The sequence below is a fragment of the Mesorhizobium sp. M9A.F.Ca.ET.002.03.1.2 genome (assembly GCF_003952365.1).
GTDB lineage: Bacteria > Pseudomonadota > Alphaproteobacteria > Rhizobiales > Rhizobiaceae > Mesorhizobium.
The window spans coordinates 2,417,977-2,533,319 of the sequence record NZ_CP034443.1 but is presented as its reverse complement, the minus strand read 5'-3'; the positions used below and the strand labels follow the sequence as shown (position 1 = coordinate 2,533,319).

Sequence of the window (115,343 nt, the reverse complement as noted above, 5' to 3'; positions counted from 1 at the left end):
TCATTCTGCCCATGTTGGGCAGGAGGTCGAGGTCCATTACCGTTGGCACCCGTATTTCGGACGTCGGCTTCGCTGCGAGAACAGCGAAGAGCGCGCCGACGGCCGGATCATTCACCTCGTCGTCGCGCCCGGTCATGTCATTACCGCTCCGGCCTGGATGATCGATCCCGTGGCTTGCGCGGCGATGGACCTGGGCCCCCCGCGCGTATCGCTTGCCGCGCTGCTTGAGCTTAACAAGCTCTTGATCGAACGCCGTTTCCGGCGAGGCTCTCCGGATGGTTTCACCATCGCGGAGTCGCAACATGAGAACCCTGCCACCCCCGACACGATCTCTCGAGGTCGTTCGCCAACTCAGCTTGCCGCTCGACTCGCAGAAGCTGAACGGGCTGAGTTCAACGCAACGGACCATAGTGATCGCCCGGCTCGCCAACGTACTGAGGGCCGCCGCCGGCGTGGCAACGGAGGAGGAGAGCTGCGATGACGAGCGGTAATCTGATTCCGACTGCCGTCCTCAAGCGCAAGGCCGTCGTCTATGTGCGTCAATCCACTCAGGCGCAGGTCCAGCTCAACCTTGAGAGCCAGCGTCGGCAGTATGAGCTTGTCGACGTCGCGCGGCGTTGGGGATTCCGCAAAGTAGAGGTGATCGACGAGGATCTGGGACGAACCGCAAGCGGGGCTGTGGAGCGTCCCGGTTTCGAGCGCCTGGTCGACGATCTGTGCACCGGCCATGTGGGCGCCGTGCTTTGCCTGGAGGCGTCCCGCCTGTCGCGCAACGGGCCGGACTGGCATCGGCTGCTCGAGTTGTGCGGCGAAGTCGATGCACGCGTGATCGATCTGGACGGAGTCTACGATCCGGGATTGCCGAACGACCGCCTGCTGCTGGGTATGAAGGGCAGCATCAGCGAATTCGAGCTCGGCGTGCTGCGTGCCCGCATGTACGAGGCCGCCCGCGCCAAGGCACAGCGCGGAGAACTGCGCATCTCCGTGCCCTTCGGCTATGTCTGGCACCGCGATTACGGTCTCGGGTTCGATCCCGACATGCGCCTGCAGGAGACCATTCACCTGATATTCGCGCGCTTCCGCGAACTCGGCAGCGCGCGCCAGGTCCTGATCTCGATGATCGACGATGGCGTGCATTTCCCCAGACCCTCCGACGGCAAGAAGATGGTGTCCTTCGACTGGGTTCCGATCCGTTACCGCAACGTGATCTCGATCCTGAAGAACCCATTCTACGCCGGCGCCTATGTCTATGGTAAAAGCGAGAAGCGCACTGAGATCGTCGATGGCCGCGTTCGCAAGAGCTATGGCCATTACAAGCCGGCTAGCGAGTGGGCGGTGGTGCTCAAGGACCATCACGAAGGCTACATCGGATGGAGCGAGTACGAACGGAACCAGGAACTGCTCGCAGCCAACGCTTACGGCAAAGCCGGCGGCGTCAAGTCGGGCCGCGGCGGTCGCGCGCTGCTCCCGGGTCTTATCTCCTGTGGTCGATGCGGGCGAAGACTGGTTGTCATGTATGCCGGACGCGGCCAAGGTTATCCGGTATATCGCTGCGAGCGCGGCAACCTCATGATGGCACAGGCGCGATGCATGTCGTTCAACGGCTTTCGCACCGACGCGGCGGTGACCCGCGAAGCGCTGGAGGCGGTTGCGCCGATGGCGATCGAAGCGGCGTTGGAGGCTGAACGGATGCAGCTGGAGAGCGAAGCCAAGCGGCGGCAGATGATCGAGATGGACCTGCAGCAGGCGCGCTATGAGGCATCGCTCGCCGAGCGCCGCTATGCCGCTTGCGACCCGGAGAACCGGCTTATTGCGGCCCAGCTCGAGAGGAGTTGGGAAGCCACACTCAGGCGCGTGGAGACCTGCGAGGCCCAGCTGAGCGAAGTCCAGCGTGTGGAGCCTGTCGACGCGGTTCCGGACTTCACGGGCCTCGCCCAGGATCTCGAGGCCTCCTGGAATGCGCCGGGTGTCGACATGCGCTGTCGTCAGCAACTGCTGCGCGCGCTCATCAAGGATATCGTGGCGGATGTCGATGACGATGCGCGCGACGTGATCTTGACCATCCACTGGCACGGAGGCCAGCACTCGCAGGTACGGGTTCGCAAGCCCAAATCCGGAGAGCATGGCCAGCGTACGCCTGAGGAGGCTCTGGCGATCATGCGATCCATGGCAACCCGGTGGTCGGATGCCGAAATCGCTGCCACACTCAACCGCATGGGCATGCAGACCGGTCAGGGAAAGACCTGGACCGCGCGTCGCGTCCAATCGCTGCGCACGGTGCACAAGATCAGCGGCTATCGCTCTTCCGACAAGAATGGCGAGTGGCTCACCATGTCGGATGCGGCCGCGAAGCTCGGCGTGTCGCACGTCAAAATCCGCCGGTTCATCAGGGATGGCCTCTTGCCGGCCGAGCAAGTCATGCGCGGCGCGCCCTACCAGATCCGCGCCAGCGACCTCGAAGACGAACGGATCAAGGCCGATTTGGCGCGCAATACTCCGCGTCGCATCCACGACGACAACCAGGAATCGCTGTTTTCCGCCATTTGAAGATGAGGTGCATAATGAATCAGTCTTCGCTCTCGGAAGAAAAGTCCTGGCTGTTCTGCGGTTCCGATCGCGGCGGACAGCGCGCGGCCATTCTGATCGTCAGCGCCAAGATGAACGATATCGACCCGCAGGCCTGGCTCGCCGACGTCCTCGCCCGACTGCCCGCCTATCCGGCCCATCGGATCGATGATTTGCTGCCGTGGAATTGGAGATCCGCAAAATTGCGGACCCAACCAGCGGCGGCCTGATCATGCAGCGCAATAAGGTGCATCACGTCTACACCGTCGAACGTGTCGCCAGGGACCTCGGCGTCAGCGAAGCGCTCATCCACGAACTGACCCTCGGTCTGGAGCCCGAGGACGGCGTCATCTGGGTGTACGGCGCCAACGATGACGACGGGATCTTGGCCTTCACCGATGAAGGCATCGAGGAGGTCAAACTCCTCCTCGAAGAATATCATCGCGTCTCCCCATCGAAAGCTTGACCCCAGCACTCCGGTGCTCAGGTTCTCATGGCCACCAGATACGCACGTCTGCGGTCTTCACCGGATGCGTACGTCGATGTTGTCGCCGGGCCGATTGTAGTTCCGTCGAGTTTTTTATTGACAAACCCAAAAAGGGCAACCCCCGTCACTGCAAATGACCGGAGCGTGTCGTGGCTCGTCCAATGGGGGAATGCCTAGGCTGCAGCCGCTGCGCCGCTCCAGCCGCGGACTGATCTGCCGATTATTATAAGATTAAGCGCTGTCCATATGTCGCTCGTTCAAGTTGCCTGATGATCATCAATAAGCTCATTCACCCTCTGTTTGCGGTGTATCTCAGCGTGCGCCCAACGCTCCCGTATTTCCGCGCATTTCAGCTGCATTTCGCCATACATCTTCTTTGCTACAGAAAGCTGATCATCGGTTGATCGTTGTCCGGGTCCTCCTCCGAACTGCAGAGCATCCCTGCATTCTTCAAGACTCTCCGGCAACACGCCAGTGAGGTGGCTTGCCAACTCGCTTCGGCGCTCCGCAACCGAGCTATCCAGAGACAGGCGTTGGGCGATCTCACCAATTAGTGTGTGGGCCTTCCTGAAAGGAACGCCTCGCGACGCCATCCGTTCTGCGGCGACTGCCGTCATGGGTGAGCCATCTTCCAGATTTTCACGCATTGACCGCACGTTGAAAGACATGAATTTCACAATGAGTGATGTGAGGGTGATGGCCCTCTTAAGGGCATCTTCTGCAAGGGCTAATGGAGAGCAACCGTAGTTGCTCGTTTCGATCGAGTTGCTGAAAGGCGATTTGCAGGTGGCTGTTGCCGCAGAAACGTAGGCCCCAATCGCTGTGCTTGCCGACCCCTTGACGTGTTCAAGCAAAAATGGGTTCTTCTTTTGGGGAAGCATGGAAGAGCCACCAGCAAGATAATGAGGAAGGTCAATGAGCGCGAACTCCCTGGTCGTCCAAAGCTGCAGGTCCTGGGCCACACGGCTGAGCAAAATTGCAACGCTAGCGAAGAGTGAAAGCCCTTGTAGGTGATGGTCACGGCTTGCAACCGCATCAAGCGAGTTGAATGACGGCAATTCAAATCCCAGAAGATTTGCTGTCTTCAAAGGGTCGATAGGCAGGCTGGTGCCTCCGCCGGCACCAGCTCCCATAGGGCAGTTCTTGATGTCTTCCAGGAGGCAATGGAGCCGCTGGCGCTCGCGCCGCAGAGCGAAGAAAACGCTGAGCAGGTAGTGCCCTGGCGATCCGGGGATTGCAATCTGGTACTGACTGTACAAAGGAGCAACAAATCTCGATGCTTCCTCCACGCGCTGAAGCAGGGCATCTTGTGCAATGCCTATTTCTTGGGAGATAGCACACCCAGCTTCCCGAAGGACCAGCAGAGAGATGGTCGCGTTCAAGTCGTTGCGGGATCTTGCAAGGTGCAGCCAGCCGGCCTTTTCCGGGCCAGCTCTGGCGGCAAGTTCTGCCTCATAGGCAAGGTAGAGGCCGCGCGGAGCATCGCGTCCCTCCAAAGACTGAAAGCCCTCGTCCTGGAGGTGAAAGATGTGCTTCAAGAGATCGGCAGCGACTTCCCGGTTGATCAAGCCCTGATCCGCGAGCATCACCAGATGTGCTTCATCTATGGTCGCCTGGTGCCGCAGAAGGCGACCGTCACGCGAGATTTCGATAGGCGGAGCGAGCAACTTCATCGCTTCGGGATGTAGGTTCCACCTGCCCTCGCTTGCCCCAGCGACTTGCTTGTTGTCCGATTCGCCAGCAGCCTCTTCCATATCCATCACCGTGGAATCGATCATCTGTTGAGCTGCTATAACGGCGGCGTCGAGTTCATCAGCGACGCCTACGGCGTAGGCTACTCGGTCTCTGAAATCGCCATTTATTTGAACATCCTCCCCCCCATATTTCAGAAGCCCCGCTTCGGGCACTGTCGGCCCTGGAGTTCGAGAAAAGCTCAGGCGTTTGAGCTTCCCGGATTCGTGAGCAAGGCGGAAACGGATAGCTCCCGCTCTTCCGCCCGCCCGCGGAGGCGTAAACCCTTGTCCCGCGTAAAGATTAATGACCATATCAAGGATTGAGGTGCGCAAAGCGTGCGACAGCATGACTGGAATCATTCCTCCAGCCAGTCTGGGATTGACCTCAATGATGACCGGGCCTGGCTCCGCTATTACGAACTCTACATGAGCCGGTCCGAACTCCAGGCCGAGCGCTGATACCGCACTCACGGCAAAACAGGCCAGTTCCTGGAGGGAGCGCTCCGGGAGCGGTGCCGGGAAGTCGTGCCCTACCTCGACGAAGCAGGGAGGCGGGCCCTTGTGCTTTGCAAGTATTCCAAGGCAATGCAGGGTTCCATCGTTCGCAATTATCTCTGCGGAGTATTCCTTACCCCTTATATATTTCTGGATGAGGACATCAGGGCTGCACAGACCTACCTGATCGAGTAACGCGCCCCTTGCACTCTCAAACGCCTTGATTGCGGCTGCCGCTGTATCGCACAACCGCACGCCACTACTACCACTACCGGAGACCGGCTTCACCACCACCGGCAGAGTGGCTTGGGCAAGTATCTTCTCCACGTCTCGGACGGAAGTGGCCAGTCGAGTCTCAGGGATCGTGATTGATTGTCGCTGCAACTCGGCCGCTTGCTTCCATTTGTTCCGGCAGGTAGCTATAGCCTTCGGATTGGCTGCTGGTAGCCCGATGGCCGTCGCAGCACTTGACGCTGCTTCCACAAAATAATCCGACGACGAGTATATTCCTGCCAGCCTTCCCAACTTGGCGGCGACCCCGATGAGTTCGTCCGGACTACGCGTTTCAGCTTCGACAACGTGAGCGACCGAGTCCTTCAGAAACGGATAACGCGCAGGATTACGCGTAACGAGATATGGTTCGAAGCCAAGAGCTCGGGCCCGTTTCATTAATAGTTCGCCGGTGCCCGTCGTGTTGCTTTCCACGAAAAGGAAGCTACCTCGGTTCATCAAGAATCGTCCTCCAGCAGGCTTAAGACAGCTTCCCGGCTTTTCCGATTCCAACGATATCGGTTCCATGGCGGAAGAGCGGTCGAGGGATGCTCTTCACTGGACGGAGCGTCCAGAAGAGCACCTTCATGCAGACATCCATTCTGCTTGAGCCACTCGTGGTCATAAACAGCTTCGGCATAGCGGTGGCCTTCATCTGCACATATGACGACCACGGTTTCTCCTGGATACTGCCGAGCGTGCCAACGCCCAACGATGTAGCTCGCCCCGGAGGTCGGACCGGCGAAAACGGCGTGCCGCTCATGGAGGGTATGCGTTGCAGCAAATGCGAGCGGAGCCGAAATGAGATGCACGTCGTCATACAGTTCATGCTTCACATTCTTGGGGACAAGACTGTTCCCCAGGCCCCGCAGTTTCCGGTCGCCATCCGGTTGGCCAAAAATGACGCTATTGAAGGTATCTACTCCGATCAGGCGCGCCTCCGGGGCTTTTTGGCGAAGGCGCTCTATCGTTCCGCAAGTAGAGCCACCAGACCCCACAGAACCGACCAAAGTTATGTCGGCGTCCAGCATCCCCGATAGTTGATCAGCAAAAAGCTTGTAGGCTGCGGGGTTGTCCGGTGTTTCGTACTGACGGGGCCAGAAACAGGAATGGCCCAACTGTCTCATCTTAGCGTGTAACGCGTCCAGCCGGCTTCGTTGGTAACCACCATCCTGGGCCTTTTCAGTTACTATGACGACTTCGGCTCCTAGAGAGCTCAACCTGTTTTCGAGACCTTTGTCCATCACCGGGTCCGTGAAGATCTCAAGCTGGAATCCACGTTCTCGGCAAATGACGGCCAGCCCCAGTGCGAAGGTTCCGCTTGAGGTCTCGAGAACTTTCATGCCGTGCGTCAACGTCCCTCGAGTCACCGCTTTCTCGATAATGTACTTCGCAGGGAGAAGCTTCATGAAAGCGAACTGCGCGAGATAAAGGTTTGTCCCGCACCTAATAATTCTAGGAAGAGCATACGCATCAGAATATCCGGAGAATAGAAGGTGTTTGCGAGCAGCGTCCATATTTCTTACCTCATCGGCAGCCAGTCATGGTCCGGTAAATTCTTGGCGAGTTGTCGAATCGCGACACATGTGCGAGCACGGACTGAATCTTTCGTGTAAAGTCATCCGCGGTTCGATCAAGCAGGATTCCAATCATGGTGCCGCTGTGCGCGACTATCACCCCGAGAGCGTCGGTGGCCTGCGATGCTTTCAACATCGAGTTCAGATGCTTCTTTGGAGTCCGCTCCTGATGCAGGAGAGCGCTGGCAGTGGCTATTTTGCCTATCGTCGCCGCGTCACCCCGCGGAATTGCTATCCGTGCGCGGTCCAGGAGTCCTTGATATTCTGCTCTTCGACTGGCGGAGATTTCACCTCGCCGTTGATCATAATCGACGGTTTTGATCGTCCCTCCTTCATCGATACCAACGATCGCAAGCGGCGGCATTTGGCCAAGGAACGAGAGAAGGTTACATGCTCGCTGTTGGTATGCAACCACACCCGGGTACATCACCCCGTCGGATGGCTCGATGTCCGCCATTAGCTTTTCGATCAACAGTGTCCGGATTCTACGCTTAAAGCAGCAGGCGATTGACCGTGCAGTCGCAACAAGATCGGCCGACGAACTCGCGAGTCCTTTGCCTTCAGGGAGCTCAGATTCCAAAAGGAGGATTCCTCCTGAGGCGCCGAGCGCAATCACGAGATTCTCAGCCAGCCGTTTCGCTTTGATTTTATGTGACGGATAAACGCTTACGGATTGTGTGCCTGCCATCGGCATGAAGTGAGCTCGCGCAAAGAGCGCGATAGGCATTGTGATCAAGAAGTGAGGGTCCCCGGGAACGGAACCGACCGGCAACTGTCCTTGGAGCAACTCGCCGAATGTGCCGCAACAAAGCGCGTCGCTAGAATAAACCCGTGGCTGTTGTCCGTCGTCGGCGATATTCTGGGCCGCATCTACGCCATCAAAGGTCTGATGATACAGGTACGGCCTCCAAACTTCATCGGCGGCCGCCTCGAGAAGTTCTCTAGTCGACATGCTCGCCCCGCCGGAGCCGATAGGATGGGTAGAATTTTGGATCGCCATATCACTTCCGCGTCAGGTACATTGAGTTGATCAGCCACTACGAGAACCTGAGGGCGCTGGCTGCCTGAGCAGGCGCCACAGTCCGCCGCTCCGGCAAACACGGGGCTGGGCGGACGCAAAAGTCACTGCCAAGCCATTTTACTGAACTCAACAAGTCAGGTTCGCCCCCTCCGGAAGAATGGAAAAACGTCCGGAGGGGTCTGTCATTGAAGGTTCCCCGCTATGACGGAGGTGACGCCTTCACTATCGGCACAAAACAGTCGCCGCTATCCACGGCCTATCAGGTCCACCAGAGAACAAGATCCGGCCGCGCAAACCCGAAAAAGCAATTCAGCACCAGGCGACGCTTTCCGTCGCCTGATTGACCGGTAACCCCGTGAACGAAGCCGCCATCGATTAGGGCGATATCCCCGGCCTTGAGCTGGAACTCGCGGCACGGGACGGCCTCAAGATAGGCTGCCGAATAGGGATATCCAGTGGTCTCCACACCCTGCGACTTTCGGTCCGCAACTGTCGGCTTATGGCTCCAGAGCCTCAGATTGCCCCCGTGCTCGGACATGCTGGGATAGAGGTTGAGCGCTGCGACCGTATTGTGCGCCACCGCAGAAAGCTCGTAATCATCGCCAGCACGTAAGACTTGAGCGACGTCGTCGTGGGGATCCAAGGAAAACGTGCCACTGCCTGACCAACTGAGAGCGCGACAGACGTTGGCCTGACCGCGTTCCGAACGGGCGAGCCGCAATTCAATACCCTGGTTGTGAAGCTCTCGCTTCAACGCGCCGAATATTGCTCGGACCGGGTCAACCAAATTCTTAAAAAGGGCCTCGACGTAAGGTCGCGCAGCTTCCGCATCTGCGAAATAGGTGGCTGCATCCTTCCTGTAGTGAGATGCGCCGACATATTGTCCGGGCACACCATCTCTACGCTCTCTGAGACCGGAGCTTCCAATAAAGTTCGTGGTGATCTCCTCGGCTACTTCGGTGCTGAAAGCTTGCTTGACGTGCAGAGCGGTGAGCTCACCTTTCAGGACCGAGATGATCTCCCCCGTGTTGATCGACCCGGTCCGTTCTTTGATCGAAACCGGGGAGATGGCTGGCACTTGAGTTATCTGCTTAGGCATTGTCTTGCTCCTGTAGTGCGTGATCAAGGATGGTGATGCCACGATCGAGTTCGGCATCGGTGATGGTTATCGGCGGGAGGACTTTGATAACGTCGCGATTTGGCCCCGAGGATTCGATAAGAAGGCCATTTTCGAATGCGACATCGTGCACGCGGCCGACAAGTGCCGGTGAACGGCATTTCAGGCCGGCCATCAGGCCGCGCCCGCGCTTTTGTTGGATGTATCTGGGAAATTTCGCAACCAGGCGATCGAGGTGCGTTTGCAGCCTGACGGCTGTCCGCTCGACACCTGCAGTAAATTTCCTATCCGACCACATCTTGCACATGGCTCCTGCCGTCACGAAGGCGAAATTGTTGCCTCTGAAAGTCCCGCTATGTTCTCCGGGCTTCCATATGTCCAAGTCGGGTCGAATCAGAACGATGGAAAGCGGGCTACCTGAACCGCTTAGGGACTTGGAAAGACACACAATGTCCGGTTCGATTTTTGCGGACTCGAATGAAAAGAAATCGCCAGTTCGGCCCGCACCCGCCTGAATATCGTCGACGATAAAAACAATGCCGTGAGTACGGCAAATGCGCTGAATTTCCGTGAGCCAAGCTGCGGATGCGGCGTTCATGCCGCCTTCTGCCTGGATGGTCTCCAGAATGATTGCGGCCGGCTTTTCTATTCCGCTCCCCGGGTCGCTCAAAACGCAGTCGATGTAACTGGCGGAATCGAAAGCTTGGCTCGGATAGCCGTCATAGGGAACACGGATCACATCGTGGCGAGCAACGCCTCCCAGTTCCCTGGTTGAGGCCGAGCCCGACACCGCTAGAGAGCCGAGCGACATGCCGTGGAACGCATTCGTAAAGGCCATGACGCTCGAGCGGCCGGTGTATTTTCGCGCCAGCGCCAGAGCCGCTTCGTTGGCGTTCGTGCCGGTCGGCCCAGGAAACTGAATCTTGTACGAAAGGCCTCTGGGTTTCAGGATCCAATCGACGAACCCTTCAATGAAGTCACGCTTTGCCGCCGTATGCATATCAAGTGACAGAAGAATGTTCTCACCGACGAGATATTCAATCGCCGGCGCCATGATATCCGGATTGTTGTGCCCGTAATTGAGCGCCCCGGACCCAACTAGGAAGTCGATATATGCGTTACCGGACTCGTCCCAGATGGTGGCCCCAAGTGCCCTCGCAAAGACCGCGGGAAACGACCGGCCATAGCGACGAACGTTGGACTCATGGGCCGTGAAAGGGTCGGTGTTCATATTGAGTCCTCTGCACATAGGTCGTCAAAGAAGAGAGCTGTTTAATGGCTAGTGGTTTGCGGTAGATGTTCGTCATCTAACATTGAGAGCAGAATGCCGGAGGAAGCTTTGGTTGGTCTGGTGATGCCGGGATCCTCATCGAATATTGTTGGGTTGCGTTGCCCTCCATTCGGATGCCTTCGGAGAATGTGCTGCAACAGGATGGTTTCTAAAGCTTCCGCGAAAGCACCGCTACTATGGCATCAGGTAGTTGACGTACCCACCCATCGCTACCCATAGCGCCTCCGGACAATGAATGGGTCCAAGGACGATTAGCAGGGTCGCGTCGCCAGAGGTTGTGTAGCTCGGCGCTAGCGAAGCCGCTCGCGAGCGCGCTCCTCAATAGCGCCGTAGCGAGCGAGCGGCTTTGCGGCGGCCATCAATATTCGCCGTTCAACCTCGGGCTGCGGACACCAACCTGATTCAAGAAACTATTTGATGACCGATGACAGAGCGAAAGCCGCGCTCTCTTGGAGAAGACTGCGGATTCCGATCTCTTGCGCGAGATGATTGGCCCGAGCCGCCGGGTCAAGAGGGCGGGCCGCCGTGGGCGCCCTTGACGGAAAGCCCGTTTGTAGGCCAGGCGGAAGCAACCGAGAGACGCGCTGGCGAAGGGCCGAATCGGTTTCGAGAACGTCCACTACCGCGACGGCAACCATCCCCGGCCGCAGCTGGGGCTGCTGCCTTCAGGCGAGTCGAAAAGGAGATAGTCTGGGAGGGTAAAGGCGTTGACGAGGTGGGCCGTGAGTAAGCAATCAAGCGCTGATCGGGATCGACAACGCTGTTTCCGTCCGACCGAGGTTGACCTGTGATCGGCGTTACCTCAAGGCAGGCAGGCCGACAAGCTCGGTTGGAAGCCGAAGACCACTTTCGATGAGCTCGTCTGGGAATGGTCGAGGCCCACTGCCGCGCCTACGGGATCATGCTCGCGTAACGTGAAAACACGATCGCGTCGCCGGCAGGTGCATGTGCCGTGGGGCCATCCGGATTGCCAGGTACGCCCTCTCGGCCGGCATCCACTCAGGTCCGGTCGTTTGGGTCGGCGAATTCACACATTCTGCAAAGCAGAAAACCATCCGCTCCATTCATGCGGTCGACGATTTCGCGAAAAACTGGCTTTTCAAACAGAGCGGAGTAACCCTCATATAGAAGGTTGCCCAATACGTGACGCCGTTCAAAATCCATGGAGCACAGGGTAACGTCGCTGTTTGGAAGAAGAACATTCCGATACTGTCGTTCGTCCACGCAGGTTAGGGCTCCGACCACTGGCTGGCGTGGTGCAACGATCTTAGGGTCGACGCTTCCACCCCTACTGCTCATGGGCCGCGCTCTTATCAGTGCTTCGGTAGGAATAATGTCGGCTATATCTGGGTGGGGCTCGCCCAAAGCCACGAACCGGATCAAGGGGATATCCGCGTCGACGAGTTGACGAACCAGATCGCGATACTTGTCTCCGACCAGGCGGCTGTTCATGTAGGTGCCATCATCGAAAACATGAACCACGAATACGCCCAAGCGCAAGGCTTGCAATCGTTGCAGGTCCTCCCCGTTCATTCCCACCAGCGTCGTAAAAATCCTGATGCCATGGCCTTTGGCGAAGGCGTGCTCCACCATTTCGGTGCAGTCCGGATTGAGCCAAGGTTCGGAGTATCCCGCAAAACCAATGTCGACGGAAGCCGGTACGCGGGCTAGACACCGCTTGAAATCTTCAAGACCCAGATGACTCGCATGAGACACTTTTCTTTGCCGGACCGCGAACTTGTCCTGGGGACAATATGAACATCCTACGACACATCCCGTGGTCGTCGTTATCTCCAAAACCCTGCCGGCTGTGTTTGCTAAGCGAAGTTCCGGCAAAATCACTGGTGACGACTCCCATCTACTTACGTCGAAGCGCCACGATGGTGTGCCTTTGGCTTTCTGGCACCGCCTGCTGATCTACTGAGGCAACGCGGCCATCTACCCTTTTGGCAGCCTAAGCCGCCCGGTTCGCCGATTTGCCGGGCCGACTCCTCACAAACTTCGAGCGCGTCGGACCAGAGACAGCATTGCATCTTTCGAGGCATCACTCGCTCCGGAGATGTAGCCTCAACCGGTGATCGCTGGCCCATCGCCGAGATGCGCGCACAGCACCCTCGAACCCGCCGGAAAGAAGCTTTCTGGATGAGGTCGATCACCCCTTTCATCGAGCGAGTTCCGTGTTCTCATGCGGGTCAACCCTCACCCTATATTGCCGCACCTCGACCAGCAAAGGCCGTGCCAGTGCGCCTGGCGCGCAGTTACTGCGTGATGGGCTTCGAAAAGCCCGACAGGCCCAAGACGCTCCGCTGTTTTGAACCCGACATGTTTTCTGACGGCTGTCAGATTTGGACACACATCACTCATGCGTCAGTCGCTTAAGACGGAATGGCGTGCTGAGTTCTGCAAATTCGCTGAGAGTGGGCGGTCATGACAGGGTGGTGTTCAACGTCACCGATTCCCTGGAAGGAACGCCGCCATGATCAAGACAGAAAGTAAGACCGCCAGCGCTGCCGTCAAAGACATTCTGCTTTGGAACCCGGATAGATTGAACGAGGTGATCCGCGCGGTCATGCAGGAGGTGCTCGAGGCCGAGATGGACGATGCGCTGGATGCTTCGAAGAGCGAGCGCACGCCGGAGCGTCTCGGCTATCACTCGCGCTACTACGGGCGGAGAACTAGCTGCGCAACCTACTGCCGTTCGATAATCCCAAGTTCCAAAGCTTTTACAACAGCTACCGTTCTGCTGGTCGCATCCAACTTCCGCATTACATTTTTTAAATGGAAATCTATCGTATTTCGTGATCTGCCTAAAATAGTTCCTATTTCCCATGACGATTTTCCTTGTGACACCAAATCAATGCACTCTATTTCTCTCGCAGACAGGCTATGAACTTGTTCTGACGCAGTCGTAGTGTCGAACTTCGTAACCATCAGATGAAACCGTAGCGCGGCCATTTGCAGGTAGGTGATCGTTCTATTTAGCAATTCGCAGTCCGAGGATTGAGCAAAACTCATAAACCTAAAGCTGTCAGCAGGGCCATGTAAAGGGACGGTAACGCCTGACCTCAAGCCGAATGTTGCTGCTTCGTCCAAGACGCGGCGTCCATCTTCAGTTATGCTTTTATCGGTATACACCTCGCTCCATCGAAAGGCCCCTGCCTCCTTTCGACCTTTCTTGATGAGCGGGTCTATTTTGGCATAGCCCATTCTCGAGTAGCGCTCCTGCCATTCAGCAGGATAATTCCACATCACCACAGAATCCTGTCGGTTCGGCTTGAAAACCCTCTGTTTTGATGCGAGCGGGCCATAGGCAATCCAAGGGCAATCGAACTTCAGCGCAAACGCGGACAACAGTTCGAACAACCGTTCGGATTGAGCGATACCATCAGTCATGTTGAGGAATAGACCTAACTCGAGTTCAATCCGCGGGAGTTTCACGATCTCTCCTTCAGTTGCGTCCTCAGGTGCACAGCTCCAGCCCAGCATCGCAACATGCGTAGTGAACGGATCGACAGCCGGAGTTCTCTTCCGCCACCTAAAGACGTGGCATCAAGAGTCGTGCCACCTTGCGAGCGGAGCTTTTTCAGGTTGTAAACCGACTGGAGCGAGGTACCCAGGAGGCGAACCGAACAGCACTGTGTCGGGGAGCGCACAATCCGACAGTCGAGCATTCGATTGACCGGATGTGGGCAGGAAAGTATTCGCGGCGCGTTGGATCGCGGCTGACTTTCTCCAGGCTCGGCAACCTGCTGAATTTGTCCTTCGGCTGTTCCCGCTCAATTGGCACGACCTTTGAAGCTCACATTGTGAGGCGCCAGGAGCTGCCCGCCAAAATTGATGCTGTTGTGGGGGAGGTCGAAAATTCCAGCTTTGTCATTTAACTTCTTTGGGAGCGAGCGTGTTGATGCGCCCGCTTGGAAACTATGAAACGTTTCCCCGTCCATGGGCGCGGCGCCACTTGTCGCGACGTTTTCGCCTTCACTGTTCGCCTCTGGAACAGGCAGCCGGCCCGGCTCGCGATCATCATGACCGCGATGCTCGCCTCCACGCTGGCTGACGTGTTGATGCCGCTCTATTCTGGCCGACTCATCGACGCTGTTTCTCGTGCTGCTAATGCGGCAGCACCAGCTTGGGATTCAGCTGTTGCAGCATTCTCTGTACCGATTGGATTGGCACTCGGTGGCATTGCGATGCGCCACGTCGCCTTCATTGGCCTGAGCGACCTGGTGTTGAAAATGATTTCCGATGTCGCGACCGAAGCGTTCCATCATGTGCAGCGCTTTTCGACAGACTGGCATGCAAACAGCTTCGCCGGCTCGACAGTGCGCAAGATAACGCGCGGCATGTGGGCGCTCGACCTCCTCAACAGCACGATACTCGTCACGCTGCTCCCGTCGTTTGTCATCTTGATCGGCTCGACGGTGCTGCTCGGCTGGCACTGGCCGGTCATGGGCGTGATCTTTGCTTGCGGCTCTCTCGTCTACCTTGCGTTTTCGATTTCGCTGTCGCTCGGCTATGTCGCGCCAGCGGCGAGCCTTGCCAACCGATGGGACACAAGGCTCGGCGGCGCGCTTGCGGACGCGGTCAGTTGCAACGCTGTGGTCAAGGGCTTCGGCGCAGAGGTTCGCGAAGACGAGCGGCTTGCAAATATCATGACGAAATGGCGGCACCGCGCGCGCCGGAATTGGGTGCGGGTAACGATCATCGGCTCAACCCAAGGCGTCACTTTGGTTGCGCTCAGGGTGGCGGTGATCGGATATGCCCTGCTTCTATGGTCTCGCGGACAGGCAACGCCAGGCGAGATAGCATATGTTCTCACGTCCTTCATCGTCCTACAGGGCTATCTACGTGATGCCGGCATACATGTCCGCAACGTGCAACGCTCGGTTAATGATATGGAAGAACTGGTGGCCATCCACAATCAGCCGCTGGATGTTGCGGATCGTCCAGAGGCCAAGCCGATCCGGATCACGAAGGGCCGTATCGATTTCGAGAACGTCCACTTCCGCTACGCCGACCATCCCCTGCCGCTCTATAGCGAATGTTCGCTGTCGATTGAAGCTGGCCAAAGGGTTGGGTTGGTTGGACCCTCCGGTTCCGGCAAGACAACATTCGTGAAGCTCATCCAGAGACTCTATGACCTGAGCGGCGGCAGGATCCTGATAGACGGCCAGGACGTCTCCGAAGTAACCCAAGAGTCGCTCCGTTCGCAGATCGCGATAGTGCAGCAGGAGCCTATCCTGTTTCACAGGTCGCTTGCCGAGAACATCGCCTATGGCCGGCCTGGCGCGAGCCAGGCCGAGATCGAGCAAGCGGCACGGCTGGCCAGTGCGCACGACTTCATCGCGCCCCTGCCGAAGGGCTATGGGACATTGGTCGGCGAAAGGGGTTTGAAGCTCTCCGGCGGCGAGCGCCAGCGCGTGGCGATCGCGCGCGCCTTCCTCGCGAACGCGCCGATCCTTATTCTGGACGAGGCCACATCGAGCCTCGATTCGGAATCCGAGGTGCTCATTCAACAAGCGGTGGATCGGTTGATGGTGGGTCGAACCACACTCGTCATCGCACACCGGCTGTCGACGGTCCGCTCGCTCGATCGGCTGCTCGTCTTCGACCGTGGCCGCATCATGGAGGACGGCGATCATGCCGCGCTGATCGATCTCGATGGTGGCATTTACCGCCGCCTCTTCGAACGGCAGGCGTTGGAACTAGCGAAGGGCCTGGCCTGAGCGCCAACCGGGTTGCGCGATGCGCCGAGCCGTTGCCGGAGAGGCGTGTGGCAGTGAGGCCTTACCGACGAGCCGGGGGCGTTACGGCCGGCAAAACCAGCACGGCCGGACTGTCCGCCGAGCGGGCGGGCGGGAATGCACCACGTCTAAGCTTCGGCGAATGCCCGCAGTTACACGCGGGCACCGAATTGTCGCGCCTCACGGCGAACGCACCAAAAGGGCGGGAATGTCGACGGTCATTTGGGTCCGGGAAGTGTGCGGCCCTCGCCGTTACCCACATTTCGCCAAAGAAAGCGAAGTCAACGCACATTGAAGAGGGCGGTGCTTCCCGGCCGGCCGGGAGCCCTGTCGCTGGCCCAACCTGCCGCACGCCGGCACGTCAACGCATCAAACTCCCTTCGGTTCGCAAAGGCGTCCCTCGGAGACCCGGAAGCGCAGGAGCTCCGACCGCAGTCTTCGCTCAACTCTCGCCATCTGTTCCGGGGGATTGGATTCCGTTCCCTTGCTAACAGAGTGACAGCTGAGCACGAACTCGCCGGCCTCGTGTCTTTCGATTACGGCCAACGGCCTTAGGAAGAGATTGGATTCGCCGGCCCTCTGCGGAGCGAATGAACAGTTCTACAGATCATCGACGTCCGCGAAATTGACCTCGGCCTTTCCGGCCCAGCGCTGAAACGATGTTATGCACGTCCGGTACGGCAGGACGGCGGAATCGCAGTCTGCCGAATGTCAGCCGTTGCGAAAGGTGTAGCCGTACCCGTTGATCGCCGGCGCGCCGCCTAGATGTGCGTAGAGGACCCTCGATCCCTCTGGAAAGAAGCCCCTCTGGACGAGGTCGATCATCCCTTGCATCGATTTGCCCTCGTAAACGGGATCGGTAATCATGCCCTCGAGCCGCGCGCACAGACGGATTGCCTCTTTGGTTTCCTCCGATGGAACGCCATAACGCGGGTACGCGTAGTTCTCGAGCAATACCACGTCTTCCTCGACAATTTCCGCTCCGAGGTGGACGAGCTTCGCTGTATTTCGGGCGATGCCAAGCACCTGCGCCTTGGTCTTGGCGGGCATGGCGGAGGCATCGATACCGATCACGTTGCGCTGTCGACCGTCCTTGTCGAACCCGACGAGCATGCCGCCGTGGGTTGAACCAGTCACCGTACAGACGACGATGTAGTCGAAGGCAAACCCAAGCTGCTTTTCCTGGGCGCGTACCTCCTCAGCGAACCCCACATAGCCCAGGCCGCCGTATTTGTGGACAGAGGCGCCGGCCGGTATCGCATAGGGCCGTCCTCCCCTTGCCTTGACCTCATAAAGTGCCTTTTCCCAGCTGCGGCGGATGCCGATGTCAAAGCCCTCGTCAACCAGGCGCACCTCTGCCCCCATGATGCGGCTCAAGAGAATATTGCCGACCCGGTCGTAGACGGCATCATCATGTGGGACCCAGCTCTCCTGGACCAGGAAGCATTTCATGCCGATCTTGGCGGCGACCGCAGCGACCATGCGCGTATGGTTGGACTGCACGCCACCGATTGTGACGAGCGTATCGGCATCTGACGCGATCGCGTCGGGCACAATGTACTCGAGCTTGCGCAGCTTGTTTCCGCCGAGCGCGAGACCAGAGTTGCAGTCCTCGCGTTTGGCGTAGATTTCCACCTTGTCGCCCAGATGCTTGCCGAGGCGGTCGAGCCTCTCGATCGGCGTGGGCCCAAAGGTGAGCGGATAACGTTCGAATTTTTCCAGCATGCTCTCTCCAGCAAAAAAGTACCTGAACCGGCTACGCACCGGTCAGCCCAAGGGTGTGTGTGATCAAAGCCACCCGTCTTTCGAAGCGGGTGCAGAAGACGTTCATCGTTATTGCAGCACCGAGTTTGTCATTGCGACAAGCAGACCGCATCCGGCGTGCTGCGATGACTCTTATGTGCCTAATCGACCCAACACCCGCATCTCCTTGGCCTAAGGACAAACCGAATGTGGTCGCGTCCCACTGCCAAATACAGATCCCCTATATCGATCAGCTCAGTGATCAGAGGGTTACCAAAAGTGGTGTGGGCCTGAGCACTGATCATGTCATTCGCGCGTCAAAGCAGCAGCACATGCTGGGTAATTGACTTAGCTCGGACACAGCTGAAATTTCATTCCGCAGCTGATCAGAGTTCAGACGACTGATACCCGAGCTTTCCTGGAACCATTGACATGCTGGCCCCTGTGGCGAGTTCCACGAGCGCGGCTAGACTGCCGGATCAGAAAGAGTAGGCGGCCGAAATAGCAGGCCTGAAGCAGCAGCGAACAGGCCAGCGTCGTGACGACTGCCACACGGGGCGAATGCGAAGCGAAGTAAACCATCGACGCATTGCTGCACAGGATCAGCCCCACAAGCCGACAAAAGATATGAAGTGTAACGCCGTTCTCCTGGTTTTTTCGCCAGATCATGTTGCGAGCTCGTCGGCCGCAACATGCGTCTGGCAGTTCTTGGGGCAGACGCGGCCGCAGGCTCCGCAGCCGATGCAGCGGCCGGCATCATCGACAACCATGATCATGCGATTGAGCTCGCCGTCGAAATCGTCGTCTTCGTCATCGCAGGGGCCGAGGATTTCACCCGCGTCATTGACACCGTGAAGATGCATGACATCGCGCGAGCAGACCTTGAAACAACGGCCGCAGCCGATGCAGGTCTTGCTATCGATGAAGGTCAGGTACGACGGCATCCAAATGGAGCCGTCACGGGTGGTGAATGTGCGCGTCATCCTAAATTCTTCATTGAAGCGAGTTCTCTCTTGGCAACATCCAACTCGGCATAAACGGCGTGGGTTTTCTCGGCGACTTCCTGTATGTCGGCCCACTTGCCCGGCAGACCCTCGACAAGGTCCTGCAATGCCATCTTGGCAATAGCTGCACGCAACTGGAGCTTTCGGACTTTATTCCTCATCTTATCTAGGTCTGACATAGATCCTTCCTGGAACAATGGTTTTCTTGATGCGCGCCATCTCGGGCTAGGCTTCAATGGCTGCAGTCGCATCGTCGACCAGTTTCGTACCGGCCTCAGCCAGTTTGCGGAAAGTCTCGAAGCCGAACCGGTGGACGTCTCGATAGAACGACCAACCGCCGGAAGCCCCCAGGGGTTTCATTCCGATTATTGGCGACGTCGACACGCCGGAGCGCTCCTCAATCGCAAGCGCCACGGCGGTGTAAAACATGTCGAGCCTCCACAGCGCGTCCGAATCAGGATCGCCGATGAGAGGGGTCGCACATTGCTGTTCCTTGGTGATGATGAATTCGGCCAGCAGCTCGGCGTCCGAATTGCCTTCCCATAAGCCGAAGGAATCCTGAGTACGGATCAGCCGCAGAAGGCATTTGACGAACGGGCGAGCAAGGGCTTCTTCGTCCTTGTTGACATCAGGGCCAACCGGTGCATGAGGCATTTCGTTGTTTCTCATTTCAGTCTTCGTCTTCGAGAGACGATTTCCTTTTTCTGCGATGCCCACTCCGGGCCCACTTGCGTGGCCGACGAATGGCTTGGGCGGGCCAACCCCACGCAAGAGTGCCCCGTGGCCGACCTCGACATGTCCACGAGTGCGAGACCTACGGCGCGAATTCGCGGCGCACATCGTCTGCGCCGCGATCCGACCGGTGGTCAACGCAATTGAAATCCAACCTGCCGCAAGCCGCCCGCCCTTGCTGCATCGACATACTTGCTGCGAAGCGAGCCTCGATGGGCGGATTGGCCAGTGTTCAATTCCAATTGTCATCCCCTTCGCGATCTTTGCTCAGGAAGTGACTGCGTTTTGAGTTTCGAAAGCCTTATTTTGCGGAGCCACACAGATATCTGCGTGACAGGCGGGCTCACCCGTGTAGTTGGCCAGGGCTTGGAGCAACGGGGTGAGGTAGTGCTGTTTGGTGTGGTCCGGCATTGGCTCCGGGTGGTCCAGCGATTTGATTGCCACCTCGATCAGCTCGATCGCGCGATCCTTGTTGCCGCTCTCGTAATAATACTGAGCGACCGGGATGTACCAACGGAATTTAAGGGGCCCGTCGCCTTGCGGAGGATTAAGTTCCAGGATCTGTTCTGAGAGCTCGTTGCCCATCGCAAAGCGATCATCATGCGGAAGATGGGAGTTGTCGATCGTGGGATCGAAGAGTTGGTTCAGCGCCATGACCATCCAAGACATCGCTTCGAACTTTTTGTCGATCGCGTCCTCGACCAATTGGCGCATAAGCGGCAAGCCGGTTTTGATGTCGCGCAGCTTGTGAAGCACAAGATCCGCATGAATCTGCCGAAAATGATAAGATTCTGGCATCACGGCGAGGCCTTCTTCGATGGCCAATAGTGCCGCTGTCCAATCCTCGTCCTGCATCGCCGGCCTAAGTTTGGCGTATATCGGCCGGGTCAGCGACCTTTCGCGCGCTATACTTTGGTTACGCGCGATTCGCTTTGCATCGGCGGCTTTCGCTTCATAGCTGCTGCGCCAGCTGCCGTTAAGGACTTTCGGCAAAACGTCATCGAGTTCCGCCGGGTGGCCGATAAAAGCGATGTGGCCGTCGCGGTCGACCACGAACGAGGTGGGAATCCCGATCGAAGAGCTGGGATCCATCCAGAGCTTGTTCATTTCGCCAGTGTAATCGAACGCGATACGATAATTCAGATTCAAGAACTTCTCGGTCAGCCAGGCATCCACCTTAGTACGTGCCTCGTCCGCGGTTGCAGCCCGTTCGCCAGCTGCGACTCCGATAATCTCAAATCCGCTGTCTGCATGTTTCTCCTGCAGTTCAACCAAATGCGGCATGGCCGTCACACATGGTCCGCACCAAGTCGCCCAAAATTCAACGAGGTAGACCTTGCCGGGCTTAAAGTTTTTGACGGGCTCGCCACGCAGCCAGTTCTCCACTTTGATCGGAGGAGCCGGGGACCCCATACGCAGTTCCATGATGTTCTTATCCAAAGCTACCCACACCTTTCGTGGCTTTTATGCGTAGTTGGTTCTCTGTCAGAATCGCAACACACGGATCAGGAGGCCATCGCTCGTCTTGCGCGTTTGCATGCGATTCAGCCCTCTCACAGTGTTGCCGCCCATCAAGCAGCAATGGGCGTGCCAACCCCTCTCAGCTCCGGTAAGCGGCGGGGAATGCTTTGAAAATTCTCCACGAGCCCAAACACGGCCGATTGTCGTGAACCTGACATGTCTTCTGCCGCTGTCGGGTTTCGCCCTCTTGAGCCAGCCGCTTTAGGACAGGTGAGAGCTTGGATGGCTCGCCTGTCATTAGACTGGCCGGCGTCCTCGAGCAGTGGCACTTTGGCGCCGGGTCGAAAGTGCGGGGCGGCTTGGTCCTCGTGCCGCCACCGCCGCGTGTGGATCCTTGCCTCGTGGACATAAATCACCACGCGGCTGGCAAGTCGGCGGCATTGGGCTCAATCAGCGCGGCGTTGAGCCCCGACAGAACATAATGCTGCACCAATGTATCGGATGCCCTTCGCTGCCTCCACTTCTGCAGCCAGGCGTCGAGCGACGCTACCTGCCCACGTTCGAGCGCGACTGCAGTAATCTGCGCCGCCGGATAGCCAGCCGCCATTAGAAGGTACGATTGGGTCGGATAGGCATTCTGCCAGCAAATGAGGTCCGCTGTATTTCCTCGCGATGGATCACAGGCGTTGTCGGGTGATCGGGCACTATGCAAGGCGCGTCACGCTGACTAGCGCCTCGAACCACACCGGTAAAGACGGCGAGGCTAACACGACGGATATCGCAAGATCCCTTGAAATGTCTCGTTCCCCCGGCGGAGCGCGTCCAGCTCACCTTGCGGGCGTACCAGCGCCGAATGGGTACGCACGACGTCAACCTGCCTTTGGGCCCAGAGCCTCCTTGCCCTAGCCGCATGTGCCCCGGCTGGTCGAGAATTTCTGGTCGTCGAGCAGTAGAACTCTTTCACATGATGGCGAATGCGCGGCGTCCAGTGGGAGAACACCTCGGCATAAAGAGCGTTACTTCCCGGGCCGACGGTGGTGAAGCATAGCGCCCCGGTCGGAGCTATTTGCCTGAGGGGCGGAGGTCCTCTTGCGCAAAAGACACGTCCTCCCAATCCGCAAGCGGTCCTGTTCGGCGCTATCCGATGTCCGACAACGTCGGAGGCGTAACGTAGCTGAGCAAGATCTATCGCTTTGCCTCGAACGATTCTCATTTGGCATGGCGCGTGCGCGTTGATCCGCAAACCCCGCCATGAGGCGAAATCGGAGCTGGCCGCCACTCCACTTCCTCCTACCACGAGAGCAGACGGGAAGCAGCGCCTTCAAATGAGGAACAAAATCACTTTACCTCGAATCTTGCCTCTCGACTACAACCGGACCCATGGAACCGCGTCCGCGACCATACAATGAGTGCGCCCCGAGGCAATTGCCCAGCGCAAAATGGCTACGCGCGATCACGCCATGCATCCAGGCTAACGAAGGCACCTCGGAGAGCCTCGCCGCCATCATCGAGACCTATCTAAGCCCACTTGAGCCAGCACAAAGGAATTTCAAACATGCACCAAGATACCGTCCGTGGGAGAGCTTTCGCCATGCCCCTGACCAGCCCAGCCTACCCACCCGGCCCATATCGCTTCAGCAACCGGGAGTATCTGATCATCACATATCGCACCGATCCGCAAAAACTGCGCGACCTTGTGCCGGAGCCGCTTCAGGTGTGCGAGCCTCTGGTCAAATTCGAGTTCATTCGCATGCCGGACTCGACGGGCTTCGGCGACTACACGGAAAGCGGACAGGTCATCCCTGTCTCCTTCTGGGGCCGCATGGGGAGCTACACCCACTGCATGTTTCTCGACGACCATCCGCCGACAGCGGGCGGACGCGAGTTGTGGGGCTTTCCCAAGAAGCTCGCCAGCCCAACGCTCCGAACAGAGACGGACACGCTTGTTGGCACGCTGGACTACGGCCCGGTCCGCGTCGCGACGGGTACGATGGGCTACAAGCACCGGGCCGCGGACCTTGCGAGCGTTAAGGCCTCGCTCGCCGACCCGAACTTCCTCCTCAAAATCATCCCGCATGTCGACGGCACGCCGCGCATCTGCGAACTCGTGGAATACCACCTGGAGGACATCGATCTGAGAGGCGCCTGGACCGGCCCGGCAGCCCTGAACCTCTGGTCGCATGCGCTTGCCCCCGTCGCCGAACTGCCGGTGCTGGAAGTAGTCTCGGCCGTACACCTCGTCGCCGATCTCACGCTCGCGCTCGGGAAGGTCGTCCACGACTATCTCGCGGAAGCCGAGCCTCGCCATCGGAAAGGAAGAAACCATGAACTTTCACAATGATATTTTGTTGAACCAGCGCGACGGGGAGCCGGTGGCCGGCTTATCGACAAGGTGGCGGTGATCGCCGAAGCCGCGAGCGGGGTCGGCAAGGAAAGCGCGGTTCGCCCGCGAGGGAGCAAGAGTGGTCCGCGGATCTTGATCACAGCGAAGTCCAACGACGGCGTCCGGGATCGATCGATTGACGAAAAATGGTTGCCAGGGTGAGAGGCAGGTGGAACGCGGCTGATGCAGGCAATCGAAACCTTCGGGCGCCTCGATGTCCTGTCAGCAACGCCGGCGTCCAGAACGTAGCGCCGCTTGTCGAGTTCTGCCACAAGGCGCTTCCCGCCCGTGATAGGCTCCATCTCAGGGGTGTCGGCGAACTCAATGTCACCAAAATCAGTGTAAGGCTCGGCCTGCTGTTCGGCGTCTGCCTCAGAGGCAGACGCTCGCCCCTGTCGCCGATATCGCCGTAAAGACTCGGCCGGCAGGGAGGTGGACTACGACCTACCTTGAACTTTGCTTTCTACCGTCGTCAGATGAAGCGAGCCGAAATGTTGCGCCGCGGTGCTGATGACAAAAATTCTCGGCGGCTCGAACTTTACCTCTCGCGCCTCGACGAGGAGGTTGCACGAAAAGCGCGGCCTTGCCCACTCGTCATCACAAGAGCGACACGGGCCGACATGGCGGCCGAAACGCTCACCTCATGCGCAACCTGGTTAAGAAGCTGGCGCAAACGGGGCCGAGCGAGGCGGAACTCGAGGGGACGAGGATGAAACGCCCAAATCCTCAAAGAGACGGCCCGCATCGAGAAAAGCCGTGCCTGCCGAGATCGGGCAAGGGCGGGTGGCCAACGCTACCCAGCCGTAGGGAAACCCGTGATCACGCTTTAGGCACCCAATAACGATAATGGAAAAATCTGCGCGAAACGGTCGCACCGGTATTGACATTAATTGACACACCCCGCGAACACTTGCATAAGCCACATAGCGGTAGTGACTAGGTGCATGCCGCACCCAATTTTTTCCCTAGGGCGAGGTCTGATCTATGGCGGCACTGGCAAAATTCAGACCAGTTGATTCCAGCCAACACGACAAGGACGAACTCCGCGAAATCGTCCGTGAGCGCTCTTTTCGATCCGGACGCTACACGCTCTCGTCGGGCATAGAGAGCGACATCTATTTCAATATGAAGCCTACCATGATGATGGCGCGAGGCGCGCAACTTGCCGCTCTTGAGTTCCTAAAAATCGCTGAGCAAGTGAAAGCAGAGTACGTCGGCGGCCTTGAAATGGGAGCGGTCCCCGTAATCGGATCGATGGCAGCTGTCAGCTCGGCGATGAACAAACCCATAAACACGATCTTCGTTCGCAAGACTCCAAAGCCTCATGGCACAAGGGACGTGATTGAAGGTCTTGGGCCCAAAGAAGATCTCGAGGGAAAAGTCGTCCTGATCGTTGACGACGTTGCCACAAGCGGCAAGTCGATATTGAAGGCGATTGAAGAGGTTCGCCGCGTCGGGGGCATTGTAGGTGACGCTGCTTGCCTCGTGGACCGCGACGAGGGAGCTACGGCGCTGCTAGCCCAACATGGGGTCACGCTGCATTCCGTTCTGCATGCGAGCGAATTTGTGGAACGCCACTGACAATCTCATACAACGGCTTTCCGGCGACCTAGCCTTAGAGGACATTCCGCGGCTTTGCAGCGAGTGCAGGCGCCTCGCGAGTAAGGGCGACTGCCCTTGCCCATCCTCACTGCTTTTGGTGCAACATATGCTGGCTGCCGTTCACCAGCGGCTTGACGCCATTGACCACCTTTCTGAGCAAGGCGCCATCAGACTGAAGGCCTTTACCGATTATCTGGCGACGGTCGTTCGAATAGCTTCAGAGCGCGGAGACGCGGCACCCTGGATCGATCTAGCCAGCCGGTTTAGCGCCCTTTTCGGTCCCGACGAGGTTGCCCATTAATCTAGTGCTTATCGCTTTCCATGAACGAGCAGCCTCGGCGGCATCGCGTCATGGATCGCCAGCGGCATGCCGGCCCATGATGCGAGCGTAAAAGCGCCGAGCAGCCGGTGCTGAATCTCGGACGTGACGACGCCGATTGGCGCGATGCGCGTTGGCACGGGCCCTCGTGCCTAACCATGGTGCGTTCCCATTCCGCGGCATCATGCTCGCGATCCCGTCTGTGCCGTGCTCAAGCAAGCGAGCCCGAGCGAACCGCCCTGGGGTGCGGATTTAGACAATCGTTGGTGGAGTTGGCTGGCGAATTGGCGAGTTCGGCCTTTGGTTGGAAGACCGGCTTGCGGCGGGCCAACGAAACGGAATTGGCGACACTGGAGTATGCCTTCACTGGGGTCGCGTCCTTACGCTGTAACGCGACGGTCAGCGAAGCCGCGCGAGCGCCCCCTCGATAGCGCTGAGCGGGCGAGCGGCTTCGGGGCGGGCGCAGGGGCTGGGTAGACCGGGCCGGACTCACCTAACTCACCGGGTCCAGCCACGACATGCATCGCCAAAGGCAAGGACCCTCCCCGCTGAGCGCGGGCTCAGCCATGGCCGCTGAGGCTACCGCACTCTTTCGAGTGAACGTAAGGACTTAACGAGCGTAGGGGAAACGTCCGCAGAATATACGATGTGCCTCAGGGCCCGAGTGCTTATTCGGTCAAGATGATCTGGGCTAAGGCTCCCGCGTTCGCCGCAACGAAGGCGTACATCATTCCCTGGATGCCACCGCCAATGAACAATAGTAGACCAGTTATATCCCGCTGCCCATTTCTTCGGCTACGAGGTCGGGCCGGCGCTCGATCAACGTACGGCTGATGAGGCCGAGATGCTCGGGATTGGTGCATGGCGCGCGCCCCAGAAGGCTGTCCAGGATGCGGCGCGCTCGCCAGGCCAGCAGGCCAAAGTTCGGATCAGCCAGCCCGCGCTGTCCAAGGCAGGCGTTCTGAACGAAAAGGCGTCTGTCTCGCGGTCCGTCCCAGTACACCGAAAAATCCTCGCCGGTGGCGAGCTCATTGCCGATCTGCTCGAGGCGATCTGCGATCGGTTCCAGGAAGTCCGGCAGCGCGTTCTCGTACCCCGTGGCCAGGATGACGATGTCGGCGGTTACTTCTCCGATGTTATCCATGCCGCGCTGCAGCGTGAGCCTGTGCCCCGCCCCTGCGTTGATGCAGCGCGACACGTTGCAACTTGGCCGCAGTTTGATGTCGCATTGGTGTGGCTCGAGAAAGGCGTGGTGATAGAGCGCCTGATAGACCGCGCGCAACGTGCTTTCTGAAATCCCATCGGAGGCAAGCGCGAAACGACGCAGGAACAGCTGGCGATGCACCTCGCTCATGGCCGCAAAACGATCCGAAAAGCAAGGCGTGAACAGCTCGTTTGTGAACGGGTGGTCGTCGAAAGGCATCTCGCGCGTCAAGACCCAAGTGATCGCCGCGGGCCGCCGTTCTTTCGGCCGGCCGACAAGGTGCAGCAGCAGCTCGGCTCCCGACTGTCCGCCGCCAACCACGCAGACATGCTTTTTGTGTACCTCAGGATGGATATGCGCTAGGTCTGATGAGTGGAACAGGTTGGGTCCAGTCCAGCCATGAAACTGAGGCGGAATTTGCGCCTGCTTGCCTATGTCGATGACGAGGTTTCTCGCATCAAGGACCGCGTTGTCCGTCCGCACGCGAAACTCGCCGTCAAAGCGGATTTCGCGAACGGCCTCGCCGCCACGGACAAGCGGATTCTTCTGGAACGCCCAGTTGAGATATTGAGCGAACTCGGCTCTGAGCACCCCGTGAAATTGCGCATTGAGGAAATTGTAAAGACGCCCGTTCTCGTGGAGGTAGTTTACGAATGTGTAGGCTGATCGCGGATTGACCAGAGTAACCAGATCCTGGAAGTGGCCGACCTGGAGCTCCGCGCAATCGAAAGCGCTGCCTGGATGTCCTCGGAAATCAACCTGCCGATCCAGGAACAGTGCCCCTTGCGCAATCTCTTCCTGTATCTGACACGCAAGGCTCAAATTAGACGGCCCAGCACCGATACCAATGCAAAAGAGGTCCACTTATCCTTGCTCCTCTAGGAGTGTTTTCCAACTCAGCGGCATGTGCGCGGCGACCGCCAGGCATTGAGCATTGCGAACCTCACAGGCATCGTTGAGCCGCGGTCCCGACTGAGAGGAAGGCAAAAGCCTGCGCGGCCTTCCAGATCTTGGGCTCAATGGGCGACATCGACAGCGGGCACCGCATCATCCGAACCCAAGAGCGAGAAGGACCGCGTGTGATGCTGTCGCGCAGCTCTCCGGATTTTACGGCGGCTCCTAGCGGCTGCCTCCACCCCAGGATTGGCTGTTTCCCGGTTACGACGGAAGCGGCTCTTTCTTCGAGGGGCGTAACCATGGATAACGGCTCGTAATGCGTTCGTAGACTCCCATGCATGCAGCGTGCCGGATAAAGAAAACTGTCAAACCAACGAGTTCTCGTAATTCCAGCTCGTCTGGAACCCGACATTGTCGCACGCCCGACGATCGGGCAGAGGAAGCTCCGCGGCAGCGGCCCTTGCACACCGCAGGCCTGACAGGGGGCAGCCGCCGATTTGACCCGCGTCCGGGTACTGATCAGGGGCCTTCCAACAGGGTTCGCGCCCCGAGGCGGGGGTCCCCTGGTACACCCGCCCTGTGGCTTGGCTGCGGTCTGCTGCAGCCGTTCGTCTTTACTGCCCGTTACAGACGATCTCGCACGAGTTGGATGCACGAGAGCGTCCTGAAGCAGTCGAGGCGTCCGGTTTGGCTCTGACAAGCATCGCACGATGTTCGCGGATCCAGCCATGTCTCCGCAATCCGACCGGTAACCGACGACGACTTCGGACTGGTTGGCGGTCCTACGACCTGATCGGTGTTCCTACGGAACTGATCAGCGAGCCAAAAACAGCGGCAATGTGGTCTTCTCAAAGCTCCAGCTCGGCGGACCGCCGAAAATCCGCTCACGCAGCCGACGGCTGCCATAAGCACCCATGACTATCATGTCGGCGCAGGTGTCGGCCGCGTGCTGCGTCAGCACTGTGGCCGCCGATTTACCGGCGCTCTTAAGCAGGTCAACCGAGACCCGAGCACCGTGCCGAGTAAGATAGGCAGCGATGTCTGCTCCAGACTGCGCACCTTTCCCGTTGTTTTGCGCCTTCGGATCGACCATAGCGACACAAACTTCCTCAGCAGCGGATAGGAGACTAAGAGCTTCCCGAACCGCACGCGAGGCCTCTACGCGCGAATCCCAGCCGACCAGCACGCGTCGAGGCGACAGGGTCGCCTTAGCGCCCTTCGGCACGATGAGCACCGGCTTTCCGCTATCGAACAAGCAGCCGTTGACAACAGGAGGTCCGAGAGTCTCATCGTTGAGGAGGTCTCCTCCAACGATCGTCAGGTCAGCGCAGAGCGCCCGCTGTCGTGCCACTTCACCGAGGCTAGCCGGATCGCAATAGTCGGTGTCAACGTCACAGGAAAGCGACATAGCTTTCAGCCGTTTGAGGATATCCGCGGACCGTCTTTCCATTCTGGTCACGTCCTGTGAAAATTTCTCGATTTGCTGAAATCGATAATTCGGTACTGCAATTGCCTGTGCACGTCCCGTACCCCACTCGGGGGGCGGAGACGACATCAAGAGCAATGGAGGCGGTATAATCAGTACAGATAGGTGCGCGCCGACCTCGGCACACAGTCCGGCAGCTGTTGAGAGGTCCTCATCAGAATGATCAGCACCCGTTACACTGAATATGCTTTTAAATTCCATTTGCCTGCTTCTCCTGGTCTTCGTTAGGAGCGTCTCAAAGCGGCAACACCGCTCTCAGCAGAGGAAGAGAGAGCGGCACCACATTCGACCGATTTCAGTCGTCCGGCTTCTCGAGCGAGTAGCCGGCCGACCTGACGGTGCGAATGACACTGCCGGGCAAGGCCGTTTTCAGCGCCCTCCTGATTCGGCTGATATGGACATCGACGGTGCGTTCACCGACATGAATGTTGGCCCGCCAGGCCGCCCCGATAAGCTCGTTCCGGCTGAAGACCTTGCCGGGGGCCTCAATCATAAGCCGCAGCACGTTGAACGCGATCGGTCCGAGATGGATGTCGTGGCCATTACCGCGAACCCGATGGGCATCGAGCTTCATCTCCAGGCCTCCACAACAAATCCAACTGTCGTTTTCAACCCCGTTGGAACCACGCTTGGTCAGCCCGAGCCTCGCCCGCAGGCAGTCGAGCAGCTTGGCCGGAGCCACTGGCCGCACAAAGCTCTCAACGCCTGCCTTCAAGAGATCGAGGTGCTGGTGCTCGGCGCCAGGTGCGATCAGGGCGATAATGGGCAGGTCGGTGGTGCGCGGTTCCCGCTTGAGGTGGGCGCAAATTGCGGGCCCGTTTATGCTGGCTGGGTCGCAATCCAGCACCACGGCCTGAAGCTCCCGTTGGTCGGCCAAGGCCAGCGCAGCCTTCGCGCCGTCTGCCGTCTCACTGCTGAAACCGTCCACCTCCAGTATGTGACTGTAGAGCAGATAGAACTCGGCATCTTGCGAGCAGATCAGGACCAGCGGCTTCTTCATCAGCGATACCCCAGCAACCTGGTCGGCCTCGAGCCCCTGGATCGAGGGGGCTGGCCAACAATTCTCGGTTCCGTCATGATGGCCTTTCTCGAAAATCGCGCCCATCATGCCAGCGCCACGTGGGGAAAGGCTTCGATGACTGCAATCCCATCGTCGACCAGCTTCGTACCGGCCGTGGCGAGCTTCAGGAGCGTCTCGAAGCCAAACCGGTGGACATCGCGCAGCGTTTTGGACAAAACGACCAACCGTCCGGTCGTGAAAAGCACCCGACCAAAACCCTCATGGCTCACCTGGATCATCGGCGATGCCATAAGGCCGCAGCGCTCCTCGATCGCAAGCCCGATGGCGGCGTAGTACTTGTCGAGCCTCCACAGCACGTCCGGATCGGGATCTCCGATGATCGGGATCGCCCGGCGCTGTTCCTTGGTAATGATGAAGTCGCCCAGCAGCTCGGCGTCCGCTTTGCGTTCCCACGAGCCATAGGAATCCTGAGCACGGATCAGCCGCACGAGGCATTTGACGAACGGGGTGCAAAGAGCCGCCTCGTCTTCGGTGACAGCTGGGGGGATTGCGGGGTCAGACATTTGGCGTCCTCCTATCAGTCCTCGTCCTCGAAGGACGGTTTCGTTTCGGCAACGCCCGCTTGCGCCAGCACCTTGCGCAGCCAGGGCGGAGGACACGTCCTGAGCATCATCTGCGTGCGCAACAGCACCTCTCGGATGGATTGGGGCTCCGCCACTTTGATCGGGTGGATTTTTGCCGCGACAACCTTGGCTGCCGAAGGTCCGCCAATCGCCAGACAAAACAGCAGATGACAGCCTTTCAGCGCATCCACCTTGGGCGTGATGCGGTCATCGCCCTCGGCCCGATGCTCCCCGCTTTCATCCGAAACGTCATCGAAGGCCACGGCTTCGACGAGATTCCATTCCTCGCGCGTCACGTCGTAGACAGCAAAGCGCCTGGCCGATCCGAAATGGGCATTGAGGTTCTGCATGTCCTGAGTGGCGATCGCAACGCGCAATGCGCCCGCACGTCGTTCAGGCATCGGGGCGAAAACCTCATTACTGACCAGCGAGAGGCGGCGAACAGCGTTCATGTGATATTTCTCGATTACGGAGTGGATCAAGCGCCTCAGGAGTGGGCGCGTGTTGGTTGGCCTGGAAGATGTTGGCGACCTCGAAGATCAGGTCGCGGGTGCCCTGATAGAGAATTGCGAGCTTGTGCTGGCTGCCTAGTCGATCGAAGACCGGGAACCCGATGCGCATGAGCGGAATTCGGAGCCGCTCCGATGCTTGGCGCCCGTGCGAATGCGTGACAAGCAGGTCAGCACCGACGGCAAGACTTTCCAGATCGCCGAGATCGCCGATCTGAACCGAAACCGCCGGGACTTTCTCGAGAATTTTAGACCTGTCGGTCGTTGTGACGGCCGCGGCTATCTCGGAGCCGAGGCCAGCAAAGAAGGTTGCAAGTTGGAACAGCTGGTCTGGTTCGGCAGCGATGGCAATTTTCTTGCCGCCGAAATGGAAATGTCCGTCGAGCATCGCGTCCTGCAATTGGGCCCGGCGCCGGCGCACGCGGGCCGGTACCGCCGCGCCCGAAATCGAAGACAGCAGCGACACGAAGCGGTCCGTGTCCTGCAGCCCAGTCAGTGACTGGAACAACACGTAAGGCACGCCGGTCAACCCGAGCAGCGCTTTCGCCGGGCGGCGCATGTGCTCACCGATGGCGATGCATTGCATGGCCGTGCCCAACTCGCGAATGTCCTCGACGCTGGTGCCGCCGTATGTGGTCGCTACCCAGCGGTCAGGAACCGTACCGTCGAGCGAGCCTGAGATGTCGGGCAGAATAACCGGCTTGAGCCCAAAGCTTTCAACCATGTCCCGCATATGCTCGACGTCGGCGACAGTGAGGTTGCATCCGGGCAGGATTGCGATCTTCTTCGGGTGCCGCGCCCGTTCGCCCGAGCGTGTAATCCCTTCGATCATTGCGGTGACTGCCCTGGCCCAGCCCTCTTCGATCGCGCCGTCAAAATCCGGCGTGTTGGCCAGCACGACCTCCGTACCCGCAAGCTCTTGCGTGTGCTTCAGCTTGACGTTGGCAATATCACCCGCGCAATCTTCGCCACGCGTCTCCACCAGCGCGGTCGTGCACACCCCGATCAGCGTTGGCTTCGTGCGGTTCTTGAGGTTGAGGATCGCCTCTTCCAGATGGTCGGCTGCGCCGAGGATGGTCGCCACCTCATCCATCGCCGTAGTCTGCAAGGGAATCGCTTCTTTGAAGTGCCGCACGAAGAGAACGAGCGCAAAGCTTGTGCATCCTTGGCTGCCGTGGAACAGCGGCATCGCACCGTCGACGCCAAGAAAGGCAAAGGCGGCACCCAGCGGCTGCGACGACTTCAGCGGGTTGACTGCCGCCGATTTGCTCTGGGGAAGGATGCGGGCCATCGGTCGCCTCAACACTCGTGTGCCGTCGCGCAGGCGAATTCATCAAACAGGTACGCGGTCTCGTTCCTCGTGCACGGCAATTCGCCTATCAGCTCAGGCTGGCAATCCCACGGGGCCGGCTGGCGCACCTGAGACCAGATCGGATTGTGAATGGCGAGGTCGATCTGGCGTACGAGTTCCACCATGCCGTCATAGCCGGCATAAGGATGCTGGCGCTCCTGGTTGATATCGAGCCAGGGCGTCTTGGCCTTGAGCGCAATGAATTGCGTGCGACCGCCCGACAGCATGATATCGGCCCTGTGTTCAGAGAGCATGGCGTACAGCTCGCGCGCAGCCATGGATTCGAACATATGCTTGTCGTGCTTGAGAACTTGTTTGATGCGCTCCTTGTCCTGCACGGTAGATTTCTTGACCGAGGTGCCGACGATCTCGATTCCGATCTCCATCAGCGCATGGACAACCGACCAGGACTTCACACCGCCTGTGTTGAGCAGCACGCGCTTGCCTTGGAGCCTTTGCCGGTAGGATTCGAGTTTCTTCCACGCGATCGCCTCCTGCTGCGCGATCAGCGTCTCCGTGCGCTCGAGGATCTCCGGATCGGCGCCCTTCCTCACCAGCAGCCTGACAAGGTTGCGAAGAGCTTCCGATGTGTCGGAGATGCCGTAGAAGGAGCCCTCGAAGAACGGGATGTCCCAGCGCTCCTCCATCTTGCGGGCAAGACTGATCAGCGCGGTCGAGCACACGATCATTGCCGCCCGGGCGCGGTGCGCGGAAGCAATGTCGCGGTAACGCGCATCGCCGGGAATGCAGGCGCGCACCCGGATGCCGAGCCGATCGAGGAGCGGCTTTACAAGCCAGAATTCGCCCGAGAGGTTGAATTCGCCAAGGATGTTGATGTCGTAGGGCCCGGGGTCGTCGGGTTCGACCGTGCCGATGACATGATCGAGCAACGCCTCGGCGGCGAGCTTGTTGCCGAGGTTCTTGGAGCCTGCCAGGCCAGGCGCATTGATCGGCACCACGGCCAAACCGAACTTTTCCGTGGCGCGTTTGCACACGGCCTCGATGTCGTCACCGATCAGCGCCGTTACGCAAGTTGAGTAGACGAAGATCGCCGGCGGCGCGTATGTGTGCTTGATCTCGCGGATCGCCTTGAAGAGTTTCCGCTCGCCCTGCCCCATCACCAGGTCGAGTTCGGTGAGGTCGGTCGTGAAGCTTGTCCGCCACAAGGTCGGCCCTGACGAAACCGCACCACGGTTGTCCCAAGAATTGCCCTCGCAGGCGAGCGGCGCATGGACCAGATGCGCAACGTCGGTGATCGGCTGCAGGACGATCTTGGCTCCGTCAAAGGCGCAGCCGCCGGCTGCCGCCCCTGGTGTCAGCGACTTCGAGCAGCCCTCCTTGCGCGCCTTGGCATCTTTGCCACGGTTCTTATCGCAGGCGGGCTCATCGAAGGCGTCCTTGATTTTGGCGCTGAGGGAGGACATCGCTCAGCCTCCCCAGTCCATTGGGCAAGGAATGGCCTCGGCGAAAAGCCGGCCACGGCTCTTAGCGCGTGAGGTCATAGGAATAATCCGTCACACCCGTCTCGCTCGTCTCGCGATCGAGTTTGTCGAAGATCTTGTCGAGGATCGTCGTCAGCACGCGCAACGCGCCCTGGTAGCCAAAGAGCGCAAAGCGGTGATGATGGTGCCGATCGAAGATCGGAAACATCAGCCGGATCAGCGGCGTTCCGGTGTCGCGCTCCAGGTACTTGCCGTAGGAATTGCCGATCAAAAGGTCCACCGGCTCGGTAAAGAGCAGCGAGCGCAGCGCCCACAGGTCCTTGCCCGCCCAAACCTGGGCAGCCTTGCCGAAAGGCGAGGATGCTAGCAGCTTCTTCAAATCGGCTTCCCATGCCGAGGTGCCATTGGTGGCGAGGCAATGGGTTGGCTCGCCGCCGGTCTCCATGACAAAGCGGGCCATCGCGTGAACGAAGTCGGGATCGCCGTAGATGGCGTATTTCTTACCATGCAACCAGGATTGGCTGTCCGCCATGGCGTCTACCAGTCGGCCGCGCTCGAGGCGAATTGCCTCGGGGATCTCCTTGCCGGAAATCGCCGCGACCTCCATCAGGAATTCGTCGGTCGCCTGAACGCCGAGCGGATAGTGGAACGAGGCCGTCGCCTGCCCGACCTCCTCGCAATAGCCCAACGTCTTTCGGGTGTTGTGATGCTGCAGCGAAAGCGTTGCCTCGGCGTTGAGGGCCTTCTTCACCTCGTTGATCTTCGTGCCCCCGTCATACATGCGGTATTCACCGTCCGAAGGCGTGTCGAACTGGTCAGAGGCATCCTGGATCAATGTGTAGGACACGCCCATTACATCGAGGAGGCGCTTGAGCTCCCGGTTGTTGCCGACGCAGAAGCCGTCGAAGCCCGGAATGATGTTGATGGTTCCCTCGACTTGCGTACGCTCCTGGCCTTTCCAGAAGTGCTCCAAAATGCCTTTGACCATGTTGTCATAGCCGTCGACATGACTGCCAACGAAGGCCGGCGTGTGGGCAAAGGGTACGTCGAAGTCGCGCGGGACTGAATCTTCGTCCTTGGCGTTCTGGATGAAGCTGTGCAGGTCGTCGCCAATGACCTCTGCCATACAGGTCGTCGACACGGCAATCATCTTCGGGTCGTAGAGCTGGTAGGTGTTGGCGAGCCCGTCGACCATGTTCTTCAGGCCGCCAAACACCGCCGCATCCTCGGTCATTGAGGAGGAGACCGCCGCGGCAGGCTCCTTGAAATGGCGCGACAGGTGCGAGCGGTAATAGGCGACGCAACCTTGGCTGCCGTGGACGAAGGACATGGTTCGCTCGAAGCCGGCGGCAGCGAATACCGCACCCAGCGGCTGGCAGGCCTTGGCCGGGTTCACGACAAGCGCTTTGCGGGCGAGGTTCTTTTCGCGGTATTCCCACGTCTGGGTGAAATCGCGCTGATCGGAAACGATCTCATCGGGGTGCGGACATTCGAAGTTTAGCTTCTTCTCAGCGAGCATCTTTCTGTATTCCGGCTCGCGGAACAGGGGAGCGTGATCGAGAATTTTTTCAGCCGACTGCGGCATGATGATTACCTCTTTTGCATCTGGCTGCGCGGTACGGCAGCTCAGGACGTCGAGACGTTCCAGGCTCCGGCGGATCAGAGGCCGCGGGAGTTCACCGTCCCAGTGGGAGACTGGGGCTAAAGCAGATGTTTATTCGGCAGCCATCGCCCGCTCATCGCCCCGGCTTCTTTTCCAAGGCGCGTGGAATAGGTCCCAGACCGGGTTGTTGATGGCGAGATCCACATCACGTGCGAAAATGGCAAAGCCATCGTAGCCGTGATACGGGCCTGAATAATCCCAGGAATGCATCTGGCGGAACGGTATGCCCATCTTCTGCACCGGGTATTTTTCTTTGATTCCCGAGCCGACCAGATTTGGGCGAATCCCTTCGATGAATTTCTCCAACTCATAGCCGGTCACGTCATCATAGATCAGCGTGCCGTTCTTCACGTAGTGGCCGGTGCGCTGATAGTCGTCGCTGTGGGCGAATTCATAGCCGGTGCCCACGATGACCATGCCGAGGTCCTCGTAGGCCGTGACGACGTGGCGGGGGCGCAGGCCGCCGACATAGAGCATCACGGTATTTCCTTCCAGGCGCGACAGGTACTTGGCGATGACCGCATCAACAAGCGGCCTGTACTTGGCAATGACCTTTTCGGTCTTCTCCTCGATTTCCGGCCCAAAATGCTTGGCTATGTTGCGCAGAGAGGCTTCGATCTGGGAGGGACCGAAGAAATTGTACTCCATCCAAGCGACGCCATACTTTTCCTCCATATGCCGACAGATGTAGTTCATCGACCGGTAGCAGTGGATAAGATTGAGCTTAGCCTTCGGGGCGCGCTCGATCTCTGCGAGTGTGGCGTCACCCGACCAGTTGCCGACCACGCGCAGCCCTATCTCCTCAAGCAGTATGCGCGAGGCCCAGGCATCGCCGCCGATATTGTAGTCGCCGATGACGTTGACGTCGTAGGGGCCGGCCTCGAACTTGACATCCTTTTTGTCGAAGACCCAATCCCGGATCGCATCATTGGCGATGTGGTGGCCAAGCGACTGCGAGACGCCGCGGAAACCCTCGCAGCGTACCGGCACGATCGTCTTGTCATACTCCTTGGTCTTTTTGCGAGAAACCGCCTCGGTGTCATCGCCAATCAGGCCGATAGGGCATTCGGATTGCACGGTGATGCCGTTGTTGAGCGGAAACAAGACTTCAATCTCGTCAATGATCTGTTCCAGCTTCTTGTCGCCGCCGAAGACGATGTCCTTCTCCTGGAAATCGGAGGTGAACTGCATTGTCCCGAACGTGTCGACGCCCGTCGTACCGACGTAGTAGTTGCGGCGCTGCGACCAAGAATATTGGCCGCAGCCGACCGGGCCGTGCGATATATGGACCATATCCTTGACTGGCCCCCACACCACGCCTTTCGAACCCGCATATGCACAGCCGCGAATCGTCATCACCCCGGGAATGGACTTGATGTTCGATTTGACGTCGCATTCGGAAAGGACCTCGCTTTCCCCGCCAGCCTCGTTGCCGCTCTTTGCGACGTTGAGGTGCTTCTTGCGGCGCTTCGCCGCCTTGTCGGGATAATGCGACAGCACCTCTTCGATAAGCTTCGCATGAAGAGCACCGTCATTCTCGTATTCCCGGCTCATGAGTCCCCTTTCAAGGTTGGGTGACGCCTCAACGAATAGGCGCCGTTCTCTGCAAGGCGCGCCGATTCATGGCAGCGCTAATGTCACTACTGGGCCGCCGCCTTCGCCGCTTCCTTGGAGTGAAGCTCGGCAAGCATCTGCTCGTCGGTCTTCATGATGCCGAAGTCGAGCAGCATCTCCTCCAGCTCCTCCATGGTGATCGGCGTCGGGATCGTACCCTGGCCCGAATTGGCGTGGATCTTCTCGGCCAGAGCGCGGTATTCCCCTGCCTGCTTGGAGTCCGGCGCGTACTGGATCACCGACATCTTCCTGAGTTCGGCATGCTGGACGATGTTGTCGCGGGGCACGAAGTGGATGAGCTTGGAATTCAATCGGCCAGCCAGTGCTTCGGCCAGATCGAGTTCACGGTCGGTTTGACGTTCATTGCAGATCAGCCCGCCCAGCCGCACACCGCCCGAATGGGCATATTTGAGGATGCCCTTGGCGATGTTATTGGCGGCATAGAGCGCCATCATCTCGCCGGACATGACGATGTAGATCTCCTGGGCCTTGCCTTCGCGGATCGGCATGGCGAAGCCGCCGCATACCACGTCGCCGAGGACGTCATAGGAGACATAATCGACATCGTCATAAGCGCCATTCTCCTCGAGGAAATTGATCGAGGTGATGACGCCGCGGCCGGCGCAACCGACACCCGGCTCGGGGCCGCCGGACTCCACGCACTTGATGCCTCTGTAGCCGACCTTGAGCACGTCCTGGAGTTCGAGGTCTTCCACCGAACCTTCCTGTGCGGCGAGATCCAGGACGGTATCCTGAGCTTTCGAATTCAGGATCAAGCGTGTGGAATCGGCTTTGGGGTCGCATCCTACGATGAGGATTCTCTGCCCGAGGTCGACAAGGGCGGCGAGCGTATTTTGGGAGGTGGTGGACTTGCCGATGCCGCCTTTGCCGTAAAAGGCGATCTGACGCAGACCTGACATAATAGCTTTCCTTCCTTCGTTCTAATCATCGCGACTGCCCGCGACACAAGTGCCGATAGGCAGCTCGTGCCACCTCACACCAAGCATCGCAAAAAGCGTACCAGCGTGATCGGCCGATCCGAGAAGAAACTTTGTTATTAAATTCCAGCCACTTAGACGGCGGCAAAACGCGCGAGCGGGCCTTTCAGGCGTCTGTCACGGACACGACAAAGCCGACACAGATTGTCGTGCGCCATCGAAACCGCCCTGTGTCGAGCTCGAAGCGGGATAATGGGGAGCTAGCCCAAAGCTGATGGCGAGACCATCGGAAGACGTCGGCTATTGTCTTTTCCAGCCTGCGGTCGCTGGATGAGCAGGAGCCTGGGGCTTGACCGCCGCGCGGAATAGTTCAGGCAGGCTTGCGGAGCGGGAACGCCGGCGGCCGATAGACATCCGCGCTTAACCTTTCATAGCCCGTCTACGAGTTGGTTCCGCCGACGCGCTATATCGAAGGCAAGTAATTCAGTACCTTAGCACGAGATCATTGATATTTTCAAAAAGATACGTATTATACGGATATGACGGATTATCGGGACAATTCTATGTCGGTCATTAGCTCGGTTGAATTTCAGCGCAACTTTGGGGTGTATCAGGACAAGGCGCTAGCGGAACCCGTGATCATCAGCAAGAATGGCCGCGAACGGCTTGTGCTGCTTTCGGTCGATGAATACCAGCGCCTAAAGGCGCATCGTGACGGCACTAGCGCGGGGCCTGAGAACGCAGCCCCCCCTGCTTTGCAGAGCACGGCGCACTTTTCACTTAAGAACCAAATACCAACCGAGCCACTAAGGGAATTGCTGTCGCACTTTCATTCGATCAAATCTGCCTTCGTGTACGGTTCAGTCGCCAAAGGCACGGACACAGAACGCAGCGATATCGATTTGATGGTGGTCGGCGATAACCTGAACCTCTCTGAACTTTATTCAGCCGCACAAAACGCGGAACTGAGACTAGGCCGAAAGGTCAGTCCGACATTTCTGTCGCCGGAGGAATGGCAACGAAAGGCGTCTCAGAAAGGGTCGTTTGTCCGCAAGGTAAGTACCCTTCCAAAGATTTTCCTCATCGGCTCGGAGAAAGATTTACAAGCGTGGGCAAGCAAGAACTAGACAACCTCGTAAAGATTGGGCTGATGAAAAGTGAGCCCCCATCGCTGTCCGAATATGACGGCATGCTGGGTGGCGCGCGCAAGAATTTAACTGACGCACAGAAAGGTCTCGACCCCGACAGCCAATTCACTCTCTTATATGGAGCTGCGCATCGGCTTGCCCTGGCAGCCCTACGCCGCGAAGGCTATCGCTCGGACAATCGCACTTCGGTGTTTCAAGCGCTCGTTCATACCGTCGGAACCGACAAGGCTGACATTCAGATTTTTCTAAAGGCGCACAACGAGCGAAACCTCTCCGAGTACGAGGGGCACACAGACATTGATGCCAAATTGCTAGCTAACCTTATTGAGTGCACCACGAGGCTAGAGGTTTCGGTTGGCAAACTAGAACCGCCAGAAGATGACGAGTGAGCGGCAATCGAACACGCGCGGGCAAAGGGTCCGACGGTGCGGGTAGCGTATGCCCCGACCGGAACGAAGCCGAGCCGAGTTGCGCCGTAATCTCGGACGGCTTCACCTGTTGCGTGAACAAATCCATGAGATCGTTGGGCCAGTGAGGAAATCGATCTTCTTTATGGAAGGCATTTAAGCAACGGATGCATTCCCATGCACATCGCCGTTCTGTTTAGCAGCTGCCGTTGACCGGCGGGCCAGCCCCTTTGGCGTTCTGGTGTCTGACAGTCGAGCGTCAGGCCGGACCATGAGATACATCGATAAGGGCTGGACAAGGATGGGAGGGATGACGTGCTTGCGACGGAGGAAACAGTCAAGCAGCTGGGGCGAGAAGGCCAGTTCTTGCGGATTTCAACTTTGCGTGACGACCGCTCATCGGAGTCAAGGTAACACACGCCGGCAGCGGGTGTCCGGGCGGTTTCCAGCCGCACAATGCGAGACCGCTGGCGCGAACAAAGCTCGGCTGTACTCGGCACGCTAAGAGAGCCTGCCAAGCCGTCGGAGCCCGGCCTTCCGGTGCGACGCAAGCCGCAGACTAGACCGCCCTCTTGTTACCCCAAAGCAGAACGTGCAGCTGCGGCAACACGCGGGCTTCGAACCACCTGTCGCTGGTCACCCTTTCGACAAGCCATTCCATTCGCATCATTATTCCGTCCAAGTCGACAGAGGTGTCTTCACTGCCAGGGCGCGGCGGCGTGTGATTGCCGGGTTGCAGATAGATCGGAAGGTGCGGATATCGCGCCGCGACTTCTTTGGCGTAGGCATAGTCACTCTCGTCGAAAACGACGAGCTTGAGCACGATTTGCGGCTTCTCTTGCGCCGCTTCGAGGCACGCCTCAAACGCAGCCCAACTGGTCGTCATTTCGCTGGACGGCGGCTTTGGGCTAAGGATCAGCACGTCAAGATCCGCAAACCACTCCCTCACCACGGAACCCTGCGTTTCCAGTGCAAAACGATAGCCCTCGCGATGGCCTCGTTCTATGAGGGGACCGAACGGCTGAATGGCCGGGTTGCCGCCTGACAAGGAGACCATAACCGGCCTGCCGCCGGAAAGCGCATGGACGGTTTGCCACACGGCATCGATCGGCATCGGTAGCCATTCATTGCGATACTGATTGTCCACCGCGTGAAGGCTGTCGCACCATGAACAGCGATAATCACATCCGCCGGTTCTGATGAACACCGTCGGCAAGCCGATGAGCACGCCCTCGCCCTGGATCGTCGGCCCAAATATCTCGCTCACACGGATTGCGGGATGCATGTCGGTCACGGACGGTATTCCGCCCAAGTTTTCGGTGTTTCGCTAACGCGCACGGCCGTGGTCTGCGGCAGACGTGCCTTGCACCATTCATAGAAATGTCTGGCCAGGCATTCCGCCGTGACTTTCTCATGTCCCAGCACGTCGTTGAGGTGCCGATGGTCGAAGCTCTCGTCAATATAGCGTTTGAGCGGCGCCAGATCGTGATAGTCGCGCACGAAGCCGCGGGCGTCCAGTTCCTTGGCCGATAGCTCCACTACGACGATATAGTTATGCCCGTGCAGGCGCGCACATTGATGGTTGGGGGGCAAGGAGGTGAGCTGATGCGAGGCCGAGAAGTGGAATTCCTTGCTGATGTGGAACATTACGCGCGCCTCCTGCGGAGTGCCTCGAGCCAGAAATCGGCGTCCTCGTAGTCGGTGGGATCAGCGTGCCCGGCGAGATGGAACGCTTCGCGCCGCTCGACGCAGGTCCCGCATCGCCCGCAGTGACGCACGCCGCCCTTGTAACAGGACCAGGTCTCGGCAAACGGGGTGCCGTATCTTGCGCCATCCGCCACAATGTCAGCTTTTCCGAGGTTCACGTACGGTGCATAGAGGCGTATCTGCGCATAGCCGTCGAGCGCGCGGTCTTGCATTGTCTGGAAAGCTTCGATGAAGGCCGGACGGCAATCTGGATAGATGAAATGATCCCCACCATGCACGGCCGCCGCCACCGCTTCTGCCTTATGCGTGGCGGCCAGCCCGAAGGCGATTGCAAACATGATGGCATTGCGGTTCGGCACCACCGTAATCTTCATAGTATCTTCGGCGTAATGGCCGTCCGGCACGTCGACACTGTCGGTGAGCGCTGAGCCGGAAAGGCCACGGCCAATTTCGCGGAGGTCGATGATCTGGTGCGGGACCTTCAGTCGCTCCGCGCAAAGAGCGGCGAAGCCCAATTCCTTCCTGTGCCGTTGGCCATAGTCGAAAGATAGAAGGCCGGTGAGTTCATGCTCCGCTGCCACCATGTGAGCAAGGGAAACGGAGTCCAATCCGCCAGAGCAGACGGCGAGAGTCTTCATCATTGGTATCCTTGTTTTGACCGGGTAAGGCTGCGACCGGAGATTTCTCTGCGCCCCCACTACTCCAGCAACGCAATTTTGTGAACCGGGAGAATTTGCGCTCAGCCCGATTGGAACGAGAATGGTTCGCGTCCAACACGCGTGATCAATAAGAGTTGAGCGCTTCAGCAGTTTGTTCGCGTCGCGCGCACTTTCGCAACCTGCTGTCGGATTCGTCGACTTCGAGACAAGGTGATGTTCGGCCGACATCGGCTGCCTCTCAATTAAGCCGTAGAAACACAGGTTGGCTTTCTGGCCTTCGCTTGCGCGGTTGGCACGACAATTGATGTTCTATTTGTGGGGCGGCACACCCCGCCGACCGAAAGTGGCAGTGAGCTCCTTGAGGCGCAGGTTGATGCGCTGGTTCCATTCGGCGATTTTTCGATCTGGAACCAGAAAGCGATGGCGGCATGGATGCCAGCAAATTTGACATTGGCGACATCCGCCTGGAGAACCCTGCGCGGCGAGCGCTGCCAGGCCGGCGTGCCACATGCCACTGGAAGACCAAGGCCTTCACCGACATTGTCGCGGGGCGACGTAGTCGTCATGGGCGACCTGCCCGCCCACAAGGCCGCCGGCGTGCGCGACGCGATTGAGGCCGCGGGCGCGAGCCTGCTCTACCTGCCGCCCTACAGTCCCGACTTCAATCCGATTGAGAACGCCTTCGCCAAACTTAAGGCGCTGCTGCGAGCAAAGCCGAGAGAACCATCAAGGCTCTATGAGACGCGTCGGCGCGGTCGTCGACCTCTTCACCCCAGCCGAATGTGCCAACTACTTCAAAGCCGCAGGATATGAACTGGATCAAACAGGACGTGCTCTAGTGGTTTACGCCTGACACAAGAGGTTCGGCCCCCACAACCGTTTCGGAATGAGGAGCAGCGCTGCCGCTGCTCCTCCAATCACGCAACGGATTTCACGATGCGCCAACTCGAGCCATGATTTCGGATCGAATGGTCGATGCGGTGTATAGGGACGCATCCAGCGGCAAATCCCCAAATGCCAGTTGACACAGAAGATAATTAGCACCTGCCTCTTCCAACTGATCAAGGAGAGCTTTTCGGACAGAAGCTGCCGTTCCCACGACGCACAATTCACTTTCAATTGCTGCATCGAAGTTCAGAGGCAAGTTTGGTGGAGTGGGAATGGCATTTAGTTCGTATAGAAATTTGAAGCTCTTGAGCCATCGTTCATAGGCAGGTGCTGCGAGCAAATACGCATCTGTTTCAGAACGCTCTATCACCACCATTCGGAGCAATCCAAGAAATGGCGCTTGGTGGCCAATGTCAGCATCGTGAATTCGGGCGGCGCGGAACGCGTCGGTAACGCTGCGAACAGAAGTGGAAGGTCCGACGCAGGCGATGTTTGCCCCATTCGCGGCGGCCCAGCTAGCCGGCTCGGGTCGATTGGTGGCGATCCATGTCGGCGGATGGGGATATTGGTGAGGTCTCAACGTCAGCGGAACGTCTTTCAACTCAAAGTGGCGGCCCTGATAAGAAAGCGTCCCGCCTTTCATCGCATTGATGAGAATCTCGCTGGCCTCCGCATACTGTTCTGGTGCTGCTTCTACAGCAACCCCGAAGTATCCCAATTCAGTCGGAGCAGAGCCGCGCCCTATGCCGAGTTCAAGCCTGCCGCCGCTCAACTGATCAAGCATGCAGATCTCCTCGAAGGCACGCAGCGGATGATAGAGCGCAAGTAGCATTACCATGGGACCAACACGAAGACTGCGGGTTCGCTGGGCGACGCTCGCTAAGAACAAATTCGGTGATGGACCTCTGCCATGCGGCGTACAGTGGTGCTCTGCGAGATGATACGCATAAAAGCCATAGCCATCGCACGCTTCTGCTAGGCTCAGCCGATCTGCATATTGTTGGGCGATGTCATCGCCGTTTTCGTCCAGATGATCGAAGATGCCGAAGGTCAGGCCCGAAGCGAAAATTTTCTTCAATTAATTATTCTCCAAATTACCTATGATTTATCCACTATTGGAAACATCATAACTCACAACACATCGACACTTATTACTTGATACATTTCCAAAGCAATGTGAATTGACTTCATGCTTGTGCATACCGCGATTCCTCTTAACGTTCATACAAACGTTTTTGGCGGCAGCAAGGAATTTGTCCATCTGCTCTGTGGTGCCAATGCTGACGCGAATGCAGTTCTTCAAATCTATGTCAGGAAAGCTGGCGATGAGGATCTTCTGCTCTTTCAACGCGGCTTGCCAGCATGAGCCCTCCTGTCCCGCCGGCACACGGGCCAGCAAAAAGTTTGCGTGGGAGGGTGTTACTGAAAAGCCAAGTTGCAACAGCGCCAGGGTCACTCGCTGTCGTTCATGCTTGATGTGCCTGTGGTTCTCTTCGTAGGCGTGGCGATGCGCAAGAATGCTTTTCCCGACCGCCTGCCCGATCACGTTCATGTTGAAGACATTCTGGATGTTGCGCAGCCTGCCAATGATTTCTGGGTGACCGAAACCGAAGCCGACTCGCACGCCAGCGGCAGCATAGCTCTTTGAAAAAGTCCTCAAGATCAAAAGATTCGGATGCCTATTGACGAGGCGCAGGGCATGGTCGGGTGCGAAGTCAACGTAGGCCTCATCCAAGACGATCAAGCGATCTGCTTGCTCCACAAGGCGTTCGATTTCGGCCACCGGCACGAATGTTCCGGTCGGATTGTTCGGATTAGCCAACAGAATGAACTTCGCGTCTTTTGCGGGGCCGGACAGCAGTTTTTCTATCGGCAGGGGATGAGCTTCGCTCGATGCGATTTCGAGAAACTCAGCACCCTGCAACATGGCAAGTTTACGGTTGAACGAAAATCCGGGCGACAGCATCGCCACTCTATCTCCTGGGGCGAGGAAAGCTCTGTAGATGAGTCCGAGCAGTTCCGACGAACCGTTGCCGGCAATCACCTGATCTTTGGAAAATCCGTAAGTGTCGGAGGCAGCTGCCCTTAAGCTGAGATTGTCGTCTTCCGGATAAAGATACTGGTGTTCGATCGCAGCAATTGCACTTTGCATTACGCTCTTCGGCAACGGAAACGGGTTCTCGTTCGTATTTAGCTTAACGCAATTTGCATCCGTCGCTGGTCCGTTGGACGAGAGAGCATCTAATTTGCTGGCCACCGGCGAAAAAAGCGAAAGCACGGTCTTCAGTTTTGCATCGCACATGTTCTTCTCCGTTTTTCAGTCCCGCAGGGCATGTGACATGAGGCAATCGTTGATCGTGACTTGATCGACGTTCGGCTGTGTCAGCGCTGCCTTCCCACCTTGGTGGGGATCGCCGACCACGGTTTGGATTTGACACCGGGAAGCTGTCGAGAACCTGATGACGACCCAACGTGTGGCCGACGGCCGATTCGGCGCAACAGACGGTGTTTCAACATCGCATCGTCGTCAAAGCCGCATGCAGGGCCAGCACGACAGCCCGCCTCCAGCGCCCGCAGAAATAGGTGGAAACCGAGGTCTTGCCGAACCTCAGTTGCTCTGCCACCTCGCCCACCGGACTGCCCTGTTTATGGGTCAGGCGCAGGGTATCTGACGCTCGTTCGTCTTGCTTGCTTCCGTCTTGGCATGGGCTCTCTCGGTTCGCTGATGAGAGAGCCAAATACCGGCTCATCTGAGCATGAGACGCGGGCCTGACGATATGGAGCGTCTCTGGTGGCGCGCGTAGCCAAGAGGGTTCGCCTCGCTGGCGGGGCATGCAAGACGGCGCACCTCCTTGGCCATCCTGTCCCATCGTCTCAGATCGTGAGGCGCACCTTATAGTCGGCGAGGAGATCTTGCAGGGTCAGGATACGCCCTAGCCCCTTAAGGTTGTTGGTCGCACCGAGCAAAGCGCGGGACCTGTCGACGGACAACAGCGGTGCCACTGCCGCACTAGGGTCGTCCAGCACCGCAGTGAACCGCGTACGTAGCATTTTGTCGTAGGCGGCATCCTGGATAGCCGGATACGGGCTCTTCACCCGCTGCACCACCGATTGCGGGATGATGTCGCGAGAAACATTCACGGATTTCGTGAAAAAAGTGTACCCGCCGAAGAGCCCCACCCGCGGGCGCGGTGCAGCGCCACCTCGGTGTCACTGCTCGTGTTCATGCGATGGCCTAGGCCGGCCAGCTGTTGACGCAGCTCGCGGTAGTTGTAAGTCTCACCCGTGTAGACGAGCACCAAGTCAGGTCGGCCATCCTCCTGGAGCATCATCGGGCTGACGGCCGCCATGGATATCGATGATTGCCAGGCGGTGGTGTCCCAGCGCCGCAGGCCCGCCGATCCAAGTCCCCTCGTCGTCCGGACCGCGGTTCGCCATGGTGGCCGTCATATCGGCAAGCTTCTTCGCGCGTCGGGACCTCCGAGGTCGCGATTGAAGTCGATCCATTCACAGATGCCGCACAGGTTTGGCTCCCTCCTGAGATAACTGTCGCCGCATTTGGGGCGAAGCAGATATTAGGCCAGTGGGAAACCATTCGAGGCAAAGTGACGGATCTAGCCCAGCTACGATCCGCATCCGACATTGTCGGACATCGGACAGCACCGCGATTCGCTGCATAGGAAGGCTGGAGTCGCGATTTCCCTAGGGGAATCAGCGCATGAAAGGAGAGCTGGGTCGTGTCGGCCGAAATGAGAAATTGCTCCCCTTATTGCCTCACCGAGGAATGTTACCCAGCGCGATAGACCGGCATGCCCTATCTCCCCCCGTTGCAGCTGAGGGAGATAGGGGCCAGCTCTTCATCCAACCGCCATGGAGGATGATCAGCCCAGCCATTTCCATGCGCCAGGCCTTCACAAGCCGTGCACCATTCAGGTTCTTTTCCTTGAAGCGCGACGATCCTTGTCAGACGTCGCAACACTTGCTGCCGAGAGCACGAGCTCTTCCTCGAGCATGCCTTGATCTGCGGCTCGAACGGCTCGCACATGCTGGGTCTCAACGACTTCGCAGAGGTTGATATTCTGCAGTGACTTTCGTCTCGCTGCTGCACGGCATTGACGCTGGGAGCCATGCTCGCGTGGCGCAATTGTGCTGAAGAACGGTGCCCACGGCAACGTTTCTTAAACCCGCCCCAGGTCCTGGCGTTTGGCTAATTTCCGACATTCGTGTCCGGCTTCGGACAAAGGCCGGGTTTGCCGAACGGAGTCCCACCCAATTTCCAGTGCTGCTTGAGCAATAATATCGACCGGCATTACTGCACAACACGAAAGTTGCTGCAAAAACCGAAGTGAACCCAAGGCATGGGGTCAATTGGCATGGCGCTTGCGACCCGGTCGCTAGAACGCAGTCAAAACCACGGTTGGAGACCATGCCTACCTCTCAAAGCTCGATAAAGCACGCGAGCAAACATTCCCCGTCCCCGCGGAAAACTGGAAGCTCGTCGCCGTTAAACGTCCCTGCTCGGGGGCGGTCTTGCACAAGACTGGTCCGAGGCAACCACGCCAGGGCGAAAGGCTGCCGGAACTGTCCACCGAAGTCGATGCCGCTTCAGTTTAACCGAAAAATGCACCGTACCACTTTGGCCTGGGAGCAAATCAATGACCGATAGAAAGAACGTTCCTCTCGTGACCTTTCGCACGCGTGTTCGCGATGAGTCGATCGGGGGCCAAATCCTTATCGGTGGGAGAACAAGACCTCCGACGATTATTTCGGGGGCAAGCGCGTTATCCTGTTCTCGCTGCCTGGCGCCTTCACCCCGACCTGCTCGACCTTCCAACTGCCCGATTTCGAAAAACTCTATGATCAATTTCTGGAACTGCGAATTGACGCGATCTACTGCGTCTCAGTCAACGATGCTTTCGTCATGAATGCGTGGGGAAAGTCCTTGGGGCTGCAGAAGATCGAGCTGATCCCAGACGGGTCGGGCGAGTTCACGCGCAAGATGGGCATGCTGGTCGCGAAGGACAATCTGGGCTTTGGCATGCGCTCCTGGCGATACGCCGCTCTGATCGACGATGGCGTGGTGGAGCAGTGGTTCGAGGAGGAAGGCTTCTGTGACAACTGCGAGACGGACCCCTATGGCGTTTCATCCCCGCAAAACGTTCTCGACAAACTGAAGGCGGCGGCATGACCCAGAAGTGGCAAGTCTCACACAACCCCAGCACACACTAGAGCCTCCTCGGCAGATTACCGGTTCAACATGCATCTCTCAGCAAGCCTGCTTCAACGCCAGAAGCAACGTATGGTCTTATCGCCTCAAGCCATTGAAGCTATTCGCTTGCTGCGATTGACGCATACTGAACTCCATCAGCTCGTGCAGCAGGCACTCGAGAAGAACCCCGTTTTGAAGCCTGACCCGTTTGACGACGATTCGCCGCTGTCAGGGGTGGATCAGCGGAGCAGTCAAAGCAGAAGCGAAATCGGCGAATCGCCCATTGGCGGGCCGTCTGGCGGGCGCGGGCAATGGAAGTCGCAACGCAGTAGCGGCAACGATCGACCTGCCGTCGAGGAGTTTACCGCCCACACCGAAACATTGCACGACCATGTCGCCCGCCAGGTCGCCCTCACCCCGTTCACCCCCCAGGAGCGGCTGATTGCCGGACAGCTCGCCGCCCATCTGGAGGACACTGGCTATCTTCAGGTAAACCTTTTCGATCTGGCCAGGAGGTTAAACGTTCGGCAAGCTGATGTGGAACGGGTCATCGGAATCTTGCAGCAATTTGATCCGCCGGGCATTTTTGCGCGAACTCTCAGCGAATGCCTGGAGATTCAGCTGCGCCAGCAAGACCGGTTCGACCCGGCTATGGCAGCTTTGGTCGCCAATCTCGAGATGCTTGCACGGGGGGATTTTCAGGGATTGAAGCAGCGTTGCGGAGTCGACGAGGAGGATCTCCTCGACATGAGGAACGAAATCCGCGCGCTCGATCCCAAGCCTGGAGACCGGTTCCAGTCCGGGACGCCGGAAACCATCGTACCGGACGTCTGGGTAATGCCCAAGTCCGAAGGTGGATGGCGGGTGGAGCTTGATCCGGCCACGCTGCCCAAAGTGTTGATCAACCACACCTATGTCGCCGAAATCTCGCAGCAGACCAAGCAAAATCCGGAAGGCAAAGCGTTTCTCGACCATTGCCAGGAAAAAGGGAACTGGCTGATCAGCAGTCTCAAGCAGCGCGCTAAGACGATCCTTAAGGTTGCGACCGAAATCGTGCGCCAGCAGGATGCCTTTTTTACACACGGCGCCGCCCATCTGCGGCCTCTCTGTCTCAAAAATGTCGCTGACGAGATCGGCATGCACGAGTCGACGGTAAGCCGGGTGACTTCGAACAGGTACATGTTGACTCCGCGCGGGGTGTTCGAGCTGAAGTATTTTTTCGCTGCGCCAATCGCATCCTGCGAGGGCGGCGACGCGCACTCCGCCAAAGCTGTCCGCCATCGGATCAAGGCAATCATAGCCGAAGAATCGCTCGACAAGGTACATTCCGACGAAGACATCGTTGCTCAACTCAAGGAGACCGGCATCGATGTCGCTCGCCGTACCGTCACCAAATATCGCGAGGCGATGAACATCCCTTCCTCCATACGACGGCGCCGCGATAAGCGTTTGTCCGCAGCTGCGATCAAGCGAAGTGACTAACCGGCATTCCTGGTCGGCGAGAGGCGACTCTCAACTTCCTCCGGGCCGAAGCAGCTTTCGAAGTCCTGGCATTCCCGACAACTGGGTGCAGTGCATGACGAAAAGCCTTCGGCCTCACACAGCTTGCGGTAAAAGTACTTTTTCCATTTCATGTTTTCTGTGTTGCCTGCCGCCAGCGCGGGAAAATGTCTGGCAAGCAGGCGGCTGAGCTCAGCGCGATTTGAGAGGCCAAGATCCCGCCAAAGATGGTCCGTGCGCATCGCACGCCGGGCGATGATCTTGGCCAAGCGGCCGCTCGCCGGGTCGGCCGGCGCAGCATGCGCTAGCAGCAGCCGGCGTAGCAGCTCCTCTTCCAGTTCCGGCTCGGGCTCGCTCAACTCCTCCAAAGCGAATACGCTGCTGGAGGTAGACGGGAAAGTTGCGGCCAAGACATCACGCAATTCGACAGACGAAAGGCCTGTCCCCTCCGTCGCCAACACCTCGCCCGCCTGGACCTCCTCAAGCGAACGTGAATGTACGCAGGGCAGCACATGCTGATCGAAGCTCCTCCCTAGCTCGGACCCACGCCATTGCGCGCTGGATAGGCAGCCATCATCGTAACGGCCGGCTTCAGCTTCCGGCATGACAAAGCGCCTTGTTGACCGCAGGGATGATCTTGTCGCCCCAGAGCTCGATCTGGCGCAGCATCGTCTTTTGGTCGAAGTCGCCCAATTGAGTCTGAACTGCGATCTGGTCCGGTTTCAAGATATCGATCTCTTCCAGCAGGCGATCAATCACGCGATTTACGCTGCCAATCGGCAAATTTTTGCGCATGGTCTCGAAGGACAGATCCTGCTGGGTCGGTGTCTCCTGCAGCAGGTAGCCATCGTGGCTCTGTTGGCGGCGCTGATGCAGGGCTTCAGAAAGCCGGCGCTGGAAGCGGGCGTTGTCGAGATAGCTGTTGATCTCCAACTCGTCGTGGCTGGCATAGCAGCAGCGCAGCAGCGATATCTTGACGTCGGTGACGTTCTTTTCCTCGGATGCCGCCGCCCTCTCGACTGATTCACGCAGTGTGGTCAAAGTCTCTAAGCCGTCGTGGAAGGCTGTGACAAAAAAATTGTGCCCGTCGCGGTAGGCCCGAGCCATCCGTGCGGCTCCGCCAGCGATCCAGATAGGCGGCGTCGGCTGCTGGACTGTGCGGACCGAAATCGCTGTTGGGGGGATCTTCTCATACTGGCCGTCGTGTTCGAAGACGTTTTGGTTGAGGCCCTTGAGAATGATGTCCAGGTATTCCGAAAAGACGGCCGGCGCCTCATTGATGTCCACGCCGAACCGTTCGAACTCGAACTGCTGGTATCCCAAGCCTACGCCGAGCTCGAGACGGCCGTTCGCAACGATGTCGGCGAAGCCGATCTCGGACAGCAGGCGCTGCGGTTGGTAAAGCGGCAGCACGCAGACGGCAGTGCCCAGGCGAATCGTGCTTGTCAAGCCGGCGCAGTGCGCCACCATCATCAGCGGGGATGGTATGAGGCTGTAATTGTTGAAGTGGTGCTCAGCAAACCACGCGGTGTTGAACCCAGCCTGCTCCGAAGCGACGGCCTGTTCGATGGAGTTGCGGATGACGCTTTCTGAGGATTGGTGATAGCCACGCTGGGCGGCCAGAATGAACGTGGCAAATTCCATGATTTCTCCTCGTTATAGACACGTCAGCCGACCGGGAATGTGCTCGGCATGCACATGCTTGGATCTCAAGCACCTCGGGTGCGTCGTGGAGCCGAGGCTTCATAATGCTCGGCCGGTCGCCTGCGAAGGCCTGGCAATTAACCTGCGGCCTCCGCAAAACATTCGTCATAGAGTTCGCTGGCGTTTCCCGCATCACCGAACGAGGTCCAGCCGCCGTCCACGTAGAGGATCGAGCCGTTGATGTATGAGGCGTCAGACGAAGCAAGGAAGAACGATGCATCTGCGACGTCTTCTGGCCGTCCCATCCTGCCCATGGGGATGCGTCGTCCGATTGCTGCCAGGTCGATGCGGCCGGCTTTGGCCAACTGAGCAAGTGCGGGCGTGCGGATGTGGCCAGGAGCGACGGTGGCTGTCCGAATTCCGACCGGCCCGAGTTCGGCCGCCATGCAACGGGTCAGCATATCCATCCCCGCCTTGGAGGCGCCGTAGGCATGGCGCGGCGCGAACGGCAGAAAGCTGTCGATCGACCCGAGATTGAGGATCACGCCGCCCGGGCGCATAGCCTTGATCGCTTCGCGCGCGCAGGTGAAGGCGCCGGTAAGGTTGACATCCAGGACGTGTTCGAGCTGTTTCGACAGTTGCTCGATCGCAGGCACAATCCTGTCGGCGGTATCAGCACTATTGACCAGAACATCGATATACCCGAAGCGTCCCCTCAGTTCTTCGAACATCGACACCACATCGCTCTCGACGGCCACGTCCAGCGATTTCGCCAGATGCTTGCCGGGGAGCGATGTAGCCAGCTCTGCCGCTGCAGTGCCATCTTTATCAGCAATCACGACGGTGTCGCCGTTCGCGGCAAAGCGGCGAGCGACGGCCGCGCCAATGCTTTTTGCGCCACCGGTGACGAGCACGATTCGCGCATCTGTGCATTCGGCCGGACAGGAGAGCTCGGCTTGGAGCGCACCATCCACCGGCGGGTGAGCATCCCCCGGCTGGTTGAATGACATCCAGCCTCCGTCGACTGCCAGCACCGAGCCGGTGATGTAGCGCGCCTGCGTGCTGCTCAGAAAACGCACGACCCTGGCGATCTCGTCGGGGCGAGCCAAGCGCCCCATCGGCACGCGGCGGCGTATCGCCGCGAGGTCCATTTTGCCAGCGCGTGCCAGTTCTGTGACCATTGGGGTGCGGACGGAGCCCGGCGCCACCGCCGTGACGCGGATTCCTCGCATAGCCCACTCGCATGCAAGGGACTTTGTCAACGAGATCACGCCAGCTTTCGAGGCTGCGTAGGCGTTGCGCCTGGGATTGCCGACCACGCCCGCCATCGAAGCCACATTGACGATCGCACCGCCCGGCTTCATGCGCCGCGCCGCTTCCCGGGCCATAACGAATGGCCCAATAAGGTTCACTGTCACGCCGCGTCGGAAGGTATCGACAGCGGTGTCGATGATCCTATCCATCGTGGGTCCAACCGCCGCATTGTTGATGAGGACATCGATTTGCGCGAACCGTGCTTCGACCTGGCCGAAAAGTGAGAGCATGTCCTTCTCTCGCGACACATCGCACTCCAGACCGACGTGCGGCGACCCGAGATCCCGAGCCAGTTCAACCACACCACTGCCCGGAAGGTCCACCGCAACTACAGTGTCTCCGTCCGCGGCAAGGATATCGACCAGGGCACGGCCGATCCCGCCCGCAGCGCCTGTGATGATTACGGTGCGTGCTGCCAGTTTCACGAGAGCTTCTCCACGATGACCGCTTGTGATCTCAGCCCATCAACCTTGGGCGGAATGAAGGGCCGAGCCAAATCGTTGCAGTGACCGCCAGTTGCGGCCCCACACAGATGTCGTTCCCGTAGGGCGCTCATCCTCCATTTCTACCCACTTATGCAGCTCCCAGTTGGGGACCCTCGACGCCATCTTGGTCGGTGGGGATGTGACCCTTGAGCAACTGGTAGATGGGATCGTCTGGATGTGGTGCTCCAATCGGCTGTCGCCGGCCGAACCTATCTGCCTCAAGAATCGCTGGCGGGATTTGCTCCTCAACCCAATCGTAGACGACTGTCCGTTCCGCAATTCGCCACTCGTCCTGCCTCTTCTGAAACAGATCGCAGTAACGGCCGCAAAGCAGCGTCTGACGTATTTCTTGGTCTGTATCCGGTCCGCGTTGCAGCGCGGTGAAATAGCTCTCGACCGCGGCCTCTGCTGAACTGATGAAGTCGATCAGGCTGTTCGTGATTTGATGGATATTACGGTGCCCCGGCAGACCGAGAGCAAATTGGATGAAGTCCTCTGCCGGTCCGCAATAGGGACCGTGCCTGTCATACGCTTCGGGCCAGTATGCGCTACGCAGCGCCGCCTCATCGGCGCGGTCTATCCCGCGGCAGTACCGATACAGGCAGTTGCGGATCGCCTCTCGGTCACGCAGTTCGGTAATTTTCGCGTGGTCGACAGGGTCTGTCGCGAATTGTATGATTGTTTTATCCTTCCCGATGCCAGTCTGCACTTTGCGTGTGTCTCTCTCTACAACTGAGTTAGCGGGGGGCTCGTCAACTTCCAGAGCTTGTTCGGGGCAGGCTCGTACCCCTTTTGAGGCAAGCAGTTGCTCCCCATCGGCAACATCAATATCACCGGGCAAGATGTAGCCGGCGTCATCAAGCTTGAAGACTCTCGGCGCCCGCGCCCAGCAGCGCGCATGACCCTGGCATCTGGCTTTATGTACGACGACACGCATAGCGAACTCCAATGTCGTTGGCTGAAACTTCAGGACCAGTCCAGGATCAGATTCTCGATCCCGAACACATGGCCGCCGAAGGTGATAGGTTCAGTCCCTGTCTTGATCCGAAAGGCTGGGATGCGCGCCAGCCACTCCTCCAGGCCAATGACAATCTCCCGCCGGGCAAGGTGTGAGCCAAGACAACGATGGGGACCATAGCCAAAGGCAGCGTGCCGGTTGTCCTCGCGCGCCAGATCGATCTCATTCGGGCATTCGAATTCCGCCGGGTCACGATTGGCAATCATCGTGGCACAGGAAACATAGTCTCCCTTGCGGATCGGCGCGCCTTTGAAGTCGACATCCTTCGTTGCCACTCGGATCATCTGAATGGTCGAATAGGCGCGCAGCAATTCTTCCGCAGCGACGGCAGTCCGGTCCGGTTCGCTTCGTAGCAATTCCTGATCTTTGGGGTTGCGCGCGAGATGGGCCAAGTCGAAGCATATGGCTGCTGAGACCGTGTCGAGCCCCGCGACAAACACAAGCACGCCGATGCCACGGACTTCTTCGTCACTGAGCAGACGGCCCTCGACCTTTGCCTTCACGATGAAGGTCATGAAATCATCGACCGGCTCCTTGCGGCGCTCGGTGGCAAGTTCGTCGATGAAGGCCACGATCGTCCGGGCTGCGGGTGGTCGTTGCTCCTTATCGCCGTGGAGCAGATCTCTAGCCCAGCCGACAAATGTTTCTAGTCCGTCGTCCGAAAGCCCAATAAAGCGAAGGAAGATATTGACCGCGAACGGAACTGCAAAATCCTTCATGATGTCGCAGCTCGTGCCTGATGCGGCGATCCTGTCGATCAGCTTGATCGCTCGTTCCCGGACAGCCGGCTCCAATGCCATTACCCGCTTTGGCGAAAGCAGCGGATTGAGCAGTGAGCGAAAAACACCGTGGAATGGCGGATCGAGCTCAAGCGGGATCATCGGCCAGCTCTCGCCGAGCACAGAGGCGAAGATGCTGCGATGGCTGGAAAACGTTTCGGTGTCCTGCAGCACCCGGCGCTGGTCGCTCGCGCGAGTGATGACCCAGGTACCCCGACCGTCGCGCGTGTTGCTGGTTGAATAAAAGATCGGAGGCCCGGCATGAATGCAAGCAACCGCTGCATGCGGATCCCCGTTAGCGGTCGGCAACATGCCGGGCGACGTAAACAGGTTGAAGTCCCTCACCATTTCGGGCGGGACATGATCTGGAACCGGCCGCGATTTAACCGCGCCAGAATCGAGAGACCGTTCATGAGATGCTGTCGGCATTTGCATGCAATCGTTGGTGCAAGCTCCGTGCCGAATTCGTCTTTCGATAATCCTTGCTGTTTGCTGGGCAGCAGGTGGCGCCTGCGCTGACTTGCTGGTCGGGATTGCAACATTCTTGTCCAGCGTCGGACACAGAATGTAGAAAGCTAGACACCGACTTGGAGCAACTCAACTGGTGGGATCGCTAGCCGATCATGTGCCCGGGGAGCATCCAGTTCGAAAGCTTGCGCTAAGCGGCTTGGTGACTTGGCCGAGGTCACCCAGGTGGAAATGACCAACACTTGGGGTGAGCCTAGTGGCGCTCCCCTCGATGATGTCTGGCGGGGTGGTTAGCCGCCTCCGTGGGACAAGATCAGTCTACACGAATGGACTATAGCCTCTCCTCGCCTGCCTCATTGGCCGTCCTTCAGAGCCGGCCACACGAGCTTTTGTCTTTCAGCAGGGCGTTTTTCTCGCCAGCTACAGAGCCACACCGACGCCATGAGCGTCCAGTCGACGGGTTGGATGGCCCTGTCCATCTTGCCCAGCACCTTGGCTTCGCATTTGCCGGTGCGGCGGAAGCCTTCAAGACGCAGTTCTTGACCTTCTCCAGATCAGCCTCGGACGGATATCGGCAAGGGTTCAGCTCGTCCTTTTGAACTTGCGCATCTTCGTGTTGGCCAACCCCAGGCCGCCCGACATATTTGCGGTCTATCCGGCACCTCAACTTCGAACAACCTTGCGGCAAGCTCTTGGGATAGCCCACGCTCGTGCCTCCACCACCCGCTCAGCAGAGCCAGATTTGTCGTTGATGGCACGGAACTTGCGCAGTCATTCGCAGATGCGTCACGGACCGAGAGTGTCGTCCCATGAATTCGATCACCAAAAAGGCCGCCCGACGTTGCTGGGACCGCCTGCAATCACCTTATCCCAAAATTGGGAGCAACGGCTTCAAAAGGGATAACTCATCACCTCAATTTTGTCGATCGCGCGGCCATCGAACCGCAGCCATCGATCAGACTTCCGCCTCGTTGCACTCATTGCGACCGCCTTGGTGCTTGCGACAACCGCTCAATTCTGGCTGCCAGGATAACCACATATGGCGACGGAACTTCCTGCTTCAAAGCAATATAGAGATCGTCGATCATCCCCCAATCAAGGCCTCGATCGAGGACACCGCGTTCGGCTTGCTTGGTTCGCAGTGAACAGGCCGCACTTCGACGAATGCGATCGATGCGACCGCGCCGAGAACTCTCCCGCATTGTCGACGGTTGGGTCCGTCGGCCCTCCGATGAGGCCTCGGATGCGTCGGGCGCCGAGGCCTCGACTGATGCCGACTGGCCGCCGCCGGAAGGTCTCGCGGCTTTGATCCCCGGCGATGTAGCCACCCCTGCTGCAACAGCTCCTAGCCGGAGAACTCATTCATGACCGAATCGGCGACAGATTTAGTGGACGCGGCTTTGTTCGACCGAGATCGGCTTGACCCAGAAAGTCCCTATCAACGTTCTGGCCCTGCATGGGGTGCCATCATTTCGCTTTCCTTCGGCACCTTCGGGCTTGTGACGGCAGAGTTTCTGCCCGCCAGCGTTCTGACACCGCTCGCGCATGATCTCCGTATCACCACGGGCACGGCTGGACAGGCGCTAACAGCGACCGCAATCGTCGCGGCGATCTCGGCACCGATAATCGCCATCGTGACAAAGCGTCTGGACCGCAGGGTCGTCATCTGGGCGATGACGCTGCTGCTGATCCTGTCGAACGTTCTGGCGGAGGTTGCGGGGTCGCTGCCGGTTTTGCTGGCGGCACGCGTCGTCCTTGGCATATCGCTTGGTGGTTTTTGGTCAATTTCGGCAGCGTTGGCGATGCGGCTGGTTCCAAGTCACCTCATGCCGCGCGCCATGTCGATCATCCTCACCGGCGTTTCTGTCGCCTCCGTCTGCGCGGCTCCAATCGGCGCTTATGTCGGTGACATTTGGGGATGGCGAGCCTCGTTCAAGGTCGCCGCAATCGTGAGTGCCGTTGCGCTGCTCGTGCAACTCGTAACCATTCCGCCACTGCCTCCGATCGAAGTGCGCAGATTCCGCAGTCCGCTGGATGTCGCGAAGAATCCGGCGATGAAGGTTGCGGTGCTAGTCGTGCTATTGGTCGCTTCCGGCCATTTTGCCAGCTTCGCCTACATCCGCGCCTTTCTTGAGAGCGTTCCTGCGCTCGACAAGAAGTCGATCCCGCTCGTGTTCCTTGCTTTTGGCACGGCCGGCGTCTTCGGCAATTTAGCCGGCGCATTCCTCACCAAACACAGTCTCAAGGCGGTCGCGGCCCTGCCGCCCCTGCTCATTGCCGTAGCCGCTGTCTCGCTCCTGACGATGGGAGCATCGGCCTTGATCTCGGCAATTGCAGTTACCGTATGGGGCTTTGCTTTTGGCGCAGTCCCGGTCGGATTGCAGACCTGGATGGTGCTGCGCGTCGCTCCGGAACAGGCCGAGAGCGCTGGTGTACTGATGGTCATAGCCTTCCAAGTGCCCATCGCAGCCGGCACAGCTTTCGGTGGCCTATTGGTGGATCACACGGGTATTGCCAGTGTCTTTGTCTACAGCGCGGTTGCTACGTTCCTCGCTGTCTTGACAGTATTTTTGCTCGGCCCGAACCGCAAAACCTGACCGCCTGGTGGGGAGTGACGACGGTCGGCGGCGTTCACGCTATTGTCACCTCTGAGCTCGGCCCAAAGGCCGCGGCTTCGTCGTAACCATGCGGTCGATGGGGCAGCGCCAAATTGCTTCCTGCTCATCGCGTTGCGATAATACAGCGCGCTTATTGCGTCATCGTGTCCCCGATCTCGGCTTCAATGCCCGGCTACTGGCTGCGGAGGCAGATGGGCGCCGGCGTCCCACCGACGACGATCGGTCTTTTCTCATGTAGCTGTCGGGGAAACGAGGCAGGTTTTCCGCCAGAACCCGCCAGTCGTCGCGCTCGCGTTCGCCTTCCTTGCGCGCACCGAACAACTGGATGATAATCTTGCCGTCGGACCCATATGCTTCGAGCGAGGTGACGTGACTGTCATTGGTCGGCTTGCGCACGGCCCAAACCTCACGGATTTGGTGGGTCCTGAGATGCAGCCGGAACGTTTCGTCCAGCACATAGATGCACGGCCCGATCTGCTTGACCGACTTGATTAAGCCGGAATGGGTCTGGATAGAACCTCGGTTGCCGACGAAGCACATGATCGGCAATTCGTCTTCGGCCGCACGCTGGAGCACGGCGCCAACTGCGGCATTGTCGAGCAGCCAAGCGTAATCCTGGCCGACCATGCGCAAAGCCTGGCAGCGGCTGAGCTTGAGCGTCTTTAGAAGGTTGACGTCAGTCAGCCGGCTCCAGTGCTCGCGTAGGTCGTCCACCGTGCCGGCCCAGTCCGCAGTCCTCGCGCCCAGGTCGGCTACTCTCGCCTTAAGCGACATGGTCGGCTCCTGGTTGGCGGATACGAGCTCGGCCACCAGCTTTCGATAGGCATGAAGGTTGGAGACCGGCCTGAGATGCACCTTATGCACTGCTGCGCCGGTGGCGTCGAAGAATTGCAAACTGCGCTGGATTCCGCCGCGATGGCGCCTTTCAACAGCGAAACCATACCTCCAAGCCTGCGGGAAGACGCGAAGGTCGAATTCGTCACCAAGGACCATGGCGTGATTGTTGCCGGTTATCACTCTGTTGAAGACGCCAATCTTTTCGTGCACGGCACCTTGATTGCGGGTCAGCGCCGTCACTTCGCCCACGAATTCGAGGCCCGTCAGAAGGTGATTGACGCGCGGGTCGATGCGTGCCGCGCCGAAACCGCAATGGGCCGCGACCAGTTCCGCTTCCGAAATGGCCAATTGGGCGGCGAAATCACGCGCGGGAATGTTCGGACAGACTTCCCACGCACGCCGGATTTCGTTGGGCGACCGCTTCTTGCGCTGATCCATGTTTTTACCCCCGCCCCGTTCTTCTTTTGACGATCGATCGAAAAACGGGCCTCAGGGGTGTGCACGGCGGACGCGATCGATCGTCAGGCACATGCCAGTCGAATCCTGTCTCCGGGCGGTCAGCGGCCAATCGCCGGTAGAGAGCGATTGTTGGGTGGTCGGCGCCAATCGGCCGATCGAGCATTCGGGTACCACCGGCGGTGCTGCTTTCCCACTCAAGGCGGGTCTGATGGATCATATTGCTTTCCTTCGTTCTTCGATTGCGAGGGCAACCCAAAGGTGAATCGGCCGGCAATTTTGCCGCCGCAACGAAGGCTTCACAAAAATCGTGCCAGTTGCTCCGCGGCAAGCTCTGAACATCTTTGGCTCTGTTCATTGCTTTACGCGTGAGTGCATCGCGAACTCAGGCGCCCTTCCTGTGACGCGGACGCGACAAACCCGACAGTAAGTGTCGGTTGTCGGACGTCTCCCCAGCAATCGAGCATAAGAGACGTCGGGATGTCCTACGGTTTTTGACACGTCTTCCCTTTGGCACGGTCCATGCGAGATGATCCGCGAAAACGTCGGACCGAGGAGAAATCGAGCCATGATTACGCTCACCGACAACGCTGTTGCCGCCATCAAGGCCGCTCTTTACCGCGCCAGCGAGCCGGCGGAAGGATTTCGCATCATGGTCCATGCCGGCGGCTGCGCCGGCTTCCAATACTCAATGGGCCTGGAGAGCGTCTCACGTGAGGGCGATGCGATCATCGAGCGAGATGGGCTCAAGGTGTTCATGGATAGAGGCTCCCAACCCCATGCCGCCGGCATGACCGTGGACTTCGTCACTGGGCTCGAAACATCCGGCTTTGTTTTCGATAACCCCAATGCGCGTGAGACGTGCGGCTGCGGCAAGTCCTGCAAATGATTGCGAGGGAACAGGCTATGTTCGACTATAGCGACGCCAAGGAATACTGCGTCGAACCGGTAACCGCCGGCGCTCTGGAACCGGCCGACACGCACTGTCGGCCCGGAACAATTGCGTTCGGTGATGCGCGAAATCGCGATCATCGATCGTTGCCGTGGGCAAGCAAACAAAATTGCCCGAAACAGCTGAATTCCCGGCGGATGCCGCCACCAAAGGGCAATGTCGACAGCGACCGGTCAGCCAAGCCATCGCTCGCCCGGCCGCCCACCTTACCAGATACGATATGCGCCAGAGGTTCAATGGCCCGCCTACCCTTGAATCATTTCAGCAGTTGAAGGATCACTCCCAATGAGCCCTGTCTATCTCGACAACAACGCAACGACGCGGGTTGATCCTGCAGTCGTTGGAGCGATGTTGCCTTTCTTTACGGAGCAATTTGGCAATCATTCGTCCATGCACGCCTATGGCGCATCGGTTGCTGAAGCCGTGAGAAAGGCGAGGCAACAGTTGCAAGCCCTCATCGGCGCGGGATTCGAGGACGAGATCATCTTCACCTCGGGCGGGACTGAAAGCGACAGTACAGCCATCCTTTCGGCGCTGGAGGTGATGCCCGACCGAACGGAAATAGTGACTTCCGCGGTTGAACATCCGGCCGTTCTGAAGTTGTGCGCGCACCTTGAAAAGACGCGCGGCGTCAAGGTGCACATTATCCCAGTCGATCACCACGGCCGGCTCGACCTGGACGCCTACAGAACCGCCCTCACCCCACAAGTGGCAATCGTCTCGATAATGTGGGCGAACAATGAGACCGGTACGATCTTTCCCGTGGTTAAGCTTGCCGATCTAGCCAGGGAAGTCGGCGCGCTTTTCCACACTGATGCAGTGCAGGCGGTCGGAAGGCTTCCGATTGAGCTGAAATCGACCGCGATCGACATGCTGTCGCTCTCCGCCCACAAGCTGCATGGTCCAAAGGGGATAGGCGCGCTTTATGTAAGACGTGGCGTGCGCTTCTCCTCCATGATCAAGGGTGGGCACCAAGAGCGCGACCGGCGTGCAGGCACTGAAAACACACCCGGCATAGTCGGACTGGGCATGGCGGCCGAACTCGCCTTGAAATTCATGGACGAGACAAAACGAATAAAATGGTTGCGCGACCGCCTTGAGAACGGGATCATCCAGCGCATCCCAAACACATCCATCAACGGCGATCCGCAAGAGCGATTGCCAAACACTGCAAACATTGGATTCGAAGGTATCGAAGGCGATGCAATCCCAATTGTCTTGAGCCGGCTGGGAATCGCCTGTTCCGCCGGGTCCGCCTGTGCCTCTGGCTCACTGGAACCGAGCCATGTTCTGATCGCTATGAACGCGGCATGTGGGGCAGTCCGCTTCTCCTTGTCGCGTGACAACGGCGAAGATGACGTAGACCGCGTGCTTGAGGTCCTGCCTGCGATCACCGAGAAGCTACGGGCCGTTCCCAGTGCTGGACTGTGCGGGCGAGGTGCAGAACAGCTTCATTCCGGCCCGGGTCCGAGCGGCACAATAGCCGACGAGCCGTGAGGTCTTCCTCAACGTGACGACCCTGCGCAATGGAGAGCGGTCAAACCCGGGGTCGCCTTCACCACTTCAGAAAAGCTTGAGATCGCCAAGTCTCTTGCCCAGCCGCCGTGCCAGAGGTCGGCACGCCGTCAGCAATGTCACCAACGCATCGACACCACAATTTCGTGCCGGGAGAATACAATGAACTGCTCCGCTGACAGCCGCCCGATCGATCCCACCGATATCCTGGCGCGACTGAAGGGGCTGTCGGCTGCGGAGGACTTCTTCGCCTGCCTTGGCGTCTCCTACGACCCGAAAGTGATGAATGTCTCGCGGCTCCATATCATGAAGCGCGTGGGCCAATACCTTGCCGAAGAAGATTTCTCCGGTCTGCCTGACCAGGTAATCGCCGCGCGGGTACGCGCCAAGCTGGAACGCGCCTACGAAGATTTCGCGACTTCCTCGCCGCTCACGCAACGTGTGTTCAAGGTGCTAAGGGACCACGATCCAAACATATGTGCCGCACCTGGCCGCGCCTTCGTCCCTCTCGACTCTGCACTGAAGCGGTTCGGAAAGTAATGAGCCCGACACGGCTGCGGCGCGACAATGTCGAGAAGTCGACAAATCCAGTCCTCATGACGCCTCCTCGGAAGCAAACGAAGCCACCTTCTGGAATAGAGGCAGGAAGAAGACTTGGCATGAACGATGCAGGCATGAGGTGAACCGCCAAGCACGCATCCGGACTGGGAGCTTAGAGAAATCGCCAATGCACATCGTAATCTGCATCAAGCAGGTGCCGGATTCGGCACAGATCCGCGTCCACCCGGTGACGAACACGATCATGCGTCAGGGTGTGCCGACCATCATCAATCCCTACGACCTGTTCGCCCTCGAAGAAGCGCTCAAACTGCGCGACGTTCATGGTGGCGAGGTTACTGTGCTCACAATGGGTCCGCCCATGGCGGAGGACTCGCTGCGAAAGGCGCTCGGTTACGGTGCTGACCGAGCAGTTCTCTTGACGGACCGCTATTTTGCCGGATCCGATACGCTGGCGACCTCCTTTGCTCTTTCGCAAGCAATCGCAAAAATTGGGGAGACTTTCGGCAGGCCGGACATCGTCTTCACCGGCAAGCAGACGATTGACGGCGATACCGCCCAGGTCGGACCCGGCATAGCCAAGCGCCTGGATCTATCGCAACTTACCTATGTCGCGAAGATTGCCTCCATCGATCTCAAAACGCGCGAGATCGAAGTCGCGCGTCGCGCCGAAGGCGGCACCCAGTTGCTGAAGAGCAGACTCCCTTGCCTCATTACCATGCTGGAAGACACCAACGAAATCCGCCGGGGCTCGCTCCAGCAGGCTCTTTGCGCGGCGCGCAGCCAAGTCGTGAAGTGGACTGCAGCCGACGCCGGCATTGATGATCTCACCCGGTGCGGTCTGCGTGGCTCGCCGACAGTCGTCAAGCGTGTTTTCGCCCCCACCGCACGGGCAGAAAGCGCGGCGCAGATCGACACCGCGGAAAAGTGCTTGCAGGACATCGCCGATGAACTCATCGCCAATATCTTAACCCGCCGGCCGGCGCTGGAACATGAGTTGGCCTTCAACAGCGGCACGTGACGGCCAGGAGCAGAAAATGTCGACCGCAAGCCAAGCTACCCCTCGCCTCGCCCCCGGCCGTTCCGGTGTAAAGAAAGAACTTCCCGACCGTTTCAAAGACTACCGGCACGTGTGGGTCTTCCTCGAGCTCGAACGCGGCAATGTGCATCCTGTATCATTCGAACTGCTGGGTGAAGGCCGCAAATTAGCCGACAAGCTTGAAGTCCAGCTCGCGGGCGTCGTGCTGGGACCGCCGGGCGAGATGGTCGAGGACGCTGTTGCCGAGGCCTTCGCTTACGGGGCGGATCTTGTCTACATCGTCGATGCGCCGCCGCTCGCCGACTACCGGAACGAGCCGTTCGCCAAGGCGCTCACGGATCTGGTCAATACCCATAAACCCGAAATCCTCCTTCTCGGCGCGACCACACTGGGCAGGGATCTTGCGGGCTCGGTAGCGACGACCCTGCAGACGGGGCTCACGGCCGACTGCACAGAACTTGATGTAGATTCCGACGGTTCACTCGCCGCGACCCGTCCGACTTTTGGTGGCTCGTTGTTGTGTACGATCTATACACTAAACTACCGGCCGCAAATGGCGACGGTGCGACCAAGGGTCATGCCTATGCCGCAGCGGGTGGATAAGCCGGTCGGGCGTGTCATGCGGCACAAGCTGTCGCTCGTTGAGGACGATATCGTCACCAAAGTCCTCGGCTTCCTGCCGGATAACCAGTCGGCAATGGCAAATCTTGCCTATGCGGATGTCGTGGTTGCGGGAGGCCTCGGTCTCGGCGCGGCGGAGAACCTTCAGCTTGTGAAGAAACTTGCCCGAGCGATCGGCGCCGAGCATGGCTGTTCGCGCCCCTTGGTCCAGAAGGGCTGGATGCCGGCTGATCGGCAGATTGGCCAAACTGGCAAGACCATTCGACCGAAGCTTTACATCGCGGCCGGAATTTCCGGCGCCATCCAGCACCGAGTTGGGGTCGAGGGGGCCGATCTCATCGTCGCGATCAACACCGATCCGAACGCGCCGATTTTCGAGTTCGCCCACCTCGGGATCGTCACGGATGCAATCCGCTTCCTGCCCGCACTGACGGAAGCCTTCACCCGGCGGCTGTCGCCGCACAGTCGAGACAAGCTTGCGAGTTGAGGGAGAGGACATGATTGAACAATTCGATGCCATTGTGGTCGGAGCCGGCATGTCCGGAAACGCAGCTGCTTACACTTTGGCAAGCCAGGGGCTGAAGGTACTGCAGTTGGAGCGCGGGGAATATCCGGGCTCTAAGAACGTCCAGGGTGCCATAATGTACGCGAACATGCTGGAGAAGATCATCCCGGACTTCCGGGATGATGCGCCCCTCGAGCGGCACCTGGTCGAACAGCGACTTTGGGTGATGGACGACACGTCTCACACCGGAATTCATTACCGGTCGGACGACTTCAATGAGGCGAAACCCAACCGCTACACGATCATCCGCGCCCAGTTCGACAAATGGTTTTCCCGCAAGGTGCGCGAGGCTGGCGCGACGGTCCTGTGTGAGACGACCGCGACGGAACTCGTCCGTGATGGCAATGGCAAGGTGATCGGCGTCCGCACAGACCGGGCTGGCGGAGTGGTCTTCGCGAATGTGGTCGTTCTCGCAGAAGGGGTGTCGGGATTGCTTGGCACTCGCGCAGGCCTGCGCGAGATGCCGAAGCCGGAGACCGTGGCGCTTGCCGTCAAGGAAATGCATTTCTTGCCCGAAGAGGTCATTGGCCAGCGGTTCGGTGTCAAGGGCGATGAAGGCTGCGTAATCGAGGCCGTGGGCACGATCTCTCGCAGCATGGCCGGGCTCGGCTTCCTTTACACCAACAAGGAGTCGATTTCACTCGGCATCGGCTGCCTGGTCTCGGATTTCGCCGCGACGATGGAGAGCCCGTCCGCCCTCCTAGATGCGATGAAAAACCATCCTTCGATCCGGCCGCTGATCGCTGGCTCGGAGGTGAAAGAATATGCCGCCCATCTTATCCCCGAAGGTGGTTACAGGGCCATTCCGCAGCTCTTCGGCGACGGTTGGGTCATCGTCGGCGACGCAGCGCAACTGAACAATGCCATTCACCGTGAGGGTTCGAACCTTGCCATGACCTCGGGTCGTGTCGCGGCTGAGGCGATCATCAAAGTCAAAAGCCGCAACGGTCCTATGACCAAAGCGAACCTTGCGCTCTACAAGACGATGCTGGATGACTCCTTTGTGATCAAGGATCTTAAGAAATACAAGGACATGCCAGCCTTACTCCACACCAATTCCAGCAACTTTTTTGACAGCTATCCGCGGTTGATGTCGCATGCCGCTCAGAACTTCATGCGTGTCGACGGCACGCCGAAGATCGAGAAGGAAAAGAACACCACGGCCGCCTTCATCAACGCGCGCTCGCGCTGGGGGTTGGTCAGCGACGCGGTCCGCCTGGCATTGGCATGGCGCTGAAGAGGGTACAAGATGACGATCGCAGTGACGAAGGTTCGTGTCGAGGACAAGCTTTACCAGAACCGCTATCTGGTCGATTCCGGCCGCCCCCATATTATAGTGCGACCGCACGACAAGCCAAGCGCGAACTTGCTTGCGTTGACCTACGTCTGTCCAGCGAAATGCTATGAGTTGAATGACAAGGGTCAAGTCGAGATCACCGCCGACGGCTGCATGGAATGCGGCACCTGCCGGATATTGTGCGAGAAAGGCGGCGACATCGAGTGGAACTATCCGCGCGGCGGCTTTGGTGTCCTGTTCAAGTTCGGATGATCAGCCGGGACCGTGCCAAGAGCATGCCGGCAGCGAGCAACTGCGGCACACCATGAGCCTCTCCATCCACTTGCAAAGAGCTAGTGAATATTGGCCTTTCGCAATTCAAATTTCCTCGACTCGTTAGCGGTGTCCTCAGGCCACGGCGGTGCCCTGTGCGCCGGACTTACCACCGGTCACGTGGTCGAGCCCCTTTGGGACAACGTCCGGCCATCGTGCCGGATGGCAGCCACAACGGCCGGTGAGCAAGTGGAACGGCACAACCCATGACAAAGACGTATGTGCTAGTGCATGGTGCCTGGCATGGCGGATGGTGTTGGCGGGACGTGGCCGCCAATCTTCGCAAGATGGGATACCACGTGACCACGCCGACCCAGACAGGTGTCGGCGAACGCGCACATTTGCTGTGCAAGGACATCACGCCCGACACATTCGTGACCGACATCGTCAACCACATTGTGACGGAAGAGCTGAGCGATGTGATCCTTGTCGGTCACAGTCTAGGCGGCATCAGCATCACCGGCGCCGCCGACCGGATACCCGACCATATCAGCCATCTCGTTTATCTCGACGGCGCCATCGTCGAGAGCGGTCAAAGTGTATTCAGCACCATGCCCCCCGACATCGTCGCCGCCCGTCGAAAATTGGTTGCGGAGGAAGGACGGGGTATCTTCATGCCGACTCCGCCGCCAACAGCATTCGGCATTCCCGAGGGACACTCGCTCACGGACTGGGTGCGGCGCCGGATAACACCGCATCCGGCAGGCACCTACGAAAGCGGACTTAAGCTCGAGCACCCGCTCGGCAACGGCAGGCCCCGAACCTATGTCGTCTGCACTAATCCACTCCACCCGCCGATGGCGGGAGCGCGAGAATGGGTCGCGAAGCAGGATGGCTGGGCGTGGCAGGAACTCGCCACTGGCCACGACGCAATGATCCTCGCACCGACGGAAGTTGCTCTCCTTCTTAGCGCTGTCGGCTGAGGAACCAAGTAAAGGGTGAGCGGCGGCCGATTCTCAGGCCGCGGCCTTGAGTTCTGGTGCACGGATGTAGGCCCAACGGGTCGTTCCGGTGGCGCCACCGAAACCACCACCGGAACAAAGGCGGGAGTGGCCTGTCCTGCCGACGTCGCAAGCTTGCGAGCGTTCCGCCGCGGCCGCAGCCCGTAGCGCCGGGCAACCTCCGAGATCACCACGTTCGGCCCCAGGGTCTCGGCGATGACTCCGTCCCTTGTCGTCCATCGACCAATGCCTGCCGACTAACAGCGCCGTTGATCACCTTGAAACGCGAGGCTGCCGCTCAGGGTCAATCGTAAAGTTCAAGTTCAGACACAAGCCGATCTCCGATCCACCTCAGAATCGGCAGGCCCACAGATCGCGGGCACTCCTGGAAGGACACAGCGCTTACTTTTGAAATATGGAGAACCATGGCTTTACGCCGTCGGCAGTTGAGCTGATCTCGCAATGCTATTTCCGCGGCAACGTCCGCGAGCTGGAGAACTAGCGTGTAAAGAACAGCCACACTTGCGCGTTCTCCTCTGGAAGGAACCAATCTTTCGGAACGTGGCAATGGCATCGACGAGCTCTCACGGCCCAGCACGAAGCCGGTTAGGCGCATCGGCGCCCCTGAACACGAGATAGCCGGTTGCGATTCTAACGATACGGCCGGACCGGCGCTGGGACCGCGACGGACGGAGCGTGACCGGCTGATCGACACAATGGAGAAGGCCGGCTGGGTTCAGGCTAATGCGGCTCGAATTCTCCGCCTCACGCCGCGACAAGTCGGCTAGGCGATACGCCGGCATAGTATCGAGGTGAAGGAAATTCTAAGAGCCTGATGAGCCAATCGTCAGGCCAGTGGTCTTGCGCGCCCTCTGCGCGACAAGGAGTGCTTTGTGCTTCTGAACGGATTTGGACTTGCACTGTCGCAAGCAGGACAAAATTGTGTCGCGCCGGCCTCACACAATCCGACATCGACCCAAATAGTGAACTGAAGCCGCTTTTTTAAGTTGGTATGGCTCTTGCATCTTGAACCGCGACGTTACCAGCAACGGAGCCGTTTGATGTCCTCACCGACAGTTTCGATTGAGGGGCCGACCAGCACGACATCCGAGGGTTTTCTGGCAGCCGCGAAATCCGGTGGCTGCGCACCGTCCTCCTACGGCTCGTCGCCGACCAGCCCGGGCGATGTGGATCCGGCTATTTGGGACAAGATCAAGGATCACCCCTGCTTTTCGGAGGAAGCGCATCACTATTTCGCGCGTATGCATGTGGCGGTCGCGCCGGCTTGCAATGTCCAGTGCAACTACTGCAATCGCAAATACGATTGCGCCAACGAGAGCCGGCCTGGCGTTGTGTCTGAGAAGCTGACGCCCGACCAAGCGCTACGCAAGGTCATCGCGGTTGCCAACGAAGTTCCGCAGCTTTCGGTTCTTGGCATCGCTGGGCCGGGGGATGCCTGTTACGATTGGGAGAAAACGAAGGCAACGTTCGACCGCGTCATCAGGGAAATTCCCGACATAAAGCTGTGTGTCTCCACCAACGGGCTCGTGCTGCCGGACCATGTCGCCGAGCTTGCCGAAATGAATGTTGATCACGTGACGATCACCATCAACATGGTCGACCCGGAAGTCGGCGCAAAGATCTATCCTTGGATCTTTTATGAAAATCGCCGCTACTTCGGCATCGAAGCGGCTCGAATCTTGCACGCGCGGCAGATGCTGGGCCTGGAGATGCTGAGCGCGCGCGGCATCCTCACCAAAATCAACTCGGTGATGATTCCTGGAGTGAACGACCAGCACCTGTTTGAGGTGAACAAAATGGTGAAGGAGCGGGGCGCGTTCCTGCACAACGTGATGCCTCTGATTTCGGACCCGGCGCACGGCACCCACTACGGACTCATCGGGCAGCGCGGCCCAACGGCAATGGAGATGATGGCTCTTCAGGATCGACTTGAAGGTGGCGCCAAGTTGATGCGCCACTGCCGGCAGTGCCGGGCAGATGCTGTCGGCCTGCTCGGTGAAGATCGTGGCCAGGAATTCACGCTGGACGGGATTCCCGACGGTGTCACCTACGAGGCTGGCAAGCGTCAGGCCTATCGGCAGGTGGTCGCACACGAGCGCCGTGATCATGAGGCGGCGAGGAGCGAAGCCATCGGTATGGTCAAGGCAACAGACTCCGAAAAGTCGCTTCTGGTTGCGGTGGCCACTAAGGGAGGTGGACGCGTCAACGAACACTTCGGCCACGCGAAGGAATTCCAAGTTTATGAAGTCTCGCCTAGAGGGATCAGCTTGGTCGGGCATCGGAAGGTCGAGCGGTATTGCCTCGGAGGCGGGGGCGAAGACGCCATCCTCGAGGGCGTCATCGCTGCGCTGGAAGGCATACACATAGTGCTATGCGCCAAGATCGGAAATCGCCCGAAGGAACAACTCTCGCGAGCTGGACTGCGCGCAACCGACGCCTATGCCCATGACTATATCGAGACCGCAGTCAGCGCACTTTACGCGGCCGAGTTTGGGATCAGACCACTAGCGGCGACGGCCTGAGCCGTCTCGTCCGATAACCAGGAGTTAGAATGGCTTTCAAGATCATCGCATCCCAATGTACCCAATGCGGGGCCTGCGAGTTCGAATGTCCCTCGGAAGCGATCAATTTCAAGGGCGACGCCTATGTGATCGATCCAAACAAGTGCACCGAATGCAAGGAGGCCTTCGATACGCAGCAATGCGTGTCGGTCTGTCCGGTACCGAAAACCTGCGTTCCCGCTTGATTCCTACCGAAGGTCGGGTTCGCCGCACGAGGACGCCTGCAAACCGCGACCACACCAAAAGCCTCGAGAAAGGAATGGACAGCATGTGGTCCAGACGCGAACAGGAGGTCGAAATCGGCAGACCGCCACGGTTCATGCAGGGTGAGCGGGTCCGTGCGACACGCCACATAAAAAACGACGGAACCTATCCCGGCAAGGAGATCGGCGAAAACCTCGTGCGGAAGGGCGACGAAGGCTACGTGCGCGACATTGGAACCTTTCTCCAGCAATTCTTCATCTATGCGGTCGAATGGATCGATCGTGGCACGGTCGTCGGCATGCGAGCGCGCGAACTCATTAGCCTCGACAAAGTCGAGGTTCCCTGCGGAGCTGAAGGCATTTCCAACGGAGGAACAGCCGGATGAAAGTAATGATTCGCAGGACCGCTACTGGCTTGTCGGCTTATGTCCCCAAGAAGGATCTCGAAGAGCCGATCACCGAGATTGAGAACGCAGACTTATGGGGCGGGACCGTGACGCTCAGGAACGGTTGGCGGCTCATGCTGCCCGACCTTCCGCGCGATACGCGTTTGCCGATCACCGTCGAGGCGATGAAGATTTCCGACGGGGCCTGATGCCGGTGGGTTCAGTGGCGGAGAGGAAACGCGTATGAACACGATGCTGAGCTGGGACCATCTCGTCGTCGTCCGGGGCAGTTTTGCCAAAAAGCTGATTGACCTGCTGAAGGGCGCTCTCAAGGCCGATCGAGTGATCCCCTATCTCGGTCCTGGTCTTCTGCAGCTTAACGCGCCGGAATCACCTGTACCTTGCACCCCTGAAGATGTCGCCGCGGCGCTCAACAAGCGGGCGCCTGCCCCTTCCAGGATTCGCACCAATATGTGGTCGGTCGCGCAGTTTATCGAGCAGCGCCGACATCGTCGGACTCTTCAAGCGTGGATGGCGGAGATATTCGCAGCCCCCGCCGAGCCGACCGTTCTTCACGCCTGGCTCGCAACCCTTCAACTGTCTGTCATCATCGATAGCTGGTACGATGGCGCCATGCGAGCAGCCCTTGCAGAGGCCGGCCAAACAGACGTTGTCGAGATACAAGGAACGACGCGCGCGACCGGAATCGGTAACATCTGGACGAGAACTTACGATTTGTCAGGAACAGAACTCGACGCCGAACAAGTGGCTAGGACGGTGCTCTATGCGCCGCACGGCAGCGTCAGGCCGGCCGCAAACTTCCTCGTGGCTGATTCCGATTACGTCGAAGTCCTAACCGAAATTGATATCCAGACGCCGATCCCGGACGTGGTGAAGCAACGGCGCGTCAACCGGGGTTTTTTCTTCGTGGGCTGCCGCTTCAACGATCAGATGCTGCGCACATATGCCAGACAGATGATGAAGCGCTCCACTGGCCCACACTTTGCGGTGATCGATTCGGCTACGCTGACCAGAAACGAACGTCGTTTCCTTGCCGAAGGCGCGATCACGGTCATCGACATGCCGATCCGCAACGCCGCGGCTCGCCTCGTCGGGGTCGATGCTAGCCAGGATTAATGGCCGGCGATTGCTGGTGAGTCGCTTGCCTCCAAGGGCGAAAACTCAGTTGGGAATACATTCGTGAGCAGTAATGCTACTGGCAGCACAACGAAGGCTCTGAATTCGTTGGGCCATGTCAAAGGGCCCGCTGCTGCGGGACGTGAGCACGTTGCGGCGGCATTACGCACATGATTTTGTGACACCCGTGGCAAAAGAACTGAAGCGCCCGAGCCGAACCGCGACAAGATATGCAGCGCTCAATGGCTTCGGCAGAAATTTGGCACAGTTTCGACAGTTCGCATGCACCTCCAGGGTCAAGGAGGTTGATTATGCCTGTTTATGTGGGTTGGCGACGCGAGCAGGAATTCCCACTACCTTTGCCCCGGCGGGAACATCTCGTGTGACCACGCTGCCAGCGCCTACGACCGCATTATCGCCAATCGTGACGCCAGGCAGAATGATTGCTCCACCGCCGATCCAGACACGGCTGCCAATGCGAACAGGACGCCCGACCTGCAGGCCGGCCTGCCGCTGCTCGGCATCATGTGGATGATCGGCGGTATAAATCTGCACGGCAGGCCCAATTGCCGTTCCTTGCCCGATTTTGACCTCTACCACGTCAAGAATAACGCAGTTGAAGTTGATGTAGGCATTGGCGCCAATGCGGATATTGAATCCGTAGTCGCAAAAAAAGGGCGGACGGATGACCGTTCCGCGCCCAACCTCTCCCAGCCGCTCGGACAAAAGCTCATGCCAATGCCCCGTGGTCTGCCCCAGCGTATCATTGTACCGCTTGAGCCAAGCCCCGGTGGCCAACAGGTCAGCTTGGATCTCCGGATCCGCCGCATTGTAAAACTCGCCTGCGAGCATCTTTTCTTTTTGGCTACGCATCATAGTCTCCCGTCAGGTCGTGTCCCGTGCAGTGATGCAGGAACGCACATCAAACTGGCCTCGGCAACTTTGTAACTCGGTCTTGCCGGGCGCGCGGTCACGAGCCGGGGCGACAGTTTCGTCTCGACCAACTTCTGCGAAGTTGGAAATATCGCAGATCAACCGGTCGCAGGGGCCAATACCTGACGAAGTCGGCAACTGTCCAGCGGTCGAACTCACTTTCATGCCCATCTCAGATTGGCGCGATATCGAGCGGTAAGCGATCAGCTTATGTATCGACCAGGTCCCGCCAGCGGACATCTGTGCGTCGCCTCTACGCATGCTGGCGTGTCACCAATGATACATCGATTATTTCTGGATTTCAGGCACGTCGAATTGATTTGCCCTTGCGGTGTAGAGCGAAGTTACTAGCCATAGGATTACTCCTTTTTAGTTTGTCAGTCGCAGAGCCCCAGTACGACTGGTGGTAGAAAGCACACGGCCGGAATCTTGGCAGCGCTGTTCACACCCACTTCGTAAGCCTGGCCGATGGGCTCGGCGCCAGAGCACCAATGCTTGACCTGCTCCAGCTCTTGCTCGGCGGGTTGTTTCAGAGACGCTTGATCTCGATACCGCGTTTTCTCAGCACGTAGCCGATCTGGCGCGGGGTCAAACCGAGCAGGCGCGCCGCCTTTGCCTGCACCCAGCCACACTTTTCCATGGCAGCAATGACCGTATCGGCATCGGGCACCCTACCACGAGTCGTGGCAGGGCCTATCGGCGCTTGCCCGTCGCCGACGGGCGGGGCGGCACAGGCGGCGGAAGGCTCGATCGTAGTCGACTTCTCTGACGTCGGCGGTCCGTTCTTCCACAGCGCCGCGGCCAAGCACTGATCCGCGTAACAGGCAAAGTCAGTTCTGAGGATTGATGGACCCGTCGCCAGAACTGCCGTCCGTTGAACGCAGTTTTCGAGCTCTCGGATGTTACCTGGAAATTCGCAGTTCATTAGCACCTCAATCGCTTCGGGAGCGAAGGTCAGCGTGTGATCATTCTCAGTATTGAAATTCTTGAGAAACTGAGCGGCCAAGAGCGGAATATCACCTCGCCTTTCGCGCAATGCCGGCACGCGTAAAGTGACGACGTTGATGCGATAATAGAGGTCTTGCCGGAACTCCTTGCGTTGAACTGCCGTTTCCAAGTCCCTGTTCGTTGCGGCAATCACGCGAACATCAACTTTAATGGTGTGGTTGCTGCCGACGCGCTCAAACTCCTGCTCCTGCAGGACACGCAGCAGCTTAGCCTGGAACGAACCTGATATTTCGCCAATCTCGTCCAGAAACAATGTGCCTTTGTCGGCAGCCTCAAAGCGCCCCTTGCGCAAACTGCTCGCGTCGGTGAAGGCACCCTTCTCATGACCGAACAAGTCAGATTCCAGAAGCGTCTCGGTGAGCGCCGCGCAATTGACCTTGATGAAGGGCTGCTTGGCGCGAGGCGAGAGCTCGTGAATGGCTTTGGCAACCAGCTCCTTGCCGGTTCCGGATTCACCTCGCAACAGGACCGTAGTCTTCGCCTTGGCCACCTTGACAAGGTGCTCACGCAGCTTGCGCAGCGCCTGACTATCGCCAAGCATCTCCTTGCTGATCTTTTTACGTTCCATTTGGCAGCCCATCCCACTCCGCCACCCGCCGGTAGAACTGCACTGGACGGTGAGCTGTGTTGTATTTCGTCATCATCATTCTCGATCTCACCTTTGTTGCTTCGAAATTTCCGGCGCGCGGACGCCCTCGGCAAATGGCAATGGCGCCTGAGCATCGTTGCCTTTCACCAGGACGAGCGTCTTCTCCTCCGCGCGGGCGCTCGCAATATGCCGTTTGCGCAGGCCTTTACTCGACCGGTCGCCGTTCTGTCCGGCTTCTGCCGCACCGCAGCCTGCAAACCCATCGTTGACGCAAGAGAGGGAGGGGTCAATCGAGCTCTCCTTGCATTTGTGCAAGGAAAATTGTCAGTTTGATAGAATTCTATCAAAACGGCAGAAACGCCCCGCCCCCAATTTGGCTGTACCTGCGGCGTTCAGCGTACGTGACGACATGTGCGGACTTGTCCCAATTGCCATCCGAGTTGTGCGGAACAGTAGCCGCTGCGCTGTTCGCTTCAACCGCGTGATGCCGCTGACAGTAGAGGCGGCGGCTCGTCGAGCGAGGCTTCATTGTTCGGCTACTAAACCGGCTGTCCTTTGGTGGGAGTTGGTTTCGCCCAAGTTCTGGGCCTGGGGGGCGTCGGCCCGTTTCGCGGCACAGGCTCCTTCCACATCGTCGAGGCCGAGAAAGAGGGGCCACACAGCTCCCCCTGTATCACAATGCCCCGCCCCTCAAGCAGCTAGATACGACAGGTGACCTCAAATGAGGCGTCTTGCATGGCTTCTACACCTGCCTGAATGCCAGAACTGCGTTCGTGCCGCCCATGGCGAAGGCGTTGCTCATGGCGACGCGCACCTTGCGCTCGCGCGGCACATTGGGCGTGACGTCGAGATCGCAAGCGGGGTCTGGCTCGCGATAGTTGGCGGTCGGCGGCACGACGTCCTCTTGGATTGCCATCACGCAGGCGATCATTTCAAGCGCGCTCGCTGCGCCGAGGCAATGCGCGTGCGTGGACTTGGTGGAAGAGATGGACATCGAATAAGCGTGATTTCCAAACACACGCTTGATCGCCGCCGTTTCAGTCTGATCATTGCTCTTGGTACCGGTGCCGTGCGCGTTGAGGTAGTCGACGTCCTCGGCATTCAGCCCGGCATCGGCAAGGCAGGCGCGCATCGCCGACGCTGGCCCCTCGACAGATGGCGCGGCGATGTGGAAGGCATCGGCGGAAAGGCCGACGCCGGCGATCTCGGCAAGAATTGTGGCACCACGCCTCGTGGCATGCTCGTAGCTTTCCAGCACGGCCATGCCCGCACCCTCGCCCAGCACCAGGCCCTTCCTATCGGCGGAGAAGGGCCGGCAGGTATCGGGTGAAAGCACGCGCATTGCTTCCCATGCTTTCAGCACGCCCCATGCGAAGGGTGCGTCGCTGCCCCCGGAAACCATTACGTCGGCCCGGCCCAGCTTGATCTGATCCACCGCCGAGGCGATCGCATGGTTGGCCGAGGCACATGCGGAGTTCACCCCGAACACCGGCCCGCGCAAGCCGAGGCGCAAGCTCACCTGGCCGGCGGCGGCGCTTGGCATCGTTTTGGGTACAGCGAGGATGCCAACTCGCCTCGCGCCGTCCAAAAGGAGGGCCCGGTAAGTTTCCTCCATTACATCCCAGCCCAAGCCGCCGACGCCCACTGTAGCGCCGAAGCGATGGGCATTCCCTTCGTCGCAGGAAAGTCCGGCCTGCCGCATGGCTTCGCGCGCCGCAAGCACGGCGAGCAAGCTGAAGCGGGCCATGGAGACGAGCTGCTTGCGATCGATGTCGTGCTCGGGCAGCGCCTTGATCTCAGCGCCGGTCATGCCCTCCAGGTCATGAAGCTCGGAATTGGCGAGCGGGCCGATGGCGGAGCGGCCTTCGCGGATCTCTTTCCACATAGAGGCGGCGTCAGTGCCCAGTCCGCACAGGCCGCCCACTCCGGTGATAACGACGCGCCTGTCCATTCAAGCCTCCTTCGCAAGCAAGCCGCGGACGGCGTCCACGACGTCGCCGACATTCTTGAGATTCGACCAGGCATCGGCCGTGTTCATGTCGATCTTGATGCCGTAGGCCTGTTCCACATCCCAGAGGACGTCCGCCAAACCCAGCGAATCGAACCCGAGCGCGTCCAGTTCCGTGGCGATTGTTATCTCGCCGACGAATGACGCAGGCATTCCCTCACCGCTCTCCGACTCGGCGCGTTTCTTGATCAGGGCAATGACGTCCGTTGCGAATTGATCGGCCATTCTGTTTCCTGTCTTTCTTTCCCGCGTTTCGACCCGGACCCGCGGCTCAGTTCCTGAGGCGCGCCGCGTCGCGAAAGCCATCACGCTTGTGCGACTGACAAAGCCCAATGCTCATAAAGCCGGATCAGGTCCGGCCGATGTGTGGCGTAGGTGCAGTATGACGATGTGAGCCGCTACACCGTGCGCGTCTCCCAGTCTGTCCATAGGCTCGGAAGAAGTCGGACAGTTTGACATGGCCGGTCAGTTGCAACTCCCTTTCCCAGCACTCCACTGCCCGGTAGAGCGCATGAAAAATCTCCTTTCGGGCGGTTTCTTAAGACGCTCGCCACGCTATGAGGCAGTGGGGCATCGGTGTCCGTCAGGTGCTTCTGCCCATGCAGGATTCCAGAACATTGATGAAATCGTTTGTTTCGATGAAAGGCATCCACACTTTGGATAATTGACCACGCGTTTCAAAGGTCGTGAACTACATCTCCTCGTTGTGCTCGACGCACTCCCGACAGAGCGCAACCTCATGGGCGCGGCATGCAAGATTAACCGAGCCCAGCCGGTCATGAGTGCGGCCGGCGCTCGGCTGCTCGATTATTTGCGCGATGAGCTCGCGACCATGTCCGCGGAGGTATTCAAACTTAACGCTGCGTCCGGGAGCTCTTGCCCTCCAGTTCGCGACGCTCTCCTGCCCATCCAGTGCTCGTTTATTTCGTCGGATAGTTTGACCCGGCTCTACCGAATCGCCGCTTCAGGATCATTCTTTCCGATTTCGTCACGCTCGTATTTCTGCCGCGTCCTACACCGATTAGGCGCGAACAAACTGAGCGCCTTGGAACCCGAACCCGTGCGTCGTGACCGGGAGCATCCGGGGCGAACTCATGCGCTCGGGGGCATCGCATCACCGGACGGCGACAGGCACGGTCGACCGGCATCTCGGCATCGGCTGGGAATTCGTCCATGGTCTGCATTGACGACGCTTCCTGAGGCCACGTAGCTCTTATGCCAAGCTGGGCGCCCGGGTCGAGCGCGTAATGACGACAATTGCTTCGCTACAGGTCAAACGCTTTCCGGGCCACCTGCAAAGTCTTCACCCGGCCGTACAGCGCCCAAGACCACTGATGTGATCGACAAGAGCCTTTTTGATAAATCTGCGCTATTCTCCTGTCGGCCGCAATCCAGACTTCTGGCAAGAAGCCGCTGGCATAGAGCTGCGCAAGAACGTCGGCGTCGATCGTCGTTTTGATCTTGGCATCGGCAATGATACGCACCTGTTTCGGGTTGGCGATCCCCACCTTCTTCACATGCGGCGCAACCACAGCCGTAGCGGACGTCGCGTTGCCGGTGGCCTCGATCACCCCGACATCGTTCGGCGACAGCTTCGCGGCGAACGCCGCCAGCAGATCGCGCCGCATGTCGACGCGGCCGAGTCGCCTGAGCCTGCCATCCTCCCATGCCACTGCTTCGGCGAAGGCGCGGTGAATATCCAGTCCGATGATGCGCATGTCCGTTCCTCCTTCTTGGCTCGGTCAAAGACGGGAGCTGGCGGGTAACACGACATCTACTGATCCGCGCTCGCAGCGCCTCCGGGAAAGTCGCGAGGGGCGGCCATGTAACGAGCTCGGGCTCTCAGCCCACGGTCTATTGACGGCCTGCCTGCACCTTCGTGCTCCCGGTGCCCCACGTCCCGGATGGGCTCACCATAAGGGCGTTCCAAAACAAGAACAGCAGGACGAAAAGGCACCACAGATCACCACCGGATAACAGCAAGGCCAAGCGCTTCGTTCAGACAGGCTTGCGCCAATGGGCTTAGGCCGAGCCTACAACAGCTCTCAAAAACGCTGCCGAACTGCTGCATTGGCTTCGCCGATACAACACAGGCCTCACGGCAGCTTAGGATCAAACCGCCCATCAGTCGCCTCGGACTGGAAGGGTGCACCCTATTAGGTTCCACGCCTAGCTAGGTCGGGGCCGCCGAAGACGCTGGTTGATAGCCCGGCGCCATCGGCCCGGCATTTCAAACCGCCAATCTCTGACCAGCACAGTACGTACGATTGCTCGCTTCGGCAGATCACGCGGCTCATATGTCGGACCTTAACGTCATCCATCATAAACTTTTTGCGACAAAAGATTGCAAGAATGCTAAATTGTTAAAGTCGTTTGTTTCGGTTAAAGGCATCCATCCCATGGATGGCTGATGACATGCGTTTCAAAGGACTTGATCTAAATCTCCTCGTTGTGCTCGACGCACTCCTGACGGAGCGTAATCTCTCGGCGGCGGCACGCAGGATCAACCTGAGTCAGCCCGCCATGAGTGCGGCCGTCGCCCGACTGCGCGATTATTTCCGCGATGAACTGTTTACGATAAGAGGTCGCGAACGATTTCTAACCCCGCGTGCGGCAGCATTTGCCCCCGCAGTTCGCGACGCTCTCCAGCACATCCAGTGCTCGATTATTTCTTCGGATCCGTTTGACCCAGCTCGAGCCGATCGCCTCTTCAGGATCATTCTTTCCGATTTCGTCACGCTCGTGTTTTTCGAAAAGCTTGTGGAGCGTATTGCACGGGAAGCCCCCGCCGTCAGCTTCGAACTGCTGCCTGTCGACGATAGCCCCGATGAGCTTCTCCGGCGCGGTGACGTCGATTTTCTAATTCTACCGGATATGTTCACGTCGAGTGTGCATTCAAGCGTTCCGCTGTTTGACGAGAAGCTCGTGTGCGTAGGCTGTCCCACAAACAAGCAGCTGCCACAGCAGCTTACATTCGAGAGATACATGTCGATGAGGCACGTCGCGGTCAGGTTCGGGCGTACGATGAAGCCGTCTATCGAGGAATGGTTTTTGCTTGAGCATGGCCTTAAGAGACGTGTCGAGGTCGCCGTGCAGGGCTTCAGCATGATTCCACCTATGGTGTCCGGCACAGCTCGTATAGCGACCATGCCCTTGCGGCTGGTCAGGCATTTCGAAAACACGTTCCCCCTGCGGGTTATCGAACTTCCGCTGCCATTTCCCACATTCACCGAGACCCTCCAATGGCCGGCCCTCCACAATAGCGATCCGGCAAGCATCTGGATGCGGGAGATAATGATGCAAGAGGCATCTCGGATGGCTGTCCCGCTGTGAACCCACGGAAAATTCAGGCGCACCTATAGTCACTACTCCTGTCACCATCTACTCTGACGACAATAGCCCTCGCCGGATAAAGTCGATGCTGGCGGCAAGTGCGCCTGCGAGATCGTCCAGAGAATGGACTTCCTCGACCAGCTCGAACGAGAAAGGTCCCGCGTAGCCGCCATCCAGCAGCGCCTGAATCTGGCTGCCATTGTCGGAACCTGCAAGAAAGCGATCGGGGTAAATCCAGAAGGTCGGGTCGTTTACGCTTGAAATGTGCACCAGGCCGGTAAGCTCGCAGAACAGGCATGTCTCCCCGGCCAGGGTGTGGTGGAACGTGTCGTGCACGAGGCGAAAGACGGACTGGCCATCAACCGCGGCAACGGCCTCGGCCGCTTCCTTCTTTGATCGAAGCGAGCAGGTTCGGAAACCCAGCGGCTCGATAAGACCGATCAGACCCCGCGACTGGAGGATTGGCTTGATCTCGTTTAGAGCGAAACGAAGATTGTCCTGGCGCTCGCTATTGGTGGGCCACGAGCTGCGGTTGGCCGGCACCAACACGAGCGTCTCCGCCCCGCACGCCGTCGCATAATCGGCGAGGTTGCTTGCCTCGGCCTGACGCGTTGGAGTCCAGTCGTTGAACCGCTGCAAGGCGTTGACAGAGATGATCGTGATGCCCGCTTCGGTAGCGGCAAACCGGACGTCCGCAGCCGGAATGCCGCGTGCGACAGGATTGCTGAAATGAGGGTAACGGATTTGGACGTCGGTCAGGCCTTGGTCACGGGCAAGCGCGAAAAGCGCACTGACGTCAAGGCGGGGCGCCGCCATGTGATCGAGTGCAAAGCGGGGCGATACCTGGCGCATTGCTTGACTTTCCTTCCATGAAGCGCGGCTGCCATTTCGGCATCCGGCTTCTTTCAAGACGGAACCACGCCGGTTCACAGATCGGACAGAGACGGCCGAGTCAATCGAGCTTTCCTTTCATCGGTGAAAGGAAAATGGGCGCTCATGATAGAAATCCATCAAGCTCAAATATTTTCCGGAAGATAAATGTCGAACGGCAGAAATGTCTGCCCCGGGCTCTCCGCGACGCCGGCTTTGATGGCCCGCTCCATTGCCATTATCAGCTCCTGGCAAAGTCGGCGCATTGGCGTGCCGACCGCCATCGTCAAGATGTCATCCGCAAGCGCCCCACGTGACTGCGGCGTCATTTCACTCACGATCGCGACGAGATCCTGACCGCTCCCCTCTTCTCGGAGCGCGGAAATTGCCCCCTCTATCCCCCCGCCGGCCATATAGAAGCCGACGAGCTCTGGTTCCCGCTGCATAAGATCCAGCAATTTTTCGTAAGTGAGCTGCCGTTCATCAAGGTTCACGAGCGCATCAAGCACCTCGAATTTTGGCGCGTTCTCACGAAAATACGCACGAAAGGCCGTTTCCCGCGTCGCATGCGCCTGGAAGCGATGGCTTCCGACAAACACCGCCACCTTGCCGGGCCGTTTTGCGGTCTTGGAAAACACCCAAGCGGCAGTCCGTCCGACCTTGCTGTTGTTGAGGCCGATGTAGCCCTCGCGCACGCCATCGGCGAAGTCGGATAGCAGCGAAAATACCGGGATACCTTTCGCCTTGAGCTCCTCGACTGATGCTGTGATTTTCGGGTGATCGGCCGCCACCATGGCGATCGCCTGGCAGCGGCTCCCAAGGTCCTTAAGAAGCGGGAGCAGGTCACGCGGCAAATGTGACTGCGCGAACTCGATGATCGGAAGGCCGTGGAAGGATTTAGCCATACTGACCGACTCTTCGATCTTGCGAGCGAAATCTTGGTAGAAATCGTGGGTAGGTTTTCTCAAGATGAAGCCCAGCTTGTAGTGCGGCAGGTGCTGCTGCAAGCGCTGTTTGATGAGACCGGCAGCATGATAGCCGATCGCGTGCGCGGCCGCATGGACCCGCTGGGCGGTCTCCTCTCGCACCGGAAGGCGGACGTTCAGAACCCGATCGACTGTTGCTACGCTGACTCCGGCTTCGCGGGCGAGATCGGCAATTGTGACGCGCTTTCCCCTAGCGATTCTGATCGGCCGGTCCTCCATCATCCGGTGCGCTCCCGCGACGGCTTGGGGCGGCAAGCTGAAATAGTTCCCACACCCGGCGGTTGATAGCGCATTCGACGAACAGCGCTCCATGCGCACCCAGATGAGTTTCCGTGAACCGTTCGTTTGCTTAGGGGCTTCATGGTGTTGTATTACTCACTGCGTTAGTACTCTATTTCCAGCGCTCTTTGGAGGCTGGCAATTCGACTGTTGTGGCAAGGCCGCGACTTACACGTCGCGCTGTTGCGATTTTGCTTGCGGGGAGCCAGTTTGATGTAACCCTAACCGCGGAAAGCGGCTTCCATCCGTGACTGGTCCAATTCGCCTTCCCAGCGAGCGACAACGAGCGATGCCACCGCATTACCGACTAAATTCGTCAGCGCGCGGCATTCCGACATGAAGCGGTCCACGCCAAGAATTAGAGCCATTCCGGCAACGGGAACACTCGGCACGACAGAGAGAGTAGCGGCCAATGTGATGAAGCCGGCGCCGGTGACGCCTGCCGCACCCTTCGAGGAAAGCATCGCAATTAGCAGCAGGAGGATCTGATCGGCAATTGACAAATCTGTGTTCGTCGCCTGCGCGATGAAGAGGGCGGCGATCGTCATGTAGATATTGGTACCGTCCAGATTGAATGAGTATCCAGTAGGGATGACGAGACTTACGACCGAACGCGCGGCGCCGGCCTTCTCCATCTTCTCCATGAGCGAGGGCAGCGCGGCCTCCGAGGAGGACGTTGCCAGGACAAGCAGCAGTTCGTCCTTGATGTAGCGGACAAGAGAAAAGATCGAGAAGCCGTTGTAGCGGCAGACCGCGCCGAGAACCCCGAACACGAAGAGGAAGGCGGTAAGATAGAACGTCGCGACCAGTATCGCGAGGTTGGCCACCGAACCGATACCGTATTTGCCGATCGTAAAGGCCATTGCGCCGAAGGCGCCGATGGGTGCAGCCTTCATCAGAATGCCGACGAGCTTAAAAATGGGGGCGGTAAGCGCCTGGAGAAAGGTAACGACCGGCCTGCTCGTCTCTCCGGTCATCGCCAAAGCAATGCCGAACAGGACCGAGAAGAACAAGACTTGCAGGATGTCGCCTTCCGCGAAGGCACTGGCAATCGTTGACGGGATGATGTTCATCAGGAAGCTGGTCACGGACTGCTCGTGAGCCGTGGCCACATAGCCCTTAACGGCTTGGACATCGAGCGAGGCCGGATCGATGTTGAGGCCGGCGCCAGGCTGAACGATATTCGCGACAATCAGTCCGACAACGAGTGCAAGCGTCGAGAAGGTGAGGAAATAAACCATCGCCTTGGCGGCAACTCGGCCGACCTTCTGCAGATCGCTCATGCCGGCAATGCCGGTCGCAATTGTCAGGAAGATGACAGGTGCGATAATCATCTTGACGACTTTGATGAAGGCATCGCCGAGCGGCTTCAGGCTCTGGCCGGTTTCCGGATAGAGATAGCCAATTGCGGCACCCAGGACTATGGCGGCAAGCACCTGCACGTAGGTCCGGGCAAAATGGCGCTTGCGGGGCGCTGCGATCGCGCGGGGGACTTTTGGAACCAACACCGTTTCTCTCTCCCTGACCGGATCGGGGTGGGGGCTCCTCCTTCTCCCATGCTGCGCTCCGGTCGAGCGCTGCTGTCATCTCGGAGCAAGCGCCGTGCCAACTGGAGGCCTGTCCCGTCCAGCGAGATTGGTGCGGGTTGCGCACTGGAACCCTCCACCTTTGCCGGAATTTGCACTCAAGGCTCGCCAAAGATCGCGTGAAGAAGTGCTTCGCCAGAGAGGGAATTGACCAGGTCGCCTTGCGGCCGTGCCTTTGATGTTCGCCGCAGATCGAATGCCGGCCGATATCTGTCGTCTTGGTGACTTTGGTTGGTCAGTTTTGCGACGGAATGCGCGCAAACTGTAGGATATCCTACACGCCCATCAGAGCACGCGGGACAAGCGATTAAGCGTAGGAGCGCATCGAATCTCCGAGGTCAAAAAATCTTGAATAAGGTCCGCGTGCGAAGTGAATCCGCAACTCGTCAAAGTTCTCCACCGTTTGATCCAGCGGTCGCGTTTCCTGGCGCTGCAGGATGGCGTTATCTGATGGCTCAAGCGCTGGAACGCCCAGGAAATCCCAAACCGCTCCCAAGCATTGGGCAGGTTCATGAAGAAGGCTCTCGTATTCCATTACAAGCAGGTTGGTCGACGTGAAGGAGTCCATAACGCGAGCGTGAAAATCGTCGGCGGCTTTGAAATAAGCCTCACAGTCAGCGATTGACAACCTGACGCTCGGTGGCCGAGCGGTATCGTTGTCCGAGCTGAACTTCAGCCACTGACCGCTTTCCCTGGCCTGCACAAAGGAACGGAGCGATTCCAATACGTTTCGGCGAACAACGAGGATGACCTTGAGTGCTGGCCAACGAGCTAATTCCGCAAAGAATGCTGGACGCTCGCGAAACTGAGGTTCATTGATCTTGCAGCCAAGATGCGTCACATTCTTGTAGTCGCGCATAGGGCAGCGCACATAGGCAAGCTCAAGAAGCTCGCGATCCGTGCCTAGCAGGCGATCCGTGCTGGGCCAATTGGGATCATATTCGTTTAGCAACTCACCGTTACTCAAAACGGTCGGATGCTCGTTTAGCAATTCTTCTAAATAGTGTGTTCCGGTCCTTGGCATAGCAAGGATCACAAAAGGCTCAGGAGTTGGTTCGTTGTGGGTCATTGCATGTGTATCCAACTAAATAATGGCCGCGACGGTCTGGGGACGCGCACAAGAAGCTTGGCTGCTATCGCTTGAACGCTCCGGGTGGGTCCGCGCCTCACCACCCAGCCTGTACTCCGAGGTGTGGTCGCGAAGATGGGCGCGTGCCTGCAGCGGCTGGGTGGCGCCCGGCTTCGGCGTTGTTGTACCACTCGCGATTCCTGGCACACGCATGCCTCCGGGCCGCTGTGGGCAGTTTGCAATCCGGCATTGCGGACCTCCTTCTCGTTGATGGGCGTAGGTAAGCGTCAACGCATTAGTCGTCGATGAAACAGTCCAGCCGACACAAAAAAAGGCAATACAGCGAACATGCAAAGTGCGCCTATATGCAGCCCTACATTGTCGCCCAGGCGGCCGAGCATCACCGGACGGATTAGATCGATAGAATTCGCCAGCGGCGAGAAGGCCGCAATCTGCTGAAACACTCCTGGCAATTGGCCGACTGGAAAAACCGCGCCCGAAAGGAACAGCATAGGTGTGATGACAAGCGTCTGATAGAAAATAAAATAGTGATAACTGGGCGCGAGCGCGATGACGAGCATGGCCAGGCTCGCAAAGGCGAACCCGGTGAGAGCGATGACCGGCAGCACGTAGAGAACCGACGTCCACGCGGCATAACCTAGCGCGGCGGCAACAATCGCAATTGTCGTACCGGCCAGAAAGGCCTTTGTGGCTGCCCAGGTCAATTCACCGAGAACGATGTCGCCGAGGGTAAGTTGTGTGTGCAAGATTGCTTCCCAAGTGCCCTGATCGCGCATTCGACCGAAAACCGCGTAAATTGTTTCGAAGGTCGATGCTGTCATCGCGCTTGTCGCAACCATGCCGGCTGCCAGAAAAGCGATGTAGGATGCACCTTCGATGCGGCCTACCAACAGTCCAAGGCCAGTGCCGAGCCCGAAAAGGTAAATCATCGGATCAGCAAGGGTGCCGAGCATTGAAGCAAATGCCACCTTCTTCCATGCCAAATGATTGCGGCGCCACACCGCGATCCAGTTCCAGGCGTTGGCGGGTAGAGCGGCCGCAAGACGTTCACCCATTGCTCACTTCTCCATCTCACGTCCGGTTAGCCGCAAGAAAACGTCCTCCAGACTGGGTGGACGCTCCAGAATACGCAGACCCGCTCGACCGCGAAGCTGGATGCGCACATCCTCCGGATCAGGCGCATAGCAAAAGAGCGTCTCGCCGCTTACCTCGATACGCTGAACGTACGGCCTGATCAGCGAAATCAGCTCCTGTGGATTGCCGCCGAAGATCTCGATCACGTTGCACCCAATGTACTCGTCGATCAGCGCATGAGGACTGCCCTCGGCGATCTTGCGTCCCCGCTCGAGAACACACAGCCGATCACAAAGCCGCTCAGCCTCTTCCATGAAATGGGTGGTCAAAATGATCGTTTTTCCGCTCGCCAGCAGGAAACGAAGTCGCTCCCAGATCAGATGGCGGGCATGCGGGTCGAGGCCGGTCGTGGGCTCATCCATCACAAGCAACTGGGGGTCGTTGATCAGAGCACGTGCCAGCGTCAGGCGCCGCTTCATCCCGCCGGATAGCAGGCCGACACGTGAATCCGCCTTGCTCTCAAGGCGAGCGAACTCGAGGAGCCGTGGGATGACGGCGTTGATCTCTCTTGTTCTCATGCCGAAGTAGCGCCCGAACACCAACAGGTTCTCACGTACCGTAAATTCCAGGTCGAGATTGTCGAACTGCGGGACCACGCCTATGCCCTTGCGGGCCAAGCGGCTGCGTGCCGGCACTGGTAGACCGAGGACTGTTATATCACCCGCGTCAGGCCGGGTCATACCGAGGAGCATACGCGCAATCGTGCTCTTGCCTGCGCCGTTCGGCCCCAGCAGACCGAAGCACTCTCCCGATGCAACGGTGAAGGACAGCCCGTCCACAACGAGCTTGTTTCCGAATAATTTGGTTACGCCGGTAAGGTCGATTGCTACATTGGACATGCGTCTATCTCAAGCGGAATGAGTCCGATTGGCCACCGGCAGCTTACTTACGAATCTGGTTCAGAGCAGGCCACCGCCTTGAGATGGCACCTTTGGAAAGTCGCGGCCGGAGCGACGCGTGTATCGCTTCCGCCAAAGAATTAACGTCAAGATGCCACGTGTCGCTTCCAGATAGTTCCCGTTCTGACCATAGGTAACTCGACAAGCTTCACCACGTGTCGACTGACACAACTTACTCGGTCACCCGGCGCTGCAAGGCCGTCAGACTTCACCAGCTGTGAGCGAAAGATCTGCAGTATGAAGTGACTCCGCAATTCCAGAATTGCCCGCAGCATTTGCTCCGGCAAGCGGCGTCGCGCTTGTGATTTCCTTTGTGCTTCTGTTGGGCAGGGGAACACTTTTACGCGACAGCCAATCGCTATTGCTCAATGTACACAGGGCGTAAGCCTTCAAGGGGATCAACAGGAATATCCTGATTAACGCGTGCATTGAATAGCCGATGAATCGAAGCTGCCGAGTGCGGAAAGATAACACCGTAGATCTGATTATGGTCATGGTGACAATAGCCAGCACCGTCCACCAATTTACTGTATGTGAAAATAGTAGCTCACCGAGCGCCGTTACTACCGCGATGCCGAGCAACAATGGGCCGAGATTCTCTCCCATCACATCCAAAGTTAGATAGCGATCCAGGCCACGCAGTAGACCTCGCGCAAGCATCGTGTCCCGGAAAGTGCTCCGTGCCCAGCGGAGTTGTTGGCGCAAATAAGGTCCCATCTTGTCCGGAACGACTGTCGCCGCGACGGCACCTGGAACGTACTCGGTTCGAAAGCCTGCTTTCAGCATGAGGATCGTAAGATGACGGTCTTCACCGAAGTCGCTTGGTTTCCCCCTGAACAGCTGCGTCTCGTATTGATCCAGCAGAGAAAGGAGACAAGACCGGCGGTACATTGCACATGGGCCGCAGCAGCACATGACCGCACCAAAGCGACCTTGCGCCGCGCGCTCCTCATTGCAAGCCAGCCAGTATTCCATATCGATCAATCGGGTCAACCAAGTGTCGCTGCGGTTGTATGCCGTCAGCTGGCCCATGGCCGCTCCGACCATGGGATCCCGCATTTTTACTGCAAGCTTCGTGATCACGTCGGACGCAAGTGTCGTGTCAGAGTCGACGCTGAGCACGAAATCTCCAGATGAGCGGCGGATGGCGGCGATCTGCGCCTTGCGTTTGCCAACATTCTCGCGGAGCAGAATGAAATTGAATCTCGGGTCGCCCTCGTAGGCGTGATGTACCGGGATGACGGCATTACGATTTCCAGAACCGTCGTCAACCAGATAGACCTGAAATGTTCCGGCGTAATCTTGAATTGCGATGGAAGCTAAACACGCCGCGAGTGTGCGCGGGTCCTCATTGTAGCAGGGGATGATGACATCCACGCTCGGCCAACGGTCGGATCCGAACAAGCTTTCCGACGGCGGCGTAACATTTTCCGGTTGGGAGTAGACCGCTTGCATGCCTCTGTAAACAGTCGAGAGCACCGCATAAGACGAAACGGCAACAGTACTGGCTGTGGTGAGAAGGTCCATAGGATCTCTGTTTGTTCAGGGATGTTGAGGAAGTGATCGGATTACAAATCCGCGGCCGTGCAATTCTGGAATTAGGCGTGACAACGCTGTCACCGTCTGGTCGCGCAGACTGGCTTGATTGCCTGGTTGCAATTCGTCGGGAGCGCACCCGTCGTGCAACAGCACGATTGCGCCCGGCCGGATATCGGCGAGCACTCTGTCGACGATGGCGTCAACGCCGGGGCGAGACCAGTCGCGTGGATCAATGGACCAATGGACGGGCGCCAATGCCGCACCCGCTGATGCAGCGATTACTTCTTCGGTCCAGATGCCATACGGTGCACGAAAGTACCGAACCATGGCCTGCGGGCAAGCCATCCCTATGACTCTGTTTGCCTCAACTATCTGGCGGTCGACTTCGACGGGCCCGCATTTAGCCAGGTCCGGATGAGTCATCGTGTGGTTGGCTATACCGTGCCCGTCTGTAATAATTCGGCGAACGAGTTCCGGCTCGTCGGCCGCGTAGGCCCCAACAACGAAGAAGGTCGCCGGCACCTGATGTTGCGCCAGCACATTGAGTATCTGCGGTGTGAAAAATGAATTGGGACCGTCGTCAAACGTCAGATAGACGCTGCGCTCTGCAATGCCATCGGCATTGTCACTCTGCCCTTCGCATATGTAGTCCAGAGGCTTCATAGTTCCGGACCGTTCCGGTCGATCAGGGTACCGGACGGCCACTCGTCCATCGAGCGTCCGATCGGCGAAACCAACACGAGTACGTCTTCCAGGCGTGTGGGCGGCAGGTCGGGATGCACGTCTGGACGGGTCGACCGTACGCGAACGCCCGACACAATGTTCGCGAGGCCGGCTCTGCAGAATCTTTCGACATGGTTTCGCAGCGCGTGCCGAACCGTGCCGAAAGCGAATGGAACACCCAACTGATGGAGCACTGGGTACGCCACGCGCATCGAAAAACTGATTCCGAGCCCTTCAAGATCCGGACGAACCGCGTACAGGCCCAATTCAGCGACGACCAAATCGACCTCGCCAACCCTGATGAAGCGCCGCAGCATGCCGATGTGAGCCGCTACCCCTTGCGCGTCGTAGCCGATTGCGCGGAATTCCGGCCTCGCGCCGGCCCAACTGCGGCCGCCTTCGAATGGCTCTGCGTTGAAGGCGCCAGTCCGTCCATAGGTCTTTCGGAAAAAGTCGGAGAGTTCGACATGGTCGGCCAGTTGCAACTCATTTTCCCAGCACAACTTCCACTCGACATTCGGGCGCATGGAAGACCTTACCTTGTAGCTGTCTGGTTGAGATAAATGTCCAAGCATGGGTTAAATAATTGGCGTCGTGCCAACGGGGCGTAACTTGTGGAGACCGCCGAAAGACCAAGCCGCAATGCAGATGCGACTGACTTTGTACGCCCCGCACACCAGATGATGCTCCTCGGATCCAACGCAACCATCGGAACTACCTATCTTTCCAACTTGAAGCGCTTCTATGGGACCTGCAGCAAAAACGGTAAAATCCTTTGTTTAGATGAAAGGTATCCACGCTTTGGATAACTGGGCGAATGCGTTCCATATGGCTTGTCAATTATCGTCGTCACGCTCGAGGCACTTCTGACGAAGCGCAAAGCTCACGCCCGCGGCACGCGCGGCCGTTGCCGGGCCGCGCGATTATCTCCGTAAGAGCCGAGCGGAGCTCAGACACGACGATTGATCAGAATCTGATTCGCGGGTTCAGTATCTCTTTCGTGTATCCAGCTCTGGGCTGTCCTTTGGCGGGAGTTAGGTTCGCCCAGGTTCTGAGCCTGGGGCGTCGGCCCGTTCGCCGCACAGGCTCCTTCGCACATCGTCGAGGCCGAGAAAGAGGGGGCCACACAGCTCCCCCTGTACTTTCCACCACCCGACACCAGCGCTCACCCAGGGCGCCGGCCTTGCTCACCTCAACGGATAGCGCACTCGCGCCGCTTCACGATTAAAAGAATTCTACAAGCAGATGCCTGTTTGATCGTGAGACGTCCGCTGCCAATTCCCGCATCGCAGAGGCAGCCAATAGCGCTCGCTTCACATAGTGGTCCGGCAAGCAGCTAGATACGACAGGTGACCTCAAATGAGGCGTCTTGCATGGCTTCTACACCTGCCTGAATGCCAGAACTGCGTTCGTGCCGCCCATGGCGAAGGCGTTGCTCATGGCGACGCGCACCTTGCGCTCGCGCGGCACATTGGGTGTGATGTCGAGGTCGCAAGCGGGATCTGGCTCGCGATAGTTGGCGGTCGGCGGCACGACGTCCTCTTGGATTGCCATCACGCAGGCGATCATTTCAAGCGCGCTCGCTGCGCCGAGGCAATGCGCGTGCGTGGACTTGGTGGAAGAGATGGACATCGAATAAGCGTGGTTTCCAAACACACGCTTGATCGCCGCCGTTTCAGTCTGATCATTGCTCTTGGTACCGGTGCCGTGCGCGTTGAGGTAGTCGACGTCCTCGGCATTCAGCCCGGCATCGGCAAGGCAGGCGCGCATCGCCGACGCTGGCCCCTCGACAGATGGCGCGGCAATGTGGAAGGCATCGGCGGAAAGGCCGACGCCGGCGATCTCGGCAAGAATTGTGGCACCACGCCTCGTGGCATGCTCGTAGCTTTCCAGCACGGCCATGCCCGCACCCTCGCCCAGCACCAGGCCCTTCCTATCGGCGGAGAAGGGCCGGCATGTATCGGGTGAAAGCACGCGCATTGCTTCCCATGCTTTCAGCACGCCCCATGCGAACGGCGCGTCGCTGCCCCCGGAAACCATTACGTCGGCCCGGCCCAGCTTGATCTGATCCACCGCCGAGGCGATCGCATGGTTGGCCGAGGCACATGCGGAGGTCACCCCGAACACCGGCCCGCGCAAGCCGAGGCTCAAGCTAAGATGGACGGAAGCGGCGCTGGGCATCACCTTTACTCCAGTGAAGAGTTCAGCACGGATTGCGCTACCCAAAAGCAGTGAGCGGTAAGTTTGTTCTGTTGCGTATGAACCGGTAAATCCGACGCCCACTGTCGCGCCGAAGCGATGGGCATTCCCTTCGTCGCAGGAAAGTCCGGCCTGCCGCATGGCTTCGCGCGCTGCAAGCACGGCGAGCAAGCTGAAGCGGTCCATGGAGATGAGATGCCCCCGGTTGATGTCGTGCTCGGGCAGCGCCTTGATCTCAGCGCCCGTCATGCCCTCCAGGTCATGAAGCTCGGAATTGACGAGCGGGCCGATGGCGGAGCGGCCTTCGCGCATCTCTTTCCACATAGAGGCGGCGTCGGTGCCCAGTCCGCACAGGCCGCCCACTCCGGTGATGACGACGCGCCTGTCCATTCAAGCCTCCTTCGCAAGCAAGCCGCGGACGGCGTCCACGACGTCGCCGACATTCTTGAGATTGGACCAGGCATCGGCCGTGTTCATATCGATCTTGATGCCGTAGGCCTGTTCCACATCCCAGAGGACGTCCGCCAAACCCAGCGAATCGAACCCGAGCGCGTCCAGTTCCGTGGCGATTGTTATCTCGCCGACGAATGACGCAGGCATTCCCTCACCGCTCTCCGACTCGGCGCGTTTCTTGATCAGGGCAATGACGTCCATTGCGAATTGATCGGCCATTCTGTTTCCTATCTTTCTTTCCAACGTTTCGACCTGGACGCGGCTCCGTTCCTGAGGCGCGCCGCCTCGCGAAAATAGCCACCACGCTTGTGCGACTGACAAAGCCCAATGCTCATAAAGCCGGATCAGGTCCGGCCGGTGTGTGGCGTAGGTGCAGTATGACGATGTGAGCCGCTACACCGTGCGCGTCGTAGCCGATTGCGCGGGCTTCCGGTCTCGCGCCGGCCCAACTGCGGCCGCTTTCGAATGACTTTGCGTGGAAGGTTCCCAGTCTGTCCATAGGCTCGGAAGAAGTCGGACAGTTTGACATGGCCGGTCAGTTGCAACTCCCTTTCCCAGCACTCCACTGCCCGGTAGAGCGCATGAAAGTTCTCCTTTCGGGCAGTTCTTAAGACGCTCGCCACGCCATGAGGCAGTGGGGCATCGGTGTGCGTCAGGTGCTTCTGCCCATGCAGGATTCCACAACATTGATGAAATCGTTTGTTTCGATGAAAGGCATCCACACTTTGGATAGTTGACCACGCGTTTCAAAGATCGTGAACTACATCTCGTCGTTGTGCTCGACGCACTTCCGACAAGTAACCTCACGGGCGCGGCATGCAGGATGAGCCCAGCCGGTCATGAGTGCGGCCTTGCCGGGTCGGGCAATAGGCAGTCATGCCCTTCCTTCTGGTCAAGCACTCCGAACAACATTTCCCCCATAAATGCTAGATCTTCCGTTGCCTTTTCGCGTCACAGGCCGTCAAACGCCCGGCCGTTCACAACAGTGATCCGGCAAGTGTTTGGCTGCGCGAGACGATGCTGCAGGGAGTCGTCCTGCATGGCACTTCGCTATGATGCTGCGGTGCCGTCTAACGGCGCCTCGTGTTTGAACACACTGAACGGCCACCGCGATCAAAATCGATGGTTCGAGGACCGTTGATCATCACCCCGCCAGCCTCGATCTTGTTTGCCGCCACGAGAGCGACACAGAGACTGCTGGTGAAGATGCCCGCCTGCCCGCTATGTTCCGGATGGTTGACCATCCCGGATGGACCCATCGAGGGTGTCAAGGCGAGCATGACCACAGGCGCGGACAGTTCACGGGCAGGCGCGACGGTGGCTGCAAAGCAACGTCGCGCCAGCATGCGATCTCAGCAGGATCGGCACCATCCTGTCAGGGAGCAATGCGAGTGGCTGGCTTAGCCGCTGCGACGCTGCCCGGCATCGATGACGAGGACCTGGCGCCGTGCGAGGAGCAAGAGTAGACGGATAGTATGCGCGGGAGTGGCGACCGACCACCTTGTTTCTAAGGCAGACTGAAAGCGGCTCTTACCGGGCGGCTACGCTGTTTCAGAGACTGGGGCGTCGTGCACATCCAGCCGATACTCTTTGTTGCGGATTGCGAACCGATTGCATTGCCGCAGTTACTGGCATCATGTTAACGCGTCGGACGGCGACATTGGCGAGCACGGTTTTGTGGCCGCAGTTGACAAAGCCCATAAGTTCTAGATGCTGCGTGCTAGAATAGATGTTTGAAATCGCAGGGAGTTTCTGATGTCCAACCTTAAGGAAACTGAGGCAACCCAGGCAGCAGGCGAGGTGCCCGTGAAGGAACAGACACCCGATATAAAGGCGCCGAAGACGCGGAAGCGGACCGCGCAGCGCGCAGGTGCTATACGAACCAGAGCCGCCAACTCGGCTCTTCAGGCGTCTTCATCTAAAGCGATCGCTTCGCCTACAGTCCGGGCAGCGCGGAGAAATTACTCTGAGAACGAGCGTGCCCAGAAGCTCGGCGAGATCGAGAAGCAGATCGGACGGGGAGAGAGTATCAAGGCAGCCGTTCAGAACGCTGGAATATCGGAACAGACGTACTATCACTGGAAAAGGGCTGCTGGGCAGACAACACAGAGCGATGAGCTCAAGGATCTTGTGAAGCTTGAAGAAGAGAACGCCCGTCTGAAGAAGCTCCTCGCTGACCGGCTCCGGAAAGAAAACGCCGAGCTCAGGAAAAAGCTCGGGCTTGCTTGAGCCCTTTGCCGCCATAGGCAAAAAGCCCGAAGGGCGACTTACCTGAGCTCCAAGGTGACCTTCTTTTCTTCCTGTGACACAGCGAACAGCGTCGCGCCCCAGCAGCCGATACTGGCGCAACAAGCTGTTTCGACCTGAGACCGGGCAGCCGGCAACTGAAGACGTTCTTGACGAACGCGCCCAGCCGCTCCCGCCGCCAGTGGTGATCGAGCTGGAGGTCGCCGGCAAGGTGCGGCTGCGGATTCCACTGACCACGCCGCCAACACTGGCAGCGGCGATGGTGAAGGCGCGGGGCGTTTCATGATCCCGGTCCCGAGCCAGGTGCGGATCTGGTTGGCGGTGGGCCGGACCGATATGCGTCGCGGAATGCAGCGTCTCGCTCTGCAGGTTCAGGAGACATTGGGCCGGGATCCGCATTTATGCGTCGGGCGAGATTATGTGGCGGAGCCGCCCTGACCCCTTCGGACCGGCCAAACCCAGCTTGCCTCCGCCACATAAACATTCAGATGGAGTTCAGCAGTTGCAGAACGGAGTCATTTGGTCGGAAACGCACGCCGTGATCGCCGGTGACGCCCGCCTTCTCGAGTCCATTGCGCATCATCTCTACATCCGCTGTGGCATAGCGGTGGGTCGTGGCGACCCGTGCATGCCCGAGCCAGGCTTGGATCGTCAAAAGGTCCACGCCGGACTGGAGAAGCTTCATGGCGAGGGAGTGCCGGAAGATGTGCGGCGATATGGGCTTGTCGGCCAAAGCCGGTCTGGTAGGCCCGGCGCTCGTTGCGGGCGCCGAGGAATATCGGTCGCGGCTCGTGATGGGCGATCCCGCGCTCGCTCAACAAGGATGTCAGCGCCCGCAGCCGGGTCCTTAGCAATGGGGACGACGCGGTCTCTACGCCCTTTGCCGCGCAGCAGCACTTGTGGGTGCGGCCGCTCCAACTGAAGGTCGTTTGCGTTGACGCCGGTGGCTTCGGAGGCCCGGGCGCCGGTTCGTGCCAAGAAGAGCAGAAAGGCTCGGTCGCGCCGACCACGGGGCGTCTTTGGATCGGGCGCCGCGATGAGGGTGTCCACTTCGGCCGTGGTGAGGTGGTACGTCACGTCAATGTGCGTCCGTTTAATGGGAATCGTCAGCACGCGTTGGGCGACGCCGAAGGATGCTGGGTCGGCGGCAGCGACGTGGCGGAAGAAAGATCGGATCGCGGCCAAGCGGGCGTTGCGCGTGGTGACGGAATTGTTCCGCTTCTCCTCGAGTTCGTCGAGAAAAGCGAGAACGAGATCTCGATCAGCTCTTCGAGCGCCAACGCCCCCGGCTTCTTCCGCAATCGGGCGGCGGCAAAGAGGATCAGCATGCGCAAGGCATCGCGATAGCTGGCCACGGTCGCGGGAGTCGCATTGCGCTGCTTCGTCAGGCGCCGGCGGAAATAGGACTCCAGGAGCGGCGCTAGGAGTAGGTGTTAGCTCATGCTGCTCCTTGAGCGCGCCGCCATCGAGTGCCACCTCGGCTTGATCAATCAGATCAACGAGGCGTTGACGGTGGTCGAGGCGGATATCGCGGTGCATGCCCACTAGGATCCGACAATCCGTCGCCTGATGACGTTGCCTCCGACGTCACCGTGGGTGCGAACGTTGCCGCGGCAATCGGCAACATTCGGCGCTTCAGCGATCCACAGAGGCTTGTCGCCTACCTTGGCTTCTTCCGAGCGTGCGGCAGTCGGTGAGGGACCGGCCTATCATGGCCGCATCACGAAGCACGTCTCCTGAATCGAAACCTCTATCCGATCGACGAACGCCTCAAGTCTCGCAGGCGAGCAGGGCCGGGCGGGTCCAGATGTAGTCGGTATCCTAATCATCGCCGAGCGTGTTTAGCTTGGGTCGCGCAGAAAGGTGGATGGCGTGAGCGCGCTGAGATGGATCGCCATTTGGGCTAAACGACGGGCCGGCTGACTGGTATGCGCGTTCAATTGATCTGGCGCCTTAAATGCAGGAAGGCTTCGCGGCCGGTACGAGGCGCATCCCTCCTCCGAAGCACGCCCAAGTATCATCACAAGCCCCGAGCGCTCGCGTTCGGCGATGTCCAATTTCCGACAATGTCGAAATACAGTCAGATCTGCTGGATTGACTTTAAATGGTTTTCTCATTTGGCACAGCGCATGCTGGTTATCCGCAAACACGTGACCGACCAACAAGAAGTCGCATGATCACCTCACCAAAACATACAGCCGCGGAACAATCACTTGGCCCGAACTTGCTTATCGCCCTCCCCGTCACCACAACCGGAGCCATCGATGTCTGACGGGCTGCGACCGCGCTTGCCCGGTGACGACCGCTCCGGCTCCGCCCGTTACCGACGAGGCAAAGTGACGGATTTCCTGCTTTTCAACGACATGGAGGTGGTTGTCATTCCCGCTGGGGGACAGACTCGGCCTGTTCAAGGCATTGCGCGAAGGCGGCAAGATGACGGCCACCCGTGCGCGAACTCAAGGAGCGCAGCCTGTATCGTGTATCAGGCAAATAGGCCGTCGGTCAGTGACCTTGACACAGGGGACATGCGCAAGGTCCTGAAGTTTGATGTAGCGATGGAAGGGTGCCAATGACAACAATAGCTTACAGGAACGGAACCATGGCTGGCGACGGCCGAGCCTTGGGTTTTGACTCAGTATCCGTCGGTGAGAAAACGAAGGTGTTTCGCTTATGCGACGGCACACTCATCGGCGTTTCCTCTTCGTCCTTGGGTATTCCAAAGGCCGTTCGAGACTGGGTTGAGAAGGGCATGGATGTTTCTGATATTCCTGTGCCGCGCAACAACGACAATTTTGACTTTGAGGCGCTGATAGTGCGCAAAAATGGGGAAGCCGTACTGTTGGACGGCAATTGGCTGCCAAGTGATCCCGTGAAAGGTGAATATTATGCCATCGGGAGCGGCAAGCAGTATGCTTTGGCCGCGCTGGTTTTGGGCAAGTCAGCTAAGGAAAGCGTCGAAGTTGCCGCGAAACTCGACGTTTTGACTGGAGGCACAGTCACTGCCATAACTCACTAAACCCGCCTTTCGGCGGGAGTGTGACAGTGCGAGCGTGGAAGTAGGGCGCCACCCCGGGGCACGTCGAGCCCTGTCATCTGCTTGCGTTGTTGGACACTGTGAGCTGGTCCATAAGCGCGCGAAAGCGTCCAGTTGTGGCCAAAAGCACGATTTGCGACAGAACCGGCCCGCTTCTATGAGTATGGGCCGCTTTTTGCGGCCAGCGTGCTTGCCATCCTGCCGCCAGTGGCCGTCGCGTTCTTCTTCCAAGGTTACCTCGTCATGAAGTAGAGCACCACGATCTTGTCGGAGAAATCGGAAAGGCGGACGGCCCTTCCGTCCGCGTCGGCCAGTTCGAAAGGCGGCGCGGCCTGCTCGTCGATCGCCTGGAAGAACCTCTCCGCGCTGTCCATCATCTTGTCGAGATCGGCGCCCGGATGGTGGGCCAGCGCGGAGGTCGCGAGGATCAGCGCCAGAAATTGAATCGCAAGCGACGGTTTCGCTTTCATGGACAATGCATTCCGGTTGGGGGCGTTCGAGGGCTCCGCGGCTAGGATTGGTCTCACTGTGTCTGCTCCCGCTCCCGGCGGCTCATCTGCCTGATAGGCGCGTTCCCGCTCGGGCCATGTGCTTTTGATGAAGGCCAGAACGGCCCGGATCTCCTCGTCGGTGAGGACATTCCCGAAGCCCGGCATGTCGCTCTGGTAGCCGCCGCCGACGACCGCGGCCGGTCCCGGCGCCGGCATGCGTCCCGAAGGCAGCGGGCTTTCCAATCGCGCTGACCTTCGCCTGGCTAAAACCGTCTTGCCTAGCGCTATCGCCGCGGCCGGGGCGCCGCCACCGGCCATCCGGTTGGCGAGCCAAGGCAATGTCCAGACCAATCCGTGGCCTGCCGCGGCCACGCATCGATAAGAGGACCGACGCCCTTCTCCTTTGCCGCCGCTGGAGAACAGGTACTTGATCAGCGCGGCCGCCCCGAGGACGAGCACGACGACGACAAGCAGCCACACCAGGCCCATGCCGAACATCATCATGCCGCTCATGCATTCCATCATCGAAGCCTCCTATTCCGTGGCGTAGACGCCGCCGGTCCCGTCAGACTTCCGGATTTCGAGAATCTCGAAGGGCGCTTCCTTCGTGCCACTCATGCCGGGGGAGCCCATCGGCATGCCGGGCAGCGTCATGCCCGTTGATGTCGGGCCGCTCGGTCAAGAGCTTGTTGACCGTGCCGACCGGCACATGGCCGCTCACCACATAGCCGTCGATGAACGAGAGAAGGCAGCCATCGGCTTCCGGCGGAATGCCCTCTTCGCGGCTCATGGCGAAAAGGTCGTGCGTCGGCCTTGACGGTGACAGCGAAGCCGTTTCCTGCAAATAGCCGGCATAACCTTCGCAGCAGCCGCATTGCGGGTTCTTGTAGAGCGTGACGTCCTTTCGCCGGCGAACGCCGGAGCGGCGCCTGACAGGATCGGGCGAGGACAAGAGCTATCAGGGTATTGGACATTTTTGCTTCTCCTTCGGCTTGTGGACTGGTCAGGCGACCGGCCGCCTGGTGTTCGAGAACGTGGCAGTGGAACATCCAATTGCCGGGATTGTCGGCGACGAAGGCGATCTCGACCTTCTCGCGCGGCGAAACCAGCGCCGTGTCCTGCCATTCGCGTTGCTGGAATCGATTTTGCGGAAGTAAAAAGGCCCCGGCGCTGGGTCGGCGCGCAGGGCCTTCAGGCATGTACGAGATACCAGCATGTCCAGTTATGATCGTGCGCTATCATAATGAACAAACGGTGAATGATCGCTATCCGAGGTGCAGGGCGGGCGAGATGGTGGGGCGGTGGGGGACCTGTACCGCTGCAGCGGGGCCACGAGCAGCGACTCGAGCCATGCGCCACGCTGCAGGACCTCGATTTCGGGCCAAGCCTCGAGCCCGCAACTCGCCTTGCTTCTCGGAAATCATAAGGCTTTGTGGGGCGGTTAAGCAGCGCGATATGGCCGCGGCGATACGAAGTTTTCATCTTTACCCTGTTCAGACGGTCAGGCTGCCTTCGCCGCCGGCTTGGCTGCCTTGACACGGGTTATACTGCGGCGACCGTCGACGCCGATCGGAACGTCACCGTCAACCGTAGCGCGACGCACAACCCGGTGCTGGTCGCCATAATCGTTGACCGCATAATGCTGGGTAGCACGGTTGTCCCAGATAGCGACGTCGCTTACTTGCCAGCGCCACCGCACGGTATTTTCCGGGGCAGTGACGTAGGACTGGAACACCTCGTAGAGTTTGGCGGAATCGCTCTTGGAAAGGCCGACGAGGCGCTGCACGAAATTGCCGAGCAGCAGCGACTTCTCCCCGGTTTCCGGATGGACGCGCACGACCGGATGCTCGGTCTCGTAGATCGTCGATGTGAAGACTTCCTCGAAGTGCCTCTTCTCTTCGGCTGTGGCGCGCGGGCGCACGGCTGCGTAGTCGTAGGCATTGCTATGAATAGCCCACAGATTGTCCGCCAATATTTTGAGCGGCGCCGGCAGATTCTCGTACGCGGCGTGCGTGTTGGACCAGATCGTGTCGCCCCCCGCCGCCGGAATGACGACGCCACGTAGGACCGAGAATTTCGGATAGGCATCGACGAAAGTCACATCGGTATGCCACTGGTCTGCCCTGCCACCGCCACGGCCGGAATCGAGATTGAGGATTGAGGCCGTGCCGGCTGCCGGCCCCTGCGTGGGATGAGGTACAAGGTCACCCAGACGCCGCGCGAACAATTCCTGCTCCGCATCGTCGAGATGCTCCTGGCCGCGGAAGAAGATCACCTTGTGCTTTAGAAGAAGCTGGTTGATGGCTGCTATCGCTGCGTCCGAAAGGTCTCCGCCAAGGCGAACGCCTCTGATTTCAGCTCCGACACGGCTGGTCAGCGGTACAACGTCGGAGTCAAGAATGGTCCGGTTGACAAGGACTGGACTGCTCATGGGTTCTCCTGTTTGATCTTGAAAGGGATAGCAAGTCACATCCGGCCAGCGGATGTCCGCGCTGCGTTGAAAAGTCTCATCGCTAGTCGACAGAGCTATCGAACAGGATAATTGACGTAAACTATAGAAAGAATGTTCTAAATTAAACTGGCTCGACGAAAGAGCAGTCTCCGTTGCTCCGGTCTCGGTGTTGAGTTCTCTAAGGCTGCGCCACACCTTGGTCTCCACGCCGGCATATGATCTCATTGTGCAGCCCCGTGCTCGCACGCCCCGTAGTGGCGAAACTAATTGCAAGCTGCTGCAACACGCCCCCCTGGCGGCCTGCACCGAAACGACGACAGGGGTGCATCTGATTAGCCGTGAACCCAGGTCTCAAAAACCATCCGGCGTGACGAGCGGACGCACCGCACGTGTGACACCCGCCTTGTGGGGCAGGGTTGCCTTTCTCAATCCCGGCGTTGGTCGACGTCCCAATGAGCAGCAAGCTATTATCGGCCGCCGAATCTTGGTGGCTTCGTCGAGAGCCTCAATCAACCAAGCGGCGAAAGCCTCGCTAGAGTCTCGCCCGCCTGTCGCTATGAAGCAGTTGCAGGCAGCGCTGCTTCAGGCGCATGAACTCGCCCGATGCAATGATTTCCGTTGCCCTGGGTCTTTCGAAGGGCACTGTTTCGATTCCCTTCTTCTTCGGCGCGCGGCTTGATGCCGACATACGGTTTCTTGACCTGCCGCCTGAACGGCTGCCGAAGCGGGTGCCCCGCCAGCGACCCCGACAATGCACTGTTCCGCAACTGCTGAAGAGCCGACTGCGCTCGCATCCCGATGCTGCGCAACGGCACTATGCCGACATTCTGGAGACCGCAGCCGCATGAGCCTCGAGATGTTCCGCCGACCGTCGACAAAGGCGTCCTCTCGCCTGCGTCCGCCATTTGCGTCAGTGCTCGATCTGATTGGGGAGACGCCGGTCGTCGAACTGAAGAGCTTCGATACCGGCAGGTGTCGTCTCTTCGTCAAGCTCGAAAGCCAGAATCCCGGCGGATCGATCAAGGATCGCATTGCGTTGTCGATGATCGTTAATGCCGAACAGCGTGGCCAGCTCGCGCGGGGCGGTACAATCATCGAAGCGACCGCTGGCAACACAGGGCTCGGCCTGGCCTTCTGGCGGCACGAAGCGCGTGATCGCGTGTCCAAAAGCTGACAGCGTCAGACAAATGTCAGGTTCATTACAACCAACATCTGGGCACTGTCGAGGTTTTTCGAAGCAATGGGCGCTAACTGCGCGCTGAGCGCGTTGGCATGGCTTTTGAGACTGAGTGACTGTGACTGCACTCAATGGGGCAAGACGAGCGATCCGCTCCTCCCTGAACCCGTGTGCCGTCTCTGAGAGGAAACCAGCTCGTGCAGAAACCTTTGGAAATAGCTTTGGACCGCAACGTGGTATTGCAGATGGAGTCCCCGGCTCCTTCGATTAAAGTCGAGAACTGGCTGCGTGGCGAGCCCCTCACCAGCTTTGAGCCCGGCAAAGTGTGCATAGTCGAATTTTGGGCAACTTGGTGCGGCCCGTGTGTGGACGGGATGCCCCATCTGATCCAGTTGCAGGAGAAATACAAGGACAACGGCGTTGAGATCGTCGGAGTCGCGGCTTCTGAAGACGCTCCAACGGCCGACGAGGCCCGAAGCACGTTGGACGCTTGGTTGACCGAAAAATTCCCGAATCTGAACTATCGGATCGCATTCGACTCCACAGGCGAAATGGACAAGCTTTGGATGGAGCCCAGCTTTTCTTACGGGGTCCCGACCTCGTTCGTGGTCGACCGAGACGGCCACATCGCCTTTATCGGTCATCCGACGCAACTCGATGAGGTTTTGCCGAAGGTGCTTAACGGCAGCTGGCGCACCAGCGATCAGGCAAAATCCGCCGATACGGAGCGGATTGCGGAAGGCGAAACCATAGCGCGCGAACAAGCGCTGACCAAGCCCATATACGACAAACTTCGGCCGGCAATGGAGGCCGAGGATTGGAAGACGGCGCTCTCGGCGATTGAAGAAGGCATCGCCTTGATACCGGACAAACTCAACTTCCGAGTGAGTCATGTCAATCTGTTGCTTCACAGAATGCGCGACATGCAGGCCGGCTTGCCCGTAATGCGCCAATTCGTTCGCGACGCGATCGACAGAAAGTCCGAGGGATGGATGTATTGGGCGCTATACCAACTCTTCGCGCCGGGCTTTGATTATTCCGGCTTTCCGTCTGCTGAGCGCTTCGCGATGGGCGAAGAGCTGTCCAAACACATCGTGGCACTGCCGCAAGGCGGCGGCTCTAAGTTCCTGTCTTATCCGGTGGTCGCTCAGTACTATCATGAGAGCGGCAACAAAGATCGCGCCATCGAGTTGCTCGAGCAGACACTGAAAGCGCTGGAGGGTCCGGAGCCTGTCTCGGACGACCTGAAACAGCACCTTCTACCCGAGTTGCTGCAGGCTCTGGCCAACTACAAGGGTGAGAAGGTTTGTTACGGCGCTCTCTGTGTGGCTCCGCAAGAGGATTTTCCCAAAAGGTGAAAGGGGGCGGCCAAGGAGGAAACCAAAGAGGGGCGATAGTCGAATGGCTTACTGGCCAATTCGTCCATTTCCCTGACGTGGTTGTACAAATAGGCCGGCCCAGGCGTCCAGCCCAGCCTCGCCGTTATCCGCAAACACGTGACCGAGCAAGGAGAAGACGTGCCTGATCAACTCACCAAAACATACTGCCGCTAAGGGTCTCCCGGACCCGTCAAAGATGGCACTGGAGTAAGGCTGGCAACATGAAGCTCGGCGCTGCCCACCGATCCCGGGAAGACGGGGGACGCAGCCGACCGCCTGTCTCTGCGCCAGGCAAGAACGGAGGACAGGACGATGACGGAAGTGACGCCATCTGCGACGAACGGCCCGGCCGCGCAGACGAAAGCGCCAGCCGTCAAAAATCCGTCCATCGCCACTGGCCTGACCAGGATCGGGCGGACCCCTACCGGGTTCGCCGCCCACGGCCTCTACGATCCGCGCAACGAGCACGATGCCTGCGGCGTCGGCTTCATCGTCAATATGAAGGGCGTCAAGTCGCATCAGATCGTCACGGACGGCCTGGCGGTGCTCGAAAATCTGACGCATCGCGGCGCCGTCGGCGCCGACCCGCTGATGGGCGACGGCGCCGGCGTGCTGGTGCAGCTTCCCGACCGCTTCTTCCGCGAGGAGATGGCCAGCCAGGGGGTCGAACTGCCAAAACCCGGCCATTACGCCGTCGGCCATGTGTTCATGCCGCGCGATCCTGAGCTTCAGGCGCATATCGAAGGCATCATCGCCGAGGTCGCGCAGCTCGAAGGCCAGCCGCTGCTCGGCTTTCGCGACGTGCCGGTCGACAATTCATCGCTGTCAAAGGCGCCTGATATCGCTGCTTCAGAACCGGTCCAGCGGCAGGTGTTTCTGGGTCGTGGCGCCGAGATCGAGAGCGACGACGATTACGAACGGCGGCTCTACATCCTGCGCAAGGTCATTTCCGGTCGTATCCATGAAGAGACCAAGGGCGTCGACAATGGCTTCTACGTCGTGTCGATGTCATCGCGGACCATCGTCTACAAGGGCATGTTCCTGGCCTATCAGGTCGGCGCCTATTACAAGGATCTGACCGATCCGCGTTTCGAGACGGCGCTGATCCTCGTCCACCAGCGTTTCTCGACCAACACCTTCCCGTCGTGGAAGCTGGCGCATCCCTATCGCATGGTCGCCCACAATGGCGAGATCAACACGCTGCGCGGCAACGTCAACTGGATGGCGGCGCGGCAGGCCTCGGTCGATTCCGAACTGTTCGGCAACGACATCTCCAAGCTGTGGCCGATCTCCTATGAGGGGCAGTCGGACACCGCCTGTTTCGACAATGCGCTCGAATTCCTGACGCAGGGCGGCTACTCGCTCGCCCACGCGATGATGATGCTGATCCCCGAGGCCTGGGCCGGCAACAAGCTGATGGATCAAGATCGCAAGGCCTTTTACGAATACCACGCCGCCCTGATGGAGCCGTGGGACGGGCCGGCGGCGGTGGCCTTCACCGACGGCCGCCAGATCGGCGCCACGCTCGACCGCAACGGGCTGCGCCCGGCGCGCTACATCGTCACCGACGACGATCGCGTCATCATGGCCTCGGAAGCCGGCGTGCTGCCGGTGCCGGAGGAAAGGATCGTCAAGAAGTGGCGGCTGCAGCCCGGCCGCATGCTGCTGATCGACCTGGAGAAGGGTCGCATCGTTTCCGACGAGGAGATCAAGTCGGAGATCGCGACCAGGCATCCCTACAAGAGCTGGCTCGCCAACACCCAGCTCATCCTCGAAGACCTGAAGCCGGTCGAGCCGCGGGCGCTGCGCAGGGACGTCAGCCTGCTCGATCGCCAGCAGGCGTTCGGCTTTACCCAGGAAGACACCAAGCTGTTGATGTCGCCGATGGCGACCACCGGCCAGGAAGCGGTCGGCTCGATGGGCACCGACACGCCGATTTCGGCGATGTCGGACAGATCGAAGCTGCTCTACACCTATTTCAAGCAGAACTTCGCCCAGGTCACCAACCCGCCGATCGACCCGATCCGCGAGGAACTGGTGATGAGCCTGGTGTCGTTCATCGGGCCGAGGCCGAACATCTTCGATCTCGTCGGCAATTCGCGTCGCAAGCGGCTCGAAGTGCGCCAGCCGATCCTGACCAATGGTGATCTTGAGAAGATCCGCTCCATCGGTCACACCGAGGACCGTTTCGACACCAAGACGATCGACATCACCTATGCTTCGAACGAAGGCGCGGCCGGCATGCAGGGCGCCATCGACCGGCTGTGTGAGCGCGCCGAGGCGGCGGTCGCCGGCGGCTACAACATCATCATCCTGTCCGACCGTCAGCTCGGGCCGGACCGCATCGCCATCCCGGCATTGCTGGCGACGGCGGCGGTCCACCATCATTTGATCCGCAAGGGATTGCGCACGTCGGTGGGGCTGGTCGTCGAGTCCGGCGAACCGCGCGAGGTGCATCATTTCTGCTGCCTTGCGGGCTATGGCGCCGAGGCGATCAATCCCTATCTCGCCTTCGACACGCTGCTCGACATGCACAAGCGCGGCGAGCTGCCGGCCGAAGTCGACGCCAATGAGGTCGTCTCCCGCTACATCAAGTCGATCGGCAAGGGCATTCTCAAGGTGATGTCGAAGATGGGCATCTCGACCTACCAGTCCTATTGCGGCGCGCAGATCTTCGACGCCATCGGGCTGAAGACCGACTTCGTGCAAAAATATTTCACCGGCACCGCGACGCTGATCGAAGGCGTCGGGCTGGAAGAGATCGCGGCCGAAACGGTCAGCCGCCACGCCGACGGCTTCGGCAACGACCCGGTGCTGCGCAACAGCCTCGAGGTCGGCGGCGAATACATGTTCCGCATGCGCGGCGAAGCGCATATCTGGTCGCCCGATGCGGTGGCCACCCTGCAGCACGCCGTGCGCCAGGGATCGTGGCAGACGTTCAAGGACTATTCCGCTCAGATCGACAGCGAGACGGCGCGGGCGCAGAGCATTCGCGGCCTGTTCAAGATCAGGCTGGCCGAAGAAACCGGGCGCAAGAAGGTCGCGCTCGACGAGGTCATGTCGGCGGCCGATATCGTCAAACGGTTCTCGACCGGAGCGATGTCCTTTGGCTCGATCTCCAGGGAAGCGCACACCACGCTGGCCCGCGCCATGAACACGATCGGCGGCAAGTCTAACACCGGCGAGGGCGGCGAAGAGGCCGACCGTTACCTGCCGCTGCCGGACGGCGGCAAGAACCCCGAGCGTTCGGCGATCAAGCAGGTCGCTTCCGGGCGTTTTGGCGTCACGGCGGAGTATCTGGTGAACTCCGATGTGATGCAGATAAAGGTCGCGCAAGGCGCGAAGCCCGGCGAGGGCGGGCAGCTGCCCGGCCACAAGGTCGATGCCACCATTGCCAAGGTCAGGCATTCGACGCCCGGCGTCGGCCTGATCTCGCCGCCGCCGCATCACGACATCTACTCGATCGAGGATCTGGCGCAGCTCATCTACGACCTCAAGAACGTCAACCCGGCGGCTGATGTCTCGGTCAAGCTGGTCTCGGAAGTCGGTGTCGGCACGGTTGCGGCCGGCGTCGCCAAGGCGCGCGCCGATCACATCACCATTTCCGGCTATGACGGCGGCACCGGCGCATCGCCGCTGACCTCGCTCAAGCACGCCGGCAGCCCGTGGGAAATGGGCCTTGCCGAGACGCACCAGACGCTGGTGCTCAACGGCCTCAGGTCGCGCGTCGCGCTGCAGGTCGATGGCGGCCTGCGCACCGGCCGCGACGTCGTCATCGGCGCGCTGCTTGGCGCCGACGAATTCGGCTTCTCGACCGCGCCGCTGATCGCGGCCGGCTGCATCATGATGCGCAAGTGCCATCTCAACACCTGCCCGGTCGGCGTCGCGACGCAGGATCCGGTGTTGCGCAAGCGCTTCAAAGGCACGCCGGAACACGTCATCAACTTCTTCTTCTATGTGGCGGAAGAGGTGCGGGCGCTGCTCGCCGAGATGGGCTACACCCATCTCGACCAGATCATCGGCGACACCGAACTCCTGGAGAAGCGGGCGCTGATCCAGCACTGGAAGGCGCGCGGGCTCGATTTCGGCAAGATGTTCTTCAAGCCGGATGCGCCGCATGAGGCGGTGCACTGGACCGAGCGGCAGAAGCATCCGATCGACGACGTGCTCGACCGCAAGCTGATCGAACTCGCCAAGCCGGCGCTCGAAGCCCGGCAGCCGGTCAGCATCGAGCTGCCGATCCGCAATGTCGACCGTTCGACCGGCGCCATGCTGTCGGGCGAAGTGGCAAAGCGCTTCAGGCACAAGGGCCTGCGCGAGGACACGATCTCGGTGAAGCTCAACGGTACCGCCGGCCAGTCCTTCGGCGCCTTCCTAGCGCGTGGGGTTTCGTTCGAGCTGGTCGGTGCCGCCAACGACTACGTCGGCAAGGGCCTGTCGGGCGGACGCATCGTCATTCGCCCGCCTGAGAACACGAAGATCGTCGCCGCGGAGTCGATCATCGTCGGCAACACGGTGCTCTACGGCGCGACCGAGGGCGAGGCCTATTTCTGCGGCGTCGCCGGCGAGCGTTTTGCGGTTCGCAATTCGGGCGTCGCCGCCGTCGTCGAAGGCGTTGGCGACCATGGCTGCGAGTACATGACCGGCGGCATTGTCGTCGTCATCGGCCAGACCGGCCGCAACTTTGCCGCCGGCATGTCGGGCGGCGTCGCCTATGTGCTCGACGAGGTGGGTGATTTCGCCGAGCGCTGCAACATGGCGATGGTCGAACTGGAACCCGTTCCCGAAGAAGACGACCTGATGGAGAAACTGCTCCATCATGGCGGCGACCTCGATCACAAAGGCCGCGTCGACGTGTCCGGCGACATGACCAGCCATGATGAGGAGCGGCTCTATCAGCTGATCTCGAACCACGTCCATTACACGGGTTCGGTGCGCGGCCGCGAGATCCTCGACAACTGGGCGACTTTCCGGCCGAAATTCCGGAAGATCATGCCGGTCGAATACCGCCGCGCGCTGATCGAAATGGAACGCATGCGCATGGGCGTTGCGGCGGAATAGGCTTTGGGATTTGCCGGGAAGCAAAGCTTCCCGGTCGATGCCTTCATCAACAATCCTGGCCTCGGACTGAAGGTTGCCATGGCTGCCTTATGAGGTTAACGGGTGCGTCGTCGAGCGCGCCATCTGGACAGCAGGGACTGGACTATGGGCAAGGTAACAGGGTTTCTCGAGATCGACCGGCAGGTGCACAAGTACCAGCCGGCTTCCGACCGCATCCGGCATTTTCGCGAGTTCACGCTGCCGATGTCGGACAAGGAGGTCGAGAAACAGGCCGCGCGCTGCATGGATTGCGGCATTCCGTACTGTCACGGGCCGACCGGCTGCCCGGTCCACAACCAAATCCCGGACTGGAACGACCTCGTCTACAATGGCGACTGGGACAATGCGATCCGCAACCTGCATTCGACCAATAATTTCCCGGAATTCACCGGCCGCATCTGTCCGGCACCTTGCGAGGAAGCCTGCACGCTGAACCTCGAGGACATTCCGGTCGCCATCAAGACGATCGAGCAGGCAATCGCCGACAAGGCCTATGAAACCGGTCATATCCGGCCCTATCCGCCGGAAAGGAAAACCGGCAGGCGCGTCGCAATCATTGGCTCGGGGCCGGCCGGCATGGCGGCCGCCCAGCAGCTTGGCCGCGCCGGTCACGACGTTCACGTCTATGAGCGCGAGAGCCGGCCGGGCGGGCTGATGCGCTACGGCATCCCCGACTTCAAGATCGAGAAGCACTACATCGACCGGCGCATCGAGCAGATGCAAGGCGAGGGCGTGAGCTTCCATTGCGGGATCAATGTCGGCGTCGACAAGCCGGTGGCGGAACTGCTCGCCGAATATGATGCGGTGCTCTATTGCGGCGGTTCGGAAACGCCGCGCCCGGCCAACATTCCCGGCGACGATCTCGATGGCGTGCATGACGCGATGCCTTACCTGGTGCAGCAGAACAAGCGCATCGGCGGCGAGCCGATCCAGTCGGTGGCGTGGCCGTCGCCGCCGATCGTCGCCGGCGGCCAGCATGTCGTCGTCGTCGGCGGCGGCGACACCGCGTCCGACTGCGTCGGCACCGCCTTCCGCCAGGGCGCCGTTCGTGTCACCCAGCTCGACATCCGGCCGCAGCCGCCGGAAAAGGAGGACAAGCTTTCGGTCTGGCCCTACTGGGCGACGAAGATGCGCACCTCGTCCTCGCAGGCGGAAGGCGCCGAGCGCGAGTTCCAGGTGGCGACGCTCGAATTCATCGGCGAGGACGGCGCGTTGACCGGCGTCAAATGCTGCGAGGTCGATGAAAAGCGCAAGCCGATCGCCGGCACGGAATTCGTCATCCGCGCGGATCTGGCCTTCATCGCTATCGGCTTTGCCGGGCCGGCCGCGGTCGGGCCGGTGTCGGAGCTGGCTGGCCAGATGAAGATCGCCATCGACAGCCGCCGCTCGAACAACGTCGAGGCCAATGATCGCGACTACAAGACCAGCGTCGAAAAGCTCTATGCAGCGGGCGATGTGCGCCGCGGTCAATCGCTGGTCGTCTGGGCGATCCGCGAGGGCCGTCAGGCAGCGCGTTCGATCGACGAGGCGCTGATGGGATCGAGCGTGCTGCCGCGCTGAGACCGTTTGGAAACGCTACTCCCGCGGCCATCTGAGGGCGCTTTGCCCTTCAGGTGTCCCGGGGGCAGGTTTACGGACTGATCGCCGTGGTCGTTTCGGTTGTGGCCGCGGCCGCAGGCTGCCGCCTTGGCGGCCAAGAAAAATCGTCGGCGCGGCCGGGCGAAGCAGCGGGCGCCTTGCCCTCGACGACGAATTTTTCACCGGGCCCGGCTTGGCCGGCGCTGCGGCACCGAGGAGTTCCGAACCGCCGTCGAGTGCCGGTGATTTCGAGTCGGCGTCGGTAGCCGGGGCGGCGGCCTCAGTCTTTTCGTTCGAGGGTGGACTACGCTACTGGCCCAGTACCGGCAAGCATCGAAGGACCTTTACAATCATAAAGGTACGTCACCGGTCTCGCGGCTCACCTATGACGATCTAGACGCGCATTCGAGTGAAGTCTTCTTCAACGCGATCCACAATCCGACTGGCATTTTCGTAAAGGCCTCCTCGGTGCCGGCGGCATCAGGGAGGGTTTTCTCATGACGAGGACTTCTTACGGAAATGGGGGGCTACTCAAACACATTCAGTGATCAGCGCGGGGGCGGCGTCAGCTATTTCACCGCCGATCTTGGATATAATTTCTTGAACGCGCCGCGCTACCGCATCGGTGCTTTTGTTGGCAACAATTTCTGGCACGAGAGCTACGACGCTTTCGGTTGCACGCAGCAGGCGACCAACTGGAGGACCTGTGTGCCAACCGTCCCGACCTACGTCAACCTCATCAGCCAGGACAACGATTGGCATTCGCTGCGACTCGGCTTGGCCGGGCAGACGCAACTCACCGCGCGACTCAGCCTTTCTGGTGACGTGGCGTTCCTCTTCACGCGGCTCGACGGCAAAGATCAGCACCACATGCGCCCCAAGATCAAGCTAATTCCCGAAGACGGCGATGGGCATGGCGTCCAGCTCGAGGCGGTGTTGAACTACAAGGTCACGGATTTGTTCAACATCGGCGTCGGCGCCCGCTACTGGGCCGTGGCGAATAACGGCACGGCTCATTTCGAAGAGGCAATGGGCGGTCGTGGTTCCCCGCAGGCCGACGATTGGAAGGCAAAGCGCTACGGCGTGTTCGTGCAGGCTAGCATCAAGTTCAACTGAGAGAGCAAGAACCGGGGAGAGCGGCGATGCCACTCCAGCTCATTACGATCATTGGATCAACAGAAGGAAGTTTTCCGAAGAGTTCTGCAGGCGTGCGCAAAGTCGCCAGACAAAGTTCTCTGGTCCATAGTGTACGTGCCGTCACGCCCGTTCTCGACATGGTTGAATGATACGTTTCGCGCGATAGATCAAAGTCGTTCTTCATTGGTTTTCCGGAAATCGCGGGAGCACAGCGTGCAGTGACCCTCGGCTGCTGGTTTTCTGTCAACGCGCAGATGAGGGAGAATGAGCGTACAGCAAAAATCATCAGTGCTGTCGCTTTCGCCAAAGCCCGCCGCAGCTAAACGGGGCCCCACGTCCGGTAGCGCCCCTGCCGGTCACCTCACGGATGCCGAGTTCGGCACCAGCCCGAGCGCAGCGCGCTGGCTAATTTTCAGCTCGGCCGCGACCAGACCTGCCGACACCAGCGGCCGCGCCAGCACCAGCTCGATCAGCGCCGGCAGGCTCGAGTTTTTGCGCCGGTTCCTGAGCCGGCGCTCCATCTGGCTTTTGGCCAGCGCCTGGATGATTGCAAGGCTGAAACAGTCGATGGAACGCCCCTCCAGCGAAGCCGAACCGGACGAGGCGCGCGCGCCAGGTCCTTCGGCTGCCATCGGCACGCTGGGTTTAAGTGCTTGGGGTGACACGGCGTGATCTCCGCCGTTGGCGGGAACAGGGCAGTGCAATAGTACTGCCCTGTTCCTTTTGATCAGAGGCCAGTGCGGATTTCTTCGGCAAGCGCCCTCAACGTCGTCTCGACGTCATCGCCGTTTACCATCTTCTGCATCGCCACGGCCCATGCGTTCATGGCTTCGCCGAAGCCGACACGCGGTGTGAAAGCCAGCGCGGCGTGGTCCTGTGTCTTTTTGAAGCTGTCAACGAAGTTGTTGAACTCGGGCTGCGAAGCGTACTTAGTCCAGGTGTCGTCCTGCCAGGTCGACGTGCGCGGCGGATTGACGAGCTGGCCGGCAAGGGCACCCTTGAGCGCCACCTGCTTGGAGGTGGCCCACGGGATGAACAGCCAGGCCGTGCCCTTCTTTTCGGAAGCCGCGTTCATGGCGAGAGCCCAGATCCAGATGTTAGAATCGAAGCTCGTGGCGCTCGGTGCGTGCAGCGGCGGAGCGAAGGCGATCTTGCCGGATGCCGGCTTCCCCGCAACATCGTTCCAGAAGCCGAACATATTTGAGTCGATCGCCATCGCGGTGCGGCCGGAGGAGATGCCGTCCACGAACTCGTACCAGTTATCATTGGCGAAGGAAGGAGCCGCGCACTTCTTGATCATGTCCACGTAATCCTTGTGGAACGCGATCGATTCCGGCGAATCCAGACCCGTGTCGAGCTTGCCGTCCGTGACGACAAAATCCGTGGACACCGTAGGAGCGGGCGATCGAGACTGCGGCGGTGTGGATACTGCTCCAGAAACGCACGCCTCGCACCCCCAACGGCGTGATGGAAGGATCGGCGGCTTTGAGTTGTTCGCACGCCTTTGCCATTTCCGGCGGAGACGTCGGAACCGCGATGTTATACTTCTCCAAGGTATCCTTGCGGTAGAACAGCTGGATGTTCTCAAATGCATGCGGGATTGCCCAGATCTGGCCGCCCTCCCCCGTTGCGATCTGACCGGCTTCCATCTTCCAGGTAAGCGCCGCACGCAGGCTCGGGAAGGAGTCGTTGTAGTCGTATCCAGCATCGGGTAAAAACGGGTAACCGGCACTTAAAGGCGTTGTAGTGTCGCCACCAGAAATACTGCTCCGTGGTGCTGGCCTTTGCGTGGGGGCGCAACACGGCAACTACCCGCTCAAAACGGTTGGTCCTCTACCTCTTATTCACCGTCGCTTTCCTCGCGGCCTAACCCGGCCGGAATATCCGTTGCCAGAAAAAGGCCTCGCGGCCGGTTCGAGGCGCATCCCTCCTCCGAAGCAGCACGCTCAAGTATCGTCACAAGCCCCGAGCGCTTCGCGTTCGGCGATGTCCAAATTCCGACAATGTCGGATACAGTCAGATCTACTGGATTGCGTTTGAATGGTTTTCTCATTTGGCACAGTACATGCGGGTCATCCGCAAAACACGTGACCGACCAACAAGAATTCGCATGATCACCTTACCACAACATACAGCCGCCTCGGAACAATCATTTGGCCCCTGATCGCCCGCCCCGGCACCACAACCGGAGTCATCGATGTTCTGACGGGCTGCCCTAGGATACCTGCTGCGACAGGGCTTGCCCTGGTGACGACCACTCCGGCTCCGCCGGTTACCGACGAGGGCAACGTGACGGATTTCCTGCTTTTCAACGGCATGGAGGTGGCTGTCATTCCCGACCACCGAAGCGAGCGACAAATTCTATCTCAACGCCGAGCAAGAGCTGGTGTTCGCCGATGAAGACAGCCCGGCCTTCATGGCAGGCGCATTCGAGTTCCTGTCCGCGCTGTGGCTCGATGAAGAAAAGGTGAGGCAGGCATTCCAGTCCGGCAAGGGCGTCGGGTGGCACGATCATAGCGCGTGTCTGTTTCGCGGTACGGAACGGTTCTTCCGTCCAGGCTACAATGCCAATCTGATCGACTCCTGGCTGCCGGCCTTGGAGGGCGTCGTCGAGAAGCTCGAACGCGGCGTGGACGTCGCGGATGTTGGATGCGGTCATGGTGCATCGACCGTGCTCATGGCACAGGCCTTCCCCAATTCGCGCTTCGTCGGCTTCGACTATCATGCCCCTTCGATTGAGCGCGCCCGCAAGGCGGCCGAGGTAGCCGGCGTCGGCGTCAACACGCGGTTCGACGTCGCGGCCGCCAAGAGCTATCCCGGAACCTATGACCTCGTCACATTCTTCGATTGCCTTCACGACATGGGCGACCCGACGGGCGCCGCCACCCATGTCCACGGATCGCTCAAGCCGGATGGCACGTGGATGATCGTCGAGCCGTTCGCGCATGATCATCTGGCGGCGAACCTCAATCCCGTCGGACGCGTTTACTATGCCGCTTCCACGTTCGTGTGCACGCCCGCGTCCGTGTCGCAGGAAGTCGGGCTCGCGCTTGGAGCCCAGGCCGGTGAGGCGAGGCTGCGCAAGGTGGTGACCGGTGGCGGCTTCAAGCGATTGCGTCGCGCCGCGGAGACACCGTTCAACATGGTGCTGGAGGCCCGCCCTTAGCGTGGCCGTCGCCAGAAATTGCAGCTCATCGCATTTGATGAAGATCACCGCCAAAATCCGGACGCATCGGGCTTTTCAAGGCGTCTGGGTTCACGCAGAGGTCGCTGCCGAGCCGCCTTCTCTAAACCACTGAAGTCGATGTCCGGCGGCAGATTCTTTCCCTCTCTGCGGCCACAAGGCGAGCAGCCTCGCTGTAGGCGTCTTCCCGCCCAGTGCTTTCTCGACCCGCCGCGGTGGGCTGATCGTCTCGGATCGTCATCAAAGCGGTGGACGCCGGTGCGAAGTCTGGGCATGGAGATCGGCACCTCCGAGGTCGAGCGGATCTGCTAAAAGCGCCAGGAGCGGCACGCGACCAGTGGCCTATTTACGACACGATGGGCTTCCACCTTCGCAATACGCTCGGTGAGTGTCATCTGGATAGCCTCATCGTGTTTGCAGCTTCACGACGCCTTACGACGCAACGCCGTTTGGTATCCAAGCCATTGGTGGATTTCAGCGGCTATACGCTCGGCATGCGCGGTGACTTCGGGAATTCCCATCAATTCGCCAACGCTGCCGCGCGCCAGCGGCCCGCTGACGAAAATGCTGTCGGTCGGTCGGCCGGAAGTGCTGACCGCACGGCCTTGGCTGTCGGTCGCCAGGCCAAGGCCAATCGGGTCTAGCCGGACCAGTCCCATTCGCCCGAGATCGGCAATTGCTGTGTTGGTCCGGAAAATATCGGCATGCGCCGGCCCGGTCGTGACGACCACCCTGTCGAACGTCTCGGTTGTCTGAGTGGGTTGGCGCCTTGGCCGCAGCGTGACCCGAATGCGCCCGTCGACCTGCTCGGCGCCGACGATCGATGCGGCGCGATAGGCGAGCATGCCTTCGGCAACGCGGCGATCGAGCACGTCCGCGACCTGTGGCGCGATGCGGAAGCGATGCACATCCCACAGCGTGCGCAAATGGCGCACGAGGCGGCGTTGCTCGTCGAGCGGCAGGGCCTGCCAGATGATTTGTCCCTGACGTCGGACGGCATCGAGCACCGGGTGCCAGTCTTCGCCCCGACGCTTGGCATCTAGGATCGTGGCCCGGATGCGTCTGAGCATCACTGTTGCGCTGCGTGAAGGCAGACTGATGAAATCACCAATCGGGTCGCCCGGGAGCACCGCGTGGCTGCGCGAACGATAACCATGACGTGACAGCGCGACGATGCGGCTACGATGCCCATTGCGGTCCAGCGTGGCAATGATATCCGCCGACGTCAATCCAGTGCCGACTACGAGCACTTGGTCGTCGCGGCCGATCGCTTGCAGCCCTCCGAGATCATAGGGATTGGCCACCAGCCGGGCAGCAGCAGCCACAGACCGCAGGGCCGATGGCAAGGCCGGTGGCGGATGCGTCGCCGCAATCACTAGGGCGTCGGCTGCGAGCGTCCTTCCATCAGCGAGAATCAGGATGTAGCCCTGGCCACTAAGCTCGACTGACGCGACGGCGGACCTGACATGACGGATCACTTTGCCGAACAGAAAGGGTTGGAGATAAGATTCCACGTAGCGCCCGAAAACGCGTCGTTGTGGGTAGAGTGCTCCATTTGCGGCAATAGCCTCGGCATCGTCGAGAATCGCGCCGGTCTGCTCCAGCCAATCGGCAAAGTGGCTGTCCTGGCCGGAGATCAGCGTCATTCTCGACGCCGGCACATTGATGCGGTGTGAAGGATCGGCCGTCGAGTAGGCCAGACCATAGCCGAGCCCCTCTCTGGGCTCGACGACCACGATATCGGCAGCACCGGCGGGCAGCAGCCGCGCAAGATGAAACGCGGTCGCCGCACCGGAAAAGCCGCCACCGATGATGGCTACGACCGGTCCCCTGCCCAAGTCTCTGGCGCTCAAGACTGACTCGCGCGCAGTGCCGAAGGCCGATGGTCGCCGGCCACCGTTTCGCCGAACGGTCCCATGTTCACTGCCGTCGGGCGCGTCGAGATTTCATGATCGAGCGGCAACAACGGCAACACCAGTTCGCCAAACCGATAGGCCTCCTCCAGATGCGGATAGCCGGACAGGATAAAGCTATCGATGCCAATGCGCCGGTATTCGTCGATCCGTTCCGCAACTGTCGCCGCATCGCCGACCAGGGCGGTGCCGGCGCCGCCGCGCACCAGGCCAACGCCAGCCCACAGGTTCGGACTGATTTCGAGCTTGTCGCGGCGGCCGCCATGAAGCCGGCTCATGCGCGACTGGCCGACGGAATCCATGCGCGCGAAAACCTTCTGCGCCTCGGTTATCGTGTTGTCGTCCAGGCGGCTGATCAGGCGGTCGGTCGGCCCAGGCCTCATGATTGGTCTCGCGGACGATGACATGCAGCCGGATGCCGAAGGTCACCTGGCGCCCGGCTTTCTCGGCAAGACCGCGCACATGGGCAATCTTTGCCGCGACGT

90 protein-coding genes and 17 pseudogenes (2 of these 107 only partly in view) are annotated in these 115,343 nt (G+C 59.3%); 40 read left to right on the top strand and 67 right to left on the bottom strand.

The genetic code is table 11. The features are described from left to right. The 4 genes and pseudogenes from EJ066_RS12395 to EJ066_RS12375 form a co-directional block, all read left to right on the top strand. On the top strand, positions 1-228 hold the final stretch of the coding sequence (locus EJ066_RS12395) for an IS66 family transposase (protein WP_245455127.1). Its footprint begins 1,458 nt before the window's first position; 228 of the gene's 1,686 nt are visible here — the last part of the coding sequence; its start codon lies off the left edge, out of view; its stop codon occupies positions 226-228. 249 nt (positions 229-477) lie between these two features. After that, positions 478-2,547, top strand: coding sequence for a recombinase family protein (locus EJ066_RS12385; protein ID WP_126038092.1), 2,070 nt, complete (start codon positions 478-480; stop codon positions 2,545-2,547). A gap of 41 nt (positions 2,548-2,588) precedes the next feature. Continuing rightward, positions 2,589-2,795, top strand: a pseudogene (locus EJ066_RS12380) (transposase domain-containing protein); the annotation flags it as partial. Continuing rightward, entirely contained in the window at positions 2,747-3,031 is a 285-nt protein-coding gene (locus EJ066_RS12375; protein WP_348629315.1) for a hypothetical protein, read from the top strand. The pseudogene EJ066_RS12380 and the gene EJ066_RS12375, both read left to right, overlap by 49 nt. 278 nt (positions 3,032-3,309) lie before the next feature. Here EJ066_RS12375 and EJ066_RS12370 read toward each other — a convergent pair whose 3' ends face one another. The 7 genes and pseudogenes from EJ066_RS12370 to EJ066_RS12340 form a co-directional block, all read right to left on the bottom strand. Continuing rightward, complete coding sequence (locus EJ066_RS12370) at positions 3,310-6,009, bottom strand: lyase family protein (RefSeq protein ID WP_126038089.1); 2,700 nt, start codon at positions 6,007-6,009, stop codon at positions 3,310-3,312. Then, entirely contained in the window at positions 6,009-6,959 is a 951-nt protein-coding gene (locus tag EJ066_RS12365) for a cysteine synthase family protein (protein WP_245455126.1), read from the bottom strand. The genes EJ066_RS12370 and EJ066_RS12365 overlap by 1 nt, the downstream gene beginning before the upstream one ends. A gap of 118 nt (positions 6,960-7,077) precedes the next feature. Beyond that, a complete protein-coding gene (locus EJ066_RS12360; protein WP_126038084.1) occupies positions 7,078-8,127 on the bottom strand; it encodes a hypothetical protein in 1,050 nt (349 codons plus the stop codon). Positions 8,128-8,407: 280 nt separating this feature from the next. Further along, the gene (locus EJ066_RS12355) at positions 8,408-9,247 is read right to left on the bottom strand and encodes a hypothetical protein (RefSeq protein WP_126038081.1); all 840 of its coding nucleotides are present in this window, start codon (positions 9,245-9,247) and stop codon (positions 8,408-8,410) included. After that, complete coding sequence (gene ectB / locus EJ066_RS12350; protein WP_126038077.1) at positions 9,240-10,496, bottom strand: diaminobutyrate--2-oxoglutarate transaminase; 1,257 nt, start codon at positions 10,494-10,496, stop codon at positions 9,240-9,242. Before ectB ends, EJ066_RS12355 begins: the two co-directional genes overlap by 8 nt. A gap of 1,059 nt (positions 10,497-11,555) precedes the next feature. Further along, positions 11,556-12,149 (bottom strand): SPASM domain-containing protein, encoded by a 594-nt coding sequence (locus EJ066_RS12345; RefSeq protein ID WP_126038074.1) that lies wholly within the window; start codon positions 12,147-12,149, stop codon positions 11,556-11,558. Between the two features lie 474 nt (positions 12,150-12,623). Beyond that, positions 12,624-12,727, bottom strand: a pseudogene (locus EJ066_RS12340) (aminocyclopropane-1-carboxylate deaminase/D-cysteine desulfhydrase family protein); the annotation flags it as partial. Positions 12,728-13,032: 305 nt separating this feature from the next. Between EJ066_RS12340 and EJ066_RS12335 the strand changes: the two are divergent. Continuing rightward, positions 13,033-13,227 (top strand): annotated as a pseudogene (locus EJ066_RS12335) (transposase); the annotation flags it as partial. A gap of 17 nt (positions 13,228-13,244) precedes the next feature. Here the strand turns inward: EJ066_RS12335 and EJ066_RS12330 are convergent. Next, a complete protein-coding gene (locus tag EJ066_RS12330) occupies positions 13,245-13,994 on the bottom strand; it encodes a LuxR family transcriptional regulator (RefSeq protein ID WP_126038069.1) in 750 nt (249 codons plus the stop codon). 485 nt (positions 13,995-14,479) lie between these two features. Here EJ066_RS12330 and EJ066_RS12325 point away from each other — a divergent pair, with 485 nt between their 5' ends. Then, entirely contained in the window at positions 14,480-16,282 is a 1,803-nt protein-coding gene (locus EJ066_RS12325) for an ABC transporter ATP-binding protein (RefSeq protein WP_126043834.1), read from the top strand. A 729-nt stretch (positions 16,283-17,011) separates the two neighbouring features. Here EJ066_RS12325 and EJ066_RS12320 read toward each other — a convergent pair. The 6 genes from EJ066_RS12320 to EJ066_RS12295 all read right to left on the bottom strand — a co-directional run bounded on the left by EJ066_RS12320 (position 17,012) and on the right by EJ066_RS12295 (position 21,204). After that, a complete protein-coding gene (locus EJ066_RS12320; RefSeq protein WP_126038066.1) occupies positions 17,012-18,025 on the bottom strand; it encodes a 1-aminocyclopropane-1-carboxylate deaminase in 1,014 nt (337 codons plus the stop codon). 411 nt (positions 18,026-18,436) lie between these two features. After that, positions 18,437-18,625: an exopolysaccharide production repressor protein gene (locus EJ066_RS12315; protein WP_245455198.1), complete on the bottom strand. Its 189-nt coding sequence runs from the start codon at positions 18,623-18,625 to the stop codon at positions 18,437-18,439. Between the two features lie 83 nt (positions 18,626-18,708). Beyond that, positions 18,709-19,026 carry a ferredoxin III, nif-specific gene (gene fdxB, locus EJ066_RS12310; protein WP_126038060.1) on the bottom strand — a complete coding sequence of 106 codons (318 nt, stop codon included), beginning with the start codon at positions 19,024-19,026 and terminating at the stop codon, positions 18,709-18,711. Then, on the bottom strand, positions 19,023-19,226 hold the full coding sequence (locus EJ066_RS12305; RefSeq protein ID WP_095517143.1) for a CCE_0567 family metalloprotein: 204 nt from the start codon (positions 19,224-19,226) through the stop codon (positions 19,023-19,025). The genes fdxB and EJ066_RS12305 overlap by 4 nt, the downstream gene beginning before the upstream one ends. A 46-nt stretch (positions 19,227-19,272) precedes the next feature. Continuing rightward, positions 19,273-19,716 carry a DUF269 domain-containing protein gene (locus EJ066_RS12300; protein WP_245455125.1) on the bottom strand — a complete coding sequence of 148 codons (444 nt, stop codon included), beginning with the start codon at positions 19,714-19,716 and terminating at the stop codon, positions 19,273-19,275. Between the two features lie 330 nt (positions 19,717-20,046). Next, entirely contained in the window at positions 20,047-21,204 is a 1,158-nt protein-coding gene (locus tag EJ066_RS12295) for a TlpA disulfide reductase family protein (RefSeq protein WP_126038057.1), read from the bottom strand. A gap of 1,591 nt (positions 21,205-22,795) precedes the next feature. On the opposite strand from EJ066_RS12295, the gene EJ066_RS12285 reads away from it, so the two are divergent. Both EJ066_RS12285 and pyrE read left to right on the top strand, forming a co-directional pair. Further along, on the top strand, positions 22,796-23,581 hold the full coding sequence (locus tag EJ066_RS12285; protein WP_126038054.1) for an acetoacetate decarboxylase: 786 nt from the start codon (positions 22,796-22,798) through the stop codon (positions 23,579-23,581). 1,026 nt (positions 23,582-24,607) lie between these two features. After that, positions 24,608-25,204 (top strand): orotate phosphoribosyltransferase, encoded by a 597-nt coding sequence (gene pyrE, locus EJ066_RS12280; protein WP_126038051.1) that lies wholly within the window; start codon positions 24,608-24,610, stop codon positions 25,202-25,204. 330 nt (positions 25,205-25,534) lie between these two features. Here the strand turns inward: pyrE and EJ066_RS31295 are convergent, their stop codons facing one another. The 11 genes from EJ066_RS31295 to nifH all read right to left on the bottom strand — a co-directional run bounded on the left by EJ066_RS31295 (position 25,535) and on the right by nifH (position 38,274). Continuing rightward, complete coding sequence (locus EJ066_RS31295; protein WP_165778317.1) at positions 25,535-25,684, bottom strand: hypothetical protein; 150 nt, start codon at positions 25,682-25,684, stop codon at positions 25,535-25,537. A gap of 629 nt (positions 25,685-26,313) precedes the next feature. Further along, positions 26,314-27,612: a SidA/IucD/PvdA family monooxygenase gene (locus tag EJ066_RS12270; protein WP_126038045.1), complete on the bottom strand. Its 1,299-nt coding sequence runs from the start codon at positions 27,610-27,612 to the stop codon at positions 26,314-26,316. Positions 27,613-28,459: 847 nt separating this feature from the next. After that, positions 28,460-29,332 (bottom strand): universal stress protein, encoded by an 873-nt coding sequence (locus tag EJ066_RS12265; protein WP_126038042.1) that lies wholly within the window; start codon positions 29,330-29,332, stop codon positions 28,460-28,462. Between the two features lie 94 nt (positions 29,333-29,426). After that, positions 29,427-30,131 carry a response regulator transcription factor gene (locus EJ066_RS12260; protein WP_245455124.1) on the bottom strand — a complete coding sequence of 235 codons (705 nt, stop codon included), beginning with the start codon at positions 30,129-30,131 and terminating at the stop codon, positions 29,427-29,429. Positions 30,132-30,235: 104 nt separating this feature from the next. Then, positions 30,236-30,715 (bottom strand): NifX-associated nitrogen fixation protein, encoded by a 480-nt coding sequence (locus EJ066_RS12255; protein ID WP_095517137.1) that lies wholly within the window; start codon positions 30,713-30,715, stop codon positions 30,236-30,238. A gap of 14 nt (positions 30,716-30,729) precedes the next feature. Then, on the bottom strand, positions 30,730-31,227 hold the full coding sequence (gene nifX, locus EJ066_RS12250) for a nitrogen fixation protein NifX (RefSeq protein WP_095517136.1): 498 nt from the start codon (positions 31,225-31,227) through the stop codon (positions 30,730-30,732). After that, positions 31,193-32,575 (bottom strand): nitrogenase iron-molybdenum cofactor biosynthesis protein NifN, encoded by a 1,383-nt coding sequence (gene nifN, locus EJ066_RS12245; RefSeq protein ID WP_126038039.1) that lies wholly within the window; start codon positions 32,573-32,575, stop codon positions 31,193-31,195. Before nifN ends, nifX begins: the two co-directional genes overlap by 35 nt. A gap of 8 nt (positions 32,576-32,583) precedes the next feature. Then, complete coding sequence (gene nifE / locus EJ066_RS12240) at positions 32,584-34,059, bottom strand: nitrogenase iron-molybdenum cofactor biosynthesis protein NifE (RefSeq protein WP_126038036.1); 1,476 nt, start codon at positions 34,057-34,059, stop codon at positions 32,584-32,586. A 61-nt stretch (positions 34,060-34,120) separates the two neighbouring features. Further along, a complete protein-coding gene (nifK, locus tag EJ066_RS12235; protein ID WP_126038034.1) occupies positions 34,121-35,662 on the bottom strand; it encodes a nitrogenase molybdenum-iron protein subunit beta in 1,542 nt (513 codons plus the stop codon). A gap of 129 nt (positions 35,663-35,791) precedes the next feature. Continuing rightward, positions 35,792-37,294 carry a nitrogenase molybdenum-iron protein alpha chain gene (nifD, locus tag EJ066_RS12230; protein WP_024505262.1) on the bottom strand — a complete coding sequence of 501 codons (1,503 nt, stop codon included), beginning with the start codon at positions 37,292-37,294 and terminating at the stop codon, positions 35,792-35,794. A gap of 86 nt (positions 37,295-37,380) precedes the next feature. Beyond that, positions 37,381-38,274, bottom strand: a complete 894-nt coding sequence (gene nifH / locus EJ066_RS12225; RefSeq protein WP_024505261.1) for a nitrogenase iron protein — start codon at positions 38,272-38,274, stop codon at positions 37,381-37,383. A 581-nt stretch (positions 38,275-38,855) separates the two neighbouring features. Between nifH and EJ066_RS12220 the strand changes: the two genes are divergently transcribed. Next, complete coding sequence (locus EJ066_RS12220) at positions 38,856-39,419, top strand: type II toxin-antitoxin system prevent-host-death family antitoxin (RefSeq protein WP_240992587.1); 564 nt, start codon at positions 38,856-38,858, stop codon at positions 39,417-39,419. Next, entirely contained in the window at positions 39,401-39,829 is a 429-nt protein-coding gene (locus tag EJ066_RS12215) for a hypothetical protein (protein ID WP_029356531.1), read from the top strand. The genes EJ066_RS12220 and EJ066_RS12215 overlap by 19 nt, the downstream gene beginning before the upstream one ends. Positions 39,830-40,406: 577 nt before the next feature. Here the strand turns inward: EJ066_RS12215 and queE are convergent. From queE to queC, 3 genes are read right to left on the bottom strand one after another with little or no spacing between them, the layout of a single operon-like run. Beyond that, positions 40,407-41,132, bottom strand: a complete 726-nt coding sequence (gene queE / locus EJ066_RS12210; RefSeq protein ID WP_029356533.1) for a 7-carboxy-7-deazaguanine synthase QueE — start codon at positions 41,130-41,132, stop codon at positions 40,407-40,409. Positions 41,133-41,137: 5 nt separating this feature from the next. Next, positions 41,138-41,494: a 6-carboxytetrahydropterin synthase QueD gene (queD, locus tag EJ066_RS12205; RefSeq protein ID WP_029356535.1), complete on the bottom strand. Its 357-nt coding sequence runs from the start codon at positions 41,492-41,494 to the stop codon at positions 41,138-41,140. Then, positions 41,494-42,192, bottom strand: a complete 699-nt coding sequence (gene queC, locus EJ066_RS12200; RefSeq protein ID WP_029356538.1) for a 7-cyano-7-deazaguanine synthase QueC — start codon at positions 42,190-42,192, stop codon at positions 41,494-41,496. The genes queD and queC overlap by 1 nt, the downstream gene beginning before the upstream one ends. Positions 42,193-42,762: 570 nt before the next feature. Between queC and EJ066_RS12195 the strand changes: the two are divergent. Continuing rightward, a pseudogene (locus EJ066_RS12195) lies at positions 42,763-43,066 on the top strand (transposase); the annotation flags it as partial. Between the two features lie 78 nt (positions 43,067-43,144). Here the strand turns inward: EJ066_RS12195 and EJ066_RS12190 are convergent. From EJ066_RS12190 to EJ066_RS12180, 3 genes are all read right to left on the bottom strand, one after another. Next, positions 43,145-44,179, bottom strand: a complete 1,035-nt coding sequence (locus EJ066_RS12190; protein ID WP_029356540.1) for an LLM class flavin-dependent oxidoreductase — start codon at positions 44,177-44,179, stop codon at positions 43,145-43,147. 27 nt (positions 44,180-44,206) lie between these two features. Continuing rightward, the gene (hisC, locus tag EJ066_RS12185) at positions 44,207-45,403 is read right to left on the bottom strand and encodes a histidinol-phosphate transaminase (RefSeq protein ID WP_126038032.1); all 1,197 of its coding nucleotides are present in this window, start codon (positions 45,401-45,403) and stop codon (positions 44,207-44,209) included. Between the two features lie 572 nt (positions 45,404-45,975). Next, positions 45,976-46,242 (bottom strand): asparagine synthase-related protein, encoded by a 267-nt coding sequence (locus EJ066_RS12180; RefSeq protein ID WP_029356549.1) that lies wholly within the window; start codon positions 46,240-46,242, stop codon positions 45,976-45,978. 1,514 nt (positions 46,243-47,756) lie between these two features. On the opposite strand from EJ066_RS12180, the pseudogene EJ066_RS12165 reads away from it, so the two are divergent. Both EJ066_RS12165 and rpoN read left to right on the top strand, forming a co-directional pair. Beyond that, positions 47,757-48,289: pseudogene (locus tag EJ066_RS12165) on the top strand (peroxiredoxin). Between the two features lie 69 nt (positions 48,290-48,358). Further along, entirely contained in the window at positions 48,359-49,792 is a 1,434-nt protein-coding gene (gene rpoN / locus EJ066_RS12160) for an RNA polymerase factor sigma-54 (RefSeq protein WP_029356556.1), read from the top strand. Here rpoN and EJ066_RS12155 read toward each other — a convergent pair. From EJ066_RS12155 to EJ066_RS12135, 6 genes and pseudogenes are all read right to left on the bottom strand, one after another. Continuing rightward, a complete protein-coding gene (locus EJ066_RS12155) occupies positions 49,789-50,415 on the bottom strand; it encodes a nitrogen fixation protein NifQ (RefSeq protein ID WP_029356557.1) in 627 nt (208 codons plus the stop codon). The genes rpoN and EJ066_RS12155 overlap by 4 nt on opposite strands. Further along, complete coding sequence (locus EJ066_RS12150; protein WP_029356559.1) at positions 50,402-51,454, bottom strand: LLM class flavin-dependent oxidoreductase; 1,053 nt, start codon at positions 51,452-51,454, stop codon at positions 50,402-50,404. The genes EJ066_RS12155 and EJ066_RS12150 overlap by 14 nt, the downstream gene beginning before the upstream one ends. Before the next feature lie 137 nt (positions 51,455-51,591). Beyond that, the gene (locus EJ066_RS12145; RefSeq protein WP_029356561.1) at positions 51,592-53,193 is read right to left on the bottom strand and encodes an SDR family oxidoreductase; all 1,602 of its coding nucleotides are present in this window, start codon (positions 53,191-53,193) and stop codon (positions 51,592-51,594) included. A 148-nt stretch (positions 53,194-53,341) separates the two neighbouring features. Further along, positions 53,342-53,929 (bottom strand): nuclear transport factor 2 family protein, encoded by a 588-nt coding sequence (locus EJ066_RS12140; RefSeq protein ID WP_050580531.1) that lies wholly within the window; start codon positions 53,927-53,929, stop codon positions 53,342-53,344. 138 nt (positions 53,930-54,067) lie between these two features. Further along, a pseudogene (locus EJ066_RS31845) lies at positions 54,068-54,190 on the bottom strand (ferredoxin); the annotation flags it as partial. Between the two features lie 29 nt (positions 54,191-54,219). Beyond that, positions 54,220-55,398, bottom strand: a complete 1,179-nt coding sequence (locus EJ066_RS12135) for a cytochrome P450 (RefSeq protein WP_029356565.1) — start codon at positions 55,396-55,398, stop codon at positions 54,220-54,222. 1,484 nt (positions 55,399-56,882) lie between these two features. Here EJ066_RS12135 and EJ066_RS12130 point away from each other — a divergent pair. Continuing rightward, positions 56,883-58,115, top strand: a complete 1,233-nt coding sequence (locus tag EJ066_RS12130) for an MFS transporter (protein WP_029356567.1) — start codon at positions 56,883-56,885, stop codon at positions 58,113-58,115. Between the two features lie 264 nt (positions 58,116-58,379). On the opposite strand, the pseudogene EJ066_RS12125 reads toward EJ066_RS12130, so the two are convergent. Beyond that, positions 58,380-59,411: pseudogene (locus EJ066_RS12125) on the bottom strand (hemin-degrading factor); the annotation flags it as partial. 586 nt (positions 59,412-59,997) lie between these two features. On the opposite strand from EJ066_RS12125, the gene EJ066_RS12120 reads away from it, so the two are divergent. The 15 genes and pseudogenes from EJ066_RS12120 (at position 59,998) to EJ066_RS12050 (ending at position 71,537) form a co-directional block, all read left to right on the top strand. Continuing rightward, positions 59,998-60,318, top strand: coding sequence for an iron-sulfur cluster assembly accessory protein (locus tag EJ066_RS12120; protein ID WP_029356570.1), 321 nt, complete (start codon positions 59,998-60,000; stop codon positions 60,316-60,318). A gap of 17 nt (positions 60,319-60,335) precedes the next feature. Next, a complete protein-coding gene (locus EJ066_RS12115) occupies positions 60,336-60,653 on the top strand; it encodes a hypothetical protein (RefSeq protein ID WP_126038026.1) in 318 nt (105 codons plus the stop codon). A 13-nt stretch (positions 60,654-60,666) separates the two neighbouring features. Continuing rightward, positions 60,667-61,878, top strand: a complete 1,212-nt coding sequence (nifS, locus tag EJ066_RS12110; protein WP_029356572.1) for a cysteine desulfurase NifS — start codon at positions 60,667-60,669, stop codon at positions 61,876-61,878. A gap of 180 nt (positions 61,879-62,058) precedes the next feature. Continuing rightward, positions 62,059-62,436: a nitrogenase stabilizing/protective protein NifW gene (gene nifW, locus EJ066_RS12105; RefSeq protein ID WP_029356574.1), complete on the top strand. Its 378-nt coding sequence runs from the start codon at positions 62,059-62,061 to the stop codon at positions 62,434-62,436. Between the two features lie 187 nt (positions 62,437-62,623). Beyond that, entirely contained in the window at positions 62,624-63,475 is an 852-nt protein-coding gene (locus EJ066_RS12100) for an electron transfer flavoprotein subunit beta/FixA family protein (RefSeq protein WP_029356576.1), read from the top strand. A 16-nt stretch (positions 63,476-63,491) separates the two neighbouring features. Next, on the top strand, positions 63,492-64,601 hold the full coding sequence (locus EJ066_RS12095; RefSeq protein ID WP_029356578.1) for an electron transfer flavoprotein subunit alpha/FixB family protein: 1,110 nt from the start codon (positions 63,492-63,494) through the stop codon (positions 64,599-64,601). Between the two features lie 10 nt (positions 64,602-64,611). After that, positions 64,612-65,916 carry an FAD-binding protein gene (locus EJ066_RS12090; protein WP_024505236.1) on the top strand — a complete coding sequence of 435 codons (1,305 nt, stop codon included), beginning with the start codon at positions 64,612-64,614 and terminating at the stop codon, positions 65,914-65,916. Positions 65,917-65,928: 12 nt separating this feature from the next. Beyond that, positions 65,929-66,228 (top strand): ferredoxin family protein, encoded by a 300-nt coding sequence (locus EJ066_RS12085; protein ID WP_024505235.1) that lies wholly within the window; start codon positions 65,929-65,931, stop codon positions 66,226-66,228. A gap of 326 nt (positions 66,229-66,554) precedes the next feature. After that, positions 66,555-67,211, top strand: coding sequence for an alpha/beta hydrolase (locus EJ066_RS12080; RefSeq protein ID WP_245455123.1), 657 nt, complete (start codon positions 66,555-66,557; stop codon positions 67,209-67,211). 448 nt (positions 67,212-67,659) lie between these two features. Then, positions 67,660-68,017, top strand: a pseudogene (locus tag EJ066_RS12075) (helix-turn-helix domain-containing protein); the annotation flags it as partial. A 273-nt stretch (positions 68,018-68,290) separates the two neighbouring features. Further along, positions 68,291-69,772: a nitrogenase cofactor biosynthesis protein NifB gene (gene nifB / locus EJ066_RS12070; RefSeq protein WP_126038020.1), complete on the top strand. Its 1,482-nt coding sequence runs from the start codon at positions 68,291-68,293 to the stop codon at positions 69,770-69,772. A 29-nt stretch (positions 69,773-69,801) separates the two neighbouring features. Beyond that, on the top strand, positions 69,802-69,996 hold the full coding sequence (locus tag EJ066_RS12065; protein ID WP_029356587.1) for a 4Fe-4S binding protein: 195 nt from the start codon (positions 69,802-69,804) through the stop codon (positions 69,994-69,996). An 83-nt stretch (positions 69,997-70,079) separates the two neighbouring features. After that, positions 70,080-70,400 (top strand): nitrogen fixation protein NifZ, encoded by a 321-nt coding sequence (locus EJ066_RS12060; RefSeq protein WP_029356589.1) that lies wholly within the window; start codon positions 70,080-70,082, stop codon positions 70,398-70,400. Continuing rightward, complete coding sequence (nifT, locus tag EJ066_RS12055; RefSeq protein ID WP_024505230.1) at positions 70,397-70,609, top strand: putative nitrogen fixation protein NifT; 213 nt, start codon at positions 70,397-70,399, stop codon at positions 70,607-70,609. Before EJ066_RS12060 ends, nifT begins: the two co-directional genes overlap by 4 nt. 34 nt (positions 70,610-70,643) lie before the next feature. Further along, a complete protein-coding gene (locus EJ066_RS12050; protein WP_029356592.1) occupies positions 70,644-71,537 on the top strand; it encodes an SIR2 family protein in 894 nt (297 codons plus the stop codon). 309 nt (positions 71,538-71,846) lie between these two features. On the opposite strand, the gene EJ066_RS12045 is transcribed toward EJ066_RS12050, so the two are convergent. The 4 genes and pseudogenes from EJ066_RS12045 to EJ066_RS12030 form a co-directional block, all read right to left on the bottom strand. Further along, the gene (locus EJ066_RS12045; RefSeq protein WP_095484269.1) at positions 71,847-72,413 is read right to left on the bottom strand and encodes a sugar O-acetyltransferase; all 567 of its coding nucleotides are present in this window, start codon (positions 72,411-72,413) and stop codon (positions 71,847-71,849) included. A gap of 586 nt (positions 72,414-72,999) precedes the next feature. Further along, positions 73,000-74,043 (bottom strand): annotated as a pseudogene (gene nifA, locus EJ066_RS12040) (nif-specific transcriptional activator NifA); the annotation flags it as partial. 766 nt (positions 74,044-74,809) lie between these two features. Beyond that, positions 74,810-76,018, bottom strand: coding sequence for a beta-ketoacyl-[acyl-carrier-protein] synthase family protein (locus EJ066_RS12035; RefSeq protein WP_126038017.1), 1,209 nt, complete (start codon positions 76,016-76,018; stop codon positions 74,810-74,812). Beyond that, positions 76,019-76,300, bottom strand: a complete 282-nt coding sequence (locus EJ066_RS12030) for an acyl carrier protein (RefSeq protein ID WP_095517116.1) — start codon at positions 76,298-76,300, stop codon at positions 76,019-76,021. A gap of 439 nt (positions 76,301-76,739) precedes the next feature. On the opposite strand from EJ066_RS12030, the pseudogene EJ066_RS32555 reads away from it, so the two are divergent. After that, positions 76,740-77,077 (top strand): annotated as a pseudogene (locus EJ066_RS32555) (LysR family transcriptional regulator); the annotation flags it as partial. Positions 77,078-77,463: 386 nt separating this feature from the next. Here EJ066_RS32555 and EJ066_RS12025 read toward each other — a convergent pair. Further along, positions 77,464-77,793, bottom strand: a pseudogene (locus EJ066_RS12025) (IS110 family transposase); the annotation flags it as partial. 697 nt (positions 77,794-78,490) lie between these two features. Between EJ066_RS12025 and EJ066_RS12020 the strand changes: the two are divergent. Then, positions 78,491-79,408: a LysR family transcriptional regulator gene (locus tag EJ066_RS12020; RefSeq protein WP_091600624.1), complete on the top strand. Its 918-nt coding sequence runs from the start codon at positions 78,491-78,493 to the stop codon at positions 79,406-79,408. Between the two features lie 48 nt (positions 79,409-79,456). Here EJ066_RS12020 and EJ066_RS12015 read toward each other — a convergent pair whose 3' ends face one another. The 12 genes and pseudogenes from EJ066_RS12015 to EJ066_RS11960 all read right to left on the bottom strand — a co-directional run. Then, positions 79,457-80,260, bottom strand: a complete 804-nt coding sequence (locus tag EJ066_RS12015) for a TIM barrel protein (protein WP_091600623.1) — start codon at positions 80,258-80,260, stop codon at positions 79,457-79,459. A gap of 164 nt (positions 80,261-80,424) precedes the next feature. After that, the gene (locus tag EJ066_RS12010; RefSeq protein ID WP_091600622.1) at positions 80,425-81,486 is read right to left on the bottom strand and encodes a LacI family DNA-binding transcriptional regulator; all 1,062 of its coding nucleotides are present in this window, start codon (positions 81,484-81,486) and stop codon (positions 80,425-80,427) included. A 278-nt stretch (positions 81,487-81,764) separates the two neighbouring features. After that, the gene (locus EJ066_RS12005; protein ID WP_268929390.1) at positions 81,765-83,048 is read right to left on the bottom strand and encodes a dicarboxylate/amino acid:cation symporter; all 1,284 of its coding nucleotides are present in this window, start codon (positions 83,046-83,048) and stop codon (positions 81,765-81,767) included. Between the two features lie 388 nt (positions 83,049-83,436). After that, entirely contained in the window at positions 83,437-84,198 is a 762-nt protein-coding gene (locus EJ066_RS12000) for a sulfotransferase (RefSeq protein WP_024505871.1), read from the bottom strand. Between the two features lie 287 nt (positions 84,199-84,485). Beyond that, a complete protein-coding gene (locus EJ066_RS11995) occupies positions 84,486-85,274 on the bottom strand; it encodes an ABC transporter permease (RefSeq protein ID WP_091600620.1) in 789 nt (262 codons plus the stop codon). 3 nt (positions 85,275-85,277) lie between these two features. Continuing rightward, on the bottom strand, positions 85,278-86,192 hold the full coding sequence (gene nodI, locus EJ066_RS11990) for a nodulation factor ABC transporter ATP-binding protein NodI (RefSeq protein WP_091600619.1): 915 nt from the start codon (positions 86,190-86,192) through the stop codon (positions 85,278-85,280). A gap of 261 nt (positions 86,193-86,453) precedes the next feature. Continuing rightward, the gene (nodC, locus tag EJ066_RS11985; protein ID WP_091600618.1) at positions 86,454-87,779 is read right to left on the bottom strand and encodes a chitooligosaccharide synthase NodC; all 1,326 of its coding nucleotides are present in this window, start codon (positions 87,777-87,779) and stop codon (positions 86,454-86,456) included. A 15-nt stretch (positions 87,780-87,794) separates the two neighbouring features. Further along, complete coding sequence (gene nodB, locus EJ066_RS11980; RefSeq protein ID WP_091600617.1) at positions 87,795-88,454, bottom strand: chitooligosaccharide deacetylase NodB; 660 nt, start codon at positions 88,452-88,454, stop codon at positions 87,795-87,797. After that, positions 88,451-89,041 carry a NodA family N-acyltransferase gene (locus EJ066_RS11975; protein ID WP_029356629.1) on the bottom strand — a complete coding sequence of 197 codons (591 nt, stop codon included), beginning with the start codon at positions 89,039-89,041 and terminating at the stop codon, positions 88,451-88,453. The genes nodB and EJ066_RS11975 overlap by 4 nt, the downstream gene beginning before the upstream one ends. A gap of 853 nt (positions 89,042-89,894) precedes the next feature. After that, on the bottom strand, positions 89,895-91,103 hold the full coding sequence (locus tag EJ066_RS11970; RefSeq protein WP_126038014.1) for a beta-ketoacyl-[acyl-carrier-protein] synthase family protein: 1,209 nt from the start codon (positions 91,101-91,103) through the stop codon (positions 89,895-89,897). Beyond that, positions 91,104-91,385 carry an acyl carrier protein gene (locus EJ066_RS11965; RefSeq protein ID WP_029356634.1) on the bottom strand — a complete coding sequence of 94 codons (282 nt, stop codon included), beginning with the start codon at positions 91,383-91,385 and terminating at the stop codon, positions 91,104-91,106. A gap of 154 nt (positions 91,386-91,539) precedes the next feature. Next, positions 91,540-91,749 (bottom strand): annotated as a pseudogene (locus EJ066_RS11960) (acyltransferase); the annotation flags it as partial. 1,172 nt (positions 91,750-92,921) lie between these two features. Here EJ066_RS11960 and EJ066_RS11955 point away from each other — a divergent pair. Both EJ066_RS11955 and tnpB read left to right on the top strand, forming a co-directional pair. Continuing rightward, on the top strand, positions 92,922-93,395 hold the full coding sequence (locus EJ066_RS11955; protein WP_126038011.1) for a transposase: 474 nt from the start codon (positions 92,922-92,924) through the stop codon (positions 93,393-93,395). Between the two features lie 300 nt (positions 93,396-93,695). Then, a complete protein-coding gene (tnpB, locus tag EJ066_RS32550) occupies positions 93,696-93,851 on the top strand; it encodes an IS66 family insertion sequence element accessory protein TnpB (protein ID WP_084831567.1) in 156 nt (51 codons plus the stop codon). 46 nt (positions 93,852-93,897) lie between these two features. Here the strand turns inward: tnpB and EJ066_RS32385 are convergent, their stop codons facing one another. Both EJ066_RS32385 and EJ066_RS31840 read right to left on the bottom strand, forming a co-directional pair. Then, complete coding sequence (locus EJ066_RS32385) at positions 93,898-94,146, bottom strand: tyrosine-type recombinase/integrase (RefSeq protein ID WP_236372574.1); 249 nt, start codon at positions 94,144-94,146, stop codon at positions 93,898-93,900. After that, complete coding sequence (locus tag EJ066_RS31840) at positions 94,095-94,463, bottom strand: tyrosine-type recombinase/integrase (RefSeq protein WP_254820039.1); 369 nt, start codon at positions 94,461-94,463, stop codon at positions 94,095-94,097. Before EJ066_RS31840 ends, EJ066_RS32385 begins: the two co-directional genes overlap by 52 nt. 1,549 nt (positions 94,464-96,012) lie before the next feature. Here EJ066_RS31840 and EJ066_RS11930 point away from each other — a divergent pair. Beyond that, positions 96,013-96,429 carry a hypothetical protein gene (locus tag EJ066_RS11930; RefSeq protein WP_126038008.1) on the top strand — a complete coding sequence of 139 codons (417 nt, stop codon included), beginning with the start codon at positions 96,013-96,015 and terminating at the stop codon, positions 96,427-96,429. A gap of 251 nt (positions 96,430-96,680) precedes the next feature. Here EJ066_RS11930 and EJ066_RS32545 read toward each other — a convergent pair whose 3' ends face one another. The 4 genes and pseudogenes from EJ066_RS32545 to EJ066_RS11900 all read right to left on the bottom strand — a co-directional run bounded on the left by EJ066_RS32545 (position 96,681) and on the right by EJ066_RS11900 (position 99,369). Then, positions 96,681-97,463: a redoxin domain-containing protein gene (locus EJ066_RS32545; protein WP_245455122.1), complete on the bottom strand. Its 783-nt coding sequence runs from the start codon at positions 97,461-97,463 to the stop codon at positions 96,681-96,683. 40 nt (positions 97,464-97,503) lie between these two features. After that, positions 97,504-97,890, bottom strand: a complete 387-nt coding sequence (locus tag EJ066_RS11910; RefSeq protein ID WP_240992590.1) for a DUF411 domain-containing protein — start codon at positions 97,888-97,890, stop codon at positions 97,504-97,506. A gap of 118 nt (positions 97,891-98,008) precedes the next feature. Beyond that, positions 98,009-98,137, bottom strand: a pseudogene (locus EJ066_RS11905) (hypothetical protein); the annotation flags it as partial. A gap of 302 nt (positions 98,138-98,439) precedes the next feature. Then, positions 98,440-99,369, bottom strand: a complete 930-nt coding sequence (locus EJ066_RS11900) for a TauD/TfdA family dioxygenase (protein ID WP_029356654.1) — start codon at positions 99,367-99,369, stop codon at positions 98,440-98,442. Positions 99,370-100,246: 877 nt separating this feature from the next. Here EJ066_RS11900 and EJ066_RS11895 point away from each other — a divergent pair. The 4 genes and pseudogenes from EJ066_RS11895 to EJ066_RS11880 form a co-directional block, all read left to right on the top strand. After that, positions 100,247-100,522, top strand: a pseudogene (locus tag EJ066_RS11895) (pyridoxal-phosphate dependent enzyme); the annotation flags it as partial. Between the two features lie 290 nt (positions 100,523-100,812). Further along, positions 100,813-101,925 (top strand): TlpA disulfide reductase family protein, encoded by a 1,113-nt coding sequence (locus tag EJ066_RS11890; RefSeq protein WP_051695610.1) that lies wholly within the window; start codon positions 100,813-100,815, stop codon positions 101,923-101,925. 333 nt (positions 101,926-102,258) lie between these two features. Continuing rightward, positions 102,259-107,007: a glutamate synthase large subunit gene (gltB, locus tag EJ066_RS11885; RefSeq protein WP_126038005.1), complete on the top strand. Its 4,749-nt coding sequence runs from the start codon at positions 102,259-102,261 to the stop codon at positions 107,005-107,007. Positions 107,008-107,151: 144 nt separating this feature from the next. Further along, positions 107,152-108,606 carry a glutamate synthase subunit beta gene (locus EJ066_RS11880; RefSeq protein ID WP_023798073.1) on the top strand — a complete coding sequence of 485 codons (1,455 nt, stop codon included), beginning with the start codon at positions 107,152-107,154 and terminating at the stop codon, positions 108,604-108,606. 70 nt (positions 108,607-108,676) lie between these two features. On the opposite strand, the pseudogene EJ066_RS31825 reads toward EJ066_RS11880, so the two are convergent. Continuing rightward, positions 108,677-108,867, bottom strand: a pseudogene (locus EJ066_RS31825) (DUF459 domain-containing protein); the annotation flags it as partial. Positions 108,868-109,143: 276 nt separating this feature from the next. Here EJ066_RS31825 and EJ066_RS11870 point away from each other — a divergent pair. Further along, positions 109,144-109,740, top strand: a complete 597-nt coding sequence (locus EJ066_RS11870) for an omptin family outer membrane protease (RefSeq protein WP_091600473.1) — start codon at positions 109,144-109,146, stop codon at positions 109,738-109,740. 377 nt (positions 109,741-110,117) lie between these two features. On the opposite strand, the gene EJ066_RS11865 is transcribed toward EJ066_RS11870, so the two are convergent. The 3 genes from EJ066_RS11865 to EJ066_RS31815 all read right to left on the bottom strand — a co-directional run bounded on the left by EJ066_RS11865 (position 110,118) and on the right by EJ066_RS31815 (position 111,410). Beyond that, the gene (locus EJ066_RS11865) at positions 110,118-110,426 is read right to left on the bottom strand and encodes a helix-turn-helix domain-containing protein (RefSeq protein WP_236473435.1); all 309 of its coding nucleotides are present in this window, start codon (positions 110,424-110,426) and stop codon (positions 110,118-110,120) included. A 62-nt stretch (positions 110,427-110,488) separates the two neighbouring features. Beyond that, positions 110,489-111,067, bottom strand: coding sequence for an extracellular solute-binding protein (locus EJ066_RS31820; RefSeq protein WP_245455197.1), 579 nt, complete (start codon positions 111,065-111,067; stop codon positions 110,489-110,491). Further along, entirely contained in the window at positions 111,024-111,410 is a 387-nt protein-coding gene (locus EJ066_RS31815; protein WP_245455261.1) for a hypothetical protein, read from the bottom strand. The genes EJ066_RS31820 and EJ066_RS31815 overlap by 44 nt, the downstream gene beginning before the upstream one ends. Positions 111,411-112,105: 695 nt before the next feature. On the opposite strand from EJ066_RS31815, the pseudogene EJ066_RS11855 reads away from it, so the two are divergent. Next, positions 112,106-112,927 (top strand): annotated as a pseudogene (locus tag EJ066_RS11855) (class I SAM-dependent methyltransferase); the annotation flags it as partial. Positions 112,928-113,367: 440 nt separating this feature from the next. Here EJ066_RS11855 and EJ066_RS11850 read toward each other — a convergent pair. Then, a complete protein-coding gene (locus EJ066_RS11850) occupies positions 113,368-114,783 on the bottom strand; it encodes an FAD/NAD(P)-binding protein (RefSeq protein ID WP_236473438.1) in 1,416 nt (471 codons plus the stop codon). An 11-nt stretch (positions 114,784-114,794) separates the two neighbouring features. Further along, positions 114,795-115,343: pseudogene (gene ssuD, locus EJ066_RS11845) on the bottom strand (FMNH2-dependent alkanesulfonate monooxygenase) (it continues 625 nt past the right edge of the window).

Excerpts from the sequence above, each read along its gene's own strand:
- EJ066_RS12385 (WP_126038092.1), top strand. The coding sequence starts at position 478 with ATGACGAGCGGTAATCTGATTCCGACTGCCGTCCTCAAGCGCAAGGCC.
- EJ066_RS12370 (WP_126038089.1), bottom strand. The coding sequence starts at position 6,009 with ATGAACCGAGGTAGCTTCCTTTTCGTGGAAAGCAACACGACGGGCACC.
- EJ066_RS12365 (WP_245455126.1), bottom strand. The coding sequence starts at position 6,959 with ATGAAGCTTCTCCCTGCGAAGTACATTATCGAGAAAGCGGTGACTCGA.
- EJ066_RS12360 (WP_126038084.1), bottom strand. The coding sequence starts at position 8,127 with ATGGCGATCCAAAATTCTACCCATCCTATCGGCTCCGGCGGGGCGAGC.
- EJ066_RS12355 (WP_126038081.1), bottom strand. The coding sequence starts at position 9,247 with ATGCCTAAGCAGATAACTCAAGTGCCAGCCATCTCCCCGGTTTCGATC.
- ectB (WP_126038077.1), bottom strand. The coding sequence starts at position 10,496 with ATGAACACCGACCCTTTCACGGCCCATGAGTCCAACGTTCGTCGCTAT.
- EJ066_RS12345 (WP_126038074.1), bottom strand. The coding sequence starts at position 12,149 with ATGGTGGAGCACGCCTTCGCCAAAGGCCATGGCATCAGGATTTTTACG.
- EJ066_RS12325 (WP_126043834.1), top strand. The coding sequence starts at position 14,480 with ATGAAACGTTTCCCCGTCCATGGGCGCGGCGCCACTTGTCGCGACGTT.
- EJ066_RS12320 (WP_126038066.1), bottom strand. The coding sequence starts at position 18,025 with ATGCTGGAAAAATTCGAACGTTATCCGCTCACCTTTGGGCCCACGCCG.
- EJ066_RS12315 (WP_245455198.1), bottom strand. The coding sequence starts at position 18,625 with ATGGTTTACTTCGCTTCGCATTCGCCCCGTGTGGCAGTCGTCACGACG.
- fdxB (WP_126038060.1), bottom strand. The coding sequence starts at position 19,026 with ATGACGCGCACATTCACCACCCGTGACGGCTCCATTTGGATGCCGTCG.
- EJ066_RS12305 (WP_095517143.1), bottom strand. The coding sequence starts at position 19,226 with ATGTCAGACCTAGATAAGATGAGGAATAAAGTCCGAAAGCTCCAGTTG.
- EJ066_RS12300 (WP_245455125.1), bottom strand. The coding sequence starts at position 19,716 with ATGAGAAACAACGAAATGCCTCATGCACCGGTTGGCCCTGATGTCAAC.
- EJ066_RS12295 (WP_126038057.1), bottom strand. The coding sequence starts at position 21,204 with ATGGAACTGCGTATGGGGTCCCCGGCTCCTCCGATCAAAGTGGAGAAC.
- EJ066_RS12285 (WP_126038054.1), top strand. The coding sequence starts at position 22,796 with ATGCACCAAGATACCGTCCGTGGGAGAGCTTTCGCCATGCCCCTGACC.
- pyrE (WP_126038051.1), top strand. The coding sequence starts at position 24,608 with ATGGCGGCACTGGCAAAATTCAGACCAGTTGATTCCAGCCAACACGAC.
- EJ066_RS12265 (WP_126038042.1), bottom strand. The coding sequence starts at position 29,332 with ATGGAATTTAAAAGCATATTCAGTGTAACGGGTGCTGATCATTCTGAT.
- EJ066_RS12260 (WP_245455124.1), bottom strand. The coding sequence starts at position 30,131 with ATGAAGAAGCCGCTGGTCCTGATCTGCTCGCAAGATGCCGAGTTCTAT.
- EJ066_RS12255 (WP_095517137.1), bottom strand. The coding sequence starts at position 30,715 with ATGTCTGACCCCGCAATCCCCCCAGCTGTCACCGAAGACGAGGCGGCT.
- nifX (WP_095517136.1), bottom strand. The coding sequence starts at position 31,227 with ATGAACGCTGTTCGCCGCCTCTCGCTGGTCAGTAATGAGGTTTTCGCC.
- nifN (WP_126038039.1), bottom strand. The coding sequence starts at position 32,575 with ATGGCCCGCATCCTTCCCCAGAGCAAATCGGCGGCAGTCAACCCGCTG.
- nifE (WP_126038036.1), bottom strand. The coding sequence starts at position 34,059 with ATGTCCTCCCTCAGCGCCAAAATCAAGGACGCCTTCGATGAGCCCGCC.
- nifK (WP_126038034.1), bottom strand. The coding sequence starts at position 35,662 with ATGCCGCAGTCGGCTGAAAAAATTCTCGATCACGCTCCCCTGTTCCGC.
- nifD (WP_024505262.1), bottom strand. The coding sequence starts at position 37,294 with ATGAGCCGGGAATACGAGAATGACGGTGCTCTTCATGCGAAGCTTATC.
- nifH (WP_024505261.1), bottom strand. The coding sequence starts at position 38,274 with ATGTCAGGTCTGCGTCAGATCGCCTTTTACGGCAAAGGCGGCATCGGC.
- EJ066_RS12220 (WP_240992587.1), top strand. The coding sequence starts at position 38,856 with ATGTCGGTCATTAGCTCGGTTGAATTTCAGCGCAACTTTGGGGTGTAT.
- queE (WP_029356533.1), bottom strand. The coding sequence starts at position 41,132 with ATGCATCCCGCAATCCGTGTGAGCGAGATATTTGGGCCGACGATCCAG.
- queD (WP_029356535.1), bottom strand. The coding sequence starts at position 41,494 with ATGTTCCACATCAGCAAGGAATTCCACTTCTCGGCCTCGCATCAGCTC.
- queC (WP_029356538.1), bottom strand. The coding sequence starts at position 42,192 with ATGAAGACTCTCGCCGTCTGCTCTGGCGGATTGGACTCCGTTTCCCTT.
- hisC (WP_126038032.1), bottom strand. The coding sequence starts at position 45,403 with ATGTGCGATGCAAAACTGAAGACCGTGCTTTCGCTTTTTTCGCCGGTG.
- rpoN (WP_029356556.1), top strand. The coding sequence starts at position 48,359 with ATGCATCTCTCAGCAAGCCTGCTTCAACGCCAGAAGCAACGTATGGTC.
- EJ066_RS12155 (WP_029356557.1), bottom strand. The coding sequence starts at position 50,415 with ATGCCGGAAGCTGAAGCCGGCCGTTACGATGATGGCTGCCTATCCAGC.
- EJ066_RS12150 (WP_029356559.1), bottom strand. The coding sequence starts at position 51,454 with ATGGAATTTGCCACGTTCATTCTGGCCGCCCAGCGTGGCTATCACCAA.
- EJ066_RS12135 (WP_029356565.1), bottom strand. The coding sequence starts at position 55,398 with ATGGTGAGGGACTTCAACCTGTTTACGTCGCCCGGCATGTTGCCGACC.
- EJ066_RS12130 (WP_029356567.1), top strand. The coding sequence starts at position 56,883 with ATGACCGAATCGGCGACAGATTTAGTGGACGCGGCTTTGTTCGACCGA.
- EJ066_RS12120 (WP_029356570.1), top strand. The coding sequence starts at position 59,998 with ATGATTACGCTCACCGACAACGCTGTTGCCGCCATCAAGGCCGCTCTT.
- EJ066_RS12115 (WP_126038026.1), top strand. The coding sequence starts at position 60,336 with ATGTTCGACTATAGCGACGCCAAGGAATACTGCGTCGAACCGGTAACC.
- nifS (WP_029356572.1), top strand. The coding sequence starts at position 60,667 with ATGAGCCCTGTCTATCTCGACAACAACGCAACGACGCGGGTTGATCCT.
- nifW (WP_029356574.1), top strand. The coding sequence starts at position 62,059 with ATGAACTGCTCCGCTGACAGCCGCCCGATCGATCCCACCGATATCCTG.
- EJ066_RS12100 (WP_029356576.1), top strand. The coding sequence starts at position 62,624 with ATGCACATCGTAATCTGCATCAAGCAGGTGCCGGATTCGGCACAGATC.
- EJ066_RS12095 (WP_029356578.1), top strand. The coding sequence starts at position 63,492 with ATGTCGACCGCAAGCCAAGCTACCCCTCGCCTCGCCCCCGGCCGTTCC.
- EJ066_RS12090 (WP_024505236.1), top strand. The coding sequence starts at position 64,612 with ATGATTGAACAATTCGATGCCATTGTGGTCGGAGCCGGCATGTCCGGA.
- EJ066_RS12085 (WP_024505235.1), top strand. The coding sequence starts at position 65,929 with ATGACGATCGCAGTGACGAAGGTTCGTGTCGAGGACAAGCTTTACCAG.
- nifB (WP_126038020.1), top strand. The coding sequence starts at position 68,291 with ATGTCCTCACCGACAGTTTCGATTGAGGGGCCGACCAGCACGACATCC.
- EJ066_RS12065 (WP_029356587.1), top strand. The coding sequence starts at position 69,802 with ATGGCTTTCAAGATCATCGCATCCCAATGTACCCAATGCGGGGCCTGC.
- EJ066_RS12060 (WP_029356589.1), top strand. The coding sequence starts at position 70,080 with ATGTGGTCCAGACGCGAACAGGAGGTCGAAATCGGCAGACCGCCACGG.
- nifT (WP_024505230.1), top strand. The coding sequence starts at position 70,397 with ATGAAAGTAATGATTCGCAGGACCGCTACTGGCTTGTCGGCTTATGTC.
- EJ066_RS12050 (WP_029356592.1), top strand. The coding sequence starts at position 70,644 with ATGAACACGATGCTGAGCTGGGACCATCTCGTCGTCGTCCGGGGCAGT.
- EJ066_RS12045 (WP_095484269.1), bottom strand. The coding sequence starts at position 72,413 with ATGATGCGTAGCCAAAAAGAAAAGATGCTCGCAGGCGAGTTTTACAAT.
- EJ066_RS12035 (WP_126038017.1), bottom strand. The coding sequence starts at position 76,018 with ATGGACAGGCGCGTCGTTATCACCGGAGTGGGCGGCCTGTGCGGACTG.
- EJ066_RS12030 (WP_095517116.1), bottom strand. The coding sequence starts at position 76,300 with ATGGCCGATCAATTCGCAACGGACGTCATTGCCCTGATCAAGAAACGC.
- EJ066_RS12020 (WP_091600624.1), top strand. The coding sequence starts at position 78,491 with ATGCGTTTCAAAGGACTTGATCTAAATCTCCTCGTTGTGCTCGACGCA.
- EJ066_RS12015 (WP_091600623.1), bottom strand. The coding sequence starts at position 80,260 with ATGCGCCAGGTATCGCCCCGCTTTGCACTCGATCACATGGCGGCGCCC.
- EJ066_RS12010 (WP_091600622.1), bottom strand. The coding sequence starts at position 81,486 with ATGATGGAGGACCGGCCGATCAGAATCGCTAGGGGAAAGCGCGTCACA.
- EJ066_RS12000 (WP_024505871.1), bottom strand. The coding sequence starts at position 84,198 with ATGACCCACAACGAACCAACTCCTGAGCCTTTTGTGATCCTTGCTATG.
- EJ066_RS11995 (WP_091600620.1), bottom strand. The coding sequence starts at position 85,274 with ATGGGTGAACGTCTTGCGGCCGCTCTACCCGCCAACGCCTGGAACTGG.
- nodI (WP_091600619.1), bottom strand. The coding sequence starts at position 86,192 with ATGTCCAATGTAGCAATCGACCTTACCGGCGTAACCAAATTATTCGGA.
- nodC (WP_091600618.1), bottom strand. The coding sequence starts at position 87,779 with ATGGACCTTCTCACCACAGCCAGTACTGTTGCCGTTTCGTCTTATGCG.
- nodB (WP_091600617.1), bottom strand. The coding sequence starts at position 88,454 with ATGAAGCCTCTGGACTACATATGCGAAGGGCAGAGTGACAATGCCGAT.
- EJ066_RS11975 (WP_029356629.1), bottom strand. The coding sequence starts at position 89,041 with ATGCGCCCGAATGTCGAGTGGAAGTTGTGCTGGGAAAATGAGTTGCAA.
- EJ066_RS11970 (WP_126038014.1), bottom strand. The coding sequence starts at position 91,103 with ATGGACAGGCGCGTCGTCATCACCGGAGTGGGCGGCCTGTGCGGACTG.
- EJ066_RS11965 (WP_029356634.1), bottom strand. The coding sequence starts at position 91,385 with ATGGCCGATCAATTCGCAATGGACGTCATTGCCCTGATCAAGAAACGC.
- EJ066_RS11955 (WP_126038011.1), top strand. The coding sequence starts at position 92,922 with ATGTCCAACCTTAAGGAAACTGAGGCAACCCAGGCAGCAGGCGAGGTG.
- tnpB (WP_084831567.1), top strand. The coding sequence starts at position 93,696 with ATGATCCCGGTCCCGAGCCAGGTGCGGATCTGGTTGGCGGTGGGCCGG.
- EJ066_RS11930 (WP_126038008.1), top strand. The coding sequence starts at position 96,013 with ATGGCTGGCGACGGCCGAGCCTTGGGTTTTGACTCAGTATCCGTCGGT.
- EJ066_RS32545 (WP_245455122.1), bottom strand. The coding sequence starts at position 97,463 with ATGATGGAATGCATGAGCGGCATGATGATGTTCGGCATGGGCCTGGTG.
- EJ066_RS11900 (WP_029356654.1), bottom strand. The coding sequence starts at position 99,369 with ATGAGCAGTCCAGTCCTTGTCAACCGGACCATTCTTGACTCCGACGTT.
- EJ066_RS11890 (WP_051695610.1), top strand. The coding sequence starts at position 100,813 with ATGGAGTCCCCGGCTCCTTCGATTAAAGTCGAGAACTGGCTGCGTGGC.
- gltB (WP_126038005.1), top strand. The coding sequence starts at position 102,259 with ATGACGGAAGTGACGCCATCTGCGACGAACGGCCCGGCCGCGCAGACG.
- EJ066_RS11880 (WP_023798073.1), top strand. The coding sequence starts at position 107,152 with ATGGGCAAGGTAACAGGGTTTCTCGAGATCGACCGGCAGGTGCACAAG.
- EJ066_RS11870 (WP_091600473.1), top strand. The coding sequence starts at position 109,144 with ATGGGGGGCTACTCAAACACATTCAGTGATCAGCGCGGGGGCGGCGTC.
- EJ066_RS31815 (WP_245455261.1), bottom strand. The coding sequence starts at position 111,410 with ATGGAAGCCGGTCAGATCGCAACGGGGGAGGGCGGCCAGATCTGGGCA.